The 115,343-nt window shown below is 71.6% G+C and carries 71 protein-coding genes and 2 pseudogenes (1 of these 73 running past the window's edge); 49 read left to right on the top strand and 24 right to left on the bottom strand.

Translation table 11 applies throughout. The annotated features are described in order from the left end of the window. Positions 1–164: 164 nt before the first annotated feature. Together ABT354_RS09395 and ABT354_RS09400 are read right to left on the bottom strand one after the other, a co-directional pair. Positions 165–1,238 (bottom strand): iron ABC transporter substrate-binding protein, encoded by a 1,074-nt coding sequence (locus ABT354_RS09395; RefSeq protein WP_351491176.1) that lies wholly within the window; start codon positions 1,236–1,238, stop codon positions 165–167. Between the two features lie 349 nt (positions 1,239–1,587). Further along, entirely contained in the window at positions 1,588–2,106 is a 519-nt protein-coding gene (locus ABT354_RS09400) for an MmpS family transport accessory protein (RefSeq protein WP_351491178.1), read from the bottom strand. Positions 2,107–2,193: 87 nt separating this feature from the next. Between ABT354_RS09400 and ABT354_RS09405 the strand changes: the two genes are divergently transcribed. The 5 genes from ABT354_RS09405 to ABT354_RS09425 all read left to right on the top strand — a co-directional run bounded on the left by ABT354_RS09405 (position 2,194) and on the right by ABT354_RS09425 (position 9,234). Then, positions 2,194–4,434 (top strand): MDR family MFS transporter, encoded by a 2,241-nt coding sequence (locus ABT354_RS09405; protein WP_502983374.1) that lies wholly within the window; start codon positions 2,194–2,196, stop codon positions 4,432–4,434. Beyond that, complete coding sequence (locus ABT354_RS09410) at positions 4,434–5,408, top strand: NAD(P)-dependent oxidoreductase (RefSeq protein WP_351491183.1); 975 nt, start codon at positions 4,434–4,436, stop codon at positions 5,406–5,408. The genes ABT354_RS09405 and ABT354_RS09410 overlap by 1 nt, the downstream gene beginning before the upstream one ends. A gap of 146 nt (positions 5,409–5,554) precedes the next feature. Then, the gene (locus ABT354_RS09415) at positions 5,555–7,255 is read left to right on the top strand and encodes an HAD-IIIC family phosphatase (RefSeq protein ID WP_351491185.1); all 1,701 of its coding nucleotides are present in this window, start codon (positions 5,555–5,557) and stop codon (positions 7,253–7,255) included. Continuing rightward, a complete protein-coding gene (locus tag ABT354_RS09420) occupies positions 7,255–8,700 on the top strand; it encodes an FkbM family methyltransferase (RefSeq protein ID WP_351491187.1) in 1,446 nt (481 codons plus the stop codon). The genes ABT354_RS09415 and ABT354_RS09420 overlap by 1 nt, the downstream gene beginning before the upstream one ends. A 150-nt stretch (positions 8,701–8,850) precedes the next feature. Then, on the top strand, positions 8,851–9,234 hold the full coding sequence (locus ABT354_RS09425) for a cupin domain-containing protein (protein WP_351491189.1): 384 nt from the start codon (positions 8,851–8,853) through the stop codon (positions 9,232–9,234). Here ABT354_RS09425 and ABT354_RS09430 read toward each other — a convergent pair. After that, positions 9,206–9,973, bottom strand: coding sequence for a thioesterase II family protein (locus tag ABT354_RS09430; protein ID WP_351491191.1), 768 nt, complete (start codon positions 9,971–9,973; stop codon positions 9,206–9,208). The two genes, ABT354_RS09425 and ABT354_RS09430, sit on opposite strands and share 29 nt — an antisense overlap. Before the next feature lie 143 nt (positions 9,974–10,116). Here ABT354_RS09430 and mmsB point away from each other — a divergent pair, with 143 nt between their 5' ends. The 5 genes from mmsB to ABT354_RS09455 all read left to right on the top strand — a co-directional run bounded on the left by mmsB (position 10,117) and on the right by ABT354_RS09455 (position 16,042). Then, the gene (gene mmsB / locus ABT354_RS09435) at positions 10,117–11,031 is read left to right on the top strand and encodes a 3-hydroxyisobutyrate dehydrogenase (RefSeq protein WP_351491194.1); all 915 of its coding nucleotides are present in this window, start codon (positions 10,117–10,119) and stop codon (positions 11,029–11,031) included. 478 nt (positions 11,032–11,509) lie between these two features. Beyond that, positions 11,510–13,027: a phytoene desaturase family protein gene (locus ABT354_RS09440; protein ID WP_351491196.1), complete on the top strand. Its 1,518-nt coding sequence runs from the start codon at positions 11,510–11,512 to the stop codon at positions 13,025–13,027. Further along, positions 13,024–13,938, top strand: a complete 915-nt coding sequence (locus tag ABT354_RS09445; protein ID WP_351491199.1) for a phytoene/squalene synthase family protein — start codon at positions 13,024–13,026, stop codon at positions 13,936–13,938. The genes ABT354_RS09440 and ABT354_RS09445 overlap by 4 nt, the downstream gene beginning before the upstream one ends. Continuing rightward, positions 13,935–14,702, top strand: a complete 768-nt coding sequence (locus ABT354_RS09450; protein WP_351491201.1) for a lycopene cyclase domain-containing protein — start codon at positions 13,935–13,937, stop codon at positions 14,700–14,702. Before ABT354_RS09445 ends, ABT354_RS09450 begins: the two co-directional genes overlap by 4 nt. Beyond that, positions 14,699–16,042: a carotenoid oxygenase family protein gene (locus ABT354_RS09455; RefSeq protein WP_351491203.1), complete on the top strand. Its 1,344-nt coding sequence runs from the start codon at positions 14,699–14,701 to the stop codon at positions 16,040–16,042. The genes ABT354_RS09450 and ABT354_RS09455 overlap by 4 nt, the downstream gene beginning before the upstream one ends. Positions 16,043–16,069: 27 nt before the next feature. On the opposite strand, the gene ABT354_RS09460 is transcribed toward ABT354_RS09455, so the two are convergent. From ABT354_RS09460 to ABT354_RS09470, 3 genes are all read right to left on the bottom strand, one after another. Next, the gene (locus ABT354_RS09460) at positions 16,070–17,656 is read right to left on the bottom strand and encodes a hydroxysqualene dehydroxylase (RefSeq protein ID WP_351491205.1); all 1,587 of its coding nucleotides are present in this window, start codon (positions 17,654–17,656) and stop codon (positions 16,070–16,072) included. A 291-nt stretch (positions 17,657–17,947) separates the two neighbouring features. After that, positions 17,948–18,745 (bottom strand): ABC transporter permease, encoded by a 798-nt coding sequence (locus ABT354_RS09465; protein ID WP_351491207.1) that lies wholly within the window; start codon positions 18,743–18,745, stop codon positions 17,948–17,950. Then, positions 18,738–19,712: an ABC transporter ATP-binding protein gene (locus tag ABT354_RS09470; RefSeq protein WP_351491210.1), complete on the bottom strand. Its 975-nt coding sequence runs from the start codon at positions 19,710–19,712 to the stop codon at positions 18,738–18,740. The genes ABT354_RS09465 and ABT354_RS09470 overlap by 8 nt, the downstream gene beginning before the upstream one ends. Positions 19,713–19,839: 127 nt before the next feature. Between ABT354_RS09470 and ABT354_RS09475 the strand changes: the two genes are divergently transcribed. The 14 genes from ABT354_RS09475 to ABT354_RS09540 all read left to right on the top strand — a co-directional run bounded on the left by ABT354_RS09475 (position 19,840) and on the right by ABT354_RS09540 (position 62,850). Continuing rightward, positions 19,840–20,583: a TetR/AcrR family transcriptional regulator gene (locus ABT354_RS09475; protein WP_351491212.1), complete on the top strand. Its 744-nt coding sequence runs from the start codon at positions 19,840–19,842 to the stop codon at positions 20,581–20,583. A 951-nt stretch (positions 20,584–21,534) separates the two neighbouring features. Next, complete coding sequence (locus ABT354_RS09480; protein ID WP_351492013.1) at positions 21,535–22,398, top strand: 3-hydroxyacyl-CoA dehydrogenase family protein; 864 nt, start codon at positions 21,535–21,537, stop codon at positions 22,396–22,398. Beyond that, entirely contained in the window at positions 22,395–23,432 is a 1,038-nt protein-coding gene (locus ABT354_RS09485) for an HAD-IIIC family phosphatase (RefSeq protein ID WP_351491214.1), read from the top strand. Before ABT354_RS09480 ends, ABT354_RS09485 begins: the two co-directional genes overlap by 4 nt. Continuing rightward, positions 23,425–23,721 carry a phosphopantetheine-binding protein gene (locus ABT354_RS09490; protein ID WP_351491216.1) on the top strand — a complete coding sequence of 99 codons (297 nt, stop codon included), beginning with the start codon at positions 23,425–23,427 and terminating at the stop codon, positions 23,719–23,721. The genes ABT354_RS09485 and ABT354_RS09490 overlap by 8 nt, the downstream gene beginning before the upstream one ends. Next, entirely contained in the window at positions 23,705–24,868 is a 1,164-nt protein-coding gene (locus tag ABT354_RS09495) for an acyl-CoA dehydrogenase family protein (protein ID WP_351491219.1), read from the top strand. The genes ABT354_RS09490 and ABT354_RS09495 overlap by 17 nt, the downstream gene beginning before the upstream one ends. Continuing rightward, positions 24,865–34,767, top strand: coding sequence for a non-ribosomal peptide synthetase/type I polyketide synthase (locus tag ABT354_RS09500; RefSeq protein ID WP_351492016.1), 9,903 nt, complete (start codon positions 24,865–24,867; stop codon positions 34,765–34,767). Before ABT354_RS09495 ends, ABT354_RS09500 begins: the two co-directional genes overlap by 4 nt. After that, on the top strand, positions 34,764–36,011 hold the full coding sequence (locus ABT354_RS09505; RefSeq protein WP_351491222.1) for an ACP S-malonyltransferase: 1,248 nt from the start codon (positions 34,764–34,766) through the stop codon (positions 36,009–36,011). The genes ABT354_RS09500 and ABT354_RS09505 overlap by 4 nt, the downstream gene beginning before the upstream one ends. Next, the gene (locus ABT354_RS09510) at positions 36,008–40,669 is read left to right on the top strand and encodes an SDR family NAD(P)-dependent oxidoreductase (protein ID WP_351491224.1); all 4,662 of its coding nucleotides are present in this window, start codon (positions 36,008–36,010) and stop codon (positions 40,667–40,669) included. Before ABT354_RS09505 ends, ABT354_RS09510 begins: the two co-directional genes overlap by 4 nt. Before the next feature lie 14 nt (positions 40,670–40,683). Then, positions 40,684–45,408, top strand: a complete 4,725-nt coding sequence (locus tag ABT354_RS09515; protein WP_351491226.1) for an SDR family NAD(P)-dependent oxidoreductase — start codon at positions 40,684–40,686, stop codon at positions 45,406–45,408. 2 nt (positions 45,409–45,410) lie between these two features. Beyond that, entirely contained in the window at positions 45,411–52,229 is a 6,819-nt protein-coding gene (locus ABT354_RS09520) for a non-ribosomal peptide synthetase (RefSeq protein WP_351491228.1), read from the top strand. 84 nt (positions 52,230–52,313) lie between these two features. Next, positions 52,314–55,637, top strand: coding sequence for a non-ribosomal peptide synthetase (locus ABT354_RS09525; RefSeq protein ID WP_351491230.1), 3,324 nt, complete (start codon positions 52,314–52,316; stop codon positions 55,635–55,637). Then, positions 55,621–61,395, top strand: a complete 5,775-nt coding sequence (locus ABT354_RS09530) for a beta-ketoacyl synthase N-terminal-like domain-containing protein (protein ID WP_351491232.1) — start codon at positions 55,621–55,623, stop codon at positions 61,393–61,395. The genes ABT354_RS09525 and ABT354_RS09530 overlap by 17 nt, the downstream gene beginning before the upstream one ends. 11 nt (positions 61,396–61,406) lie before the next feature. Further along, the gene (locus ABT354_RS09535) at positions 61,407–62,165 is read left to right on the top strand and encodes a thioesterase II family protein (protein ID WP_351491235.1); all 759 of its coding nucleotides are present in this window, start codon (positions 61,407–61,409) and stop codon (positions 62,163–62,165) included. A 10-nt stretch (positions 62,166–62,175) separates the two neighbouring features. Next, a complete protein-coding gene (locus ABT354_RS09540; RefSeq protein WP_351491237.1) occupies positions 62,176–62,850 on the top strand; it encodes a 4'-phosphopantetheinyl transferase family protein in 675 nt (224 codons plus the stop codon). Between the two features lie 18 nt (positions 62,851–62,868). On the opposite strand, the pseudogene ABT354_RS09545 reads toward ABT354_RS09540, so the two are convergent. Continuing rightward, positions 62,869–63,054 (bottom strand): annotated as a pseudogene (locus ABT354_RS09545) (CorA family divalent cation transporter); the annotation flags it as partial. A gap of 530 nt (positions 63,055–63,584) precedes the next feature. Here ABT354_RS09545 and ABT354_RS09550 point away from each other — a divergent pair. Next, complete coding sequence (locus tag ABT354_RS09550) at positions 63,585–65,492, top strand: PIN-like domain-containing protein (RefSeq protein WP_351491239.1); 1,908 nt, start codon at positions 63,585–63,587, stop codon at positions 65,490–65,492. A 752-nt stretch (positions 65,493–66,244) separates the two neighbouring features. Here ABT354_RS09550 and ABT354_RS09555 read toward each other — a convergent pair. Continuing rightward, positions 66,245–68,110, bottom strand: a complete 1,866-nt coding sequence (locus ABT354_RS09555) for an ATP-dependent nuclease (protein ID WP_351491241.1) — start codon at positions 68,108–68,110, stop codon at positions 66,245–66,247. A gap of 424 nt (positions 68,111–68,534) precedes the next feature. On the opposite strand from ABT354_RS09555, the gene ABT354_RS09560 reads away from it, so the two are divergent. After that, positions 68,535–68,750 carry a KTSC domain-containing protein gene (locus tag ABT354_RS09560; protein WP_351491243.1) on the top strand — a complete coding sequence of 72 codons (216 nt, stop codon included), beginning with the start codon at positions 68,535–68,537 and terminating at the stop codon, positions 68,748–68,750. A gap of 616 nt (positions 68,751–69,366) precedes the next feature. Here the strand turns inward: ABT354_RS09560 and ABT354_RS09565 are convergent. Together ABT354_RS09565 and ABT354_RS09570 are read right to left on the bottom strand one after the other, a co-directional pair. Beyond that, positions 69,367–69,765: a hypothetical protein gene (locus ABT354_RS09565; protein WP_351491245.1), complete on the bottom strand. Its 399-nt coding sequence runs from the start codon at positions 69,763–69,765 to the stop codon at positions 69,367–69,369. A gap of 68 nt (positions 69,766–69,833) precedes the next feature. Continuing rightward, complete coding sequence (locus ABT354_RS09570; protein ID WP_351491247.1) at positions 69,834–70,973, bottom strand: magnesium and cobalt transport protein CorA; 1,140 nt, start codon at positions 70,971–70,973, stop codon at positions 69,834–69,836. 208 nt (positions 70,974–71,181) lie between these two features. On the opposite strand from ABT354_RS09570, the gene ABT354_RS09575 reads away from it, so the two are divergent. After that, positions 71,182–72,312: a winged helix DNA-binding domain-containing protein gene (locus ABT354_RS09575; RefSeq protein ID WP_351491249.1), complete on the top strand. Its 1,131-nt coding sequence runs from the start codon at positions 71,182–71,184 to the stop codon at positions 72,310–72,312. Between the two features lie 54 nt (positions 72,313–72,366). Here ABT354_RS09575 and ABT354_RS09580 read toward each other — a convergent pair whose 3' ends face one another. From ABT354_RS09580 to ABT354_RS09595, 4 genes are all read right to left on the bottom strand, one after another. After that, on the bottom strand, positions 72,367–73,659 hold the full coding sequence (locus ABT354_RS09580; protein WP_351491251.1) for a diaminopimelate decarboxylase family protein: 1,293 nt from the start codon (positions 73,657–73,659) through the stop codon (positions 72,367–72,369). Positions 73,660–73,757: 98 nt separating this feature from the next. Then, positions 73,758–74,246, bottom strand: coding sequence for an SAV_915 family protein (locus tag ABT354_RS09585; protein WP_351491254.1), 489 nt, complete (start codon positions 74,244–74,246; stop codon positions 73,758–73,760). Positions 74,247–74,575: 329 nt separating this feature from the next. Further along, complete coding sequence (locus ABT354_RS09590; RefSeq protein ID WP_351491256.1) at positions 74,576–75,187, bottom strand: S1 RNA-binding domain-containing protein; 612 nt, start codon at positions 75,185–75,187, stop codon at positions 74,576–74,578. 84 nt (positions 75,188–75,271) lie between these two features. Next, positions 75,272–76,144, bottom strand: coding sequence for a helix-turn-helix transcriptional regulator (locus tag ABT354_RS09595; RefSeq protein ID WP_351491258.1), 873 nt, complete (start codon positions 76,142–76,144; stop codon positions 75,272–75,274). A 146-nt stretch (positions 76,145–76,290) separates the two neighbouring features. Here ABT354_RS09595 and ABT354_RS09600 point away from each other — a divergent pair, with 146 nt between their 5' ends. Both ABT354_RS09600 and ABT354_RS09605 read left to right on the top strand, forming a co-directional pair. Then, complete coding sequence (locus tag ABT354_RS09600; RefSeq protein ID WP_351491260.1) at positions 76,291–77,973, top strand: AMP-binding protein; 1,683 nt, start codon at positions 76,291–76,293, stop codon at positions 77,971–77,973. Next, a complete protein-coding gene (locus tag ABT354_RS09605) occupies positions 77,970–79,643 on the top strand; it encodes an AMP-binding protein (protein ID WP_351491262.1) in 1,674 nt (557 codons plus the stop codon). The genes ABT354_RS09600 and ABT354_RS09605 overlap by 4 nt, the downstream gene beginning before the upstream one ends. 78 nt (positions 79,644–79,721) lie before the next feature. Here ABT354_RS09605 and ABT354_RS09610 read toward each other — a convergent pair whose 3' ends face one another. Both ABT354_RS09610 and ABT354_RS09615 read right to left on the bottom strand, forming a co-directional pair. Beyond that, complete coding sequence (locus tag ABT354_RS09610) at positions 79,722–80,228, bottom strand: GNAT family N-acetyltransferase (protein ID WP_351491264.1); 507 nt, start codon at positions 80,226–80,228, stop codon at positions 79,722–79,724. 74 nt (positions 80,229–80,302) lie between these two features. Continuing rightward, positions 80,303–81,319 (bottom strand): hypothetical protein, encoded by a 1,017-nt coding sequence (locus ABT354_RS09615; RefSeq protein ID WP_351491266.1) that lies wholly within the window; start codon positions 81,317–81,319, stop codon positions 80,303–80,305. 478 nt (positions 81,320–81,797) lie between these two features. On the opposite strand from ABT354_RS09615, the gene ABT354_RS09620 reads away from it, so the two are divergent. From ABT354_RS09620 to ABT354_RS09635, 4 genes are all read left to right on the top strand, one after another. Further along, positions 81,798–82,166, top strand: coding sequence for a helix-turn-helix domain-containing protein (locus tag ABT354_RS09620; protein WP_351492018.1), 369 nt, complete (start codon positions 81,798–81,800; stop codon positions 82,164–82,166). A gap of 167 nt (positions 82,167–82,333) precedes the next feature. Further along, entirely contained in the window at positions 82,334–83,269 is a 936-nt protein-coding gene (uraD, locus tag ABT354_RS09625; protein ID WP_351491268.1) for a 2-oxo-4-hydroxy-4-carboxy-5-ureidoimidazoline decarboxylase, read from the top strand. A gap of 6 nt (positions 83,270–83,275) precedes the next feature. Beyond that, on the top strand, positions 83,276–84,241 hold the full coding sequence (pucL, locus tag ABT354_RS09630) for a factor-independent urate hydroxylase (RefSeq protein ID WP_351491270.1): 966 nt from the start codon (positions 83,276–83,278) through the stop codon (positions 84,239–84,241). Positions 84,242–84,332: 91 nt separating this feature from the next. Continuing rightward, positions 84,333–85,712: an 8-oxoguanine deaminase gene (locus tag ABT354_RS09635; protein ID WP_351491272.1), complete on the top strand. Its 1,380-nt coding sequence runs from the start codon at positions 84,333–84,335 to the stop codon at positions 85,710–85,712. Between the two features lie 98 nt (positions 85,713–85,810). Here the strand turns inward: ABT354_RS09635 and ABT354_RS09640 are convergent. Together ABT354_RS09640 and ABT354_RS09645 are read right to left on the bottom strand one after the other, a co-directional pair. Beyond that, positions 85,811–86,695, bottom strand: a pseudogene (locus tag ABT354_RS09640) (chitosanase). 191 nt (positions 86,696–86,886) lie between these two features. After that, complete coding sequence (locus ABT354_RS09645; protein WP_351491274.1) at positions 86,887–87,375, bottom strand: beta-class carbonic anhydrase; 489 nt, start codon at positions 87,373–87,375, stop codon at positions 86,887–86,889. Between the two features lie 250 nt (positions 87,376–87,625). Between ABT354_RS09645 and ABT354_RS09650 the strand changes: the two genes are divergently transcribed. The 3 genes from ABT354_RS09650 to ABT354_RS09660 all read left to right on the top strand — a co-directional run bounded on the left by ABT354_RS09650 (position 87,626) and on the right by ABT354_RS09660 (position 95,538). Beyond that, on the top strand, positions 87,626–89,149 hold the full coding sequence (locus ABT354_RS09650; RefSeq protein WP_351491276.1) for a YfcC family protein: 1,524 nt from the start codon (positions 87,626–87,628) through the stop codon (positions 89,147–89,149). Between the two features lie 193 nt (positions 89,150–89,342). Continuing rightward, positions 89,343–90,302: a fibronectin type III domain-containing protein gene (locus tag ABT354_RS09655; RefSeq protein ID WP_351491279.1), complete on the top strand. Its 960-nt coding sequence runs from the start codon at positions 89,343–89,345 to the stop codon at positions 90,300–90,302. Positions 90,303–90,528: 226 nt separating this feature from the next. Further along, on the top strand, positions 90,529–95,538 hold the full coding sequence (locus ABT354_RS09660; RefSeq protein WP_351491281.1) for a DUF3320 domain-containing protein: 5,010 nt from the start codon (positions 90,529–90,531) through the stop codon (positions 95,536–95,538). Positions 95,539–95,571: 33 nt separating this feature from the next. On the opposite strand, the gene ABT354_RS09665 is transcribed toward ABT354_RS09660, so the two are convergent. The 3 genes from ABT354_RS09665 to ABT354_RS09675 all read right to left on the bottom strand — a co-directional run bounded on the left by ABT354_RS09665 (position 95,572) and on the right by ABT354_RS09675 (position 99,403). Next, positions 95,572–96,876: an FAD binding domain-containing protein gene (locus ABT354_RS09665; RefSeq protein ID WP_351491283.1), complete on the bottom strand. Its 1,305-nt coding sequence runs from the start codon at positions 96,874–96,876 to the stop codon at positions 95,572–95,574. 59 nt (positions 96,877–96,935) lie between these two features. After that, positions 96,936–98,588, bottom strand: coding sequence for a malate synthase A (gene aceB, locus ABT354_RS09670; RefSeq protein WP_351491285.1), 1,653 nt, complete (start codon positions 98,586–98,588; stop codon positions 96,936–96,938). A 179-nt stretch (positions 98,589–98,767) separates the two neighbouring features. Then, a complete protein-coding gene (locus tag ABT354_RS09675) occupies positions 98,768–99,403 on the bottom strand; it encodes a nucleotidyltransferase family protein (RefSeq protein ID WP_351491287.1) in 636 nt (211 codons plus the stop codon). 608 nt (positions 99,404–100,011) lie between these two features. Here ABT354_RS09675 and ABT354_RS09680 point away from each other — a divergent pair. Together ABT354_RS09680 and ABT354_RS09685 are read left to right on the top strand one after the other, a co-directional pair. Beyond that, positions 100,012–100,332, top strand: a complete 321-nt coding sequence (locus ABT354_RS09680; RefSeq protein WP_351491289.1) for a DUF5955 family protein — start codon at positions 100,012–100,014, stop codon at positions 100,330–100,332. A 197-nt stretch (positions 100,333–100,529) separates the two neighbouring features. Next, positions 100,530–101,216 carry an alpha/beta hydrolase gene (locus ABT354_RS09685; RefSeq protein WP_351491291.1) on the top strand — a complete coding sequence of 229 codons (687 nt, stop codon included), beginning with the start codon at positions 100,530–100,532 and terminating at the stop codon, positions 101,214–101,216. A 172-nt stretch (positions 101,217–101,388) separates the two neighbouring features. On the opposite strand, the gene ABT354_RS09690 is transcribed toward ABT354_RS09685, so the two are convergent. Further along, positions 101,389–102,192, bottom strand: a complete 804-nt coding sequence (locus tag ABT354_RS09690) for an IclR family transcriptional regulator (RefSeq protein ID WP_351491294.1) — start codon at positions 102,190–102,192, stop codon at positions 101,389–101,391. Between the two features lie 231 nt (positions 102,193–102,423). Here ABT354_RS09690 and allB point away from each other — a divergent pair, with 231 nt between their 5' ends. From allB to ABT354_RS09705, 3 genes are all read left to right on the top strand, one after another. Next, positions 102,424–103,743, top strand: a complete 1,320-nt coding sequence (gene allB, locus ABT354_RS09695) for an allantoinase AllB (RefSeq protein WP_502983387.1) — start codon at positions 102,424–102,426, stop codon at positions 103,741–103,743. Beyond that, complete coding sequence (alc, locus tag ABT354_RS09700) at positions 103,740–104,924, top strand: allantoicase (RefSeq protein ID WP_351491299.1); 1,185 nt, start codon at positions 103,740–103,742, stop codon at positions 104,922–104,924. The genes allB and alc overlap by 4 nt, the downstream gene beginning before the upstream one ends. Positions 104,925–105,085: 161 nt before the next feature. Continuing rightward, positions 105,086–105,703 (top strand): dihydrofolate reductase family protein, encoded by a 618-nt coding sequence (locus ABT354_RS09705; protein ID WP_351491302.1) that lies wholly within the window; start codon positions 105,086–105,088, stop codon positions 105,701–105,703. On the opposite strand, the gene ABT354_RS09710 is transcribed toward ABT354_RS09705, so the two are convergent. Next, positions 105,691–105,933, bottom strand: a complete 243-nt coding sequence (locus ABT354_RS09710; RefSeq protein WP_351491304.1) for a hypothetical protein — start codon at positions 105,931–105,933, stop codon at positions 105,691–105,693. The two genes, ABT354_RS09705 and ABT354_RS09710, sit on opposite strands and share 13 nt — an antisense overlap. Positions 105,934–106,077: 144 nt before the next feature. Here ABT354_RS09710 and ABT354_RS09715 point away from each other — a divergent pair, with 144 nt between their 5' ends. From ABT354_RS09715 to ABT354_RS09725, 3 genes are read left to right on the top strand one after another with little or no spacing between them, the layout of a single operon-like run. After that, complete coding sequence (locus tag ABT354_RS09715) at positions 106,078–107,325, top strand: sensor histidine kinase (protein WP_351491306.1); 1,248 nt, start codon at positions 106,078–106,080, stop codon at positions 107,323–107,325. Further along, positions 107,322–107,996 carry a response regulator transcription factor gene (locus ABT354_RS09720; RefSeq protein WP_502983375.1) on the top strand — a complete coding sequence of 225 codons (675 nt, stop codon included), beginning with the start codon at positions 107,322–107,324 and terminating at the stop codon, positions 107,994–107,996. The genes ABT354_RS09715 and ABT354_RS09720 overlap by 4 nt, the downstream gene beginning before the upstream one ends. Before the next feature lie 9 nt (positions 107,997–108,005). Next, entirely contained in the window at positions 108,006–109,181 is a 1,176-nt protein-coding gene (locus ABT354_RS09725) for a cytochrome P450 family protein (protein WP_351491310.1), read from the top strand. A gap of 46 nt (positions 109,182–109,227) precedes the next feature. Here the strand turns inward: ABT354_RS09725 and ABT354_RS09730 are convergent, their stop codons facing one another. Further along, the gene (locus ABT354_RS09730; RefSeq protein WP_351491312.1) at positions 109,228–110,253 is read right to left on the bottom strand and encodes a Gfo/Idh/MocA family protein; all 1,026 of its coding nucleotides are present in this window, start codon (positions 110,251–110,253) and stop codon (positions 109,228–109,230) included. Between the two features lie 108 nt (positions 110,254–110,361). Between ABT354_RS09730 and ABT354_RS09735 the strand changes: the two genes are divergently transcribed. The 5 genes from ABT354_RS09735 to ABT354_RS09755 all read left to right on the top strand — a co-directional run. Next, positions 110,362–111,135: a GntR family transcriptional regulator gene (locus tag ABT354_RS09735; protein ID WP_351491314.1), complete on the top strand. Its 774-nt coding sequence runs from the start codon at positions 110,362–110,364 to the stop codon at positions 111,133–111,135. 129 nt (positions 111,136–111,264) lie between these two features. Then, positions 111,265–112,263, top strand: a complete 999-nt coding sequence (locus tag ABT354_RS09740; protein WP_351491317.1) for a sugar ABC transporter substrate-binding protein — start codon at positions 111,265–111,267, stop codon at positions 112,261–112,263. A gap of 209 nt (positions 112,264–112,472) precedes the next feature. Further along, positions 112,473–113,486 carry a sugar ABC transporter substrate-binding protein gene (locus tag ABT354_RS09745; protein ID WP_502983376.1) on the top strand — a complete coding sequence of 338 codons (1,014 nt, stop codon included), beginning with the start codon at positions 112,473–112,475 and terminating at the stop codon, positions 113,484–113,486. Further along, positions 113,483–114,541 (top strand): ABC transporter permease, encoded by a 1,059-nt coding sequence (locus ABT354_RS09750; RefSeq protein ID WP_351491319.1) that lies wholly within the window; start codon positions 113,483–113,485, stop codon positions 114,539–114,541. Before ABT354_RS09745 ends, ABT354_RS09750 begins: the two co-directional genes overlap by 4 nt. After that, positions 114,538–115,343 carry the 5' portion of an ATP-binding cassette domain-containing protein gene (locus tag ABT354_RS09755; protein WP_351491321.1) on the top strand. The gene runs 37 nt beyond the window's last position, so 806 of the gene's 843 nt are visible here — the first part of the coding sequence; it begins with the start codon at positions 114,538–114,540; its stop codon lies off the right edge, out of view. The genes ABT354_RS09750 and ABT354_RS09755 overlap by 4 nt, the downstream gene beginning before the upstream one ends.

Raw genomic sequence — 115,343 nt, forward strand, 5'->3', positions numbered from 1 at the left:
GATTTAGCCGTGGGGCTGGTGTGCGTGTACGGCCGCCGCGCGGGCGGGATGGCGCCGGCCCCGGGGCGGCCGGCGCCGTCCGGCCGCCGCGAGAAGGGCGGCGGCCGGACGGCGCACGGACGGTGAGGGGTTCGCTTTCATACGGCGGTGCCGACCGGGGTCGGTCAGACCATCCCGGCTTCCTTGAGCAGCTCCAGGGTCTTCTGGAGCGACTCCAGCTTGCCGAGGTCGATCTTGGGGGCGTCGAGGGAGTCGAGTGCGGGCAGCCCCTTGACGGTGCTGGTGACACCGGCCGCGAGCGGGTACTCCTTGGTGCCCTCGGCGAAGTAGGTCTGCGCCTCGTCGGAGAGGAGGTAGTCGACGGCCTTCTCGGCCGCGGCCTGCTGCCCGCCGTCCTTGAGGACCCCCACGCCCGCGGCGTTGATCAGCGCGCCGGAGTCGCCGCCCGGAAGGAAGTGGATCTTCGCGTTGACCTTGTCGGCGCCCAGCTCGGCGACCTTCTCGTACCAGTAGTAGTGGTTGATCAGGCCGAGGGCGACCTCGCCCGTGTCGACGGCGTCGAGGACGGCGCCGTTCTTGGCGTAGGTCTTGGCGCCGTTGGCCTTGAGGCCCTTGAGCCACTTCAGGGTGGCCTCGTCGCCTTCCAGGACGCGCATACCGGTGACGAACGCCTGGAAGGACGCGTTGGTGGGGGCGTAGCCGACCTTGCCCTTCCACTGGGGCTTCGTCAGGTCATGGACGCTGTCCGGGGCCTTCTCGGTCTTGTCGGGGTTGTACGCGATCACACGGGAGCGGCCGGAGACGCCGACCCAGTCGCCCTCCGCGCCGCGGTAGGCGGCGTCGACCTTGTTCAGGGACTTCTCGGGGAGCCCGGCCAGCATCCCGGCCTGGGAGAGGGCGCCGAGGGCGCCGGCGTCCTGGGAGAAGAAGAGACCGGCCTTGGTCCGGTCGCCCTCCTCCAGGATCTGGGCGGCGAGTTCGGCGCTGTCCCCGTAGCGCACCTGGACCTCGGTCCCGGTCGCCTTCTCCAGCTTCTCGATGATCGGGGAGATCAGTTCCTCGTTCCGGCCGGAGTAGATGACCAGCTCGTCGCCGGATCCCCGCTGGGCGGATTCGCCCTTCTTCGCCGTGTCCTTGTCGCTCTTGTCGTCCGAGCCGCCGCAGGCGGCGAGCACGGGAAGGAGCAGCGCGGACAGGGCGAGAGCGGCCGTGCCGCGGGGAGAGAGCGGGCGACGCATGAGGGCCTCCAGTGCAGCCCATGGGGAGACCGTGGCGGTCCTGCCGGGCGTGGGAACGAGTACGAAGCCCCATAGATACGGTGAGGTTTACCTAACTGTCAATTTTCAGCCATTGATTGCTGAAAATTGACTCACTCTCGTTGCGTATCAGTGATAAACGACCTCGTGCGACCATCCTTCGCCGCCCGCGTCACGGCCCACCGCACCTCCGGCGCCCGGCCCGCCGGGAAGAGCGGAAAGGCGGTACCGGATTTCTCCGATACCGCCTACGACCTGCGAAAACACTGTCCGGAACGACTGCCCGGCCCCGACCGCGCCGCGCGGGGGAACGCTCCCCCGCGGGATCCGATCAGACGATCGGCGAGACCGCGGTGCACGCGCCGAGACCCACCAGGCCCTTGGCGTTCTGCTCCGCGATGGCCTTGCCCTGGTAGACGATCTTGCAGGTGAGCTTGGCGCCGGTGATGTCCGCGGCGATCGGCGTCACCTGCGGCGGGATGATGCCGCGCAGCTTGACCGTCTTCTTCCACGGCAGGGCGGGGTTCTTCACCGTCGTGGTCTTGGGCGTGCTCGCGGTGCCGCCACCGGAGACGTACTCGATGGTGTCGATGTTCTCGCCGGTCACCTCATAGGTGACCTCGTACTCCTGGTTGACCGTCTTGTCGACCGCGTCGATCGCTTCCTTCTCCAGGTCGTCCTTGGCCTTCTCGACGTCCTTCTGCACGTCGTCCTTGGCCTTCTCGACATCCTGCTCGACGGACTTCTTGGTGTCGTCCACGGCCTTCTCGGCCTCGGCGCAGGCGGAGAGCCCGAAGAGCAGGCCCGCGGCGGTGACGGCCACGGCGGTGGAACGGATGGAACGGCGCATGTGCGACCCCCGAGTCTTGGAACGGTAACCGCACATAACAGTAAAGACCTGTTAAAAGTCAAACCGTTTCGGGGTGGCGCCACCCGGGTGCGGCGAGGTCCCGCGGACAGGTCGGAAGCGCGCGTTCCGCGCTCCGGAAAACCGCTGTGCCCAGGGACGTTGGCCACCCCGGGGGAACCGGTTCACCGGGACGGCGCACCCCCGGATGCGCCCCCCGGCACCCGGTGCGACGCTGCCTCCGTGACCACCAGCGCCGCCCCGGCCACGAGCGCGCCCCCGGTGCTCGGCCGGCGCGAGCGGAACATCGTCTTCGTCACCGTCCTGCTGGGCGTGCTCCTCGCCGCCCTCGACCAGACCATCGTGGGCACCGCACTGCCGACGATCGTGGCCGAACTCGGCGGCGGCGACCACATGTCCTGGGTCGTCACCTCCTATCTGCTGGCCGAGACCGTCGCCACCGTCCTCGCCGGCAAGCTCGGCGACCTCTTCGGGCGCAAGGCGGTCTTCCAGATCTCGGCGATCGTCTTCATCACCGGCTCCTTCTTCTGCGGCCTCGCCTCCAGCATGACCCTCCTCATCCTCTGGCGCGGGGTCCAGGGCATCGGCGCGGGCGGGCTCATGGTCACCTCCATGGCGCTGATCGCCGATGTCATCCCCCTGCGGGAGCGGGGCAAGTACCAGGGCGCGATCGGCGCCGTCTTCGGCGTCGCCACCGTTGTCGGCCCCCTGCTCGGCGGGCTCTTCACCGACCATCTGACCTGGCGCTGGGCGTTCTATGTCAATGTCCCCATCGCCATCGCGGTCGTCGTGGCCGCCGCCCGCACCATCCCCGTGGTGCGCTCCGCCGTCCGCCCCGTCGTCGACTACCTCGGCATCTGCCTGGTCACGATCGGCGCGAGCGCCCTCATCCTGGCCACCAGCTGGGGCGGCACCGAATACCCCTGGGGCTCCGGTGTCGTCGTCGGGCTCTTCGCGGGCGGCCTGGTGGCACTCGCCCTCTTCTGCTGGGCCGAGACCCGGGCCGCGGAGCCGATGCTGCCCATGCGGCTCTTCCGCGAACCGGTCTTCGCCGTCTGCTCGGTCCTCAGCTTCATCGTCGGCTTCGCCATGCTCGGCGCGCTGATCTTCCTCCCCACCTTCCTCCAGTACGTCGACGGCGACTCCGCCACCGTCTCCGGGGTACGGACCCTGCCGCTCGTCATCGGACTGCTCATCGCCTCCGTCGTCAGCGGCTCCGCCGTCAGCCGCACCGGCCGCTACCGGGCCTTCCCCATCGTCGGCACCCTGCTGATGGCCGCCGGGCTGTATCTGCTCTCCCTCATGGGACGCGACACCGGGGTCTGGCTCTCCTCGCTCTACATGTTCGTCCTCGGCACCGGCATCGGCCTGGCCATGCAGGTGCTCACCATCGCCGTCCAGAACACCGTCGACTACGCGGACCTGGGCTCCGCCACCTCCGGGGTGACCTTCTTCCGCACCCTGGGCAGCTCCTTCGGCGCCGCCGTCTTCGGCACCCTCTACAGCAACGCGCTGCGCCCGGAACTGAGCGACGGGATCGCGGCGGCCGCCCGTACCGGAACGGTCGACCCGGCGACCGCCGCCACCGCGGCCACCAGCCCCGACGGGGTGAAAGGGCTGCCACCCGAGGCCGCCGCCCCCATCGTCCACGCCTATCAGGAAGCCCTCCAGACGGTGTTCCTGTGGACGGTGCCCGTGGCGCTCCTCGGCTTCCTGGTCGCCCTGCTGCTGAAGGAGGTGCCGCTGCGGGACAGCGCCCGGCTGGCCTCGCCCGACCTCGGCGAGGGCTTCGCCCAGCCCACCGAGGGCGACTCCCAGCGGCTCCTTGAGCGGGCCGTCGCCGATGTGCTGCGCACGGCGGGCCCGGAGACCGCGGGCCGGATCACGGCCGCCTCCGGCACCCGGCTCGACCCCGCCGGGGCCTGGGCCGTGATGCAGGTCGCCCAGTTCGACCGGCTCGTCGGCCATGCCACCGCCCGGCTGATCGCCACCCGCCACGGCATGCCGCCCGAGGTCCTCGCCCCCGTCCTCGACCGCATGGTCCAGGAGGGGTATCTCACCCGCGACGGCTCCTATCTCGGCCACACCCCGGCCGGCGCCCGCGAGGTCGACACCATCACCGCCGCCTGGGCCCGCTGGCTCGGCGACCGCGTCGGCCAGGACGGCGACCGGCCCCCGGACAACGCGCTGCGCGCCGCCGTCGACACCCTGGCCCGGCGGCTGCTCGCCGAGGACCTCTCCGCCCCGGGCCCGCCCCGCGCCGCCGCCCGGTCCGCCGCCCGGTCCGCCCCCGACAGGAGCACCCCCTGATGACACCCCCGGCCACCCCCTCCGGTGCGAGCGGTACGAATGGTGCGAGTGGTACGAGCGGCACGGACGGTACGAGCGGCACGGACGGTACGGTCGGCTGGCTCGGCACCGGGCGCATGGGGACCGCCATGGCGGACCGCCTCCTCGGCGCGGGCACCCGCCTCCTGGTCTGGAACCGCACCCCCGAGCGGACCCGCCCCCTGGTGGAGCGCGGGGCGACCGCCGTGGCGACCCTCCCGGAACTCGCCCGCGCCGAGGTCGTCCTGGTGACCGTCCCCGACGACGGGACCCTGCGGACCGTGGTCACCGGCCCGGACGGACTGCTGAGCGGCGGGCGCCCCCCGGCCGTGGTCGTGGACTGCTCCACCGTCTCGCCCGCCGCCTCCGCCGAGGTGCGCACCGCCGTGACCGGCGCCGGGGCCGCCTTCCTCGCGGCCCCGGTCAGCGGCAACCCCCAGGCGGTCGCCGCGGGCCGGGCCTCCTTCCTGGTCTCCGGACCACGGACCGCCTTCGACCGGGTACGGCCCCTCCTCGGCACCATCGCCCCGGTGGTCACCCTGCTGGGCGGGGCCGAGGAGAGCCGGGTGGCCAAGCTGGCCCACAATCTGATGCTGGGCGTTGTCACCCAGGCCCTGGTCGAGGCGATGGCCTTGGCCGAGAAGGGCGGGGTGCCGCGCGCCGCCTTCGCCGGGGTCCTCGACGGCTCGGTCCTCGCCTCCCCCTTCACCTCGGCCAAGGCCCGCGCCCTGGCCGAGGGCGACTACACGCCCACCTTCACCACGGAACTCCTCCGCAAGGACTTCGACCTCGCCCTCGCCGCCGCCCGCCGGCTCGGCGTCCCCCTGCTGGCGGGCGCCCTGGTCCACCAGCTCCTCCAGACCGCGATCGGCCATGGCTACGGCGCGGCGGACTTCGCCGCGCTGTACGAGGTGGAGGCGCACGCCGCCGGACTGGGCGAGAACGGCGACGGCTGACCGGCCGGGCCCGAAGCGGAAGGCCCCTCGGAGGCGGGACCCCGGCGCCCCGGGAGGCGTGCGGACCCATCACGTTCGCCCATCGAACGGTATGGGGAAGGTAAAGGAATTGAACGGAGTCCTCCGACCCACCGTTCTCTCCGGGTATGACCCGTGATCTCTTCACTGTGGCGGCGACCTTCACCGCCGACCCCCTGCTGCCCCTGCTGCGGGACGCGCTGGAGCACATCGAGGCCCCGCACCGTGTCGAGTCCGCGCCCTACGGCCAGCTGGTCGAGCAACTGCTCTCCCCCTCCAGCCACTTCGCCCGCAACACCTCCGGGATCAACGCCGGGCTGGTCCGGATCGCCGACTGGGCGGGCTCGGCGGAGCGGGTGGACGCCTTCATGGCGGCGGTACGGGAGTTCGCCGCCGCCCAGGGGAGGCCGACCGTGCTGGTGCTCTGCCCCGATCCGCCGCCCCCGCCGGGCCCGGGGGAGCCGGCCGCCGGGGCCGCGCGCCTGCTCGCCGGGGTGCGGGAGGTCCCCGGCATCGCCCCGGTCGACGCCGCCGACTGGTTCGACGCCTACGGCTGCCGGGACATCCATGACCCCGGGGCCGCCTCCATCGCCCATATCCCGTACACCGAGGAGGCGTTCGCCGTCCTCGCGCTGGGGCTCGCCCGGGTGGTCCGCTCCACCCTCGTCCGCCCCCGCAAGGTGATCGTCGCCGACTGCGACGAGACCCTGTGGGGCGGGGCCTGCGGCGACCGCCCGCCCCGGGAGCTGGAGCTGGGCGGCGACTTCGCCCGGGTACGGGACTTCCTGCGGCTCCGCCACGACGAGGGCTTCGTCCTCGCGCTGGCCAGCCGCAACGACCCGGAGAGCGTGGCGAGGGTCTTCGCGGAGCGCACCGGCGAGCTGGGGCTGACCCGGGAGCACTTCGCCGCCGCCCGGGTCAACTGGAAACCCAAGTCCCAGAACATCCGCTCCCTCGCCGAGGAACTGGGCCTCGGCACCGACTCCTTCGTCCTGGTGGACGACGACCCCTATGTGTGCGCCGAGGTCGCCGAGGCCCTGCCCGAGGTGGCCGTCGTCCAGGTGGGCCCCGGCACCGACCCGCCGGCCCTGCTGCGCCACTGCTGGGAGCTGGACCGCTTCTTCTCCACCGCCGAGGACCGCACCCGCAACGCCGGCTACCGGGCCGAGGCGCTGCGCCGGGAGGCGGCGGCCGGGGCCCCCGACACCGCCCGTCTCAATGAGCGGCTCGGCACCGTCGTCACGGTCGCCCGCGCGGTCCCCGGCGACCTCCCCCGTATCACCCAACTGCTCGCCAGAACCAATCAGTTCACCTCCGCCACGGTCTCCGCCACCGGCCTCCCGGCGCTGCTGGAACGGCCCGGCGCCACCGCCTGGACCGCCCGGCTGCGGGACCGGTTCGGCGACTACGGCACCATCGCGGCGGCCGTCGCCACCCCCGCCGGGGGCACCGTCCGGCTGGACTGCTTCGCGATGAGCTGCCGCGCCCTCGAACGCGGCGTGGCCGAGGCCCTGTTCGCCGCCGTCGCCGATGACGCGGACGCCCGCGAGCTGCGGGTGGGCGTCCGGCGTACCGGCCGCAACGGCCCCGCGCTGGACTTCCTCCGCCGCCATGGCGCCGAGGCACCCACCGTCCGTGCCCCGCACGGCTCCGACCCACACCGCTCCGACCCACACAGCTCCGCCCCGCACGGCTCAGCACCGCACCGCTCCGGCGTCACCGGCGACACCGGTGACCCGGACCCGGGTGACGACCCCCTGGCCGACCTGGCCTTCGTCGTCCCCGTGGCACGGCTCGTCCCGTCCCCCACCGAAGGAACCACGGCCTGATGCCCGACCGTCCCTCCCCTCTCACCCCCCAGTCCCTGATCCGCCGCACCCGCGCCCGGACCCGGACCACCGCCCGTGGCGCGGGCCGCGTCCGGGAGTTCCTGCGCCGCCAGAACGGGGTGATCGCCGCCGAGGCGGCCCCCGCGCCCGGGGGCGACCGGATATCCGCCACCGTGTGGGTCGAGGACACCCCGTACGGCCTGCCCCGCCGGGCCCTCCCGGACGGCACCCCGCTCTATGAACTCAACGGCTACGAGACCGACTATCTGTACGAGGAGATCTTCCGGGAACGGGTCTACGCCCCCGCCGGGCTGCGGCTGCCGCCCCGGCCCGTGATCTTCGACGTCGGCGCCAATATCGGTGTCTGCTCGCTCTTCCTGACCCGGAACCACCCGGAGGCGACCGTCTACGCCTTCGAGCCGTCGCCGGACGCCTTCACCGCGCTGGCCGCCAATGTCGCCGCGCTCCAACTGCCCGTGGTGGCACTGCCCTGGGCGATGGGCGGTACCGGCGGCTCGGCGACGATGACCGTCTACCCGGGCGCCACCGTCTACTCCGGTCTCCACGCCGACGACGCCGGTGACCACGCCGCGATCAGCGCCGCCATCGACACCGCCGTCTCCACCGACACGGCCGTCCCCACCGGGACCGCCGTCTCCGCCGGGAGCGGCGCAGCCGCCCAGGTCGCCGGGGAACTGGCCGGCGACCGGATGCGGGGCGCCCGTACCGCGCGGGTCACGGTGATCGGGCTCGGCGAGGCCCTGGACCGCATCGGCGGCGCCGATGTCGATCTGCTGAAACTGGACGCGGAGGGGGCGGAGGCGGACATCCTGGGCTCACTGGACCCCACCCGGTGGCCGCGCATCCGGAACATCGTCATGGAGGTCCACCGCGAGGCCGATGTCGCCGGACTGGTCGCGCTGCTCACCGGAGCCGGGTACCACTGCGCGGTGGAGACCGTCTCCGCGCTGCGCGGCACCGGCTACCACAATGTCCTCGCCGTACGGCGGGATGCCGGGACCACCGGGACCGGGACGGCCGCCGCCCCGGCTCCGTCCCTGGAGTCCGTCCCCCCGCCCGGCCCCCTGGAGCGGCTGCGGCAGGCCCTCGACGGCTTCCTCGGCGACGACGACCCGCCGGTCGAGCTGGAGGTGCGGCGGGGTGCCCCGGCCGGGGCACCCGCGCCCGCCCGCCACCGGGCGCCCGCCGCCGACCCCGAGGCGCTCGCCGCCGTCCTGGCCGCCTGTGCCGAGATCCTCGGCGAACCGATCGCCGCCGGGGACGACTTCTTCGTCGCGGGCGGCACCTCCCTGACCGCCGTACGGCTGCTCGCCCGGGTCCGCGAACGGCTCGGCGGGGAGCTGGGCCTCGCGGACCTCATGGAGGACCCGACCCCCGAGGGCCTGGCCGCCCGGATCGCCCCGGCCTCCCGGCCCGGCGCCTGACCGCGCCCGCCCGGCACCACCCCGTACCCGCCCGGCACCCCGTACCGCACCGACATCCCGTACCCCGCGGTGCGCCCCGTACCGCAACCGCACCGCACCGGACCGCGGGAACCGCACCGGCCACCGGAACCAGGAAGGACCACCCACGTCATGATCCACAACAGCCCCGACGAGTACCGCGCAGGTCTGGAGCCACTGCCGGAGAAGTACGCCAAGGTCTTCTCGGGCGAGGCCCGGCTCACCGATCTCTTCCCCTCCGATGAGGCGCACACCTCCAGTGTGCTGCTGGTCCGCTTCGAGGCGGGCTCCCGCAACCACTGGCACTGGCACACCGGCGGCCAGCTGCTCTACATCACCGAGGGCGAGGGCTATGTCCAGGTGCGCGGCGAGGAGCCCACCGTCGTCCGGGCCGGTGACATCGTCGCCTGCCCGCCCGGTGAACAGCACTGGCACGGCGCCACCGAGAGCAGTGCCATGACCCATCTCGCCGTCACCCTCGGCGACATCATCTGGCTGGAGCCGTCCGGCGGATGACCCCGCCCAGGACGCCGGCCAGCTCCGGCAGACACTCCTCCAGCAGGAAGTGGCCGCCGTCCAGCTCCTCCTGCCGGTACGCGCCGCCGGTCAGCCGGGACCAGCCGGACACCGCCCCGGGCGGTGCCTCGGCGTCCCGCGCCCCGGCGACCGCGGTGACCGGGGACGCCAGCGGGGGACCGGGCTCGGGGTCCCACAGCTCGGTCGCCCGCAGATCGGCCCGGAGCACCGGCAGCGCCAGCGCCCTGATCCCGGGGTCGTCGAAGGGCGCGGCGCTCGCCCCCAGCCGGACCATCCCGGCCACCAACTCCTCGTCGGACCGCAGATGCCAGGGCTCCCCGGCCCCGCGCACCCCCGGCGGACGGGAGCCGGAGACCACCAGATGGGCCGGGCGCACCGTACGGGCCACCGCGTACGCCAGCAGCGCGCCCATGCTGTGCCCGTACAGCACCAGGGGCCCCTCCTCGGCCGCCAGCGCCCCGGCGAGCGGGCCCGCGAGAGCGTCCAGCGACCGGGCAGGCGCCTCCCGGATCCGGCGGCCCCGCCCCGGGAGCTGCGCGGCCAGCACCCGGAGACCGGGCCACGGCCCCTGGTCCGCGAGGGCCCGGGCCAGCGGCAGGAACGCGGTCGGCGCGGCCCCGGCGTACGGGCAGCACACCAGGGTGACCCGGCCCGCACCGGGCACGCCGGACCCACTCTCGACCAGGGACATCAGCCAGGAACCAGCGGAAGCAGCCACCCGGCCGACCCTAGTGGCCCGCTTCTCCGGCGGGCCCCGCTTGCCCTTCTCTTGCCCGTCTCTTGACGTGCGGTCGGCCACCCCGGCCGCCCCCCACCGGTCGGCCACCCCGGCCGCACCCCCACCGTATGGAGGTACCCCTCATGCCGGAGACCCCTGTCATGCCGGAGACCGCCGTCGCCTTCATCGGCCTCGGCACCATGGGCCGCCCGATGGCCGAGCGGCTGCTCGCCGCCGGATACCGGCTCACCGTCCATGACCGGCTGCCGGAGGCGGTGAAGGACCTGGTCGCCGCCGGGGCCGCGCCCGCCGCCTCGGCCCGGGAGGCCGCCACGGGCGCCGAGGTGGCGATCACCATGCTGCCCAACGGCCCCCATGTGCGCGAGGCGCTCACCGGGCCCGACGGAGCCCTCGCCGCCCTGCGGCCGGGGAGCGTACTGATCGATATGAGCACCATCGACCCGCCGACCGCCCAGGAGCTGGCCCGGACCGCCTCGGACCAGGGGGTACGGATGCTCGACGCGCCCGTCAGCGGCTCCAGCGCCGGAGCGGCGGACGGCACGCTCACCGTCATGGTCGGCGGTGACGCGGGGACCCTCGCCGAGGTCCGGCCGCTCCTGGACGAGCTGGGCGGGAGGATCGTGCACTGCGGCGGGAACGGCGCCGGGGTCTCGGTCAAGCTCGCCAACCAGATCATCGCCGGCACCTCGATGGTGGCGGTCGCCGAGAGCTACGCCCTGGCGCGGCGGCTCGGTGTCGACCCCCGGCTCCTCTTCGACGTGGTCTCGGCCAGCTCCGGCGACTGCTGGTCGCTGCGGACCCGCCCGCCGGTGCCGGGCGTCCTGCCGTCCAGCCCCGCCGAGCACGACTTCCGGCCCGGCTTCAAGGGTGCCCTGATGTGCAAGGACCTCGATCTGGCGCTGGCCACCGCCGCCGCCCACGCGGTGGATCTCCCGGTGACCCTCCGGGCCCGTGAGCTGTATGCCCGGATGAGCGAGGAGGGGCTGGGCGAAAGGGACTTCTCCGCGGTCTTCACCCTGCTCGCCACGGAGGACTGACCGGGCCTCTCCCCGGCCCGGCGGAGGCGGGTCATCATGTGCTGTGTGAAACAGGTCATATGACGGAACGTCAATGATGTGCCGGGGCTCTAGTGGGTCGAGTGACGGAACTTCACCGCAGCGACCGGAGCGAAGTATGGGGAATCGCCCTGTGCCCCGGCGTGGTGGAGCCGACCGTCCGAGTCCGCTCCGGCACGCGTGTGTGCCGCGGTGACACCACCACCACTCCGCCCGGCCGTCGGCGCTGTCCGCCGGTCCGGGCCCGATCCCGGGAGGCGACGACGGTGAGGTACTCCGAGCCCGGTGCCGTACCACCCCCGTGCTCCACCCCACCGCCTCCGCCGGCGGGGGCGCCCCGCGCCTGCGGACCGGCGGGCGACCGGCCCGTACCGCAGACCGGCCGACCCGTACCGCACGGCAGCCGGCCCGTACCGTCCGGCGGCCGGCGCACCCGGGGCGCGAGAACGGACGGGGCACGATGACCCTCCGTACCGTACGCGGCCCCGCCGACGAGATCGTGATCGTCGGCGCCGGGCTCGCCGGACTCTCCGCCGCCCTCCATCTGGCCGGTGCGGGCCGCTCGGTCACCCTGCTGGAACAGGCCGACCACCCCGGCGGCAAGGCCGGCCGGTTCGTCCGCGACGGCTTCTCCTTCGACGACGGCCCCACCGTACTGACCATGCCCGACCTCATCGGCCAGGCCTTCGCCGCCGTCGGCGAGAACCTCGCCGACCATCTGGAACTGCTCCCGCTCGACCCCGTCTACCGCGCCCGCTACCACGACGGCACCTCCCTCGCCGTCCACCGGGACCCGGCCGCCACCGCCGAGGAGATCGCCACCGTCTGCGGCGCCCGCGAGGCCGCCGGCTACCACCGGCTCACCGCCTTCCTGCGACAGCTGTACACGGCCGAGTTCGCGCCCTTCATCGACCGCGCCGTCGACGGCCCCGCCGATCTCGCGCTGCCCGCCCTGGCCCGGCTCGCCGCCCTCGGCGCCTTCCGCTCCATGGAGGGCAAGATCCGTCAGTATCTGCGCGACCCGCGGACCGTACGGCTCTTCTCCTTCCAGTCGCTGTACGCGGGGGTCGCCCCGCACCGGGCCCGCGCCCTGTACGCCGTCATCTCGTACATGGACACCCTCGGCGGGGTCCACTTCCCCCGGGGCGGTATGCAGGCGATCCCCCGGGCCCTGGCCACCGTGGCCGAGCGGCACGGGGTACGGATCCGCTGCGGCACCGCCGTCGAACGGATCGAGACCACCCTCGGCGGACGCGCCCGCGCCGTGATCACCCGGGACGGGGAGCGGATACCCGCCGACGCGGTGGTGGTCACCGCCGACCCGGCGCTCGCCCTCCCCGAACTCCTGGGCCGCAACCCCCTGCACATCCGCAGGCTGCGGCACTCCCCCTCCTGTCTGCTGCTCCTCGCCGGGGCCCCGGCCCCCGCCGGGCAGACCCCCGACGCCCACCACACCATCCACTTCGCCCGCTCCTGGCGCCGGGGCTTCGACGAGATCATCCGGGACGGGGTGCCGATGAGCGACCCCTCGTTCCTGGTCAGCGTGGGCAGCTTCACCGATCCCGCGCTGGCGCCCGACGGCTGCCACGGCTACTACGTCCTCGTCCCCACCCCCAATCTGGCCACCGGGCCCCGGGACTGGGACCGCGAACGCCACCGGCACCTCGACCGGATCAGCGCCACCCTCGACGCCCACGGCTACCACGCCCTCGCCACGGACCGCCGGACCGAGCTGTTCCTCACCCCGGCGGACTGGCGGCGGCGGGGCTGTCCGGCGGGCAGCCCCTTCAGCGCCGCCCACACCTTCAGCCAGACCGGCCCCTTCCGCACCCCCGGACTCCTCGGCGAGAACATCGTCCTCGCGGGCGCCGGCACCCATCCCGGAGTGGGCGTCCCGATGGCCCTGATCAGCGGCCGGATCGCGGCCGAACGGATCATCGGAGCCCGCCCCGGCACCACCCGGCGGGGGGTCCGGTGAACGCCGCCGACCGGCGGATCCTGGACGCCGCCGGGATCACCGACCCGCGCCTGCGCGCCGCCTACGCCCGGTGCCGGCGGCTCCACGCCCGCCACGGCCGCACCTACTATCTGGCGAGCCAACTGCTGCCGCCGTGGAAACGCCCCTATGTGCACGCGCTGTACGGGTTCGCGCGCCGGGCCGACGAGATCGTGGACAACGGCCACCCCGCCACCCGCGCCGAGGAGTTCCGCGCCTGGTCCGACCGGGCGCTGACCCAGCTCGCCGGCGCCGCCCCGGCCGAGGACCCCGTCACCCTCGCCCTGCGGCACACCATGGACCGCTGGGAGCTGCCGCTCGGCCAGGTCGAGGCGTTCCTCGGCTCCATGGCCGCCGATCTGACCGTCACCGACTACCCCACCTACGAGGATCTGCGCCGCTATATGTACGGCTCGGCCGCCGTCATCGGACTCCAGATGACCGCCGTCCTGGAGCCGTTGTGCGACGAGGCCCTGCCGCGCGCCCGCGCCCTGGGGGAGGCCTTCCAGCTCACCAACTTCATCCGGGACATCGCGGAGGACCTGGAACGGGGCCGGGTCTATCTGCCGGCCGAGGACCTGGAGCGCTTCGGCGTCACCCGCGCCGACCTGGCCCGTACCCCCACCGGTGGGCGGGTGCGGGAGCTGCTGCGCTTCCAGATCGACCGCAACCGTCAGCTGTACGCCTACGCCGTCGGAGGCATCCGCATGCTCCATCCCACCAGCCGGCCCTGTATCGAGACCGCCTACCGGCTCTACAGCGGGATCCTCGAAGCGGTCGAGGAGGCCGACCACGACATCCTCGGCCGCCGGGTCTCGGTCGCCCCCGTGACCCGGCTGCGGGTCGCCCTGCCCGCGTACGCCCGTGCCCGCGCCCTCTGGCGGACTGCATGACCTACCTCCAGTTCCTCGGCGTCTTCGTGGTCCCGCCGCTGGCCGCCGTCTGGCTGCTGACCCTGCGGGTCCGGCGCGCGCCCGGTGCCGATCCGGCTCTCTGGCGCACCGGCACCGTCGTCCTGGCCGTGCTCTGCGCGGTGGCCTGGGTGTGGACCACGCCCTGGGACAGCTGGCTCATCGGGCAGGGCACCTGGTCGTACGCGCCGGGCCGGGTCATCGTGCGCTTCTTCGGCATTCCCGCCGAGGAGTATCTCTTCATGGCCCTCCAGACCCTGCTGATCGGTCTGTGGAGCCTGCTCCTTCTGGCCCGTGCCACCCCGTCCGCGCCGGGCGGCGCCCGCCACCGGATCCTGCCCGCGGCCGGCTGGACCGCCGCCGCCTGTGTCGGCGCGGTCCTCGCGCTGAGCAGCCCGCACGGCACCTACCTCGGCTCCATGCTGGTGTGGTTCGGGCCCCTGCTGGCGGTGCAGAGCGCGGTCGGCGGCGATCTCCTGCGGGCCCGGCGGTCGGCGCGCCTGGGGGTGCTGGTGCCGGCCCTGGTCTGGCTGTGGGTCTCCGACCGGATCGCGCTCTCCCTGGACATCTGGCACATCAGCGAGGAGCTGACCTATGGCGTGCCGCTGCTGGGACTGCCGCTGGAGGAGGCGGTGTTCTTTGTGATCACCTGTCTGCTGGTGGCCAATGGGCTGACGCTGGCGGTCGATCCGGCGGCCCAGGAGCGGCTCCGCTCGCTGCGGCGCCGGGAGGGCTCCCCGGTATGAGCGAGTATCTCCGCGGCCGGTGGACCCCGGTGCGTGAGGAGCGCACCGTCGAGTGGCCGGAGGTGACCGGCCGGCTGCCACCCGAGCTGGACGGCACCTTCGTCCAGATCGGGCCCAACCCCATCGCCCCGCCCAGGATCCTGCCGTATCTCTTCCTCATCGCCGACGGGATGGTGCACGGCGTCCGGATCCGCGACGGGCGGGCCGAGTGGTACCGCAACCGCTGGATCCGCCGGGCGAGCGTGAGCAGACGGCTGGGGGAACCCCGGGTGCCCCGGACGCCCGGGGGGAAGATGCTCCACGACAACCCCAACACCAAGGTGATCCGGCTCGCCGGGATGAATCTGGCGCTCGCGGAGGCGGGCTGTCTGCCCGCGCTCCTCTCCGACGAGCTGTCCACCCTCGGCTACACCGATCTGGGCGGTGTCTCCCCCGGCTTCTCCGCCCACCCCAGCCGGGACCCGGCCACCGGGGAGCTGCACGCCGTGGCCTACACCCCGGGGAAGAGCGCCGTACGGTATCTGGTGGTCGGCGCCGAGGGCGGGCTCCTCCGCAGCGAGACCATCGAGATGCCGGGATACACCCCGGTGATGCACTCCCTCGCCCTGACCGAACGCCATGTGGTCCTGCTGGATCTGCCCGTACGGGTGGCTCCGTCCCGGCTGCTGCTGGGCCGGATGCCGGTCCGCTGGGACGCCCGCGCCCCCGGCAGGATCGGTGTGCTGCCGAAGCACGGCGGCGCGCGGGAGGTGCGCTGGTTCGAGGTGCCCCCGTGCTACGTCTACCACACCGTCAACGCCGTCGAGGAGGACGGGCGGATCGTCCTGGACGCCATCCGCTACCCCAGCTCCTTCGCGGTCGACCGGATACTGGGGGTGGACGGCGAGCCGTTGCTGTGGCGGTGGACCCTGGACCTGGCGACGGGCACGGTGCGCGAGGAGCAACTGGACGACCGGATCGTGGAGTTCCCGCAGATCGACGAGCGGTACACCGGCCGCCCGTACCGCTACAGCCATGTGATGGAGGCCGCGCGCGGCACCGGACTGCCGCAGTTCGGCGAGCGGACCCGGCTGAGCCGGCGGGACCACCGGACGGGGGCCACCGAGTCCCATGCGTTCGCCGACGGCGGCCTGCCCACCGAGGGGGTGTTCGTGCCGCGCTCCCCGGACGCCCCCGAGGGCGACGGCTGGATCCTCGCCTTCGTCCTCTCCCCGGAGACCGGGCTGAGCCGGATCACGGTCCTGGACAGCCAGGACTTCTCCGGGGAGCCGGTCGCGGAGATCAAACTGCCGGTACGGGTGCCCCACGGCTTCCACAGCAGCTGGCTGCCCGCGGACTGATCCCCCGGTCGCCGGGGCGGGCCGCGGTCAGTGTGCGCGCCGGGCCCCGCCCCGGGTCCAGCGGGCCAGCGGGCTGCGGACCGGGACGCTCCACACCGGCTCCGGCTCCCGGTCCTCCTCCGCCAGCACGTCATTGGCGGCCAGCACCCCGCTCGCCGCCGCCCGCTCCATCAGACCGGCGGGGAAGGGCAGCCGGACCCAGTCCCCGGCCAGCCGCAGCCCGCGGGCGTCGGTGCGCACCCCGGGCCGGTCGCGGTTGCTGCCCACCCGGTGGCCACTGGCCCGCGCCTCCTTGCGCAGCTCGGTGTGGACGGGGCGCATCGCGGCGGTCTCCGGCCAGAGCACGGCCAGCTCCGCGAGCAGGGTGCGCAGGGTCTCCTCCGCCGTCGTCGCCGGGGAGCAGGCCAGCGCCTGGAGTTCCAGCACGGCCCCGCCGGTGCGCCGGGCCCACGCCCGGGAGGGTTCATGGAACCGGTGGTAGAGGACCAGCATGTCCAGCTCCTCCTCACCGGTGACCATGGAGACGGGGGAGCGCTCCGGGGCGCAGTCGCGGTCCATCCAGAGCCGGGCCACGGTGTAGGGCGGGGCCACCGGGAGCGCCGCCACCCGCTCGGTCAGCGCGGGGGCCCGCGCGGCGAGGGCGGGGGAGGCGCCGATGAGCCGCTGGGCGGCCGGCAGATCGGTGGCGAGGACCAGATGGCGGGCGGTGAGCCGGTCGCCGTCCGCGCCGGTCACCGTCCACCCGCCGGCCGGCGCCGGTTCGACGGACCGGACCGGCGCGCCCGTGCGGACCTCGGCCCCGAGTGCGCCGAGCCGGTCGGCCAGCGGGTTCCACAGGGTTGTCGTCGGATCGCCGTCGAGCACATCGAAGGGGAGTCCTTCGGGGTTGGCGAGGAAGTACGCGTGGAACATCATGATCATTTCCGCCGCCGACAGCTCCCGGTCGTCGTCGAAGAAGGAGCGGGTGAAGGACCGCATCAGCATCACCTGGGTGCGCTCCGGGTAGCCCACCGAGGCGATCAGTTCGGCCGCCGGGGTGTCGTCGAGATCGCGGTAGGTGGTGACCGGGTCGAAGCCGAGGAGCGGCAGGAGGTTCATGAGGTCCGCCGGGCGCACCCCGCGCAGGCTCAGGCTGGGGGAGCGGGCGGAGAGCGCCGCCAGATTGAGCAGCGGGAGCCGGGGGAGCCGGCCGAAGTCCTCGGTGGGCCAGCGGCGGGAGATCACCGGATAGCTGTCGGAGCGGGTGAGGAAGGAGAGCCCGGGGTCGATCCGGCGCAGCAGCGCCCGCAGGGTGTAGTAGTGCCGGAAGTATCCGTGGAAGCCGTGCTCCAGGACCTGGGGGGTGCCGTCCGGGAGGGTCATGGGCCAGGAACGGACCCGGCCGCCGAGCCGGTCGTCGGCCTCCAGCAGGGTGACCCGTACCCCCCGCTCGGCGAGGACGGTGGAGGCCGCGAGACCGGCCGGCCCGCCGCCGATCACCACCGCGTCGGTGGGCCGTGCGACGGTACGGGGCCGTCCCGCCGGACGGGTGACGAGCCGGGGCGCCATCCCGGTCAGCGCGAGGGCGGCGCGATGGGTCAACGTGCGTGGCCCATAGGGGAGTTCACCGGTCATCACGAGGCTCCTCACAGGGCTTCTCTTCGGGGGTCCTCGCAGCGTAGGGGGAGAGGGCCGGGTGAGGTGCGGGAAACGGACGGGCCGGGTGGGAAGTCGGCGGGAACGGGCCTCTTGACGGGGCCCGGCGCTCCTCGGGCACGCGCCGGGCGCTGCCCGGGGGCTTCCCGGGCGCTCTCCGAGGGCTTGCCGGGGGGCGGACACGGCGAGGCCCCGGTGCCCGGGAAAGGGATTCCCAGGGCACCGGGGCCATGCCGTCCGGCGGGTTCGGGGCCTCGGTGGGCCGGGACCTCAGCCCCGGCGGACCAGGGCGCGGACGCTGATGGCGACACCGAGCGCGCACCAGAACAGCAGGACGACGACATCCTGTCCGCTCGCGCTGTAGGTGTCCGACAGCAGCCCCGAGCGGATCAGATCACCCGCGGGCTGGAACGGCAGCACCTCATGGACCGAACGGAACCACTCGGGCAGCTGGCCCTCGGTGAAGGTGATCGGCGAGAACAGCATCACGAAGAAGACCAGCACCTGGCAGACGAGCTGGGCCAGCATCGGGGGCAGCAGCACGGCGATGGCATAGCCCACCGCGGTGGCCATCACCGCGGTCAGCGCGGAGGCGGCCACCAGCACCGGCCAGTCGATGGCGAAGCTCAGGTCGTACCGCCACTGGGCCACGAGCACCGCGACCGGGATGCCCGGCAGTGCCACGATCAGCCACACCGTCAGATCGGCGAGCAGCAGCAGCGGACGCGGCACGGGCAGCGCCCGCAGATAGGTGAAGGTGCCGCTGGTGCGCGACTGCGCCACGCCCTGCGGGACCAGGACCAGGCCGACGACCATCAGCAGCACGGTGGGGGCGCCCGAGGAGAGGAACTCGGCGGCGGGCGTGGTGATATCGGGGACCAGGAAGCCGAACCCGACGATGATGCCCGCGGCCAGCAGTGCCTGGACGATGAGGACCAGCGGGAGCATCGGGCCGACCTGCGACATCGTCCAGCGCAGCAGGGTTCCGTAGATCGTTCCGGCGCCGGTCCGCGGCGGGACGCCCCGGGGCGCGCGGGCCGGGGGCGCGGAGAGGGTCGCCTCAGACATGGGTGGCTTCCTCCTGGGTGGCGGCCGCACCCGTGGCGGCGAGATAGACGTCTTCGATGCTGGACGGGACCAGGGCGTAGCCCTCGATGAGCCCGTTCGCGCGGAGCGAGCCGGCCCAGCCGACAGCGGCCTCCGCGCCATCGGCGCCGAGGGTCAGCAGCACCCGCCGGCCGGCCCGGACGCGGCGGGTGTACGGGATCGGCACCGGGGCGGCGGACTCGGTGGGGTCGTCGCCGCCCGGGTGGAGCGAGAGTTCCAGCCGCAGATCCTGGTCACCGGTCCCGCGGAGTTGCGCGGGCGATCCGGCGACGACGACCTTGCCGTGGTCCAGGACGACCAGCTCGTCCACGACGCGTTCGGCCTCCACGACATTGTGGGTGACGAGCAGGACGCCCGCGCCCTCGTCGCCGAGCCGGCGGACGGTGTCCCACAGGCGCCGCCGCCGGGCCGCGTCCACATCGTTGGTGGGCTCGTCGAGGATGACCAGCGGCACCGGCGCGACCGCCGCCATGGCGAACGCGGTCAGCCGGCGCACACCGCCGGAGAGTCCGCCGCCGTTGGGCATGGCCCGCCGGTCCAGCCACTCATGGATGTCCAGCTCGTCGGCGAGGACGGCCACGGCGGCCCGTGCCTCGGCCGGGGACATGCCGCGCAGCCGGCCGGCGATCTCGATCGCCGCGCGCGGGGTCAGACCGTCGATGGGCGCCTGGGCCTGGGCCTGGAGCGCCACACAGCGGCGGGCGGTCGCCGGGTCGGCTATCGCGTCCGCCCCGGCCACCCGGATCGACCCGCTGTCGGGCCGGAGCAGCCCCACGACCTGGGAGACCAGGGTGGTCTTGCCCGCGCCGTTGTGTCCCAGCAGTCCGACGACCTCACCCGGCCTGACCGTCAGGCTGATCCGGTCGTTCGCGACGACCGAGCCGAACTTTCTGCTGAGGTCCTCGATCTCCAGCACTGCGCCACCCATGGCGCTCCTCTCGTCACCGATCCATCGGGGCACCGGCCGTACGAAATACTGAAGGTATTGAGATACTGCCGGTATCGCAGTGCCATTGGTATCGTGATTCCATGGGTACGTCAACTAGGATGGGGGGATGGACCGAAGCCACTCGACATCCGTGCCCCGGGTGCGGCGAAGCCGCGCCGAGCAGAAGCGGGAGACCCGTGACGCGCTGACCGTCGCGGCGCTCATGACGTTCGCCCGCGACGGGTACCACGGAGCGAGCCTGGAGGGGATCGCCAACGAGGCAGGGTTCTCCAAGGGCGCGGTCTACTCGAACTTCGGCGGCAAGGCCGAGCTGTTCCTCGCGGCGATGGACCACAATCTCCAGGCGCTGCGCGGCGCGGACTGGGACCCGTTCGCCGCACCCGAGACAGCCGCCGCACCCGAGGCGGTCGCGCCCGGGGCGGTCGCGGACGGGACGCCCGACACCCCCGACGGGGACGCGGCGGAGATGGTGCACGGCTTCGGCCTCGCGATGCTGGAGTTCATCGCGACCGCCGCCCGCGACTCCGCGCTCACCCCCCTGCTCCGCGCCCGGGTCCAGGTGCTCCTCGACGCCTATGGCCGGGTCGCCGCCCAGGGCCGCCCGGCCGGCGAGCATCTCGCGGTCGGGGAGGTCGCGCAGCTCATGGCCGCGCTCGACCAGGGCCTGTCGGTGCTCGCGCTCAGCGGCGTCGCCTCCGTCGACAGCGCACTGCTGCGCACCGGCCTGCGCCGGCTGGTGGCCCCCGCGAGCGCCGCGAACGAGCCGTCACCGGCGCGGAGCGGCCAGGGCTCGCCCCTGCCGGATGTCGAGCGGGTGCGCCAGCTCATCCATGACACCCCGGACGCCTGAGGGCGGTACCCGCCGAGGTGCAACTCGGGTGGATGGCTGAGGGTATGACCGTTTTCGTCGACTGACAGACCGTCAATGTTCCGTCAATGTGCCGCCATCTGCACCGGAGTACGCCATCTCCGATGAACTCGGACAATTGATCCGTATGGCTTGACCTCGGTGGAGACCGTCCCGAAGGGGGACGGTCTCCTGAGGGAGTATCAGCCATGACCTCATCGTTATCACGTGATGGTCCGACGGTGGATTCGGCGCGGGAGCGCCCGGTCCGAACTCGCGCTGTGCCAGCGCGAGTCGGCCGCCGCGGGCACCCGAACGGCCGCCTCCGGCACCGCCCCGCCCGCCCCGCCAGGCTGATTTGTGCGGGTGGCCATGGAGCCGAACAGGGGGGCTAGCCGGATGGACAGAAGCGGAAGCGGCTTTACTTGTACCGGATCCGCACATACGATTTCAGCCAGTAGTCAGGAGTCAGCGGGGCGCGAAGAGCACGGCGTCGGTCCCCGGCCCTGACACCGGACGGTGAGCACGGCAAGCAGGTGCCCCGCCGGATTCGGAGTGGTGCCCAGTCCCTGCTGGGCTGCCATTTTTTGGGGGTATAGGCGAGCACAAGACGGGGGTACGACGGCTTCGGCGCGGGAACACACTGCGCGGACGGCCGAGGGGGCAGTTCTTTCCCGAGCACATAGGGGTGCATCGGCATGCCTTCCGACGGTCCAGCGATCAGACAGGGCGTTCGGCCCGGCCTGATGTCGAGGCATTTCTTCCATGAGTGGCGCGGTATCCGATGCGGAACCGACGTTCGCCACCTGTGACTTATGGCCCTACGGCCCTTTTCCTGAGCATCCGCAGCGCACGTCTCACCGCGGTCGCCCCATGTCATGGGGGAGCACCGCCGCGTCGACGTGGCCGTTGCGTATGCCTGCCCATGAGGTAGCGACTCAAGAGGTAATGAGCATGGCGACGGTTGGAGTAATAGGCGCCGGGGTGATGGGCAAGGACATCGCCCTGACCTGCGCCGCCCACGGATACGACGTGGTTCTTTGCGACAGCGAACCCGAGGTGCTGGCGTCGGCGAACGGTCAGATGCGTCGTCTCGTCAGGAAGTACCGCATGATGTCGGAGGCCGTCTCCGGGTGGCGCGCGGATGAGATCCTCGGCCGGATCCGCCTTACCGACACCCCTGCGGATCTCGCCGGTGCCGACTGGATCGTCGAGAACATCGTGGAGGATGCCGACGCCAAGGAGCAGCTCTATCGAAGCCTGCGCGAGGTACTCCCCGAAGGCGTACGGATCGCGGTGAACACCAGCTGTATCTCCATCACCCGTATCGCCGCTCTCCTGCCCCGCCCCGATCGTGTGATCGGCATGCACTTCATGAACCCGGTTCCCCTGATCGAGGGCATCGAGGTCATTCGCGGACACCACACCTCCGACGAGACGACGCGGGCGGCGGAGGCCTTCGCGGCATCGCTGACCAAGCGGCCCATCGTCGTCAACGACATGCCCGGCTTCGTCTCGAACCGCCTCTCCCATCTCTTCATGAACGAGGCCGCCTTCCTGGTGCAGGACGGTGTCGCCGGGCCGGAAGAGATCGACGCCATTTTCAAGCTCGGCTACGGGCACAAGATGGGGCCGCTGGAAACGGCCGACCTCATCGGTCTCGACACCGTGGTCGACTCCTTGAAGGTCCTTTACGACGAATTCCAGGACCCGAAATTCCGCTGCTGTCCGCTGCTGAAGAAGATGGTCGCCGCAGGCTTGCTGGGGCGGAAGAGCGGCCAGGGCTTCCACACCTATGCCGCCGGAGGCTCGCTGTGACACCGGACATGAAGGCCGCGAAGTGCGTCGTCTGGGACCTCGACGACACGCTCTGGCACGGCACCCTCTCGGCCGGCGACGACGTCACCCTGAAGCCGGGTGTCGCCGAGCTGATCAGGACGCTCGACTCCCGGGGCATCCTGCTCTCGGTCGCCAGCAAGAACAACCACGACGACGCCTTCCGCAAGCTGACCGAGCTGGGTCTCGCGGAGTACTTCCTCTATCCGCAGATCAACTGGAACAGCAAGTCCAGCTCGATCGCCGAGATCCAGCGGAAGCTGAACATCGGCATCGACACCTTCCTGTTCATCGACGATCAGCCGTTCGAGCGCGACGAGGTCTCCTTCGCCCACCCCGAGGTCGAGACCGTCGACGCCGAGGACTACCTCGCCCTGGCGGACCTGCCGAGGCTCTCCCCCGAGGTGGTGACCGAGGACGCCAGGCGCCGTCGCCACATGTATCTGGAGGACGAGCGGCGCAGCGAGTCCGAACTCGCCTACCAGGGCCCCCGGGAGGAATTCCTCACCAGCCTCGGCCTGGTGTTCGGCATCTCCCGGGCCGGCGGTGACGATCTGCTGCGCCTGGAGGAATTGACCAAGCGCACCAGCCAGCTGAATTCCACCGGCATCCACTACTCGTACGAGCAGCTCACCGAGTTGATGGACCGCCCGGACCACGATCTCTGGGTCTGCGAACTGATCGACCGTTACGGCTCGTACGGGAAGATCGGTATGGCGCTGGTGGAGAAGCGGGACGACCGGTGGACCATCAAGCTGCTCCTCATGTCCTGCCGCACGGTCTCCAAGGGCGTGGGAACGGTCCTGCTCTCCTTCCTCGTCCAGCGGGCCGCCGAGGAGAACCGTCGTCTCTTCGCGGACTTCCGCCGCACCAGCCGCAACCGTCAGATGCTGCTGACGTACCAGCTGGCCAACTTCCACGTGGTGTCGCACGAAGGCGACGACTACGTCTACGAGAACGATCTCACCGTCCGTCAGGACTATCCGGAATACATCAAGGTCGAAGTCGATGCATAGCGAGGCGGTCACGGACATGGGGAATGGCGCGGTAGTGGACACGGCAGTCACTGTCAGGGAGTACGTGCGGGCGAACATGACCGCACTGAAGGACGCCGAACTCCGGGACGAGGACAATATCTTCGAGAAGGGGTTCGTGACGTCGATCTTCGCCATGCAGCTCCTGGACTTCATCGAGTCCACCTTCGAGGTGGAAGTACCGGACGACCGCATCACTTTGCAGAACTTCAGCTCGGTGAACCGCATTACCGCGATGGTGGGTGAACTGACGGATGCAGCGGGCGAGTGAGGAACTCCGGGCCGATGTCGTCGCCCGTGGCGCGGCGTTCGCCCGGACCGAGATAGCGCCCCGCGCGGCCGAGTTCGACCGCACCGGAATCCTTTCGCGGGAGGTCGTCCAGCAGATGGCCGACGCCGGATTCCTCGGTGCGTCCATCCCGGTCAAGTGGGGCGGCCAGGGCCTCGACGCCCTGGAATACGGTGAGCTGACCGAATCGATCGGCAAGGCCTGCGCCTCGACCCGGGCGCTGCTGACGGTCCATACCTCCCTGGTGGGCGAGACGCTGGTCGATCGCGCCTCCAACCGCCTCAAGGAGAAGTACCTCCCCGATCTCGCCACGGGCCGGAAGATCGGGTGCTTCGCCCTCTCCGAGGAGGGAGCCGGCTCCGATGCCGCGTCGATCACCACCACCTACCGCAAGCAGGGTGATGTCTTCGTCCTCAATGGACGGAAGAAATGGATCTCCTTCGCGGGTATCGCCGATCTGTTTCTGGTGATGGCGACCGACAACGGAACGAACAGCGCGTTCCTCGTCGAACGGGACATGGCGGGCGTCGAAATCCAGCCGATGTCGGGCTTCCTCGGCAATCGCGCGACCCACATCGCGGAGATCTCCTTCACCGAGGTGGAGGTGCCCGCGGAGAATCTGGTTTCGGCCATCGGCGTGGGCTTCAGCTTTGTCACCAACACCGCCCTCTTCCACGGCCGCTACAGCATCGCCTGGGCGGGTGTCGCCATCGCCCAGGCGGCCCTTGAGGTCATGTGCACCTATGCCACCGGACGCGAGCAGTTCGGGGTGAAGATCGGCGCCCATCAGCTGGTCCAGAAGATGGTCGCGGACGCCGTCACCCAGGTCGGGGCCGCCCGGGAACTCTGCCGCCGGGCCGGCCGGCTGCGGATGGAACGCAGCCCCGACGCGGTCATGGAGACCCATGTCGCCAAGTACTTCTCGTCCACCATCGCCCAGCAGGTGACCTCGGACGCGGTACAGATCCTCGGCGGGAACGGGTGCTGGGACCGCTACCCGGCGGAGCGCCTGTTCAGGGAGGCGAAGATCCTGGAGATCATCGAAGGCACCTCCCAGCTCCAGCAACTGATGATCGCCGACTACGGCTACAAGAAGTTCGCCGGTAACGAGCCGGGGTGGGAGAGATGAAGGGCTTCACCGCCGACGGGGGAGCGCGCCCCGCGTTCGTCTTCCCCGGACAGGGATCGGTCTGGCCCCGCATGGCGGCCGGACTGCTGGACGGATCACCCGTCTTCGCCCGCCGCCTCGGGGAGTGCGCGGACGCCCTCGCCCCCCATGTGGGCTGGTCGCTCATGGATGTGGTCCGGAGCGAGGACCCCTCCGTCTACGACCGGGCCAATGTCTCCGAGCCCGCCCTCTTCGCCATCCAGCTCGCCCTCGCCGACCTCTGGCGCTCCCACGGCGTCGAGCCGCACGCCGTCGCCGGCTACAGCCTCGGCGAGGTCTCCGCGGCCTGTGCCGCCGGAGCGCTCTCCCTGGAGGAGGCGGCCAGGGTCATCGCCCTGTGGAGCGAGGCCCAGGCACGGATGACCGGGCCCGGCGCCATGGCGCTGCTGGCCCTCCCCCGGGAGGAGGCCGAGGCCCTGCTGGCGCCGCACGGCTCCGCCCTGAGCATCGCGGGTGTGCTCGCACCCCGGTCGGTGGTGGTCGCCGGGGACCGCGACGCCATCACCCGGACCGTCGCCGAGCTGCGTACCCGGGGCACCTATGCCCAGCAGCTGTCCCTCGCCCTGGCCTGCCACTCGCCCCAGGCCGAGGAGCAGCGGGAATGGCTGCTGGACGCCCTCGGCGAGGTCGAGTGCCGCGACAGCGACATCCCCTTCCACTCCAGTGTGACCGGCGGCCCGCTGCCCACCCGTGGGCTGGACGCCGGGTACTGGTACCGCAATATGCGCCAGGCCATGCTGTTCGAGCAGGTCACCCGGGGTCTGCTGGCCGACGGCCACACCGCGCTGATCGAGCTGAGCCCCCACCCGGTACTGACCACCGCGATGCGCTCCACGGTCGAGGCCGCCGGCGCCACCACCCCCGTCCTCGGCACCCTGCGCCGGGGCCACCAGGGCCTGGACGCGTTCCGGGCCGCCCTGGCCGAGGCGTCCGCCCAGGGTGTCGCGGTATCGCACGGCATCCCGGCGTCCCCGGGCAGCGTGGCCGCGTCCGCCGCGGACGGCGTACCCCTGGGGGCGGCCTGTGCCGTACCCCTGCCCCGGGACCCGCTCGCCGACGCCGGTGAACTCGTCGAGGCCGTCTGCGCGCTGATCGTCGCCGAGCTGCGCGGTGAACCCGCCCGCGAGGTGACCGTCGGCGACCGCACCGTGGGCCCGGACGACCACGACACCAGCCTCTTCGACCTCGGATTCGACTCGGTCGAACTCGTCACCCTCCAGGACCGGCTCCAGCGACAGCTGGACGTCCGGCTGGAGAGCACCTTCATCATCGACCACCCCACCATCGGGGCCCTGGTCCGCGAGACGGGCAACCGGGTGGAGCGGCGGGCGGCCGCCCACCGGACCCCGTCCCCGGTGAACGCCCCGGACCCGTCGGAGCCCATCGCGGTGATCGGGATGTCCTTCCGGCTGCCCGGCGGCATAGACAGCCCCGAGCGGTACTGGAAGGTCCTGAGCGAACAGATCGACGTGGTCGGGGAGATCCCGGCCGACCGCTGGCGGCAGAGCCCTCTCGACATCGCCGAGGTGACCACCTCCCAGGGCGGCTACCTCAAGGACGTCGACCGGTTCGACCCCCTCTTCTTCAAGATCTCGCCCCATGAGGCCGAGCTGCTCGACCCCCAGCAGCGCCTGATCCTCGAACTGACCTGGGAGGCGTTCGAAGGCGCGGGCATCGACCCCTTCGCCGCCGGGCAGAACAGCCGGGTCGGCACCTTCGTCGGCATCTACAACAACGACTACCAGCAGGTCGGCGCCGACCTGGGGCACTCCCCGGAGGCGTACACCTACACCGGCAACATGGCCAACGCGGCGGCCGGGCGCATCTCGTACGTCTATGGCTTCCGCGGCCCCAGCATGGCGATCGACACGGCCTGCTCGTCGTCCCTCTACGCCGTCCACCTGGGCATGCGGGAACTGCGGCAGGGCGGCTGCGACCTGGTCGTCGCCGCCGGTGTCAATCTGATCCTCAGCCCCGAGGTCCATCTCTCCTGGTCCCGGCTGAGCGCCCTCTCCCCGACCGGACGCTGCCGCAGCTTCGACGACGGCGCCGACGGCTACATCCGCAGCGAGGGCGGCGCGGTCGTCGTCCTCAAGCGGCTCTCCGACGCCGAGCGCGACGGCGACCGGGTCCTGGCCGTCCTCAGCGGCTCCGCCGTCAACCACAACGGCCGCAGCGGCGGCTTCACGGTACCGAGCGGCACCGCCCAGGCCGATGTCATCGAGACCGCCCTGGCCGACGCCGGGGTCGGCATCGACGACATCTCCTATGTGGAGACCCATGGCTCGGGCACACCCATCGGGGACCCCCAGGAGGTCAACGCCCTCGCCCGGGTCTTCGCCGACCGCACCGCCAAGCTGCCCATCAGCAGCGTCAAGTCCAACCTCGGACATCTGGAGTCCGCGGCCGGAATGGCCGCGCTCTGCAAGGTGGTGCTCTCACTGGAGCACGGCCGGCTGCCGGGCACCCTGCACTTCCGGACCGGCAACCGCATGATCGACTGGGCGAACATCCCGATCGAGGTCATCGCCGAGGAGATCCCCTGGGAGCCGGCCGGCGGAAAGCGCCGCGCCGGGATCAGCTCCCTGGGCATCAGCGGCACCAACGCCCATGTCATCGTGGAGGAGTACCACCCGCGCGAGGCGACGAACGACACCCCGCCCGCGCCCGGCCTCCCCCAGCTGCTCACCGTCTCCGGCCCTTCGCGGACCGTACTGCGCACCGCGCTGGAGAAGCTGGCCGAGTGGAGCCGGGACTCCGCCGCGCCGCTCGCCGATGTCGCCCACACCCTGGGCCGCCGGCGTGCGCTGCCCCACCGCGAGGCGCTGGTCTGCGACGCCCTCACCGACCTGCCCGCCTCGGTCGGGGCCGCGCTCGACGGCGACGAGCCCCTGCCGGCCGCCCCCGCGGGCGAGGTCTTCGTCTTCTCCGGCCAGGGCACCCAGTACCCCGGCATGGCCCGTGAGCTGTACGAGCACGCCGGGACCTTCCGCCGGGAGCTGGACGAACTCGACCGCGCGTTCGCCCGCACGGGCGGTATCTCCCTGCTCGATGTCATGTTCGGGGAGGACGAGAGCGCCTTCGCCGCACCGCTGTACACCCAGCCGATGATCTTCGCAGTGGAGCTGGCGCTCGCCCGCTACTGGCAGTCGCTGGGCATCACCCCCGCGGCCGTGCTCGGCCACAGCATCGGCGAGTACGCGGCGGCCTGCTTCGCCGGGGTGATGAGCCGTGACCAGGCGGTCGACCTGGTGATGCGCCGTGCCCGGGTCATGGAGGACACCCCCCGCGACGGCGGGATGGCGACCCTGCTCTGCTCCCCGGAGCGCGCCGGGGAGCTGCTGGGCGACCACCCGGAGGTCTCGGTGGCCGCCGTGAACGCGGCGGAGAATGTCACCGTCTCCGGCGCGGGCGAGGCCCTGGGCGCCCTGCTGAAGGCCGCCCGCAAGAAGCGGATCTTCGTGGAACGCCTGGCGATCTCGCATCCGTTCCACTCGCCGGGGATGGCCCGGGGCGCCGATGAGCTGTACGAGCAGATCCGCGACCAGCGGTTCGCCGCCCCGGAGATCCCCTGGATCTCCGCGCAGACCGGCCGGCCCGTGACCGCCGATTCGGTGGTCGACGCGGCCTACTGGAGCCGCCATCTGGTCGACCCCGTCCTCTTCCGGGACGCCGTCGGCACCGCGGTCGGCCAGGGCTTCCGGGTGTTCGTCGAGGTCGCCTCGATGGCGACGCTCGGCGGGCTGATCGCCCAGGACCACCGGGACGTGGTGAACGTCCCCAGCCTGCGCAAGGGACGCTCCGACGTCCGGCAGTTCCTGGAGAGCGCCGGTCTGCTCTGGAAGCTCGGCAGGACGCTCGACCGGGACGGACTGCCGGGTACGCCCGGGAAGCTCGTCCGCGGACTTCCCCACACGCCGTTCGACAGACAGCGGATCTGGTACAGAGATCGCACCGGAGAGGGCAGTGACCTGATGTCCCCTGACATCGACAAGGCGGCAGGCGCCGGGGCCACCGGGGCCGGGACGGCCGTCGACACGGCGGCGGCGAAGGCCGCCCGCCGGACCGCCGAACGGGAGACCGTCCAGGAGTTCCTGGCCCGCGCGCTGGGCCAGATCACCGGCGCCGCCGGGGACACCATGGACGACGCGCTCGATCTGTTCTCGCTGGGCGTCGACTCCCTGATGCTCGTCCAGCTGGCCAAGCGGATCGACAAGCGGTTCGCCGTCGACATTCCCATCAAGATCTTCTTCGAGTCGCTGCACACCCTGGGGCAGCTCACCGACTTCGTCCAGGAGCACCGGCCCGAGGAGCCGCTGGAGCAGAGCGGAGCCGAGGCCCCCGCACCCGCCGAGGTCCCCGTCCGCGCCGACGCCCCTGTCGTCACCGCGCCCGCCCCGGCCCCCGTGGCCGCCACGCCCGCCGCCCTCGCCCCCGTACCGGCCGCACTTCCTGACGGGCCGGCCGCCTCCGGCCTCGAAGCCGTGGTCCGGACCCAGCTGGCCCTGATGCAGCAGCAGCTCACCCTGCTCGGCGGCGGCGCGCCCGCGCCCGCCCCCGCATCCGCGGCCGTGGCACCGGTCGCGCAGGCCCCCTCGGCGGCGGCCCCCGCCCGGAGCGCCGCACCGGCGGTCTCGCGGAAAGTCGGCTCGTACGACAACAACATCACCCTCGATGACGACCGGCTGAACGACCGGCAGAGCCGGTTCATCGAGGACTTCGTCGCGCGGTATGTCGCCAGGACCCGCCGCTCCAAGGAGTACGCCGACACCTTTCGCGGCACCCTCGCCGACTGGATCGCCTCGCTGAACTTCAACCCGAGCGTGAAGGAGACCGTCTACCCGGTCGTCTCCGCCCGGTCCAGCGGAGCCACCTTCTGGGACCTGGACGGCAACGAGTACATCGACACCGCCATCGGCTACGGCGTCCATATCTTCGGGCACAACCCCGACTTCATCCGGGACGCCATCCGCGCGCAGCTGGACCACGGCTTCGAACTGGGCCCGCAGAACAGCACCGCCGGAGAGGTCGCCCGGCTCATCCATGAGATGACCGGCGCCGAGCGGGTCGCCTTCTGCAACACCGGCACCGAGGCCGTGATGGTGTCGCTGCGGCTGGCCCGCGCGGTCAGCGGCCGGGACCGGGTCGCCCGCTTCACCAACTCGTACCACGGCAGCTCCGACGGGGTACTGGCCGAGTCGGACGGTGTCGCCACCGTCCCGCTCACCATCGGCGTCCCCCAGGCCATGGTCGACAACACCGTGGTCCTCGCCTACGGCTACCCGGACACCCTGGAGGAGATCCGGCGCCAGGGCCCCGAACTGGCCGCCGTGCTGGTCGAGCCGGTGCAGTCGCGCAACCCCGACCTCCAGCCCGCCGAGTTCCTGCGCGAGCTGCGCGAGATCTGCACCGAGCACGGGATCGCCCTGATCTTCGATGAGATGATCACCGGCTTCCGGGTCGGCGTGGGCGGCGCCCAGGAGCACTTCGGGGTCCGGGCCGATATCGCGCTGTACGGGAAGCTGGTGGCCGGCGGCATGCCGATCGGCATCGTCGCGGGCCGCGCCGCGTACCTCGACGCCGTGGACGGCGGTGCCTGGACCGACACCGACGACTCCCGGCCCGCCGCCAGGACCACCTTCTTCGCGGGTACGTTCTGCAAGCACCCGCTGTCGATGGCGGCGTCCCGGGCCGTGCTCACCCGGCTGAAGGAGTCGGGGGCCGAGCGGCTCGCCGAACTCAACGCCTTCACCGCCGAGTTCGCCCAGCGGGTCAACGCGTACCTCGACGCCGAGGAAGTGCCGCTCAAGCTGGCGCACTTCGCCTCGATGTACAAGTGGGAGCCGCTGGCCCCGCGCGATGTGGTGCACACCTCGCTGACCCAGAACCTCTTCTTCAAGCTCCTCAACCACCACGGTGTGTATGTCTGGGAGCGGCGGACGGGCAACTTCTCCTTCGCCCACACCCGGGAGCACCAGGACCGCATCCTGGCGGCGATCCGCACCACGGTGGAGGAGATGCGCGCGGGCGGCTTCGACTTCCGCCGCCGGACCTCGACGGCGGCGCTCCCCGCGACCACCGGCGCGGCCGGGCCCGGCACCGCCGTCGAGCGGCGGCAGGACGGTCCCGCCGAGGTGACCTCGCTGGAGGAGCGGGTCTATGTCCTCTCCCGGATGCGCGGCGGCAACGAGGCCTACCAGGTCGTCTTCAGCCTCCGCTTCGACGCTCCGCTCGACCCGGAGCGGGTCGCCGAGGCGTTCCGGGCCATCGCCGACCGGCATCCGAACCTCCGGCGCGGCTATGAGGTCGACGCCGACGGCCTGCGCGCCCGGGTGGCGGCGGAGATCACCCCCGAGTCCCATCTCTTCGACCGCAGGAACGACCCCGGCCTGAGCGCCGAGGACATCATGGCGGTGCTGAACCGGCCGCTCGACCTGGCGAAGCCGCCGCTGTGGCGGTACGGCATCGTCATCGACCCGGACGGCACCCACCACCTGATCGTCTCGTTCCACCACATCGTGGTCGACGGCCGCTCGGTCGAGATCATCTTCGACGATCTCGCCGCCCATCTCACCCACGGCCGGCTGGACGACCGATCCACCGAGGGCGCGGAGGGCGACGGGGGCGACGACTACGCCACCTTTGTCCGCTCCCTCGCCGAGGCGCCCGGCCGCCCCGAGTACGCCGAGCACCGCCAGTGGTGGCTGAAGCAGTTCGCGACGGTCCCCGCACCGCTGAATCTGCCGACCGACGCGCCCCACCCCGTGGTCAACGACTTCGGCGGGCGCCGCTACTACACCGAGATCGACCGCGAGCTGTACCGGGCGGCCTCGGCCGTCATCCGTGAGCAGCGGACGACCCCGCCGGTGTTCTATCTGTCGCTGTGGGCGCTGCTGCTGGCCCAGGCCACCGGCGAGGACGACCTCTGTGTCGGCGTCCCCATGGATCTGCGGCTGCTGGGCTCCTTCGAGCGGACGGTGGGCATGTTCGCCGAGTCCCTGCCGCTCCGGATCCGGCCCACCGCCGACACCCGGGTGTCGGACCTCTTCCGGCAGGTACGGGAGGTCAGCCACGCGGCCATGAACCATGCGCTCTACCCGTACAGCGAACTGGTCCAGGAGCTGGACCTGGCACGCGACCACGGGCACAACGCGCTCTTCGACACGATGTTCATCCACACCAACGCCAAGGGACGCGCCCACCGCTTCGGCGAGGCCGGCGCGGTCACCGACGACCTCGGTGCCCGGGGCTCGATGTTCGCCTTCACCTTCGAACTGACCGAGCGGGACGGCGGGCTCTTCGCCGATCTGAACTACTCGACCGTCTACGGCGAGCAGCGGATCGCCGGGCTGATGGAACAGTTCCGGATCCTGCTGGCCCGGGTGGTGGAGAATCCGGACCGGACCATCGGCGAGCTGTCGGCGCCGGCCGACGGCGACCGGGAGCGCCTGCTGGAGTGGGGGACCGGACCGGTCGTCCCGGAGCTGCCCTCCCTCCAGGAGCTGTTCGAGGCGGCCCGTGAGCGGCATGCCGAGCAGCCCGCGATCCGGTTCCGGGGCACCGACCTCACCTATGCGGAGCTGGCCGGGCGGGTGGACCGCTGTGCGGCCTTCCTCCAGGCGCACGGCGCCGCCCCCGGCGATGTCATCGGACTGCTGCTGCCGCCGTCGCCCGAGCTGATCGTGCTGATGCTGGCGGTCAACCGGGTCGGCTGCTCCTGGCTGCCGATGGACGTCAAGATGCCGGTGGCGCGGCTGCGGGACATCATCGGAACCGCCGATCCCGCGACCGTCGTCTGCACGGCGGACGCCGTGGCGGGGCTGGAGCTGGGGGCACGGCCGCTGGTGCTGCCCGACGGTGAACTGCCGGACGGGCCGGTCACCCCGGTGGCCGCCGCCCCGGACGATCTCGCGTACACCATCTTCACCTCCGGCTCCACCGGCCGGCCCAAGGGCGTGATGGTGACCAACGGGTCGCTCGCGAACTTCCTGCGCGGCATGGAACAGGCGCTGCGGTGGAACGAGCGGCGCACGGTGGCCTGCCTGACGACGCCGTCGTTCGACATCTATCTGCTGGAGACCCTGCTGACGCTGGTCACCGGCGGCACCGTGGCCGTGGCGGAGGAGAACGACGTACGGACCCCGGCGGGGATCGCCGAGTTCGTCGTCCGCAACGGTGTCCACTGCGTCCAGCTCACTCCCACCCGGCTCCGGCTGCTCCACTCGGACACGGACGCCGCGTTCGAGGCGCTGGGATCGCTGGAGAAGCTGATCGTCGGCGGGGAGGCGTTCCCCGGGGATCTGCTGCCGCAGCTGCGGGCCCATGAGGCGCTGGAGATCTTCAATGTGTACGGGCCGACGGAGACCTGCGTCTGGTCCAGCGTCAAGGAGCTGACCGGCGACGGGGAGCCGACCATCGGTACGCCCATCGCCAACACCACCTGCTATGTCCTGGACGACCAGCTGCGGCCGGTGCCGGAGGGCACGGCGGGGAACCTCTGGATCGGCGGGCTCGGGGTCTCCCCCGGCTATCTCCACCGGCCGGATCTGACCCGGGAGCTGTTCCGGGAGAACCCGTTCGGCGAGGGCCGGATCTATCTCAGCGGTGACCAGGCCCTCTGGCGCGACGGTGAGCTGCACTGCCTGGGCCGGATCGACAACCAGGTGAAGATCCGGGGCTACCGGATCGAGCTGGAGGAGATCGAGCGGGCCATCGCCGGACACGACCGGGTGACGGCCGCGGCCGCGGTCGTCCAGCGGCTCTCGCCGGGCCATGAGGTCGTCCGGGGCTTCTTCCAGGCGGCCCCGGGCGGGCCCGTCGACCCGGCCGCCCTGCGGGAGTTCCTCACGCTGACCCTGCCGGACTACATGATCCCCGCCACCCTGACGGAGGTTCCGGAGATCCCCATGACCACCAGTGGCAAGGTCGACCGCCCGGCGCTGGCCCGCCGGGCCGGCGAGCGGCCGGACGAGGAGCGACCGGACGAGGAGCGCGGCGGGGCGGCCCGCCCAGGGGTCGACCAGGAGCTGTTCGCCGCCTGGCGGAAGCTGCTCGGTGACATCCCGATCGGGTACGACGACAGCTTCTTCGACCTCGGCGGCAACTCCTTCAGTCTGGTGCTGCTGCTGAACGAGCTGGAGAAGACCTTCCCCGGGCTGCTGGATGTGAGCGATCTCTTCGCCAACCCCACGATCGGCCGACTCCGGACACATCTGGAGGAGAAGCTGGCGCGGCGGGAGCCGGACGGGCCGGTCACCGAGACCGGAGTGGTCCTTCCCGACACCTGGTTCGCGGCGGCGGGCCAGGGCGGCGGCCGGGTCGAGGCCGTCCTCCCGGAGCGGATCCGCGATGGACTCGCCCGGCTCCGCAAGGAGTCGGACCGCAGGACCGAGGAGCTGCTCCCGGCGACCTTCGCCCTGACCCTCGGCAAGGTGCTGGCCCGTGCGGAGCTGACCCTCTGTGTCGTGCGCGGTACCGACGGCGTCGCCCCGGTCCGCCTCGATCTCGCGGGCAAGGCCGATCTGCTGGAGATCGTGGACGAGTACGTCTCCGGACTCGGCACGGCCGGCCGCACCGAGCTGGAGCGCTTCACCTCGGGCCGTAACGCCGAGGGGCGGGCCTCGATCGCCTGGTGCGACACCCGGCAGCCGGACGAGGCCGGTCTGCTGCGGCACTTCGACATCGTTCTGGCGGTGGATTCCCCCGCCGCCCCGTCGACCGTCGCCATCGGCTACGCGCGGAAGATCGACTCCGCCGCCGTGGAGCGACTGCTCAACGGATTCATCAGGCTCCTCGGCATGCTGAGCGACCCGCCCGCCAAGGCGGACCAGTACAACTCACAGGAAAAGGGCAACTCGTGAACGACCTTGTGATCGTGTTTCCGGGGCAGGGGTCCCAGTTCACCGGCATGGGCAGAAGCTGGTTCGACGCGCATGAGAGCGTCCGGGACCGCTTCCGGCAGGCGTCCGGCATCGTCGGCTACTCGCTGGAGGAGCTGGTCTTCACCGCGCCGACGGCCGAACTGACCAAGACCTCGCACGCCCAGGTCGCCCTGCTGGTACTGAGCCACGCCATGTACGAGGTCGTCTCCGCGGACCGCAAGGTGCCCGTCGCCGCGATGGCGGGGCACAGCCTGGGCGAGATCACCGCCCTGCTGGCCGCCGGGGCCCTCGACTTCGAGGACGCCGTCCGCCTGGTCAAGGCCCGCGGCGAGGCCATGCAGATCTGTGCGACCGAGAACAGCACCGGGATGATCGCCGCCGTCGGGACCCCGGTGGCCGAGGTCGAGCGGTACGTCGCCGAGGTCAACGCCGACGGCCACCGGGTGCAGGTCGCCAACTACAACGCGGACCGGCAGACCGTGCTCTCCGGGACGCTGGACGAGCTGAAGGTCATGACCGCCCATCTGGAGGACCGGGGCTGCAAGGTCGTCCGGCTCAATGTGGCCGGGGCCTTCCACAGCACCTATATGGAGGGCGCGGTCGCCGCCTACACCCGGGTGATCGAGGAGATCGACGTCCGGGACCCGGCCGTCCCGGTGTACAGCACCGTCACCGGCCGGGTGTACGGGAGCGCCCAGGAGATCAGGGACGCGCTCGCCGTCCAGCTGACGAGCCCGGTCCGCTGGAGCACGGTCGTCGCCGCGCTGGCCGAGCGCGAGGTCGGCCTGTGGATCGAGGCCGGGCCGAAGCAGGTGCTCAAGAAGCTGATCGCGGGCGCCGTCGGCGGTGACACCGTCCACAGCCTGGACGAGGGGACCGAGGAGGCCCTCGCCGCGCTCGACCGGTTCATCGAGCGGAAGCGCCGCGAGCCCGGCCTGGTCGGGCTCTGCATGGGCGCCGCCGCCGCGACGCGCAACCGCAACTTCGACGAGGACGCGTACGCCGCCGGTGTGGTCGCCCCCTACCGCCGGCTCCAGGAGCTGGGCCGACTGGACAAGGACGAGGTCACCGAGGAGCAGCGGCGCACCGCGCTGGAGCTGCTCGGCACCATCATGACGACCAAGCGCGTCCCCGAGCCGGAGCAGCGGGAGCGGATCGCGTCGATCCTGCGGCGGACCGGCGGGGCGGGCCTGGAGACGAGCACGGGAGCGCCGACCGGATGAAGCCTTTGCTCGGTCTCGGGGATCTGGACCTCACGGACCTGCCCGAGGACAACGACGCCCTGATCACCCACGCCCGTTCACCGCAGGCCCCCGGCCCGGTCGCCATCATCGGCATGAGCGGCCGGGCGGGCGAGGCGGAGAACCTGGACGAGTTCTGGGCGATGGTCCTGCGCGGCGGGGAGGGCCGCTCCCCGCTGTCGCCGGAGCGGCGCGCCGATGTCGCGGCGTATCTCGCCGCCCGAGGGGTGACCGCGCCGGTGGCGGAGGAGCGCTACATCGGCGGCACCCGGATGCGTTCCGTGGCCGAATTCGACTACCGGTTCTTCTCGCTCTCCCCGCAGGAGGCCAAGACGATCGACCCCAACCAGCGGATCTTCCTGGAGACGGCATGGGCCGCCCTGGAGGACGCCGGTGTGCTCAACCAGGAGATCCACGGCGAGCGGGTCGGGGTCTACGCGGGGCTCTCGGGGGACTTCGGCGACGACTACCGCACGGTCATCCAGGCGGTCGCCCCCGAGGCCCCGGAGATCGCGGTGGCCGGCAATGTGAAGTCGATCACCGGGAGCAGGATCGCGTATCTGCTGGACCTCAAGGGTCCGTCGATGGTCATCGACACGGCCTGCTCCTCCGGTCTGGTGGCGGCGTACACCGCCTTCCGGGCCATCCAGCGCGGTGAGTGCACGATGGCGCTGGTCGGCGCGGTCAACACCGATCTGGTGCCGGTCGAGGCGGATGCCTCCGGCATCGGCTTCAAGGACATCCAGGACACCTCGTCCCCGGACGGCCGCACCCGGACCTTCGACCGCAAGGGCGAGGGCACCCGCCCCGCCGAGGGCTGCTTCGTCTTCGTCCTCAAGGACCTCGACCGCGCCCGCCGGGACGGCGACCCCATCCATGCCGTCATCATGGGCGGCGCCGTCAACCAGGACGGTGCCTCCAACGGCATCACGGCCCCCAACTCCGAGGCCCAGGCCGATCTGATCGAGGCGGCCCTCAACGACGCCGGGGTCGACGCCGAGCGGATCAGCTGTATCGAGGCGCACGGCACGGCCACCCGGCTCGGCGACCCGATCGAGATCAGCGGTATCGAGCGGGCCTTCTCCCGGCAGACCTCGCGCAAGCAGTTCTGTGCCATCGGTACGGTCAAGACCAATATCGGGCACATGGACAACGCGTCCGGCCTGGCGGGTCTCGCCAAGCTGGTGATGTCGCTGAAGCGGCGGACCCTGCCCGCGAGCCTCCACTTCGAGGAGCCCAACCCGAACATCACCTTCCCGCAGACGCCCGTCTATGTGAACGACACCACGGTGCCCTGGTCCGACGACCCGGCGGAGACGCTGTACGCGGGCATCAACAGCTTCGGGCTGAGCGGGACCAACTGCCATCTGGTGGTGCGCGGCGCGGACCCCCTTCCGGCGCGGGAGCGTACCCGGGAGTCGGCGGGGGAGTCCTTCCTGCTGCCGCTGAGCGCCCGTGACGCACGGGGTCTGCACCGGCTGGTGGAGCGCTACCGCTCCTTCCTCGCCGACCACGAGCCGGACCTCGCCGATCTCACCCACACCGCGTCGGCCGGGCGTCCGCACCACCCGGTGCGGGCCGCGTTCACCTTCGGGAGCCGTACGGAGCTGCTGGCGCTGCTCGACGGTTTCCTCGCGGCGCGGGGCCCCGTAACGGACAGCGCGTCCGCCCCGGAAGCGCACCCCGGACCCGCCGGGGACGAGCAGGCGGACCCGGCGTCGGACCTGGCGTACGGCGAGCTCCGGCTGGTGCCGGAGCGGACCGCGACCAGTGACCCCCGGGCCCTCACCGAGGCCGAGCGCGACGGGCTGAGCGAGCGGGCGGCCGCCCTCCTCGCCGGCGGCGCGGCGGACCGGGCGGCCCGGCGGCTCCTCGGCTCCCTCTACGCCCGGGGTGCCGAGATCGACTGGCGGCGCGCCGCGTCCCCGGACGCCCGGCGGATCCCGCTGCCCACCTATCCGTTCGAGCGGACCCGGTGCTGGATCGAGGCGCCCGCACGGCCCCGCCGGGCCGGGCTCACCGACGGCGCGCGGCTGCTGCGCGCCTGGGACCGGGACATCAGTGTGTCCCGGCTGGATCCGGCGACCATGTGGGAGCTGGCCGACCACCGGATCCACGGGGTCAGCGTGCTGCCGGGGACCGGGCTGGTCGAGATGGTCGTGGAGACCGCTCAGCGGCTCGGCCACGGCCCGGAGCTGGCCCTGCGGAACATCCGCTTCGAGCTGCCCCTCGCGGTCGCCGACGGCGAGGACGCCGAGGCCCATGTCATCGTGGAGCCCCGGGGTGAGACCAGCCAGGTCACCATCGCGACCCGGCCCGCGGACGGTCCCTGGGTGCGCAACGCGACCGCCGAACTGGTCCACGGTGCCGTGCCCGCGCCCCCCGCCCCGCTCGATCTCGCGGGCATCCGGCGGCGGATGACCCGGGAACTCCGGCTGGACGACGCCGTCGACATCGCCAATGGCCTGGTCATCGGCGAGCGCTGGACCCGCAGTGTGGTGCACGGCGCGGCGGACGACGACGCCACCGAGATCCTGTACGAGCACGAGCTGCCGGCGGCGTACCGGGAGGAGACCGGTGACTACCACCTCCACCCGGCGCTGCTGGACGCCCTGATCAACGCGCCCAACACCCTCTACGACGAGGAGCGGCTCTATCTGCCCTTCTCCTACGGTCTGCTGACGGTCCACGGGCGGCTGCCGGCCCATGTCCTGACCCACTTCCGCAAGCGCCCCGAGTCCATCGACGGCGAGCTGTATGTCTTCGATGTGACCGTGGCCGACACGGCGGGACGGACCGTGCTGACGGTGGAGAACTACTGCATCAAGTCGGCGGCCGGTCTCGATCTCGCCGGGACCGGGGAGTTCGGCCACACCGAGGTGTACCGGCGGACGAGTCAGCCGGAGGCCGCCGCTCCGGGGCAGGGCGCCGTACTGCTCGCCGGGGACTTCGGCGACGCGCTGGAGGGCCTGCTCCAGGAGGTGCGGACGGCCGGTTACGACCCGGTCCACATCGCATCCGCCCAGGACGGGGCGGCCGACGAACGGCTCGGCGGGGACCGCCGCTTCGCCTTCGGCCTGCTGTCGGCCCGGGGCACGGGGACCGCGGGGTCGCTCGCCGACCGGGTGACCGGACCGGTGGACGCCTCCCTCGCCCTGCTCACGCTGATCGCGGAGCAGCGCCCCGACTTCGCGGCCGGGCTGTCGGTCCTGACCCGGCACGCCCTCGCCGTCACCGGCGACGAGAGCGCCGTCGACCCCGGCCAGGCCGGGGTGGTGGGCCTGATGCGGATCGCGGCACTGGAGTACACCGGCCTCGGTATCCGCGTCCTCGACGGCGACGAGCACACCGCTCCCGAGCGGATCGTGGCCGAGGCCCGGAGCACCGGCCGGCCGCCGTTCCTCGCCTACCGCGCCGGACAGCCGTACGAGCCCCACCTCACCAAGTGCGCGATACCGCCGGCCGCCGCCGAGGGGGCCGGGGTACCGGTCACCGACGGGGTGACCGTGATCTCGGGCGGCACCGGCGGTCTCGGCACCGCCGTGGCCCGGGATCTGGCCCGCCGGGGCGCCCGCAGGATCGTTCTGCTGGGCTCGGTCTCCGGCGACACCCCGCGCGAGCCGCAGCTCACCGCCGAGTGGGAGCGGCTCCGGGAGGAGCTGGCGGGCTTTGAGATCGTCCGGCTCCCGCTGGAGGACCGGGAGGCGGTCGAGAAGACCGTCGCCGCCATCCGCGAGCGGCACGGCAGGATCTCCACCGTGCTCCATCTCGCCGGGCGGCCCGGTATCGGCTATCTGCACACCAAGAGCGCCGACACCTTCCGCAGCGTCTACCGGCCGAAGGCCCTGGGCGCCGTCCATCTCCATGAGGCCACCCTCGCCGACGAGCTGGACCACTTCATCGTGTTCTCCAGCATCTCCGGCCTCGATCTGGCCGCCGGACAGGCCGACTACACGGCCGCCAACCTCGTCCTGGACAGCCTGGCGCGGTACCGCGTCCGGGCCGGTCTGCCGGCGCTGAGCATCCAGTGGCCCGCCTGGCGCGAGACCGGGATGGCGATGCGGCTGAACGCCGTCTCCGAGGACGACCTCTTCCCGCCGCTGGGCACCGACGAGGCGGTCGGCCTGCTGGAGCGGCTGATGGCCTGGGAGGAGCACCCGGTGGTGCTGATGCCCGGCCGGATGCGGAAGCCGACGGCCCCGGCCCGTACCGAGGGCGACCGGCGGCCCGGCACACCGGGCGGGCGCGCGGTGGTGCTCTACGGACTGGAGGACGTGGGCGAGGTCGAGCAGGCCATCGCGGAGATCTGGGCGGACACCCTCGATGTCCCCGAGATCGACGCCCATGACCACTTCGTCGATCTCGGCGGAAATTCCCTCCTCATATCGCAGATGCTGAAGCTCTACGACGACCGCTATCCCGGACTGATGGATGTCGCCGATCTGTTCCGGTACACGACCATTGCCGCCCAAGTGGGGTGCATCAAGGAGAAACTCGGTGTCGAACCGGCCCCCGTCGTGACCGCACCGCCCGTGATCGGGCCGCCCGTCATCGGGCCGGACGACGGAGACATCGACCGACTGCTGGACCTGGCCGAGCAGGGCGTGGTCCTGGCAGACGAATCCCAGCGCTTCATCTAGACATTGGACGTCACATGGAAAATGTGAAGGCATTCATCCTTTCGCAGGTCGCCAACAAGCAGCTCGGCAGGGACGACGCCAAGAAGCTCCTGCTGGAGCTGTCGGAGGCCCGTACCCACCAGGACATCGCCGTCATCGGACTCGCCGGGCGCTTCGCCGCGGCGACCAGCGTCGATCAATTCTGGGAATTCCTCCGGGTGGGACAGCAGTCCATCCGGGACTTCCCACAGGCCCGCAAGGCCGAGATGTACGACATCCTGCGGAATCCGTATTACACGGAACTGATCCTCGGCGCCGCGATCGACGAGGCCGATATGGACCGGATCCACGCCCCGAGCGGATATCTGGACCGGATCGACCACTTCGACGCCCGGTACTTCGGCATTCCGCCGCTGGAGGCCGACTACATGGACCCCAACCAGCGCATCGCGCTGGAAGTAGCCATGGAGGCCCTGGAGAACGCCGGATACGGCGGCGAGAGCGTCAAGGGATCGCGGACCGGGGTGTTCCTGGGCCGTGACCAGACGAACTACTCGTACTACCGCATGCTCTCCGAGAACCACCCGATGCAGCTGTCGGGCTCCTGGGAGGGTCTGGTGGCCAGCCGGATCTCCTACCAGCTGGACCTCAAGGGCCCCTCGCTGATGACCGACACCGCCTGCTCCGCGGGCGCGGTCACCGTCCACCAGGCCATCCAGTCGCTGCTGCTCGGCGAGTGCGACATGGCCCTCGCCGGCGGGATCAACATCTCCCAGGGCGGCGAGGTCAAGGCCGAGTATCTGTCCAGCATGTCGCTGGGGAGCGTGGAGTCCCGGGACAGCGCCGTGCGCACCTTCGACGCGGGCGCCAACGGCACCCTGTGGGGCGAGGGTGCGGGCATCGTCGTGCTGAAGCCGCTCCGCCGCGCGCTCGCCGACCGCGACCACATCCGCGCCGTCATCAAGGGCTCCGCCGTCAACAACGACGGCACCTCCACCAGCATCACCGCGCCCGACGCGCTGATGCAGGAGCGGGTCATCCTCGACGCCTGGGCCAAGGCCGGTATCGCACCGGAGACGATCTCCTACATCGAGGCGCACGGCACCGGCACGGTCCTCGGCGACCCCATCGAGATCAAGGGCCTCACCAACGCCTTCCGCAGGCACACCGCCCGCCGTCAGTTCTGCGGCATCGGCTCGCTGAAGACGACGACCGGTCATCTCGTCGCCGCCTCCGGTGTCGCCTCGGTCGCCAAGGTCGTGAAGTCGCTGGAGACCGCGACGCTGGCCCCGTCGGGCAACTTCGATGTGCCCAACCCGTACATCGACTTCACCGGCGGTCCGCTCTACGTCAACGACCGGCTGACCCCCTGGGAGACCGGTGGCGAGCCCCGGCGCGCCGGCATCAGCTCGTTCGGCTTCATCCGCACCAACTGCCATCTGGTCCTGGAGGAGGCGCCCCGCTACACCAGCGAGCCCGCCCACCAGGCCCGTTACTGCTTCACGGTCAGTGGCAGGACCGAGGACGCCCTGCGCGAACTGCTCGATGGCTACGCCTCGATGCTCGCGGGGGAGTGCCCCTGGTCGCTCGCCGACATCTGCTTCACCTCCACCGCCGGGCGCGGCCACTACGAGCACCGGCTGCTGATCGTCGCATCGAGCAAGGCGCAGCTCGCCGAGGCGATCGACCGGGTCCGGCGCGAGGGCCCCGGCACCGACGAGGGCCGGGGCGTCTTCTCCGGGCGGCACACCGTCGTCAGTGACAAGAAGACCACGCGGGACGCCGGCGACATCACCGCCCAGGCGGCCCGCAGGCTCGCGGAGGCGGCCGACGCGCAGCTCACCGCGTACCGCTCGCAGGGCGACCCGGCGGTCCTCCCGGAGATCGCCACCGCCTATGTCCGGGGTGCCTCCGTCGACTTCGCGCGGCAGTACGAGGGCGAGGCCCGCCGCCGGGTGCCGCTGCCCACGTACCCCTTCGAGAAGACCCGCCACTGGGCCAAGCCGATGCGTACCCGGGTCCAGGGCTTCGGCGGGACCCGTCCCCCGCACCCGCTGCTCGGCGCCGAGATCAGCCGCTCGGAGACCGCGGTGGTCTTCGAGGGCACGCTCTCCGTGGACACCCACTGGGTGCTGGCGGACCACCGGATCGACCACCACGCCGTGGTCCCCGGCACCACCTATCTGGAGATGGCCCGCGCGGCCTTCGCCGCCGTGGAGAACGCCCCCGGCACCCGGTTCGAGAACGTCTTCTTCCTCACCCCCCTCGCGGTGGAGGAGACCGAGGCCGTCACCGTGCGCACCCGTCTGGAGCGGGCCGCCGGCGGCTGGTCCTTTCAGGTGATGAGCGGCCGCGGCGGCGACTGGGTCACCCATGTCGAGGGCCGGGTCGGCCCGTTCGACGGGGCCGCCCCCGAGGCGCCGGTCGACCTCGACGCGGAGCGCCGCGCGGCGACCGAGGTCGTGGACCCGTACATCGCCGAGACCGATACCGGTGTCTTCCAGTTCGGTCCCCGCTGGGACTCCGTCCGCGGACTGTGGACCCAGGAGTCCGAGGGACGGGCGCTGGCGCTGCTGCGGCTCCCGGAGGGCGTCGACGCCGAGACCGCGGTCTACGGTCTGCACCCGGCCAAGCTGGACAACGCGGTCAACCTCCTCTCGCAGAACAGCGGGCACACCTTCCTGCCGTATCTGTACAAGAGCTTTGTCCTCCACGGGCCGATGCCCGAGACCTGCCACACACTGATCCGCACCGTGCGCGACGACAGCCGCGACGGCGAGACGATCACCTATGACGTGGACCTCGTCGGCCCCGACGGCCGGATCTTCGCCCGGATCACCGACTACACCGTCAAGAAGGTCGACTGGGAGCGCTTCTCCCTGGAGGGCCCCCGCCGCTTCCTCGAAGTCGGCTGGGTACCCGCCCCCGCCGAGGAGCCGACCGGGACCACCGGGACCACCGTGCCCACCGACGCCGTCTGGGCCGTCGTCGCCCGGGACACCGGGGCCGCCCGCGATCTGGCCGACGCGGTCAAGGGCCGGGGCCACCGGGTCGTCCCCTGCTACCTGGACACCGTCACCGACCCCGCCCGGGACACCTTCGCCGCCGACGAGGACGGCATCCGCCTGCTCTGCGAGCGCCTCCGCGAGGAGCGCGTCCAGGGCGTGCTCTTCGCCACCGGCCACGCCACCGAGGACACAGCGGACGAGGGCCTGAGCCACGAGGAGCGGCGCGCCTACGGGGTGGACGCCCTCTTCGCCCTCTACCGGGGCATGCTCGCCCACCGCGTCAAGCCCGCCCTCGGCCTCAAGGTCCTGGGCCGCAACGCCTGGCAGGTCGGGGACGACACCCCCGGCGCCGACCCGTACGCCGCCGCCACCGCCGCGCTCGCCCTGGTGATCGGGCAGGAACACCTCCCGGTGGACGTGATCGACGCGGGAGACGGGCTGGACCCCGACACCGTGGTACGGGAGTGCCTCACCGGCCGGTCCGCGCTGCCGAGGGCGGTGCGCGCCTCGGGCACGTACATCCGCGAGCTGCGCTTCGCCGAGGCGGAGCCCGCGACCGACCGCGAGCCGTACCGGGGCGGGACCTTCCTGGTCACCGGCGGGGCCGGCGGCCTCGGGCTCAGCGTCGCCGAGGAGATGGCCCGGCAGGGCGCCGCCCGGGTGCTGCTGCTCGGCCGGCGCTCCCTGGACCCGGCCACCGCCGACCGGGTGCGGGAACTCGCCGTCGCCGAATATCTGACCTGCGATGTCTCCCGGGCCGACGAGGTGCGCGCCCTGGGTGCGCGGCTGCTGGCCGAGGGGGTCGCCCTCGACGGGATCGTGCACGCCGCCGGGATCGCCGGTGACGGGTTCCTCGCCACCAAGGAGCGGGCCGTCTTCGACGCCGTGCTCGCCGCGAAGGTGGACGGCTCCGCCGCCCTGCTGGAGCTGGTACGGGACCACCCGGGCGCGTTCCTGGTCTTCTTCTCCTCCATCACCGCCCTCACCGGCGGCCGGGGACAGGGCGACTACTGCGCCGCCAACGCCTTCATGGACTCCCTCGCCGTCCGGGCGCGGGCCCAGGGCGTACGCGCGCTGTCGGTCAACTGGCCCTCCTGGTCCGAGGTCGGCATGGCCGTCGACTACGGCATCGGCGCCGACGACGCGCCGTTCGCCCCGGTCTCGGTGCGGGACGGGCTGGCCTGGCTCGCCCACTTCATCGACCACCCGGCCACCGACGCCATCCCCTCCGTCCCCAACCTCCGGGTGCTCAAGGACTACCTGGGAGAGCTGCCCTTCCGGCTGCGCCCCGAGGTGGAGGCCGCCCTGGAGCGTGCCGGAGCGGAGAGCGCGGCCGGCTCCGACGGCGGCGGCGAGGTCCGGCTCACCGGCCAGTCCGACCCCACCCCGACCCAGCTGCGGGTGGCCGGGATCTACGGGGCCGTCCTCGGCCTCACCGAGATCGACGCCCATGCCAGCTTCCAGGACCTGGGCGGCAATTCGCTGATGACGGCACAGCTGCTGTCCCTGGTGGACGAGGCGTACCCGGGAGCGGTCGACATCGCCGACCTCTTCTCGTACGCCACGGTCACGGATCTCGCCGGCTATGTCGACGAGCAGCTGCCCACGGCTGACGACGCGGACGACGCGGGCCAGGTGGAGGAGCAGGCCGCCCCCGGCGCCGACCAGTCCCTCCAGGAGGCCCTGGACGAGATCGGCGACGCGGAGCTGGCGAGCCTCTTCGCCGAGGCCGACGGCAGCGGGGAGGAGTGACGATGTCATCGAGTCCGGACATCACCAAGCAGCTGCTGAAGTACCTCCTGATGGAGGTCAAGCAGGAGCGGCTCGACGTCGCCCAGGCCAAGGAGTTCATCAAGGCCATCGGCAAGCCCCAGCAGGACAGGCAGGAGGGGCAGGGGGACCGGAACAAGCAGGACAGGCGGAACGAGCCGATCGCGGTCGTGGGCATCGCCTGCCGCTTCCCCGGCGCCCCCGACAAGGAGCGGTTCTGGAGCAATCTCCTCGAAGGCCGGGAGCATGTCGGCGACTTCCCGGCCCACCGGGAGGAGGACCTCCGGCGCGTCGACACCACCTCGGTGCTGCGCAAGGGCGGCTACCTGGACCGGATCGACCTCTTCGACGCGGAGTACTTCGGCATTCCGCCGCAGACCGCGACGGAGATCGACCCGTACCACCGCAATCTGATGGAAGTCCTGGTGGAGACGGCGGAGGACGCCGGCTACTCCAAGAGCGAGCTGTACGGCACCCGGGCCGGCATCTTCGTCGGCAACGACCACACCCACCGGCTGAGCACCTCGTACCTTCCGTTCCTCGCGGAGAGCGGCTTCTCGGCCTTCACCGGATCGTGGTCCGGCATCCTCGCCAGCAGGCTCTCGTACCATCTGAACCTGCGCGGACCGGCCACCGTCATCGACACCGGCTGCTCCTCCGGCCTGGTCGCCCTGGACGCGGCGATGAAGTCCCTGCGGCAGGGCGACTGCGACACCGCCTTTGTCGCGGCGATCAATCTGCTGCTCGCGCCGACGAGCATCGGCGACGGCGCCGAGTCCGACGACTGCCGGGTCCGGGCCTTCGACACCGCCGCCAACGGCACGGTGTGGAGCGAGGGCGTGGCCGGGGTGTTCATCAAGCCCCTCGCCCGCGCCCTCGCCGACGGGGACCAGATCTACGGAGTGGTCCTCGGCAGCGCGGTCAACAACGACGGCAAGAGCAACGGCCTGACCGCCCCCAGCGCCCGCGCCCAGAAGGAACTCCTGGTCGACGCCTGGAAGCGGGCCGGGATCGCCCCGGAGTCGCTCTCCTACATCGAGGCGCACGGCACCGGGACCGCCCTCGGCGACCCGATCGAGATCAAGGGCCTCACCAGCGCCTTCGCCGAGTTCACCGGCAAGAGGCAGTTCTGCGGTCTGGGCTCGGTGAAGACCAATATCGGGCATACGGTCGGCGCCGCCGGACTGGCGTCGCTGATCAAGGTCATGCTCTGCTTCGACCGTGAGCTGATCCCGCCGACGCTCCACTTCGACGTCCCCAACGAACTGCTCGACCTCACCGGGTCCCCGGTCTACGTCAACGACCGCACCCAGCCGTGGAAGACGGCCGAGACACCCCGCCGGGCCGGGGTGAGCAGCTTCAGCCTGAGCGGGACGAACTGCCATGTCGTCCTGGAGGAGCCGCCCGCCCGGACCGACCGTCCGGAGTGCGCGGGGGTGCACCTCTACCCCGTCTCCGCACGGAACGAGGAGCTGTTCGCCGAGACCGTGGCGCTCCAGCTGGCCGCCCTGGACGACCGTCCCGGGTACCGCCTCGACGACATCTGCCGCACCCTCCAGACGGGCCGGGAGCACCAGCCCGTCCGGGCGGTCGTCCTCTGCGACAGCCGTGAAGCGCTCCGCGAGGGGCTGACCCGGCTGCTGCGCTCCCGCGAGGAGGCGGCGGCTCACGCGGACGGCGGCCCCGTGGTGCTGCGCGGCGCGGAGTCCGCCGCCGGGACGGATCTGCCGGAGCGGTTCCGGCCGCTGGCGGAGGCCGTCACCGGCTATCTCACCGCCCGGCCGAAGCCCTTCGCGGGTCTCTACCGGGAGACGGACGTCCGCCGGGTGTCGCTGCCGCCCCAGCTCTTCGACCGGGCGCGGCTCTGGGACGAGAGCGTGCGCCCGCGCACCGCCGTGGACGCCGCCGCGCCCGACGAGGCCGAGGACGAGAACATCCTGGGTTCGCCCTCGCGGCTCACCGGTGAGGAGGACGCCCCGCCCGCCCGCCGGGTGATCGCCTGGATCTGGTCCGAGGTCCTGGGGTTCCCCATGATCTCGGCCACGGACGACTTCTTCGCCCTGGGCGGGGACTCCATCTCCTCGCTGAAGATCACCCAGATACTCAACGCCGAGTTCGGTCTGGAGGTCCCCGCCGCCACCCTGCTGGCCGACCGGGTCTTCGACGACTTCGCCGACACGGTCGTGCGGATGTACGGACTCACCGACGAGCGGGTCCGGTCGCTGCTGGGCGACCTCCCGGGACCGGGCCCCTCCAACACCTCCGGCCCGGGTCCGTCCGGTACCTCCGGCCCCTCCGGCACGGAGCCGGCCGAGGAGTACGAGCTGCCCCTCACCGCCGCCCAGCGGAGCGTGTACTTCGCGAGTCAGCGCAACGAGGACTCGGTGGCGTACAACGAGGGCGGTCTGACCATCCGGCGGGAGCCGCTGGACGTGGCCGGTCTGGAGACCGCGCTGCGCACCCTGGTGGCACGCCACGACAGCCTCCGCTCGACCTTCCACCTGGTCGACGGGGAGCCCGTCCAGCGGGTCCACGCCCAGGCCCCGGTCAGTGTCGAACACCGGCGGCTCCCCGCCCCCGCCCCGGGCGAGGACCACGAGACCCGGGCCCGCGCGGAGATGAAGGACTTCGTCCGCCCGTTCCGGATCGACACCGGACCGCTGTTCCGGGTCGCCTGCTTCGCCTTCGACGACGGGGTGAGCTGCCTGGCGATCGATATGCACCACATCGTCACCGACGGCGCCTCCATGGGAGTCCTCTTCCGCGAGCTGGCCGCAGTCTCCGAGGGCGCCGTGCTCCCGCCGCTGCCGAAGGGCTACCGCACCGCCTTCGGAGAGCTGCTCGACCGCCAGGACCGGGCCGGTCTCGTCGCCCACCAGGAGTACTGGGCCGACCGCTTCCCCGACGAGGTGCCGGTCCTCCAGCTCACCACCGACCGGCGGCGGACCGATGCCCTGACCGGTGCGGGGGCGACGCTCTTCACCACCCTCGACGAGCGGACCACCGCCGCCGCCAAGCGCTGGGCGCGCGAGCACGACATCACCCCGTACATGCTCTACCTCGGGGTGTTCCAGCAGCTGCTCTCCCGGCTGAGCGGCCAGCGCGACCTGGTCATCGGCGCCCCCGTCATGGGCCGCCCGGACCTGACGTACCAGGACCTCATCGGCATGTTCGTCAACACCCTGCCGCTGCGGATCACCACCGAACCCGGGACCGGCGTCGGCGCCTACTTCGGCGGACTGAAGTCGACCGTGCTCGGCGCCTTCGCGCACCAGGGCTATCCGCTGGAGTATCTGATCGAGGAGATCGACCCGCCGCGCGAGCCCGGCCGGCGTCCCCTCTTCGATGTCTGCTTCGTGCACCAGAACGTCGACATGGGCATGGGCGGCGAGCGCCTGGTCCTCTTCGACAACGGCAGCGCCAAGTACGACCTCACCCTCAGCACCCGGGAGACCGCCGACGGCACCCTGCTGAAGTGGGAGTACTCCACCGCGCTCTTCGGGCCGGAGACGATCGGTCTCTACGCCGAGCGCTACGAGGAGCTGCTCCGCTCCGTTCTCGCCTCCCGGGACGACGAATCCGTCGAGGGCCTGGCGCTCATCCCCGCCCGGGAGACCGAGCTGATCCGGCGCAACGCCCAGGGCCCGGCCGCCGCACCCGGGACCGGGAGCGTCGTCCGGCTCTTCGAGCGGCAGGCCGGGACCCACCCGGACCGTACGGCCCTGATCACCGGGGACGCACGGCTGACGTACGGCGAACTCAACCGGCGGGCCAACCGGGTCGCCCACGGCCTGATCCGGCAGGGGGTCACCCCGGGATCACCGGTCGCCCTCCTCATGGACCGCTCCTTCGACATGGTCACCGCCGTGCTCGGGGTCCTCAAGGCGGGCTGCCACTACGTCCCGCTCAACACCGGCTTCCCGGCCGAACGCCTCCAGGTGATGCTGGACGACTCCGGCGCCGGGGTCCTCCTCGCCACTACCGCCCGGCTGCCCGACGCCCAGCGGCTCGCCTCCGCGCGCCTGCGGGTCCTGGACCTCCAGCAGTGCATGGAGAGCACCCGGGAGACGGCCGACCCCGCCCTGCCCAGCGGCGCCGACGACCCGATCTACGTCATGTACACCTCCGGGACCACCGGGGTGCCCAAGGGCGCCCTGATCCGGCAGCGGGGTGTGCTGCGCGTGGCCCACCGGGCGAGCTTCGCCGACGCCGGACCCGACGACACCTTCCTGCTGCTCTCCGACTACTCCTTCGACGGCTCCGTCTACGACATGTACGGAGCGCTGACCAATGGCGCCTCGCTCGTGATCACGGACCAGGAGACCGTGCTGGACGTGGAGCGGCTCGGGGCCACCATCGAGCGTCACGGGGTCACCCGGTTCTTCATCACCATGTCGATGTTCAACACCCTGGTCGACATGGTCCCCGCCGCGCTCACCGGTGTCCGCCAGATCGTCTGCGGCGGCGAGGCGGCCTCCCCCGTCCATCTGCGGAAGGCGTACGACCTGCTCGGACCCGGCAGGATCGCCAATGGCTACGGACCGACGGAGACCACCGTCTTCGCCGCCGTCCATGTCTTCGACCGGCTGGACGACCAGGACACCGTCCCCATCGGCCGCGCCATCACCGGTACCTCCCTCTGGGTGCTGGACGAGGAGCTGAGGCCGCAGCCCATCGGCGCGGTCGGTGAGCTGTACATCGGCGGCTCCGGCCTGGCCGACGGCTATCTCAACCAGCCCGAGCTGACCGCCGAACGGTTCGTGGAGTCCCCGGCCGTCCCCGGCGAGCGGCTCTATCGGACCGGCGACCTCGCCGCCTTCAAGAGCAACGGTCTCCTCTACTACCACGGCCGTATCGATCAGCAGGTCAAGCTGCGGGGCTACCGCATCGAACCGACCGAGATCGCCGACGCCGCGCTCCAGGAGCCCTATGTGCGCTGGGCCCATGCCGCGGTGCACGAGACCGGCACCGGCGGCCGGAGCCTCTGCCTCTGGGTGCGGTACGCCGAAGGGGCCGGCGCTGAGGAGGACGGCTCCCGGCTGCGCGCCGCGCTGGTCCGGCGGCTGCCCGGCTATATGGTCCCGTCGTTCATCGTCGCCACCGACGAGGTCCGGCTGAACAAGAACGGCAAGGTCGACACCTCGGCCCTGCCCGAGCCGCACGCCATCCCGCAGGCCGCGGCGGCCCGCCCGTCCGGTGAACTCCAGCGGCGGATGGCCGACGCCTGGTCCCATGTCCTCGGCATCGAGGTGGCGGACATCGACGCCAACCTCTTCGCCCTGGGCGGCGACTCCATCAAGGCGATCCAGATCGTGGCCAAGCTCAAGGAGTACGGCATCACGATCCGCGTCATGGATCTGCTGGAGCACCAGACGATCCGGGCGCTGGCCCAGGCCGCGTCGGCCACGGCCTTCATCCGCTCCGAAGCCGGGACCCATGACCAGGGGCCGCTCTCCGGCCCGGTCGTCCCCGGCCCGATCCAGCACGCCTTCCTCGCCGTCGCCGACCACCACAAGCTCCGGTACAACCAGAGCCTGCTGGTCACCCTGGACGAACCGCTCTCCCGCGACCGTCTGGCGCACGCCGCCGAACAGCTCGTCGGCTACCACGACATGCTGCGGGTGGAGATCGACGTCCGGGGCGGGCTGCGGCTCCGCGACCCCGGCGCGCCCTCGCTGATCCACGCCGAGACGGCACCGGACGGACTCTCCGGGGACGACCTCACCCGCTATCTGACGGAACTCCAGTCACGGGTGGACCTCCAGGGCGGCCCCGCCGTCGCCCTCGCCGCCGGGGTGGGGGAGGAGGGGCGGCAGTTCGCCGTCGCCATCCACCATCTCGCCGTGGACGTGGTCTCCTGGGGGATCCTGGTCGAGGACCTGATCGCCTGCGCCGCCGACCCGGAGGCCGGTCTTCCGCCGAAGACCCTGTCCTTCCCGGCATGGACGGCCGATCTGCGCCGGTACACCGAGGAGGGCGGCTTCCGCCCGCAGCTCCCGTACTGGACGGGGCTGGCCCGCCGCACCGGCGGTTCCGGCAGGCTCTTCGAGGAGAACGAGGTCGCCCGGGGCGAGACCGTCGCCGAGCTGATCCGCCTGGAGGAGACGGACGGTGTCCGGCTCCTCGACGCGGCCCGGGAGAGCCAGGGCGCGGGCCCGGCCCAGACCCTGGTCGCCGTCGTGGGCCGGGCGCTCGCCTCGGTGACCGGCCGGGACCGGATCCTGGTCACCATGGAGGGCCATGGCCGCGAAGCGGTCACCGGCGACCACGATGTGAGCCGTACGGTGGGCTGGTTCACCACCACCTTCCCCCATCTGATCGAGGTCGAGCGGGGGGTGGAGGACACCGTCGCCTCGGTGCGGCGCTCCTTCGAGGAACTGCCCGACAAGGGGTTCGGCTTCGGCCCCCTGCTGCGGTTCGACGGCGCACCGGAGGAGGACCGGGCGGCGCTCGAAGGCCTCCGTCCGCAGATCAGCTTCAACTATCTGGGTGGTCAGGACAGCGGTGGCGAGGTCGCGATCACCCATCTGCCGATGGACATCACCACCGACGAGGCACACCGGTCGCCGTATGTCCTGGACATCACCGTGCACCGGACCGGGAACGCCGTGGTCTTCGAGGTGCGCTATCCGGAGACCTGGCGGACCGGCGGCGCCGGACCCGCGATCACCACGGCGATCAGAACGGCCTTCCACGAGGTCCGCGACGCCTTGACCGCCGGTGAACGACGGGCCTTCCGCACGTCGTCCATCCGCCGGGAGGTCGTCGACGACATCCTGGACGACCTCTTCGGCGAGATCTAGCTCGTCTCCCGTGCGGTGGCCGGAACCCCCTTCCGGCCACCGCACCGGCCACCGGCACCGAACACCAGCACGGAGATTCCTTTCATGGTTGACAAAGACAACATCGAGTCGATATCCGGCCTCGCCGCGATGCAGAAGGGCATGTTCTTCAACTACGCGGTCGACTCCGCATCGGACGCCTATGTCGAGCAGTTCGACTTCACCGGCACCGGGGAGATGAACGCCGGCCATATGCGGACGGCGCTCGCCGCCCTCTCCCGGCACTACAGCGTCCTGCGGTCCGTCTTCTCCTTCCGCAACACCGACGACCCCTACCAGGTCGTCCTCAAGGAGTGGGCGCCCGCACTCGATCTCCTGGACCTCACCGGGAGCCCTGACACCGAGCGGGCCGTCGCCGACTTCAAGACGGCCGACCGCGCCAGGGGTTTCGACCTGAGCAAGGACGTCCTGCTGCGGGCGACCCTGATCGAGACCGGTGGGGAGCGGTGGCACTTCGTCTTCACCTTCCACCACATCATCCTGGACGGCTGGTCCCTGGGCCCGCTCTTCGGGACGCTCTTCGGCTACTACGACGAACTCGTCCGCACCGGATCGCTCCAGCAGCGCCGGGAGACCCGCCCGTACCGCGACTACTTCGCCTGGTACGAGCGGCAGCGCGGCGCGGACGCCCACCGCTACTGGGCCGATGAGCTGGACGGCTACGAGCGGGCGGCGGTGCTCCCCACCAGCCGGAGCGGCGACGGCTACCGGCCCGCCACCCACCGCTTCACCCTCCCGGACACTCTCCACGACGGGCTCAAGCGGCTCGCGCAGCGCACCGAGGTCACCCAGAACGCCGTGTTCCAGGCGGCCTGGGGCGTGGTCCTCCAGAAGTTCAACTACACCGACGACGTGGTCTTCGGCAGTGTGGTCTCCGGCCGGGGCGTCGAGCTGGACGGCATCGAGGACATGGTCGGCCTGTTCGTCAACACCCAGCCCGTCCGGGTGACGACCGGGGACGGCACCGACTTCACCGATCTCTGCCGGAGCGTCCGGGACGCCTACCGCCGGGCCAGCCCGTACCAGTACTACCCGCTCTACGAGGTCCAGGGCGCCACCCGGCTGAAGAACGATCTGCTCAACCATGTCCTCGCCTTCGAGAACTACCCGCTGTCGGAGCAGCTCCAGAGCTTCGGCGCCGACGACGAGGGCCTCCGCTTCACCGGTGTCGAGGTCTTCGAGCGGACCGACTACGACTTCAATGTCGTGGTCAACCCCGGGGCGTCCTTCCATGTCACCTTCACCTACAACGCCGACCTGTACCCGTCGGCGCTGATGGAGGCCCTGGAGTCCGGCCTGGTCCGGGTCCTCGCCGCCGCCGTGGCGGACCCGCACACCCCCGTCCGGAACATCGCCATCGGTGACCCCGGCATCCACCCGGCCCCGGCGGTCTCCCCGGACTCCGCCGCGTTCCTGGACTCCTCCCTCGTGGAGGTCTTCGACGGGATCGTCCGCACCCACGGCGACCGTACCGCCGTCGTCCACCAGGGCAGGGCGTACACCTACCGGGAGATCGACCGCTGGTCCGACGCGGTCGCCGGGCGGCTGAAGGACCTCGGCATCGCCCCCGGCACCGGCGTCGGGGTGCTCGCCGACCGCCGCCCCGAGCTGATCGTGGCGATGCTCGGCCTGATGAAGAACGGCAGCCACTACGTCCCCGTCGACACCAAGGACGCGACCCCGCGCATCGAGTACGTCCTCGCCGACGCCGGGGTACGGCATCTCGCCACCGTCGCCGCCTTCACCGGCCAGGCACCGGCCAGCGCCGAACTCCTGGTCATCGACGAACCGGACGGAGAGGTCCCGGCGTTCCCCCGGCACCGGGGCGGGAGCGACGCCGTCGCCTATGTGATGTACACCTCCGGGTCCACCGGAAACCCCAAGGGCTGCTCCATCACCCACCGGAATGTCCTGCGGCTCTTCACCGGCCAGGACTTCTTCGACTACGGCGACGGGCAGACCGTCGTCATGACCAGCTCGCCCGCCTTCGACGCCTGCACCTTCGAGATCTGGGGGACGCTGCTCTTCGGCGGCACCCTGGTCCTCCCCGACGAGGTCGACATCCTCGACGGCGGCCGGCTGCACGCCCTGATCACCGAGCACCGGCCGCAGGCCCTCTGGCTCACCACCCCCCTCTTCCAGCAGCTCGCCGAGGGCGACCCGGGGATGTTCGCCCCGCTCCGGCAGCTCCTCATCGGCGGCAGTGTGCTGTCGATCCAGCACACCGAGAAGGTGCTGGACGCCTGCCCCGGGCTGCGGATCACCAACTTCTACGGCCCCACCGAGAACACGGTGTTCTCCACGGCCCACCCCATCCGCCGCGAGGATCTGCGACGGGACCGGGTCCCCATCGGCCGGGTGCTCAACCACACCACGGCCCATGTCCTCGACAACGGCCTCAACCCCCTGCCCCCGGGCGCCATCGGCGAACTCTGCCTCGGCGGCGCCGGGGTGTCGCCCGGCTACCACCAGCGGCCGGAGCTGAACCGCGAGAAGTTCGTCACCGTCCCCCAGCTGCCCGGTGAGCGCCTCTACCGTACGGGCGATCTGACCCGCCAGTGGCCGGACGGCACCCTGGACTACATCGGGCGCACCGACGACCAGGTCAAGATCAGCGGCTTCCGGGTCGAACTCGGCGAGGTCCAGGCCCTGCTGCGGTCGGTCGACCGGATCATCGACGCCGTGGTGATCGCGGTGGACGAGAACGGGGTCAAGAGCCTGCGCGGGTACTACCTCGCCACCGGTGAACTCCCGGCCCAGGTCGTACGGGAGGCGCTGGCTACCCAGGTCGCCGGCTATCTGATCCCCGCCACGCTGATCCAGGTGGACACCTTCCCGCTCAACAAGAGCGGCAAGGTCGACCTCCACCGGCTGGCGGAGCAGGGCGCGGCCCCCCGTACCGCCACTGCCGTGGAGTCCCGTACCGCAGCCGCCCCGCAGGCCCCGGCCCGGCAGCTCTCCGCCATGGAGCGGACCCTCCTGGACATCGCGATGGACATCCTCCCCGGGGTGGACATCGACATCGACCGGAACTTCTTCGACACCGGGATCAACTCCCTCAATCTGGTCGCCATCAGCAACCGGCTGCGCAAGGCGCTCGGCCGGGAGGTGCCGCTGCCGCTCTTCTTCGAGTACACGACCATCTCCTCGCTGGCCGCCTGGCTCGAAGCCCCGGCCGGCAGCGCCGAGGAGGAGCCCGACGGCCCCACCGAGGAAGAGGAAGAGGAGGAGCAGGCCGCCTTCCGGGCCGGTGCACTGCTCCGTCACTTCGGCGACGACGACAGTGACGGTGACGGCGGCTTCGGTGACTTCGGTGACGGCTATGACGACGACGCAGACGACGAAGAAGGACATGACGACCGTGTCTGAACGCAAGGGCAAGGAACGCCGGTACACCGGCCTTGAGCTGGCCGTCATCGGCATGTCCGGACGGTTCCCGGGCGCCACGGACATCGACCGGTTCTGGGCCGGCCTGGTGGACGGCGTCGACGCGGTCTCCCGCTTCACCGACGAGGAACTCCTCGCCTCGGGCGTGACCCCGGAGGAGTTCGGCCACGAGAACTATGTACGGGCCCGGGGCGTCTTCCCCGACCTGGAGAACTTCGACTCGACGTTCTTCAACTACACCCCCGCCGACGCCGCCGTGCTCGACCCCCAGGTCCGCGCCCTCCACGAGGAGGTCTTCCACGCCCTGGAGGACGCCGGATACTCGGCGGACGGCCGCGGCGAATCCATCGGCCTCTTCCTCGGGGCGACCAACAACCTCCCCTGGGAGACGCACACGCTGCGCACCTCCATCCTCCGGTCGGGCGTGATGTTCGCCGGGATGCAGCTGAACGACAAGGACTTCGCCGCCACCCGGATCGCCTACGCCCTCGACCTCAAGGGCCCGGCGCTCTCCCTCAACACCGCCTGCTCGACCTCCCTGGTCGCCATCGACATGGCCTGCCGCTATCTCTGGACCGGCGCCTGCCAGATCGCGGTGGCCGGCGGCAGCGGGCTGACCCTTCCGCACCGGCGCGGCTACCTCTACCAGGAGAACATGATCCATTCGCCGGACGGCAGCTGCCGGGCGTTCGACAAGGACGCCGCCGGCACCGTCGAGGGCAATGGCGCCGGAGCCGTGGTCCTCAAGCGGCTGGAGACCGCCCTCCGGGACGGCGACCACATCTACGCGGTGCTCAAGGGCTCGGCGGTCAACAACGACGGTGACCGCAAGGTCGGCTACACCGCGCCCAGCATCGAGGGCCAGGCCGAGGTGATCCGCAAGGCCCACCGGGTCGCGGGCGTCAAGCCCTCCGAGGTGGCCTATGTCGAGACCCATGGCACCGGCACCGCGCTCGGCGACCCCATCGAGGTCGAGGCGCTGCGCAAGGCGTTCGGCAGCGCCGCGCCCCGCACCGTCGGCCTCGGCTCGCTGAAGGCCAGCATCGGCCATCTGGACGCCGCCGCGGGCGTCGCCTCGCTGATCAAGGCATGCAAGATCGTGGAGAACCGGACGATCCCGCGCAGCCTGCACTTCACCGAGCCCAACCCCAACCTCGGCCTGAACGACACCCCGTTCTATGTGGTGGCGCGGAAGGAGGAGCGGGCCCGCGAGGGCACGGGCGCGCCGCTGCGCGTGGGCGTGAGCGCGTTCGGCATCGGCGGGACCAACGCCCATGTGGTCCTGGAGGAGGCGCCCGCCGCCGCCCCCGCCGCCCGGAACCCCCGCCGCCACCACACCTTTGTCGCGGCGGCCTCCTCCGCCGAGGCGCTGGAGCGGATCAAGCGGAACTTCGTCGCCCATCTCGCCGCCCACCCGGACACCGACGGCGGCGATCTGGCCTGGACGCTCCAGAACCGCCAGCGGCAGCTCGGCCACCGCTACGCCGTGGAGTTCCAGGACGCCCGCGGGCTGCGCGACCGCCTCCAGGAGTCGCTGGACGCGGGGGAGGAGCCGGTCCACCTCGGGAAGAACACCCGCCGGGACATCCACTTCCTCTTCAGCGGCACCGGCTCCCAGCATCTGCGCATGGCCCGCGATCTCCATGCGACCGAGGAGGCCTTCCGGGGCCACCTCGAAGAGTGCTTCTCCCTCGCCGAGGAGCGGGGCAACACGGCCCCCCGCGAGGTCTTCTTCGGCGACGGCGCCGAGACCGAGAAGCGCATGAACTCCATGGAGACGACGCAGCTGATCCTCTTCATGCTGGAGTACTCCCTGGCGAAGACCCTGATCGGCTGGGGTGTGAAGCCGAGGGGACTGATCGGCCACAGCACCGGTGAGCTGGCGGCGGCCTGTGTCGCCGGGGTCTTCTCGCTGGCCGACGGCGTCCGGCTGGTGGAGGCCCGGGGCAGCCTGATGAGTGCGACCCCCGAGGGCGCGATGACCTCGGTGAAGGCCTCCGAGGAGCAGGTCGGGGCGCTGCTGCCGGAGGAGCTGACCCTCGCGGCGGTGAACAGCCCGGAGGACTGCACCGTCTCCGGGGCCGTCGCCGATGTGATCGAGTTCGAGCGGCGCTGCACCGAAGGGGGCATCGGCTTCACCCGGGTGAAGGATCTCGCCCACGCCGCCCACTCCCGCTTCATGGACGGCATGCTGGACGAGTTCCGCGCGGTGATAGCGACGGTCACCTTCCAGCCGCCGAGGATTCCGTATGTCTCCAATGTGACCGGCACCTGGATCACCGCCGAGCAGGCCACGGACCCGGAGTACTACTGCACCCAGATCCGGCAGGCGGTCCGCTTCAAGGCCGGTGTCGAGACGATCCTGGCGCGCGGCGAGACCCTCTTCGTGGAGGTGGGCCCCGGCAAGTCGCTCTCGTCGTTCGTCCGGACCATCGGACGCGGTACGGGGGTCGTCTCCGTCAACATGCTGCGGCACCGGATGGAGGAGGTGTCGGACGACGAGCATCTGGCGCGTGCGGTCAAGCGGCTGTGGGAGGCGGGGTGCGCCCTCGACTGGAAGGCGTTCCACCAGGGACGCGGCGCCCGCAAGCTGCACCTTCCGCTCTATCCGTTCGACCGGACCGCGTACCCGGTCGATGTCACCGAGTTCCACCGCATCCTGGACCCCGCCGCCGAGGGCATCGCCCCGGCGGAGACCCGGCCGGCCCGTGCCGCCCTCGGTCACGCGGCCCCGGGGCTGTCCCCGGCCGCGCACCGGATGGTCTGGTCCCGGACCATGCTCCCGGCCGCCACCGGGAAGCCGAAGCCGCGGGTGCTGGTGGTCCTCACCGATGACGCCCCCCGCCTCGGCCGGGTCCTGGACGGGATCCCGCACTGGCGGGCGCTGTTCGTCACCTTCGGCCCGGAGTACCGCTTCGACGGGCCGTCGGGCGCGGTGGTCCGCGCGGACCACGAGGACGACCTGAAGCGGCTGGTGGCCGATCTGGAGGAGCACGCCCTCGTGGGGGACACCTTCCTCGTCCACCGCGAGGACCCCGCGTCCCTCGACCGTCTGGTACGGGGGCTCTGCGCCGTCGTCCCCGGGATGAAGGACCCCGGCACCCCGGACGTCGTCGTCCTGGACACCGTGGACGCCCTGCGGAACCGGGCCGGCTTCCTGCCCCGGATCCTCGGTCTGAACCATGAGTTCCCCGGTGTACGGGTACGGGCGGTACGGTGCGACGCGCCGCTCACGGGCCGCCGGGGCCGGGCCGCCTGGGGCGCCGGTCTCTCCCGGGAGCTGGCTGCGGAGCGGCCGGAGGAGGCGGCCGTCCGCTATGAGGACGGACAGCGTCTCGCCCCCCTGATGGTGCCGCTGCACGGCCCGGGGGGTGTGTCGGCCGGCCGTACCGGGCGGACGGCGGTCCTCTGCCGGACCGGCGACCTCGCCCCGCTGCTGGCGGAGGCGGCCGAGGGGCGTTCCCCGTACATCGTGCTGCCCTTCGGCCCGGCCACGGACCCCGTACCCGACAGCGGGACGCCGGGGGACGGACGGGTCACGGTCCTGCCCGAGGTGACCGGGGAGACCTGGGCCGAGGTGGCCCAGGCGCTCGCCACCCGGGTGCGCGGGCTCGCGGAGATCGACGGGATCGTCCTCCTGGACACCCCGGCACAGGCCGGCCAGGGGAGCCCCGCCGACCGGCGCGCCCTGCTCGATCTGCTCCGGGAGGCGGGCCGGGAGCGCGGCATCCCCTGTCATGTCCTCTCCCGGCCGGTCCTCGACCGGCAGGGCTGGGACGCCGGGGTCACCCACTGGTTCGCCGAGAACGCCCTGATCGACCGGGAGACGGGGGTGCCGAGGCTCTACTCGTCCGCCCCGCTCCTGGACGGTGACCCCTCGCCGCTGCGACTGCTCCAGCAGCTGGGCGAGTCGGACATCGGCACGGCCTACCACGGTCTCGACCCGCTGGCCCTCCCCCCGGCCGGCCCCTCGGCCACCGGGGAGGAGACCCCGGCGGCCGGTGGCGAACGGCAGTCCCTCGCCGCGCTGATGGAGCGCGAGCTGGTCAATCTGCTCGGCTTCGACCGGGTCGGCACCCGGGAGGACATCTTCGACCTCGGGCTGGACTCGGTCCGCCTGATCCGCTTCCTGAGCGTCCTGGAGGAGCAGGGCCACAAGATCCTGCCCGGCGATGTCTACAACCATCCGACCGTCGACGGCCTGGCGGGCTTCCTCACCCGGTCGGTGACCCCCGCCGGTGTGGAGGCCGCGTCGCCCGAGAGCGTCGCCGAGCTGCGGGAGGAGCATCCGGCCGACGGCGACTCCGCCGCCCCGGGGATCGGGGATCCGGCGGCGGACGACCGAGCTCCGGCGGCGGACGACCGCGCTCTGGCGGCGGCCGTGCGGGAGATCGACCGCTGCCGCGAGGAGCTGCGGAGGTCGATCGCCGCCCGGCCGGTGAAGTGGACCTATCCGCTCGGCGGCATGCAGAAGCACCACTTCGCGAGCGAGGACCGCCTCCAGCTCTATCTGATCGAGCTGCGGGAGCCGGTGGACGCCGATGTCCTCCAGCGGGCCCTGTGCGATGTGATCGGGCGCCACGGCCTGCTGCGGAGCTTTGTCTTCCGCTCCCTCGGCCGGCTGCGGTGGAAGGAGTTCGAGGCCCCGGCGGCGCTGGAGCTGCCGCGCGTCGACCTGTCCGGACTGGACCCCCGGCGGCAGGAGGAGTGGCGCACCGCGCTGGCCCAGCGCGCCTGGGAGCTGGACCGCGACTTCCTCGACCGGCCCCTGTACGAGGTCGCGCTCCTCAAGTACCACGAGCGCTCCTACGACCTGCTCTTCCGCTTCGACCACTCGGTCTTCGACGCGGCCTCCGGCCAGACCTTCCGCACGGATCTGCTCCAGCGCTACCGGGAGTTGCTGGACGGGACCACCCGGGCGATGCCCACGGCGCTCAGCTACCGGCACCTCCAGCGGCGGATCCACTCCGGTCCCGTGGACATCACCGCCGACGGGATCGTGGAGGCCTTCGAGCTGGAGCGGTACGCCCGTACCACCCAGGTCATCAAGGAGCGGTCGGCCCCCCGTGCGAACGGCCGGACCCAGCAGGTCCGTTACTCCGTCGACCTGACCGCCCTCCGGGCGGACGGCTCCCCGGAACCCGAGCCGTTCTCGCTGGCGCTGCGGCTGTACGCCCGGGTCGTCGCCCGTCTGCTGGACGTGGACGAGGTCGCGGCCGAGCTGGTCGTCCGCTCCCGGAGCCTCGGGGACAAGGACTACTCCGAGGTCATGGGGATGGCCCTGGACACCCTGCCGGTCGTGATCTCCGGGGAACGGGACGCCGACGAGGACCCGGCGGCGGTCGTCGGCGACCGGATCCGGCTGATGAACCGGCACAACATCGGCTTCCTCGACCTCGTCCACGATCTGCGCTCCGCCCTCGCGTACCGCAAGGTGACCGCGGTGACCAGGGAGGTCATGGGCAAGGCCCCCTGCGTCTTCAACTTCGCCGGCACGGTGGAGGACGAGTACGACGCGATCTGGGACATGACCCTGGAGCAGCTCGCCGCCGATCAGGACAAGGGCGGCTTCGCCGACTGCTACGGCATGGCGAAGACCGGCAACGGACGCCTGGACCTGGTCCTCATGTGCGCATGGGTGGACGGGCCCGAGGACATCATCGGAATCCTGGACGAGGAAGTCCGGTTCCTGACACGGGACGACACCATCAGCGGTGCGCGTTCCATCGAGAAGGCATGAGGAGGCCCGGCATGGGCGGTATGAACAAGGTTCCGGTCGTGTGCTTTCCGCACGCCGGCTCGGGCGCGCTGTACTACGGCAAGTGGAAGTACGCCTTCCAGGACGCTGTCGATCTCCAGACCGTCCAGTACCCCTTCCGCGAACGGAGACTGGCGACCCCCATGCCCGCCTCCGTCCAGCTGCTGGCGCGGGACATCTTCGAGGAGTTCCTCGATGTGTTCCGGGGGACGTACGCCATCTGGGGCCACAGCATGGGCAGTGTCATCGGTTACGAGGTGGCCAAGCTCTGCCAGGAGCGCCTCGGCAACCCCCCGCTGGTCTACTTCAGCTCGGGCTCCTCGGCCCCGTGCGACGCCCGTTTCAAGCGGGTGGAGGAGCTGGACACCGCCGCCGGATTCCACGATGTGCTGCGGCAGTACGGCGGGGTGAGCGAGGAGATCCTGCGGGACGCGAGCTTCATGAAGTACCTCGCCCCCACCATCGAGGCGGACCTGCGGCTGATGGGCGGCTATCTCGACACCGCCCGGGAGAAGCTGCGCTGCCCGATCGTCCTCATGGAGGGCCGGGACGACGCCGTCACCATCGGCCCCTGGGAGCACTACACCGACCTTCCGCTGGAGGTGTTCGAGTTCTCCGGCGGGCACTTCTTCCTGGAGGAGCACCGGGCCGAGATGGCGTCGCTCATGGAGTCCAGGATCCAGAAGCTGTGGCAGCTGCGGGATGTCACGGCCGCCCTGGGCGCCCCGCACGACGACCGCGCCCACGGCTGAGGACGCCGCGGTGTCCACGGTCACAGCCTTCGACATCTCCCGGCTGCCGGACACCGCGCCGGCCCGCTTCCGCCGGTCGGTACCCCCCGACCGGCGGGAGCGCGCCGCGCTCTTCCCCCTGGTCGCGGACCGGAAGCGCTGTCTGACCGCCGGGGTGCTGCTGCGCCATGCCCTGATCCTGCGCCACGGGCTCACGGCCGATGAGCTGACCACGGCGAAGAACACCCAGGGGAAGCCCTTCCTGGTGGACCGCCCCGATGTGCACTTCAATCTGTCCCACGCCGGGAACTGGGTGGTGTGCGCCACCGGCACCTCGGAGATCGGTGTGGACATCGAACACATCAGCGCGGGCGCGACCGATATCTCCCACCGTTTCGCCCCGGACGAGTACGCCTTCGTCTCCGCCGCCCCACCCGCCGAACGCCCCCGTCGGCTGGTCCGGATCTGGACCCTCAAGGAGAGCTATGTGAAGTACCTCGGCCGGGGCCTCACCGTCCCGCTGAACTCCTTCAGCGTCGCACCCCCCGACCCCCGCCCCCGCATCCTCCGCGGCTCCCTGGACCCCCGCCCCTTCCTGCGGCAGACCACCCACCACGACGACTACTACATCGCCGTCTGCACCCCGGACGACACCCCGCTCACGGTGACGGAGCCCTCGCTGGACGAGCTGCTCACGGTCTGCTGAGGCCGGCGGTGGTCCCGCTCAGAGCCAGTCGCGGCGCTTGAAGACCACGTACAGGCTGACGCAGACCATCGCCATCAGCAGGACCGCGAACGGGTAGCCGAAGGTCCAGCCCAGCTCCGGCATGTTCTCGAAGTTCATCCCGTACACCGTCCCGACCAGGGTCGGGGCGAAGAGGATGGCGGCCCAGCTGGAGATCTTCTTGAAGTCGTCACCCTCACACCGCTGACCTGTGGAAACTGGCTCTGCAGGCGGCCTGACCTGCGACGATCCGCCTGTCCGGCCCTCTCATGGTGCTGCCCGTTTGTACGGCCGATCCTCCCCAGTCGCTCCCCAACGGGGCTTCATTCTCCCCAGCCTCGGATTGCTCCGAGGCGGAGTGCCGCAGGCCAGGGGGTCGCCTTCTTGGAGACGACCGGCTCACAGAAGGGATGCGAGGCATCAGCGCAGAGGGAGGTGGCGCAGCGATATTACGGGGCCGTCGGCATGTCGAGAGAGGAGAGTCCCTCCGCGCGGAGGAGGGGTTGCCCGGGGTGGGATGGCGGAGGGTTACTGTTGGACGTACTGGTCCCACGAGGCTACTTGGCGCCCTCTTCGCCCAACTCGAAGCCCTGGGCCGAGGTGAGGCCCTTGCGGGCTACGGTGACTGAACTGCGCTTTCGACGGGGACGGGATCCGGCAAGTTTGGTTCTTATGGGGGGAGAGAGTCGGAGGTGGAGCATCAGGGAGAGCTTCCCTTGCTGCGGCAGTTCCGGGCGTGGCTGGGGGGAGAGTCCGACACCCGGCGTACCGAGTTCTTCACCCACGGACTCATCGTCCTGGATTCGAATGCGCTGCTGAGTCTCTACGAGTACACGCCGAAAGCCCGGGAAGAGGTCTTGGCGGCGTTGAGGCGTGTCAAGCCGCGTTTGTGGTTGCCGCACCAGGTGGGCTTGGAGTTCGTACGGGGCCGTCACCGTGTCCTCGACAGTCGAGCCAAGGCGCTTAAGGCTGCACCAGGCGCTGTGAATCAGAAGATCGGTGAAGCACGGCAAGCTGTCCTCGCAGCCAGGCGCCAGGTTCAGGATCTGCTGATGCGCTACGGTCGGGATCAGGCGGCGGCGGACGCTCTCGGTACGAGTATCAGCGACAAGGCCATAGACAACCTCCTCGCGGCCTGGCGCGAGGAACTGCTTACCCACATCCAAGATCTCAAGACCCACGATCTGAAGCCATCCACTCTTGGTGTAGATGATCTGGTTCTCCAGAGTGTTGCGGAACTTTTCGGGGAACGCATCGCGCCACATCCCGGGTCGGAGGCCATCCGTCGTCGGGTCGAGGAGGCGGCATCGTACCGATATCCGAATCGCATACCGCCCGGCTTTTCGGACAGGGACAAAGACACTCCCCTGCGGTCAGCAGGCGACTACCTCCTGTGGGAAGAGGTGATCGAGCACGCTGGGATCGGTGCCCATACTCGAGTCCTCTTCGTCTCGGCAGATACGAAGGACGACTGGTACGAGCCGGCGGAGCCGGGGCGGGGGCCGCGTCCATGGCCTCTCCTTGCAGAAGAGCTGCACATGCGTAGCGGGGCTGAACTCCGAGTAGAGACACCCCAGCAGTTCTTCGCGGGCGTCGAGCACTTTCTGGGCGCCAACCTGGATGAAGCCACCTTCCAGGAAATTAACAGAGTGGTCGAGGTCCCAACCCAGCTGCGGCTCCTGCAGGAAGCAATCGAATACGGTCATCAGGATCTCCGTAGATTTCTGGAAGCCAGTGCCCGTCCACTCGGGGATGTGTATCGAACTGGCACCTCCTGGACGCAGATCCTGCGCCGGGCCGGTCTCGCGGAGGGGCCGGTGTCCGAGGACGAGACGGCTCTACTCCGACGTGTTCCATCGTTCCTTCACGTGGATGATCCTTCACGTCTGACCGCGTACCGGACTCTGCTGGGCGACGACCTACCGCCCTACGCGCAACTCGAACCCGACGTGCAGGCGTACGCCCGGATGCTGCTGTTCAACCTATGGCCCTTGGCGAAGTTCGACACCTACCAGGAGGGCCTCGACACGCTGCAGGCCCTACGGGCAGTGCGTCACGAGCTCAGGGACGTACTGGCACTCGGCCGACCATCGCGAGTGGCTGGACCGCAGCTGCGCCTACCAGAGGCAGGAGCGCTGCCCTTGCATATCCATGCCTCATACACGCGCGAGGAGATCCTTACTGGACTGGGCGAATCCGAGCTGCGAGGACGCCTTCCCGGACACTTCCGCGAAGGTGCCAAGTGGTGCCGGAACCTCAACGCGGATGCACTCTTCATCACCGTGGACAAGGAGCCAATCAACGCTTCCCTCTTTGCTGACGAGGGTCCCTCCGCGGGGGGACAGCATGGCGACTTCGCTCTCAGCACGTCGCTGTTCTGCTGGGATTCTCCGACGCGGACAACGGCAGGTTCGCCAACCGGGATTCGCTATCGGTCTCCTGCCTCACACGTCCTGCTGTTCGTTCGACGTCATCGGCGCTCGATCACCGGAGCCGCAGAACCTTGGGTGCTTCTCGGCCCGGCTGACTACGTTGAGCATCAGGGCGATCGACCTATGAGCGTGTTGTGGAAACTGCATCAAGAGCTTCCTGAAGACGTCTGGGCGTACGCTGCTCGCGAATGAGTATCCGGTCCCGTACCTGCTGGACGTGTAGAAGACGTTGTCGTCGGGTGACTCGCTGTTTCAGCGGGGCAGCACACTGAGCAGCTGGGCGTCGTCGACGATGTTTTGTTCTTCGCCGCGCGGGTGCGGCAGCGTTGCTGACGGTGCATGGCGCCGGAGGAACAGGCAGTACCGCGCAGCCTCGCGCTGACGCTGGCCGTATGCATCCGGAGGCTGCGCCCGAGCTGATCGCTTCCCGGTATCTGTTGGCAGGCAGTGTGGTTGGCGGAGACTGGCTCGATGTGCTCCCGCTCTCGGGGTGCACGGGAGCACGGACGGGGAGTGATGCCGTCGGCCGCTGTATCCAGGTGCCGACGACGAGGGGCTGGCTCATGGGTGATCACGCTGGCCGGAGCCCAGCGATGTCGACACGGACGCAGGCCACCTCTGTGCTTAGGCGCTGCCTATAGCTCGTCCGCAGGGCCTCGCCTGTATGGCCGCTGGCTGAGTGCTGATGTCAGTGGGTGGGGGAAGAATGGATGCAGGTGAGGGAGGAACTATGTCCAAACCGGACAGGGAGTCTGACCTGCTCTTTCCCGAGCCCAGCGGATGTCGCTGGTGCGGAGTGAATGAGCGTGAACACATGCAACGATGGAAGCCGCCCGTCGGGTGGCACAAGTGGGAGGTGCCAACGTTGGAGCAGCGCAAGGAGCGAATGCTTGCCCGACGACGGCGCGCTGCCGGGCCTGCAGAAGCGGACCCGGCAGATCCTCCTACGCAGCTAGCTTCCTGACCTGAGCGAACACCTTCCGGAGTTGCTCAGGTACCTGCTGGCGATCCGTTAGAGCCATGGAGAACCTGTACATCATGTCCGGCTTTCCGCCAGGCCCCACGTTGCTGCCGGTCTGCAGCATTTCCTCCACAGCCTGACTGAACTTCTTGTCACTCCGCAGCTTGGTGAAGTCTTCATCGACCCACAACCCGTCGTTTCTGGGCCATACCTCGTTGGCGACGGCCGCCCAGAGCTCGTCGGGGAACAGTGCTTCAAGTTCCGCGACGTCCTCGGTTCCGTCATCGCCGGTCTCGCCAATGAACTTCACATAGTCGGCGACATCCGGACCAAAGTGCTCTCGCAGCTTGGGCTCCTTGAAGATGCTCTTGGGGAGAGTGCGACTGTCGGCATCGACGACCAGCATGAATGCACGATCATGCTTGACGAGGTAGCGTGCGAGGTGCAGGGCACCCTCGTTGTTGAAACAGGCCCATAGGGCGACACCCGCTGCCTGCAGAGAGAGTCCTTCGCATAGCCGGAAGAGGAGCGGAAAGGCCCGCTGCTCGGTGTCACCCTCCACTGCCAGGAAGCAGCGCTCGTGTAGGAGAACCGAGTTTCTCAGCCCCAGGGCCACTGCGATCTTACCCAGGTGCAAGTCGATCGCTTGGCCGACCTCGTCGGCGCCGATCCGCTCGGCGACGGTGCGGTGGTTCTCCAGTCGGAGGTGGACAACATCCGAGATGTCGACACCATCGATCAAGTTCATCGAATGAGTGGCGACCATGACGCTGACGTGTGGGATCTCGGCCTGCGTACGAATTAGCTGCATGACCTTGCGCTGATGGTGATAGTCGAGGTGAGTGTCCGGTTCGTCATAGATGACGATGGTCTGCACGGGGGTTGGCGAGGCCTGGGTATCGTCGTTGGCAGCTGTAGCCTGTGCTACCGCTTCAACCTCCTCGGCTGCCAGGAGTTCACTGGTCCACTCCCATACGGCAAGTGACACGCGTCGGTTGCTGCCCAGACCTGATCGATCCAGGCCTACCGACTCGCCCTTGACGCGGGAGATACGTAGTGGCGCCCCACGGAAGCCGTGTTGGAACGAGATGTCGGGATCAACATCGACATCAGCGAGATCTGGACAGCGCTCCTTGATGTGGTCGCACAGGGACTTGGCGTCGACACGGAGACGTTCCTTGACGTCATCCTCGACGGCCTGCAACTTGCCCTGCAGCTCTGGGTCCGCCATGTGTGCCTGGAACTTGCTGGTAAGTGCAGTCTTGACGGCATCCTCGGGCCGGGCGGCCTTTCCGTCAAAGACTAGGACCCGGGGCATGCGTCGATGCAGCCCTGCAGGAGCCGACAGCCACCCCTGCTTCTGAGAGTGGAGACGCCCATAGTTTCGCAAGCACCTCTCGAAGTCGGCCTTCTTCGGTGTGGGCGTGGCGGCCTTGATGCCGAACTCGACGGCGAGCTCCTTCAAGCCCGGCAGGAGGTACTGGCTCAGGTCTCTCAGCCGGTCATCGTCCGGCAGAGCGTCCCAGACCTCCAACGACGAGTTCAGATCAGCGTCCACGTGGCGTCGTAGACGCACCTGCGAGGGCAGGTCGAACTCTTGCTGTTCCCATTCGTCCAGAGTGAACTCTCCGGTCACGAAGGTCTCGTCGCAGCGTTCGAGGGCATTCTTCTTGCCCGGGTCTGTGCCGCTGAGGTAACTACGATCGGCATCGATCATGCCCTGGGTCCCTGCGAGGAGACCGAGGGCGTGTAGTAGGGCGCTCTTGCCGCCATCGTTGTGGCCGGCCAAGATAGTTGGCTTGCTCACTGGAATGTTGGCAACGCTCTGGAGCGACCGGAAGCCACTCACCGAAAGACTGTTCAGGTGCACCGCTGTTCGACCACTCCACGCCCTTGTGCCACCGATCGTCCGGGCAGCTGATTTGACGCTGCGGAACGTATGGCCGCATCAAGCGTCTCGGATGCACCATCCTAGGACCTCAGAGCCCCCGGCGGAGCGTTCCGCATCTGATATGACGGAATGCTCGGCGTGCGGTCAGGGGCGGCGTCCGTGGCACTCACGCGCTGGCGAGGTACAGGTAGGTGGGAGCCCAGCTGGCAAGCTGGGAAACCCGGTCTGGTCATCTGGCCCACTGCTGGGGTGCCGAGAGATTTCGTGATTGACAGGAAGACGCCGGCGTGAGTGTCGTAGGCTGCCAGCCCAGCGCAATGAGCGGAGTTCGTCCGCCCAACCGGTAGCTGCTTGCGGCTAGCGGCCGATCCAGGGGATGCCCATGCTGCGTACATCCGTCGTCTCGTCCAACCTGGCTTCTGTTGGCTACGACCCACTGTCCAGCACTCTGGAAGTGCAGTTCACCAGCGGTCATATCTATCAGTACGCGGGGGTTCCGGAATCGGTGTTCGCAGGGTTGATGGCTGCGTTTAGTAAGGGGAGTTATCTTGACGCTCATGTCAAGAAGGCTGGATACTTCTGTACCAAGATTGGGTGAGAGCGCTCGGACGCACGTGGGCGTTCGTTCGGCGTTGTCGAGTTTCTGACGCGCGGGTGGGCTGTTGAGATCCGAGTCCCTGAAGGCCTGCAACTGCGGGTAGCTCTGCCCGTCGCTGCCAGCACGCGCTGAACGTTCATGATTGTCTCACGCTAAGCAGGGCCGGCGAGCTCACGTTCTGCAGACCGAGACCACTGCAGTCGACGGGCGCCTGCATGGCCCTGCGGGAGCGTCACAGAATGCTGCCCGACCTTACCTGTTGTCAGCACGACTGTCCTGTGCTGGCCAATCCTCATCGGAGCAGTGATCAAAGAGCTTCCTTGCGCGCGATTTGCAGAGTGTCTGCCCCCCTGAGCACGGGAGGGGGCAGACAGCACCGCGATGAGATGCTGGAACACAGAAGGCTCTGATGAGCAAACATCGGCTGCAGCTACGGCTCGATACCGACCCGCTGTGTCCACACACGTTGAGGAAGCACGAATGCTTCATTGCGGGCTCGTCCTTGTGGCGGGAGGCTCTCCTTGCCGTCAGCTGGTACGGAACCCCTGCTTGCAGCTTCGGGAGCCGGACCTGCTCTTTCTCGCAGGGGTGTAGCCGAACCAACCTCGCCTCGGCGTCAGGGCCGGTGCGCTGGCCTTACTGCTAACGATGGTCGGGGTGCGGGTCGGGTGGGCGAGGCGGTTGGCTTTGGCGCGCTCGCCTTCGGCTGGGAGGCGGCGAGGTCGTTCAGGACCGCCTCGACCACGGGCCAGCACATGTTCAGAGTGTCGCGGTCCGGGGTGTGGGCATCCCGGATCTCTTGTCGCGGATGGACGAAGTTGCGATACCTGCGCAGCTCGTGGCAGAAGCGCTCGACGTCTGCACCGATCCACGCGGCGACGTGGCAGGTTCTGATCAAAGTGTCCAGAGTTACCTTGTCCGCTGACGTGCTGCCGAGGCGTGAGGCGTCGCGTTCGCGGACCACTTGGACCATAACGCCTTCCAGCAGGCTGCCGAGCATGATGATGCCGGCCACGTGAGCGCCATTGGCGTAGCACGTTCGTGCCTCGTCCGAGCGGTGTTGGAGAGGCTCTTGCCTGCTATCTACAGCCAGTCGCGCTTCTTGAAGATGACGTACAGGCTTGTACAGACCACCGCCATCAGAAGGATCGCGAACGGGTAGCCCGCCGCCCAGTGGAGTTCCGGCATGACCTCGAAGTTCATGCCGTAGATGGTTCCCACGAGTGTGGGTGCAAACAGGATGGCGGCCCAGCTGGAGATCTTCTTGATCTCCTCGTTCTGTTCGAAACCGGCCTCGGCGAGGGCCCGCATCTCGGCGTTCTGCTGCTGGGTGACCAGGGTCGCGTTGACCGTGAGGATGTCGGCGAGGGCCTGGCGGAAGCCGTCGACGCGTTCGCTGGTGTGGGTGACATGGTCGGCGACGTCGCGGAGGTGGCTCTGGAGTTCCTCGTCGGTGCCGTACTTGGTGAAGCCCGCCATCAGGCCGTTGAGCATGCCGACCAGAGGGCTGGCGGCGCGCTGGAACTCGACCATCTCGCGGGCGAGTTCGTAGATACGGCGGGAGACGGCGGGGTCGCCGCCGAAGACCTCGGTCTCGATCTCGTCGATGTCGTTCTGGACGCCCGCGACGACCGGGGCGTAGCCGTCGACCACGGCGTCGAGGATCGCGTACAGGACCGCCTCCGGGCCCAGGGCGAGGAGTTCCGGGGTCTCCTCCATACGGTGGCGGACGGCGGAGAGGTCGGGGGCCTCGCTGTGGCGGACGGTGATGAGGAAGTCCTTGCCGAGGAAGACATGGAGTTCGCCGAAGTCCACTTCCTCCTGGGCGTCGAGATAGCGGGCGGCGCGCAGCACCACGAAGAGGGTGTCCCCGTACCGCTCCAGCTTGGGGCGCTGATGGGCCTCCAGGGCGTCCTCGACGGCGAGTTCATGGAGATCGAACTCGGCGGCCAGGGAGAGCAGCTCGTCGGAGGTGGGACGGTGGAGGCCGATCCAGGCCATGCCGTCGGGGTGGGCGTGCAGCTGGCGGTAGGTCTCGGCCAGGGAGTCCGGCTCGGAGACCCGGCGGCCGTCCCGGTAGAGGACGGCCTCGACCACGCTGTCCCGGTCGGCGGGGGCGCCGGCGGGGGGCTGGGGGGTTTCGGGGGTGCCGGGGCGGACGGGGCCGCCCGCCGTCGGTTCGGGGCGGCGGCGCCAGGGGTGGCGCCGGGGATACAGCGACATCGCGGCACTCACCTCCTTCCCCGGCGATCTGCCGGGACAACCGTACGCCGGGCAGGATATCGGGGGCGGATGAACCGGGCATGACGGGGAGGGGTCGCGAGACGGGACACCAGCGGGGATACCGGCGGGGACGCGGGCGGTGGTACCGGGCGGGGGCGCGGGTGAATCGCGGACAGAAACTGTCCGCGATTATCGCTAGCGTGGCCCCATGGTCACCACGCCCCCGGTTCTCACCGCCCGCGCCCTCAACCGGGCCACCCTCGCCCGGCAGCTGCTGCTGCGCCGGGTGCCCCGCGCCGAGCTGTCGGTCGCGGGTGCCGTCGGGCATCTCGTCGGGCTCCAGGCGCAGAACGTCAAGCCGCCCTATCTCGCCCTCGCCGCCCGGCTGGACGCCTTCGACCCCGGGGAGCTGTCCGCGCTGATGGCCTCCCGTGAGGTCGCCCGGATGGTCACCCTGCGCTCCACCGTCCACACCCACACCGCCGCCGACTGCCTCGCACTGCGGCCCCTGGTCCAGCGCGGCGGGCCCGACCGGGAGCTGCGGATGTTCCGCAAGGGGCTCACCGGTGTCGATCCGGAGCGGCTCGCCCGGATCGTCCGGGAGCTGGTCGAGGAGGAGCCCCGGACCATGAAGGGGCTCCGGGAGGAGCTGACCGCGCACTGGCCGGACGCCGACCCCTTCGCGCTCTCGGTCGCCGCCCGCTGTCTGCTGCCCCTGGTCCAGGTCACCCCGCGAGGGCTCTGGGGGCGGAGCGGACAGGTCGCCCTGACCACCGCCGAGCACTGGTTCGGAGCGGAGGCGGCGGACCGGGTGCCGGAGGCCGGTGCCGAGGAGACCGTACGGCGCTATCTGGCCGCCTTCGGGCCCGCCTCGGTGAAGGACATGCAGACCTGGTCCGGGCTCACCCGGATGAGGGCGGTCTTCGAGGGGCTGCGGCCCCGGCTCCTGGTCTTCCGGGACGAGTACGGGACCGAACTCTTCGACCTGCCCGAAGCGCCCCGGCCCGACGCCGCGACGCCCGCCCCGCCGCGCTTCCTGCCCGAGTTCGACAATCTGCTGCTCTCCCACGCCGACCGGCGGCGGGTGGTGCCCCGGGACGAGTACCGGCGGCTCACCTGGACCGGCAACCAGTCGCACCCCACCTTTCTGCTCGACGGCTTCCTCGCCGGGACCTGGGGGATCGAGGAGAGCGGCGGGACGACCACCCTCACCGTGCGGCCGTTCGAGCCGCCGGCCCCGGCGGAGCGCGAGGCGCTGGCCGGGGAGGCGGAGCACACCCTGGGCATCCTGGCCCCGGGCGGGGCGCACACGGTGCGGTTCGGGACCGGGCGGGGCTGAGCGCCCGGGGCCGGGCACACAACAAACCGACCCGGCCCCGAGCCCCGCGAGGGACTACAGACCGATGTCCCGGCGCCGGTGGTCCTCGAAGGTCTCCCGCCGGACCAGCAGCCGTGACCACCCCCCGCGCACCGCCACCACCGGGGACGCCATCGGTACGGGACATCCGCCGGACACGGGCACCGCCAGCACATCGCCGGGCCGCAGATCCTCCGGCAGCTCGACCGCGTCGGCGAGCACATCGCCCGCGCCGCCGTCCCGCCCGACGACGGTCGTCACCCGGGGCGGGGCCGAGGACGCCCGCCCGACCCGGCGTACGGAGGTGCCCCGGAGCGCGGCCCCCGGCCGGTCACCCGTACCACCGTCGACCGCCGCGAGCACCCTGCCCCCGCCGCGCTTCACCGCCAGCACCCGATAGAGGGCGACCCCCGCCGGGGCCATGAGCGAGCGCCCCGGCTCCACCGTCAGCCGGGGCACGGGGTAGTCGTACCCGGCGCAGGAGCGCACCAGTTCGTCATGGATCCGGCGCCCGTACACCGCCGGGGCGGGCGCCGGATCCCCGGGCGGACCCGACACCGCGAAGCCCCCGCCGAGATCCAGCTCCGGCAGGGCGATCCCGTGCCGGTCCCGGATCCGGGCCAGCATCGCGACCAGCCGTCGTACCGTCCGGACATACCGCTCCGGCGACGCGGTCCGGGTGCCCGGACGGCAGTGGAGGCCCACCAGCTCCAGCGAGGGCAGGCCCAGTACCCGGGCCACCGCCTCCTCCGCGTCGCCCCCGGCGACGGCGAGGCCGAACGTCCGGTCCGCGCCGCCGGTCGGCTCGATGTCCGGCAGCACCCGCACCATCACCTGCTGCGCCTCCGGGCCCGGCACCTGTGCCGCGAGCCGGGCGATCTCGCCGCCCGACTCGATGACGATCCGGCCCACGCCCAGCCGCAGCGCGGTCCGCAGATCCTGCGGGGACTTGGCGCTGCCGTGCAGCACGATCCGGTCCACCGGAAAGCCCCGGGCCGCCGCGAGTTCCAGCTCGCCCGCCGAGCGGACGGCGAGGCCCAGGCCCTCCTCGGCCATCCAGTCCACGACCGCGCGGCACAGGAACGTCCCGGCCGCGTACACCACCTCGGCGTCCGGCAGCGCCCGCCGCCAGGCCCGTGCCCGGGAGCGCACCTCGTCCTCGTCGAGGACATGGAGCGGGGTGCCGTACCGCTCGGCCAGTTCCAGCAGGGGGACGCCGCCCACCGCCGTGCCCGCCTCCGGCACCAGGGGCAGGGCGGCGACGGGCCGGGCCGAGGGGGCGGCCGGCCGATCGGGCAACGACAAGGGAAGCGCGGGTACCGCCGTCATCCGTACACCTCTGTCCAGGGGAGTGCGTCGGTCGGGGAACGTCACGGGCCATCGCGGGAGTCGCGGCAGGGTCCGTGGCAGGGGTCGTGGCAGGGATCTCAGTTGGGGGAGGGGAAGGGGTGGAGCACGGGGACCGGCCCGGCCGGGGTCCGGGAGAGCCCGGCGGGTGTCCCGGGCGCCCGGCGGGCGGCCTCGGGGGCGAGCGGGGTCCGGCGCGCACAGGGCAGGACCGGGCTCCGGTGCGGTACGGACTCCGGGGCCGGGGCGCCGAGCTGGGGATCCACCGTCACGGTGGTCACCCCCAGGGGCTCGGCCAGGGAGCGGAGCGCGGGCTCCGCGAGCCTGATCCACCGCTGGCGGCGGCCGAGGACCGCCCTCAGCCGCTCCTCACTGGTGAACCCGACGGCGGTGCGCACACCCAGCGGGGTCCGTACGAAACACAGCTGACGGCCACCGGCGGAGCCGAGCCGGACCGGTACGTACAGGGGCCCCGCCGGGCGGGGTTCGTCGGGGTCCGCGGTCTCCGCGCCGAGGTCGGTGTCCGTGCCGCTGCCCGTGGCCGGGGCCTCGCGGGTGAGTGTGTCCATGTCTTCGTCTTCCTCCACCTGAGCCGTACGTTCACCGGTCGCGGTCACGCGTGCGCCGGCCTGTGGGCCGCCGTGCGGAGGCGGCCCACAGCGGGGGCCGGCGGGAACCGCTGGGGAGAGCACGCGCCCGCCGGTTCCTCGAAGGTAGGCCCGCGTCCGGCCCGGTGGGGGGCTCCATGACGCGCCGCTGATCGTCCGGGCCCGCTCTTTGACGCCCCCCTAGCGCCGACGGGCGCCGTACGGGTGACGGACCCGGCCGGGGGACCGGACCGTACGGGTGACGGACCGGCGGGGAGAGTCGGACCGTACGGGCGACGGACCCGGCGGGGTCACCGGGCGAGGACCAGTCGGCGGCGCTCCCGGTCGATCTCCGTGACGACGACGGTGACCTCGTCCCCGGGCCGGAGCGCCGCCGCCGGATCGGGCACCGAAGGCATGGCACCGGGCGCACCGGGCGCGGAAGGCCCCGTACCGGCCGTACCGGGTACGGAGGAGCCCGCCCCCGCCGTCCAGGGCGCCGGGATCAGCCCCTCGACCCCCTCCCCGACCTCGACGAACACCCCGATCGCCGCCCGCAGCGTCACCCGGCCGCGCAGCGTCCGCCCCACCGCCACCCGGTCCGCGAACGCCTGGAAGGGATCCGGCACCAGGGCCCGCAGCGAGAGCCTGGCCTCCAGATTCCAGGTGTCGAAGTACAGGAACTCACCGGTCACCCGCTGCCCGACCCGTACCGCTTCCTCCGGTTTCCCGAAGTGGTGCCAGGACAGATCGGGAAGGGCGACAAAGCCGACGCCCGGGAAGAGCGGATGGTCCGGCCCCTCCTCCAGCGCCACGAACACCCCGAACCGCTCGATCGCCGCCACGGTCCCCGACAGCCGCAGGCCGGGGCGGAGCGCCGCCAGGAACGCGCACAGCTCCGGGTGTCCGTCGGATCCGTCCATGACCGCACCCTGTCATACGGGCGCGAGCGGGCCACCCCGCAGAGGCCCCCGCACAGCCTCTACGGCAGCAGGCCCCGCCCGGCCCTACGGCAGCAGGCCCACCCGGCGCGCCGCCACCACCGCCTCCAGCCGGGTGTGCGCCCCCAGCTTCCGCATCGCCGCCCGCAGATACCCCTTGACGGTCTCCGGGCGCAGCCCCAGCCGCTCCGCCGCCGCCGCGTTCGTGGACCCGGCGGCGACACACGCCAGCACATCGATCTCCCGGGGGGCGAGTGCCACCGCGCCCCCCGCCGCCCGCGCCCCCGACTCCCCGCCCCAGGGCGGCCCGGAGCGGGTGTGCGCCGTCGCCCCCGCCGCCGCCAGCCGTCCGCAGACCGCCAGGAGCTGCCCGCGCAGCACGGGATCGCTCACCCGGGGCGCCAGCGCCCGCAGCTCGCCATGGACCTCGCGGACCTCCTCCCAGACCGCCGGGCCCACCCTCGGCTCCCGGGCGATCGACAGCAGCCCCTGTACCTCCTCCCGGACCACCAGCGCCTGTTCCACATCCCGGGCCGCCGCCACCGCCTCGTCGAAGGTGCGGTCGCCGAGCGGAACGGGCCGTCTCAGCGCCCCGTACAGCACCCCCCGTACCTTGCGCCGCACCACCACCGGCACCGCCAGGACCGACCGCAGCCCCTCGGCCAGCACCGGGGCGTCGTACTCATGGCTGATGTGCCGCGCCTCGTGATAATCCGTCACCGCGCACGGCCGGGAGAGCGCTATCGACTTCCCGCCCAGGCCATTGCCCGCACAGATCGACAGCCCCTGGAGCGCGCTCGTCCGCGCCCCGCTGAGCTGGGCGATCCGCAGCCGCTGGGCCTCGCCCAGCAGCCCCCCGAACGCGATCGGGATCCCCGTCGACCGGCGCAGCCGCAGCAGCGCCGCCCGCATCTCCACCGCTTCGGCCGGCTCGGACACGTCGCACTCCCTCCGGTCACCCCGCCACCCGCTCGCTGTCCGCTGCGGCGGCCGTCGGCGGGGGGCCACCCCCCCGATCGGGGGTGGTGAGACCTACGTCACTGATTACACGATGCTACTGAGTGCCGAGGCAATGAGGAGGGCGTATGACGGCTGGCAGCGCGACCGGGGAATTCCGGGCGGCCCGGGACTTCCTGCTGCGACACCGGGAGGACTACCGGCGCGCGTACGACGGGTTCGTCTGGCCCCGCCCCACCCGCTTCAACTGGGCCCTCGACTGGTTCGATGTCATCGCCCGGGGCAACGACCGCACCGCGCTGCATCTCGTCGAGGAGGACGGCACCACCGAACGGCTCTCCTTCGCCGAACTGTCCGAACGCTCCGACCGGGTCGCCGGCTGGCTCCGTGACCGGGGCGTCGGGCCAGGTGACCGCATGCTCGTCATGCTCGGCAACCAGCGCGAACTGTGGGAGACGGCCCTCGCCGCCATGAAGCTGCGCGCCGTCGTCATCCCCGCGACCCCGCTGCTCGGCCCGCTGGATCTGCGGGACCGGGTGGAGCGCGGACGGGCCTCCCATGTCCTCGCCCGCGACGAGGACACCGCCAAGTTCGCCTCGGTGCCCGGAGACTGGACACGGATCTCGGTCGGCGGGGAGACTCCCCGGGGCTGGATCCCGTACGCCGACGCCTATGGCGCGGAGCCCGGATTCCGCCCCGACGGGATCACCCGATCCGATGACCCGCTGATGCTGTACTTCACCTCCGGTACCACCGACCGCCCCAAACTCGTGGAGCACACCCACACCTCGTACCCCATCGGCCATCTGGCCACGATGTACTGGATCGGGCTGCGCCCCGGCGATGTCCATCTCAACATCTCATCGCCGGGCTGGGCCAAGCACGCCTGGTCGAACCTGTTCGCCCCGTGGAACGCGGAGGCGACCGTCATGGTCCACAACTACCGGCGCTTCGACGCCGCCCGGCTGATGGCCGCGATGGACCGGGCCGAGGTCACCTCCTTCTGTGCCCCGCCGACGGTGTGGCGGATGCTGATCCAGGCCGATCTGGGGCAGCTGAGCACCCCGCCGCGTGAGGTGGTCGCGGCGGGTGAACCGCTGAACCCCGAGGTCATCGAGACGGTACGGCGGGAGTGGGGGGTGACGGTCCGGGACGGCTTCGGCCAGACCGAGACCGCCGTCCAGGTCGCCAACACCCCGGGACAGCTGCTGAAGGCGGGTTCCATGGGCCGTCCCAGCCCCGGCTACCGGGTGGCGCTGCTGGACCCGGTGACCGGCGCGCCCGGCGCCGGGGAGGGCGAGATCGCCCTCGATCTGTCCGGCCGTCCGCCGGCCGGGCTGATGACCGGCTACCACGGCGACCCGGAGCGCACGGCGGAGGCGATGGCGGGCGGCTGGTACCGCACCGGGGACATCGCCACCCGGGACGCCGACGGCTATCTCACCTACATCGGCCGCGCCGACGATGTGTTCAAGGCATCGGACTACAAGATCTCGCCGTTCGAGCTGGAGAGCGCGCTGCTGGAGCACGAGGCGGTCGCCGAGGCGGCCGTGGTCCCCGCCCCCGACGCGCTGCGGCTCGCCGTCCCCAAGGCGTACATCGTGCTCGCGGAGGGCTGGGAGCCGGGCCCGGAGACGGCCAGGGCGCTCTTCGCCCACTCCCGCGCGGTCCTCGCCCCCTACAAGCGGGTACGCCGGATCGAGTTCGCCGAGCTGCCCAAGACCGTCTCCGGGAAGATCCGCCGGATCGAGTTGCGCGAACGTACGGCCAAGGGTTCGACCGCCGAGTACCACGAGGGGGATCTGACATGAGCGCGAACATAAGGACGGGTACGGGTACGGGTACGAGTGCGGGTGAGGGTGCTGGTGCGGGCATCCCGCTCTCCTACGACCACGGCACCGGCACCGTGCCCCTGCTCGGGGACACCATCGGCCGCAACCTCGACCGCGCCGTCGCCGCCCACCCGGACCGGGAGGCGCTGGTGGTCGCGGGCGGCGGGCCGCGCTGGACCTATGCCGCCTTCGGGGCCGCCGTCGACGAACTCGCCCGCGCCTTCATCGGGATCGGCGTCGCCCGGGGCGACCGGGTCGGGATCTGGGCCGTCAACTGCCCGGAGTGGGTGCTGGTGCAGTACGCCACCGCCCGGATCGGCGCCGTCATGGTCAATATCAACCCCGCCTATCGCGCCCATGAACTCGCCCATGTCCTGCGCCAGTCCGGGGTGTCGGTGCTCTGTGCCTCCCTCGCCCACCGGACCAGCGACTACCGCGCCCTGGTGGAGGAGGTCCGCGCGGACTGTCCCGCGCTCCGCTCCGTCCACTACATCGGCGACGACAGCTGGGAGACCCTGCTGGCGGCGGCGCGGACCGTACCGGCCGGGGAGCCCGCCGCCCGGGAGGCCGCGCTCTCCGTCGACGATCCGGTCAATATCCAGTACACCTCCGGCACCACCGGATTCGCCAAGGGCGCCACCCTCTCCCACCACAACATCCTCAACAACGGGTACTTCGTGGGGGAGACGCTCGGCTACACCGAACGGGACCGGATATGCATACCGGTGCCGTTCTACCACTGCTTCGGCATGGTCATGGGCAATCTCGCGGCCACCTCGCACGGGGCGTGCATAGTGATCCCCGCCCCCTCCTTCGACCCCGCCGCCACCCTGCGCGCGGTCGAGGAGGAGCGGTGCACCTCCCTCTACGGGGTGCCCACGATGTTCATCGCCGAGCTGGATCTGCCCGACTTCGCCGGGTACGACCTCAGCTCGCTGCGTACGGGCATCATGGCCGGATCCCCCTGCCCGGTGGAGGTGATGAAGCGGGTCGTCGCCGAGATGCACATGGCCGAGGTGTCGATCTGCTACGGGATGACCGAGACCTCGCCCGTCTCCACCCAGACCCGCCGCCAGGACGATCTGGAGCGCCGCACCGGAACGGTCGGCCGGGTGCTGCCCCATGTCGAGGTCAAGGTGATCGACCCGGCCAGCGGGGTGACCGTGGGCCGGGGCGAGCCCGGTGAACTGTGCACCCGGGGGTACGGGGTGATGCTCGGGTACTGGGACGAGCCGGAGCGGACGGCCGAGGCGGTGGACAGCGGCCGGTGGATGCACACCGGGGATCTGGCGGTGATGCGCGAGGACGGCTATGTCCAGATCGTCGGCCGGATCAAGGACATGATCATCCGGGGTGGGGAGAACATCTATCCCCGGGAGATCGAGGAGTTCCTCCACCGCCATCCCAAGATCTCCGATGTCCAGGTCGTGGGGGTTCCCGACGAGCGGTACGGGGAGGAGATCCTCGCCTGTGTGGTGCCGCGCGACCCCGCCGATCCGCCGGGCCTGGAGGAGATCACCGCCTTCTGCCGGGACCGGCTGGCGCACTACAAGATCCCGCGCAGAGTGGAGATCCTGGACGCCTTCCCGATGACGGTGAGCGGCAAGGTGCGCAAGGTGGAGCTGCGGGAGCGGTACGCGGAGCGCTGAGCGCGGCGGTCGGGCCCCGGCGGCGTCACGGCCGACCGGGGTGCTCCCGCGGCATCCTCGGGATCCACCGGGCGGCGGTCACGGCTCCCGGCGCATACAGACCCGGGGCCAGCGGTCGAGGCCCAGCTCCCGCTCGGTCCGGCGGATCGCCCGCAGTCCCTCGGTCAGCTCGTCCTCGGCCAGGGTCCGGAAGCCCAGCCGGGTGTAGTACGGGGCGTTCCACGGCACCTCGGCGAAGGTGGTCAGGGTGAGGGCCGCGACGCCCCGGGCGCGGGCGTGCCCGGCCAGCCGCTCGATCAGAGCGGCGCCGAGCCCCCGGCGGGCGCCGTCCGGATGGACCGACACCTGCTCCACATGGGCGGCGCCGTCCACCTCCTCATGGAGGAGATAGGCGAGGACCCGGCCGTCGTCGTCCACGTGGACCCAGGCGCCCCCGGCGGCGCGGAACTCCTCCAGGACGGCGAGGGACGGCGGCTCGTCGTCGGCGATGGCCGCCATGCCGAGGGAGCGGAAGGGCTCGCCCGCCGCCCGTTCGATCTCCTGGAGCCGGGGAAGGTCTGCCGCGGTGGCCGGTCGGATCTGCACGGACGCAGTATCCCACCCGGTGGGTCCCGTCTGACCAGGGGTTTTCCTCCACAGAGGCAGGGCTTCCGCAGGATCTAGGACGACGCCCCGGTGGAGACCAGCTCCGCCGCCGGGCCGTTCACCGGGCGGGGGCCGCCGACCCGGTCCAGGGTGAAGAGCGGCACGCCCAGCTCGTCGGCGCGCTGCCGGGCGTCGTCCGCGTACCCACCGAGCGAGAAGAAGGCCATCGCGGAGGACGAGGTGAGACCGCTCAGCCAGAGGCATTCGACGGCCCGCAGATCGACCGGCCGGGGCGTGGGGTCGATCCGGGCGACGAGCCCCCGGCCGTACAGGGTCACCGGCTCGCCGTCCGTCCCGCCGTCGTCCGTCCCACCTTCCTCCGATGGCCCGGCCCCCGTCCCGCCGGTCCATGTCCCGTCGGCCCCTCTCCCGCCGTCCGCCGTCCAGCCGTCCGCCGTCCCCGGGGGCCGCCCGTCCGCCCGGGGGGCCGGGGCGTCCTCGATCTCCTGGGCGTCGAGGATGTCCAGGGAGTCATGGAAGTTCGGGGAGTTCGGGGAGTTCGGGGAGTCACGGATCCCCGGGGTGTCCGGGTCCCCGAGGTCGTCCGCCCGGCTCGGCGAGGGAAAGCCCAGCCAGCGCAGATAGGACTCGGCCACCGTCACGGCGTCCCGGGGGGTGCGGATGGCCGGCGGGCGGAAGGAGGGCCGGGGCGCCCGTGCCGTGCGCGGCAGCGGAATGTGCGACGGCGGCCCCGCCGCCAGCGGCCCCCGCTCCGGGGGAGCCTCCTCCCGTGCGGCGGCCCCCGGCCCGGCGAGCGGCGGGGGAAGATCCATCGGGCGTACCGGTATCCGCAGCGACACCCCGCACGGACAGCCGAGTTCCGGCTGCGGCCAGTGGTCGCGCCGACCGCAGCCCGTACAGCACACCTGGACCCACTCGTCGTCCCAGGAACGGCTGACCACCCGCTCCGGTCGGGCCCCTGGCAGCAGCGGAGGCGACACCGGCCGGCCACAGACACAGGGATAGGCCGGTGCCACGAACAGATGCTCGTACAGGCAGGACGGACAGCGCACCGGGACGGCTCTGGACATGACTCTCCCACCCTGTCTCGCCCTTGTCGGGGTCCATCGTCCACCAAGGGCGCCGCCGGAGCGAATGAGTTGCGCCAATCTTTGACGCGATGACGCCATATGCGCCCCTCCGCAGCGACGGGCGGACAGCCGCTCCGCCCAGCGGGGAGGGGGAGTCCGGGGACCGCGTTAGGTTGACCCCGTGCGATGGAGAGTGGAGTTCACGACCGAGCCCTTCGACCTGGACGAGCCGCCCGCCCATGCGGTCGCCGCACGCGAGGCGGTCCGTACCGGCGCCCTGGACACGGTGGATGTGGGGCCCTTCGGCACCATGGCGGAGGGCGGCGCCGCCGAGGTGCTCGACGCCGTCGGCGCGGTGCTGCGCCGCAGCCTGGAGGCGGGGGCCACCCGGGTCTCGCTCCAGGTCAACCTGGTGGAGGAGAGGGGCGGTACGGGGGTGACGACCCCGGGTGAGCGGCCCGGGGCGGCCCCGGCGCCGGTGGCGGAACACCCGCTGGCCCGCGCGGTCCGGCCGCTGGTGGACGCCCTCGGCGCGGAGCCGCTCACCCCCGACCGGGCGGGCCCGGACGATGTGGTGCTCCACTGGGAGGGCGAGCGGGTGATGGCGGTACGCCTCCCTCCGCTCTCGGGCTCCCTCGATCGCATCCTGGCCGCGCTGGAGCGCAGTCATGGCATGCCCCTGTCCGCGCTGGACCGCAGGGCCAAACAGGTCGTCGTGCGCACGCTGGAGGCCCGGGGAGCCTTCGCCGTACGGCATGGGGTGGAGACCGTGGCGGGCGCCCTCGGGGTCAGCCGCTTCACTATTTACAACTATCTGAACAGGGAGAACGCCGCCCGGGAGGGCTGAGCGGCCGTCCGGCCCGGGGTGGTTCGGGGGCCATGTCCCGGCGGCGACACGGCCGTTCGCCATTTTTCAACAAAGTGTTGACGTTGTGGTGGTGACGGCGTTAGCTGTGCGCAGCCCGTTCCGGCGCGGTCCGTCCGGCGCCGTGCGAGAAGCCACGGAGGTCTCCCGTGACCACGAGTCCGTCCGCCCCGCCGCCCTCCGGGCTGACCCGCCTCAACACCGCCGCCCCCGACGAGGCCAGGGCCGCCCTGCACACCGTGTGCACCAGCCGGGCCTGGGTCGACACCGTGCTCGCCGCACGGCCCTGGCCCGACGGCGGGGCCCTGCTGGCCGCCGCCGACACCGCGCTGGCGGAGCTGACCGCCGACGATCTCGCCGAGGCCCTGGCGGGTCATCCGCCGATCGGCCGGCCCCGCGCGGACGATCCGGTGTCCGCCCGCGAGCAGAGCGGTACGGCCGGGGCCGACGCCACCCTCAGGGCCGAACTGGCCGCGCTCAACGAGGAGTACCGCACCGTCTTCGGCCAGGTCTTCCTCATCTGCGCCACCGGGCTGACCGGTGCGGAGATGAGGGACGCCCTCCGTACCCGGCTGGGCCATCCGCCCGAACGGGAGCGGGAGACCGTCCGGGCCGAACTCCGCGCCATCCACCGCATCCGGCTCACCCGGCTCATCGGCCCCGCCACCGCCCCCGCCGGGGCTCCGGAGCAGCAGTCCACCGTCACCGACACTGCCCCCGGCGGGGCCCCGGACCGGCCGGTCACCGCCTCCGTCTCCACCCACATCCTCGACACCAGCGCCGGACGCCCCGCGCCGGATGTCCCCGTCACCCTGCTCGCCCGCCGGGGCCCCGGCGCCCCCTGGCGGGAGGCGGGCCGCTCCACCACCGACCGCGACGGCCGCTGCCGGGACCTCCCGCCGCTGCCGCCGGGGACCACCCACGCCCGGCTGGACTTCACCACCGGGGACCATCTGGCCGGGCGCACCGGGGCGGCCCCCTTCTTCCCCGAGGTGTCCGTCGCCTTCGCCGTCGCCCCGGGGGAGCACCACCACATTCCCCTGCTGCTCAGCCCGTTCGGCTACGCCGTCTACCGAGGGAGCTGATCCACCATGGCCGGCACTGCCAGGAGCGCCGGGACCGCCAAGGGCGCCAGCAGCGCGACGACCGCCCGGACCACGGTTCTCGGACAGAACCAGTACGGCAAGGCGGAGAACCGTGTCGTCAGGGTCGTCCGTGAGGGAACCACCCACCACATCAAGGACCTGAGTGTCTCCATCGCCCTCTCCGGCGATCTGGAGGATGTCCACTACCACGGCTCCAACGCCCATGTCCTGCCGACCGACACCACCAAGAACACGGTGTACGCCTTCGCCAGGGAGCACGGTGTCGACTCCGCCGAGGAGTTCGGCATCCTGCTCGCCCGGCACTTCGTCACCTCCCAGGAGCCCATCCACCGGGCGCGGATCCGGATCGAGGAGTACGCCTGGGAGCGCATAGCGACGGCCGACCCCGGCGGTCCGGCGCACTCCTTCGTCCGCAAGGGCCAGGAGACCCGGTTCTGCGAGGTCACCCATGACGGCGAGCGCTGGCGGATCGTCTCCGGGCTCCAGGGGCTCACCGTCCTCAACTCCACCCACTCCGAGTTCCATGGGTACATCAAGGACCGGTACACCACCCTGAAGGAGGCGTACGACCGGATCCTCGCCACCGATGTCTCCGCGCGCTGGCGCTACCGCTGGGACGCGGACGACGACGGGCCCGCACCCGACTGGGACACCGCCTGGGACCGGGCCCGCACCCATCTCCTCCGGGCGTTCGCGGAGACCTACTCGCGCTCCCTCCAGCAGACCCTGTACGGGATGGGCACCCGGGTGATCGAGGGCGACGACCTCATCGACGAGATACGTCTCTCCCTGCCGAACAACCATCACTTCCTGGTGGATCTGGAGCCGTTCGGCCTCAGCAACGACCACGAGGTCTATCTCGCCGCCGACCGCCCGTACGGGCTGATCGAGGCGACCGTGCTCCGGGACGGCGCCGAGGCGCTGATCCCGGCCGACCCCCTGGACCTCTGACGCCCCGTCCGCGCCGGAGGGACCGGACAGAGCCGGTTCGGCCGGAGAGACCGGACACAGCCGGTTCGGCCGGAGAGAATCGAGGACCGCCATGGCCGCCACCCCCCGTACCGTCATCGAGCACTGCGCCATCGCGACCGTGGACGCGGACGGCACCGAGTACACCGACGGCCATGTCGTGGTCGCCGGTCAGCTGATCGAGTCCGTCGGCGCCGGACCCGCCCCCGCCGGTCTTGAGCGGGTCGTCCGCAGGATCGACGCCACCGGTCATCTCGCCACACCCGGCCTGGTCAACACCCATCACCACTTCTACCAGTGGCTCACCCGGGGCCTCGCCACCGACCACCGTCTCTTCGACTGGCTGGTCGCCCTCTACCCCACCTGGGCCCGGATCGACGAGCCCATGGTCCGCGCGGCGGCGGAGGGCTCCCTCGCCATGATGGCCCGGGGCGGGGTCACCACCGCCATGGACCACCACTACATCCATCCCCGGGGAGCGGGCGATCTCTCCGGGACGATCGTCGCCGCCGCCCGTTCCCTGGGGATCCGGTTCACCCTGGCGCGGGGCTCCATGGATCTGGGCGAGTCCGCCGGCGGGCTCCCCCCGGACTTCGCCGTGGAGAGTCTGGAAGGGGCGCTCGCCGCCACCGAGGAGACCATCGACCGCCACCACGACCCCTCCTTCGCGGCGATGACCCGGATCGCCGTCGCCCCCTGCTCCCCCTTCTCGGTCAGCACCGAACTCCTGCGCAGGGGAGCCGAGCTGGCCCGCCGCAAGGGGGTCCGGCTGCACACCCACGGGTCGGAGACGGTCGAGGAGGAGCGGTTCTGCGTCGAGCGGTTCGGCAAGGGACCGACCGACTACTTCGCCGACACCGGCTGGCTCGGCCCCGATGTGTGGATGGCGCACTGTGTCCATATGGACGACCGGGACATCGCCGCCTTCGCCCGTACCGGCACCGGCGTCGCCCACTGCCCCTCCTCCAACGCCCGGCTGGGCGCGGGCATCGCACCGGTCCCCGATCTGCTGCGGGCGGGCGTCCCCGTCGGCCTGGGGGTGGACGGCACCGCCTCCAACGAGGCGGGCGAACTCCATACCGAGCTGCGCAACGCGGTGCTCGTCAGCCGGCTCGGACCCCACCGGGAGAAGGCCCTGACCGCCCGGCGGGCCCTGTGGCTGGGCACCCAGGGGGGCGCCCGGGTCCTCGGGCGGGCCGACGCCATCGGCTCCCTGGAGGCGGGGAAGCTCGCCGATCTGGTCCTGTGGCGGATGGACACCCTCGCCCATGCCTCCATCGCCGACCCGGTGGCCGCGCTGGTCCTCGGGGCCCCCGCGCCGGTCACCCTCTCGCTGGTCCAGGGGCGGCCCGTGGTCGAGGACGGCCGTCTCACCACCGTGGACGAGGAGGCCCTGGCCCGTACCACCCGGAGCGAGGCCCGGCGGCTGGCCCGGCTCGCCGCCGGGGAGTGACACCCCGTACCGGGCCCGGGCGTGTCACCCCCGTACCGGGGCACGGGGAGTGACACCCCCGCAGCGCGGGCCACGGGAGTGACACCCCCTGCCCCGCGTCAGGCGATACGGAAACTGTCCCCGTACACCTTCCACGCCAGCGGGGTCCGCAGCTCGAAGTTGTTCTCCCGGACGAAGACCCGCTGGGCGGTGTCCACCCGGCTGGTGTCCTCGTGCGCCGCCTCCTGCTTCATCGCCCAGACCCGGGCGTCGAGGAAGGCGTTGAGATAGGTCTTCTCGGTGCCGCCCTGGGCCGGTGGCCTCGCCTTGGCCAGGGCCCGCCGCCGGATGCTGCCGAAGGCCGCCGGGTCCCCGCCGTCCCCGTGCATGACCAGGGCGTCGTAGTAGATGAACTGGCCGAGCGCGCCCAGTCCGTCGCTCCTCCCGCGCTGGACGGCGGGGTTGAAGTAGACCCGGTCCCGCTCGTCGTTCTGCGCCGCCTTGAAGGCCGGGTCCTGGGCCGCCTTCCGCTAGTCCCGGGGATAGTGGGGATCGAGCCCCTGGTGCGAGTCGGAGCCGTCCACCGCGCGCAGGGCGGGCAGATAGCGGGCGAGGACATTGCCCGGCGCGCGCCGGGTGTACAGCTCGACCAGATCCAGCATGTCCCCGGTGCCGGAGCAGAAGCCGATGATTCCCGCCGTGTAGCCGCGGCCGTCGCGGATGTCCTCGATGTAGCCGTACTGGGCCTTCCAGTCGAGGCTGGAGTTCTCCGCGCTGGAGACCAGTTGCATGGCGATCTCCTTCTTGGCGGGGTCGTCCAGGTCCGGCCCGGCGGCCCGGTCCGCCGAGGCGGTCAGCGCGGAACGTACGGGGGAGCCGCCCGCCTCCGGCGAGCCGGGAAGGGTGGCGGCGGCGACCACGATCAGGGGTGTGGCGATCAGCGCCGCGCCCAGCAGGAGCCGGGACACGGACGGGCGGCGGGGACGCCGATGGGGGGTGGACACCGTACCTCCAGAGGAAGTTCGTCGTTACGGCGCTCGGGGGGCGGTATTTCCTGTCCCGCGCCGTCCATGCCGAAAACCCTGGAGGGGCGGCGAGTTCACGCCATTCCCGGTGTCCCCGCCGTCCGACCCCAGCGCCGTGTCCCCGCGGCCCGCCCGGAGTGCCGTGTCCCCGCCCTCACTTCACCCCGCCCTCACTTCACCTCGGTCAGCAGCCCCGTCGCCACATCGAAGACAAAGCCGCGCACCGCGTCGGTGTGGGGAAGGAAGGGATTGCACTCCACCCGGCGCATCGACTGCCGCACATCCTCCTCCAGATCGGGGAAGGCCTCCGGCGCCCACCACGGGCGGAGCCCGGTCTCCTGCTCGATCTCCCGCTTGAAGGCATCGTCGGTGAAGGTGAGCATGCCGCAGTCGGTGTGATGGATCAGCATGATCCGCCGGGTGCCCAGCAGCCGCTGACTGATGGCGAGGGAGCGGATGGTGTCCTCGGTGACCACTCCGCCCGCGTTCCGGATCACATGGGCGTCCCCCTCCCGCAGCCCGAGCATCGCATAGACGTTCATACGGGCATCCATGCAGGTGACGACGGCCAGCCGACGAGCCGGCGGCAGGGACAGCGGGCCGGAGAATCCGGCGGCGTACGCCTCGTTGTTGACCAGGTACTCATCGGTCGCGGACATGATCTCCCCAAGGGCCGGGAACGGCGGACAATTCCGGATGTCGTTGGAAACGTAGCGATCCGGGGCGAGGGCCGGGGGAAACCGTCGGATACACGCCGTACCGGGGCCCAGATTGCGTGGAACCGGTCCATCCGCCGAATCCCCGTACGGATACGCCCCGGTGCCGCCGATGGGTGACCCGGCATGCGGCACGGGCCGCCCTGTGCTCTGGTGAGGGCAGAGCGCACGGTCGGCAGAGCGGGGTTCGGCGATGGAACCGGTGTCCGGCGGAGCGGGTCCCGGCACGGAGGCCGGGCCCCGGTTCGCCTTCCCCAGCGCGCTCACCGTCCTGGTCCTGGTCACCCTCGCCGTCTGGGCGCTGGCCTTCCTCATCCCGCCCGGCGCCTACGACCGCGGCCCCGACGGCGCACCCGTCGAGGGCACCTATCACCGGGTCGAGACCGGACAGAGCCTCACCGACCGGCTGGGCGACCTCTTCCTCTCGCCGGTCAACGGGCTCTACGGCATCCGCGACCAGGAGACCGGCCTGGTCGGGCCCACCCTCACCGGGGAGCTGTACGGCAGTGCGGGCATCTTCCTCTTCGTCCTCGCCATCGGCGCCTTCATCACCGTGGTCTTCGCCACCGGCGCCCTGGACCTCGGCATCGCCCGCCTCGCCCACCGGCTGCGCACCCGGGGCGCCCTGCTGATCACCGGCGTGATGGCGGTCTTCGCCCTGCTCGGTACGGTCGAGGGGTTCGCCGAGGAGACCCTCGGCTTCTACGGGCTGATCGTGCCGCTGATGCTTGCCCTCGGCTACGACCGGATGGTCGCCACCGGCACCATCATCCTCGGCGCGGGCGTCGGCGTGCTCTGCTCCACCGTCAACCCCTTCTCCACCGGCGTCGCCTCCGCCGCCGCGGGGATCTCCCTCGGCGACGGCATCGCCCTGCGCGCCGCCATGTGGGTGGTACTGACGTCGGTCACCATCGCCTATGTCGTCCGCTACGCCCGGCGGGTACGGGCGGACCCGGGCCGTTCCCTGAGCGGCTTTCTCCCCGGCGACCGTGAGCACGCGCGAGCCGGGGCCGCCGAGCCGCCGCCGCTCACCCGGCTCCACCGGACCGTACTCGCCCTGGTCGTCCTGGTCTTCACCTTCATGATCTTCTCCGTCGTCCCCTGGGCCGGTGCGCTGACCGGGGACGCGGCCGCCGAGCCGTACACCTTTGAACTGGGCTGGTCCTTCCCCGAGCTGTCCGCCCTCTTTCTGGTGGCCGCGGTGGTGGTCGGCCTGGTGGCCCGCTTCGGGGAGCAGCGGCTGAGCGCCACCGTGGTCCGGGGCGCGGCGGAGTTCCTGACCCCGGCGCTGGTCATCGTGCTCGCCCGGGGGGTCACCGTCATCATGAACAACGCCCGGGTGACCGATACCGTGCTCCACTCCATCGAGGGCGTGGTCCGGGGCACCTCGTCGGGGGTCTTCGCGATCCTGGTCTTCCTGGTCAATCTGCCGCTGGCGTTTCTGATCCCCTCCACCTCGGGCCATGCCACGCTGGCCATGCCGATCCTGGCGCCGCTGGCGGACTTCGCGGGGGTGCCCCGTTCCCTGGTGGTGACCGCATGGCAGTCGGCGAGCGGCTGGATGAACCTCTGGGTGCCGACGACCGCCGTGACCATCGGCGGGGTGGCCCTCGCCAAGGTGGGCTATGACCGCTATCTCCGGTTCGTCTGGCCGCTGTTGGTGGTGCTCGCCGTGCTGATCTGTGGCTTTCTTCTGGTGGGGGCGGCACTCGGCTGACCGCTCGCCCCGTGCGTGCCGAAGCAGGGGGCCTGGATACGGGGATGGGGTACGGGGATGAGGTCCAGGGTGCGGGTTGAATCGGGTCACAAGGGGTGAACGGGTCGCCGGTCCCCCGGAAAGGCTTGCCGCGCGGACCCACATATGCCATATAGGTCTGGACCATTCCAGTTCCCTCACGGAGGTCCCACCCGTGCAGCGTCCCCCCACATTTCCCGCGCTGGCCGTTCTGGGCGTCCTCGTTCTCACCGCCTGCGGCGGCGGTGACGACCAGGACCAGGACGGCAAGGCCCCCACCACGCCGACCGATGTCACCGCCCAGGCGGGCAGCGCCACCTCCGTCCATGTCATGTGGCAGGCGGCGACCGACAACGAGGCCGTCACCGGCTATGAGGTGTTCCAGGCGGACAAGAAGGTGAAGTCCCTGCCCGCCACCAAGACCATGGTCGACGTGGACGGCCTCAAGCCCCGTACCGACTACAGCTTCACCGTGCGCGCCAAGGACAAGGCGGGCAATCTCTCCAAGCCCAGCCCCGTCATCACCGTCACCACCCCGGCCCCCACCCCCGAGGACCACAAGCCCCCCACCGACCCCAGTGGGCTCAAGGGCACCCTGGACGGCGACCGGGCCGTGGGCCTCAGCTGGCGGGCCGCCACCGACAACACCGCGGTGACCTCGTACGACATCTACCAGGAGGGCTCCCGGATCCACAGCGTCGCCGGGACCGAGACCACCGCGAAGGTCACCGGACTGCGCCCCGGCACCGTCTACACCTTCACCGTCCGTGCCCGGGACGCCGCCGAGAACTCCTCCGCCGACAGCAACGATGTGGACCTGACCACCCCCGCCGGGAAGGGGGACGGGCCCAGCACCGCCCCCACCGCGCTGAAGGCCACCGCCGAGAAGGGCAGCATCGTCCTCAGCTGGAAGCCGCCCAAGGCGGACGGCGCGATCGAGTCCCATGAGCTGTATCTCAACGGCAAGCCCGCCACCACCATCATCTGGGGCGCGATGCCCAAGGGCGACACCGCCACGTACACCATGACGGTCACCGATCCGCCGGGCACCCGCTACAGCGTCAAGCTCCGGGCCAAGCTCCCCGACGGCAAGTGGGGCGACTTCTCGGCGCAGCGCACGGTCGTCGTCCGCTGATCCGGTCCGGGGCCGGCCGGTCGCTCCGGCCCGCCGGCCCCGCCGCCGGGGACCGTCGCCGGGAACCGCCGCGGCGACCGGCCGGCCCCGGTGGCCCCGGCCTTCACAACAAGTACATATCGCAATTCCGCCCTCGGCTGTGCCGACCCCCGCCGGGCTGATAAGCAGAGGGCAGGGGGGCTGTGTACGACGGGACTCCCGGTGTGTTCGTCTGCCAGGAGGTTCCATGTCCGCCGCCCCCGATCCCCGCGCGCGTGCCACCGCCGGGTCCGACCCGGCGGCCGATCGCCTCCGGGCCGTTCTCAGCGGCTGGCGGACCACCCTGGTCGATCTCGGCGGCCGCAACCGGCTGCTGAACTTCCGCCACACCCGCGCCAGCCTGGAGCTGACCTCTCCGGGCGCCGCGCAGCTCCTGCCCGGGCTGGTCAAGGGCTGGGAGTTCGCCCCCGTGACCGCTCCCGACGACGGCTCCGGCGACGGCCCCGGTGGCACCTCCGCCGATGTCTCCGGCGGCACCCCCGACGGGGCCGGCCGCACGGCAGCCGGCCGGACGGCGGCCCGTGCGACCCGCCCCGGCCTGGTCACCCACAAGGCCACCCAGGCATCCCTCGACGCCGCCCTCCACCAGCTGCGCCAGAAGTCCGCCCAGATGTACAACGAGTACGGTCTGTGGATCCTCTGGCTCGGCGTCGGCATGCTCGACTGGACCGAGGGCGGCGCCCAGGAGAGCAGCTCGGCCCCGCTGCTGCTGGTCCCCGTCGAACTCCGCCGGGAGCGCGACCGCCGCTGGCGGCTGCGGCTCGCCGAGGGGCAGGAACGCACCCACAACCCCGCCCTCGCCGTGAAGATGGAGCGCCTGGGCATCGACTGGACCGCCGTCTCCGGCGCCGAGGTCACCGACCCGGAGGGGGTCCTCGCCGCCGCCCGGGCGACCGCCGCCGGCCGGCCGGGCTGGCGCGTGGCGGACCGTACCGTCCTCGGCCTCTTCGCCTCCCACCGGGAGGCCATGTACCAGGACCTCCAGCAGAACGAGGAGCGCATCCTCGCCCATCCGCTGATCCGCGCCCTGGCCCTCGGCCCCGACGCCGGACTCCCCGACGACCTCATCGGCTTCGAACCCCCCGAGGCGGACCGGATCGACGAGGTCCAGCTCCCCGAGGAGACCCCGCTGGTCCTGGACGCCGACGCCTCCCAGCGCCAGTGCGTCGCCGCCGCCCTCGACGGCCGCTCCTTCGTGATGAGCGGCCCGCCCGGCACCGGCAAGAGCCAGACCATCACCAATATGATCGCCGCGCTGATGCACGCGGGCCGCAGCGTCCTCTTCGTCAGTGAGAAGGCCGCGGCCCTCGATGTGGTCCGCAACCGCCTCCGGGGCGTCGGCCTCGGCGACTTCGTCCTGGCGCTGCACAGCGGCGACACCGCCAAGAAGGCGGTCGCCACCGAACTCGCCCGGGTCCTCACCACCGAGGTCCCCGCCACCGGCGCCGCCCGCCACGAGCGGGACCGGGCCCGCGCCCTGCGGACCGGGCTCTCCGCCTACGCCGCCGCCATGAACATCACCCGGGACCCCCTCGGCCGTACCCTCCACGATGTCCTCGGCCGTCTCGTCCGGCTCGAACAGTCCGGTACGGAGCGCCTTCCGCTGCCCGCGAGCAGCGCCCGCGCCGCCCGGGAGCTGAGCGCGGCGGGGCTCCAGGACGTCCTGACCGCGGCCCGTGCCCTCGGCCGCGCCTGGCGGCCCGCCGTCGAGGGGGACGCCTTCCCCTGGCGCGGACTCGTCGCGGGTGACGCACCCCGGGTGGTCGCCGAGGCCCATGACGCCCTGGACTCCCTCCGTACCGCGCTGGAGCGGCGGCCCTTCCCCGGCGCGCTGGCGGAGCCCCGCTCCGCGCGGGAGGCCCTGGAGACGGTCCGTATCCTCCGGGAACAGCTCCCCACCGGGGCGTCGGGAACACCCGGGGCGTCGGGAACACCCGGGGCGTCGGGAACACCCGGGACGGCGGACGGCACAGCGGACGGGACGGCGGACGGTACGACCGGGGCCGCCGGGACCGACACCCTCCCCGAAGAGGTGACGGAAGCCCTCGCCCAGCTCGCCGACGCCCTCCGCCTCGCCCCCGCCGACGACCCCCGGGCCGCCCTCGCCCTCTGCGGGCTGGCCGACCTCACCGAGGCCCCCCACCGGCCCGAGCGCGCCTGGTTCGACCCCGATGTCCGCGCCCGCGCCCATGCCGCCGCCGGGGAACTGCGCCGCGCCCTCGACGACGAGCAGGCCGCCCGCTCCGCCGCCGAGGACCTCTTCGGCGACCGCGTCCCGCTCACCGAGGACCTCCCCGAACTGGTCGAACGCTTCGCCGGTTACGGTCTGTTCGCCCGGCTCACCGCCGGCTACAAGGCCGACCGCGCCACCCTGACCGCCCTCACCCGCGACGGCGCCTGGCAGGGGTCGATCCCCGGCCGGCTGCCCCAGGCACTCGCCTGGCACCGGGCCGCCGCCGAGGCCGGCAGGCTCGCCGCCCACCACCGCGACCTCCTCGGCCACTGGACCCCGCACACCCCCGGTGAGCTGCCCGCCCTCACCGAGGCCCTCGCCGCCGCCGACCGGATCGCCGCCCTCGTCCCCGACCCCGCCGCCCTGTCCCGCCTCGCCGGAACCCTCGCCCACGGCACCCCCGCCGACCCGCTCCCCGCGCTGCTCGCCGGGAACATCCGGCGCTCCCTGGCCGGCTGGTGCGCCCTCGCCGAGCGCCGCACCGCCCGCTGGTCCGCCTCCGTCACCGAACTCCTCGGACTCTTCGAACCCTCCCGGGCCGGCCGTCTCTCCCCGTCCCTGCTGGGCACCTTCGAACGGGCCCGGCTGGTCATCGAGGAGCTGCACGCCGACCCCGGCGGCCCCGAGGAGTGGCACGCCCACCGCGACGCCCTCGCCGTCCTCACCCGCCACGGCGCCGAGACCCTGGTCACCTCGGCGGCCGAACGCGGCGTCGATCCCGCCCGGCTCCCCGATGTGGTCGAACAGGCCCTGCTGCGCACCTGGGCCGACGATCTGCTCGCCACCGACACCCGGCTGCGGAACGCCCGCGCCGAGGACCTCGACGCCCGGGTCACCGACTTCCAGGAGGCCGACCGGCGGCTGGTGACGGCGGCCCGGGGCGCCGTGATCGAGGCGTGCAACGAGCGCCGCCCCCGCAGATTCGGCGGCGGAGCGGCGGCCCTGATCACCCGTGAGGCCGAGAAGAAGACCCGCCACCTCCCGGTACGGGAACTCCTCGCCCGTACCGGCGAGGTCGTCCGCGCGGTCAAGCCCTGCTTCATGATGAGCCCGCTCACCGTCAGCCAGTTCCTGCCGCCGGACTTCACCTTCGATGTGGTGATCTTCGACGAGGCGTCCCAGGTGCGCCCCGGCGACGCCGTCAACTGCGTCTACCGGGGCGGCACCCTCGTCGTCGCCGGGGACGACAAGCAGCTGCCCCCCACCTCGTTCTTCGACTCCACCGTGGACGACGACGCCGACGAGTACGACGAGGAGGTCCCCGACTCCTTCGAGTCGCTGCTCCACGCCTGCAAGGCCGGGGCGCTGCGGGAGCTTCCGCTGCGCTGGCACTACCGCAGCCGGCACGAGAACCTCATCACCTTCAGCAACCGCGCGTTCTACAGCAATTCGATGATCACCTTCCCGGGCGCGGTGGAGGAGGGCGACGATGTGGGGGTCTCCTTCCTCCCCGTCGCCGGGGTGTACGACCGGGGCGGACAGCGGGACAACCGGATCGAGGCGGAGTACGTCGCCCGCCGGGTCATCCACCACTTCGACACCCGCCCCGGCCGCACCCTCGGTGTGGTGGCGCTCTCCCAGGCCCAGGCCGCCGCCATCGACCTCGCCGTCCAGCAGGCCAGGATCGCCAGGCCCGACCTCGACCAGCGGTTCACCGAGGACCGCCTGGACGGCTTCTTCGTCAAGAACCTCGAATCCGTCCAGGGCGACGAGCGCGATGTGATGATCATGTCCGTGGGGTACGGGCCGGACGAGCGCGGGATCACCGGACTGAACTTCGGCCCCATCAACAAGAAGGGCGGCTGGCGCCGGCTCAATGTCGCCGTCACCCGGGCCCGCCACCGGATGGAGGTCGTCGCCTCCTTCACCGGCGGGGCCCTCGCCGACAGCCCCAACGAGAGCGTCCAGCATCTGAAGCGCTATCTGGAGTACGCGGAGCACGGCCCCTCGGTCCTCGCCCGCGATGTGCTCCTGACCGACGCCGAACCCGACAGCCCCTTCGAGGAGTCCGTCCTCGCCGTCCTCCGGGGCTGGGGCCATACCGTCCAGCCCCAGGTCGGCGTCGCGGGGTACCGGATCGACCTCGGGCTGCGCCATCCCGAGCTGCCCGGCAGCTTCGCCCTCGGCATCGAGTGCGACGGCGCCATGTACCACTCGTCCAAGGCGGCCCGCGACCGTGACCGGCTCCGCGAGGAGGTGCTCACCGGGCTCGGCTGGCGGCTGCACCGCATCTGGGGCACCGACTGGTACCGCCATCGTGCCGCCGCCGAGCAGCGGCTGCGGGAGGCGGTGGAGAAAGCGGTCGCCGAACGTCCGCTGCCCCTGCCCACCCTGGACACCCTGGAAACCCCGGCGGCGGGGGCCGTCCCCGAGCCCGAGCCGGAGCGGGTACCGGTGGACACCGAGGCGGCCCGTGACTGGGCGACCGCCTATACGACCAGCTCCGTCGAGGTGACACCCCGGTATGAACTGCACACCCAGGAGGCCCGCCCGGCGCTGCGGAAGGTGCTGACCCAGATCCTCGGCGCCGAGGGCCCCATCCACACCGACCTCCTCGTCCAGCGGGCGCGGGAGGCGTGGAACGTCGGCCGGGCCGGGGCCAGGATCCGGCAGAACGTCGACGCGGTCGCCCGCGCCCTGGTCCGCTCCGGGACGGCCACGGCGGACGGCGACTTCTACGATCTGACGGAGCGCGAGCCCCTGCGGGCCCGCTTCCCCACCAGCGACCCGGCCGCCCGGAAGATCGCGCACATCGCCCCCGCCGAACGCCGTCTGGCCCTCCACCGGATCGCCGAGGAGTGCCCCGGTATGACGGAGGCCGAACTGATCCGGCAGGTCAGCGAGTTCTTCGGCTGGCGCAGGACCGGCAAGGAGATCAAGGACGTCCTCCAGGAGGACATCGCGGAGCTGTACCGGCGCCGCACGCTGGAGGGCGGACCCGGCAGGATCAGCGCCGTGCGCTGACTCCTTGAAGGCGGGCCGGGGTCAGCCGGTCCGTCAGCCGGTCCGTCCGCCGAAGAGTCCGGCGGCGTCCGCGCGGGCCCAGATCGACGCCAGCCCCGCGTCGTCGACGGTGGACCAGTCCTCGGGGGTCTCCACCAGGGCCCGCCCCAGCCGCCGTCCGAGACCGACCAGGGCCCGGCCCCGGGCGGCCCGGACGGTGTCGTACGCCCGCAGCGCCCCCACCGCCCGGTCGGCCCGCAGCGCCCGGTCGGCCCGCAGCGCCCGGTCGGCCCGTAGCGCCCCCGCCCGTCCGCCGACCTCCGCCGTCCCGTCCGTCCCGTCCGTCGCATGGCGCAGCGCGGTCTCCAGGGCCAGCGCGTCCTGGAGGGCCTTGACCGCCCCCGCGCTGGTGTGCGGACGGGCCACCGTGGCCGCGTCCCCGAGGAGGGCGACCGCCCCGCTGACCCCGGGCTCGGCGGTGAAGTCGTACAGCGGCTGGACGAACAGCTCCCCGGGGTCGGTCCGGCCGATCACCTCCGCCCAGAACGGCGGCAGCCGCTCCGCCGCCAGCGCGGTGAGATGGGCGTACGGGCGGGAGCCGAGGGTGCCGGGCGGCAGACTGCCCGGCTCGGGCCCCGGCCGCTCCAGCTCCGGCGGCGGGGCGGTGTAGAGGACCCAGTTGACCCGGAGTCCGCCGGTGCCGTCCGGGATCCGGTAGACCACCAGATGGCCGCCGTCGAAGACCACATACGCCGCCGTCTCCCGCTCCCAGCGCGCCGCGCCGGGCAGCCGGTGCTCCGGGTAGGCGCCGCGCCAGGCCCAGTACCCCGCGTACGAGGGACGTACCCCGGGGCTCACGGCCTCGCGCACCACCGAGCGATAGCCGTCCGCGCCGATCACCAGGGAGTGGTGGCGGGTCCCCGCCGCCGTACGGACCTCGGCGCCCGGGAGGGCATCGCCCGCCGCCGGGATGACGGAGTGGACGGTGGCCCCCGTGCGGACGTCGGCCCGGCCCCGGAGCGAGGCGCGCAGACCCCGCCAGAGCGCCCCCCAGGTGTAGGCGCGCAGGGCGAAGGGTTCCTCGGTGTGGATCAGGCGTCCCAGCGGTCCCCCCGCGCCCCTGACGTACCAGCGACGGCGGGAGATCGGGGCCCAGGGGGTGTCCGGGGCCAGATATCCCGCCGTGGTCAGCTCCCGGCCGAGGGGTTCGAGGACGGCGACCCCGACCCCCCGTTCGGCGAGGTCGCCCTCGGTCCGCTCGTACACGGTGATGTCCCGGACACCCGCCCGGTGCAGGGCGAGCGCCGCCGCACACCCCCCGATGCTGCCGCCCACGACGGCGGCTCGCAGTTCCGTCATGGCCGCATCATGGCAGCCGGGCGGCGTCCGGCGGGGGAGGATGCCGGGATGCGCGGGGCTCAGAGGGCCGGGGGAGTCCGGTGGGGTCGGCCGGTGAGCAGCTCATAGGCGGGCAGGGTGAGGAACTCCTCGTACCGCTCGTCCAGTGCGACCTTCAGCAGCAGATCGTGGGCCTGCCGCCAGCGCCCGGCGGCGAAGGCCTCCTCGCCCAGCGCGTCGCGGAGCGCGTCGAGTTCGGCCGAGGCGAGGGCGCGGACCAGCTCCGGGGTGACCCGCTCGCCGTTCTCCAGGACGACACCGGTGTGGGTCCACTGCCAGATCTGGGAACGGGAGATCTCGGCGGTGGCGGCGTCCTCCATCAGATGGAAGATGGCGACCGCGCCCACGCCCCGCAGCCATGCCTCGATGTAACGGATCCCGACCTGGACGGCGTTGCGCAGCCCCGCGCCGGTCGGGCGGGCGTCCAGGGTGTCGAGGGCGATGAGATCGCCCGGGGCCACCGAGACCTCCTCGCGCAGCCGGTCCTTCTGGTGCGGCCGCTCGCCGAGGACGGCGTCGAAGGAGGCCAGCGCGAGGGGGACGAGATCGGGGTGGGCCACCCAGGAGCCGTCGAAGCCGTCGGCCGCCTCACGGTCCTTGTCGGCGCGGACCTTCTCGAAGGCGACCCGGTTGACCTCGGGGTCACGGCGGGACGGGATGAAGGCGGACATCCCGCCGATGGCGTGCGCACCCCGCTGGTGGCAGGTGCGCACCAGCAGTTCGGTGTACGCGCGCATGAACGGGGCGGTCATGGTGACCGCGTTGCGGTCGGGGAGGACAAAGCGCGGCCCGCCGTCACGGAAGTTCTTGATGAGCGAGAAGAGATAGTCCCAGCGGCCCGCGTTCAGCCCGGAGGCGTGTTCGCGCAGCTCGTACAGGATCTCCTCCATCTCATAGGCGGCGGTGATGGTCTCGATGAGCACGGTGGCGCGGACGGTGCCCCGGGGGAGGCCCAGATACTCCTGGGCGAAGAGGAAGACATCGTTCCAGAGCCGTGCCTCCTGATGGGACTCCAGCTTCGGCAGATAGAAGTAGGGGCCCTTGCCGAGGGTGAGCAGCGGGCGGGTGTGGTGGAAGAAGGAGAGTCCGAAGTCGACCAGGGCGCCGGGCAGATCGCCGCCGTCGGGTCCCTGGAGATGGCGCTCCGGCAGATGCCAGCCGCGTGGGCGCAGTACGACGGTGGCCAGTTCGGCGTCGGGGCGCAGGGTGTACGGCTTTCCGGTGCGCTCGTCGGTGAAGTCGATCCTCCGGTGGTACGCGTCGCTCAGGTTCAGCTGGCCGGTGATGACGTTCTCCCAGGTGGGCGCGGAGGCGTCCTCGAAGTCCGCCAGCCAGACGCGGGCCCCGGAGTTGAGGGCGTTGACCGTCGACCTGCGGTCGGTGGGGCCGGTGATCTCGACCCGCCGGTCCTGGAGGGCGGCGGGGGCGGGGGCGACCCGCCAGGAGTCGTCGGCGCGGATCGCCGCGGTGGCGGGGAGGAAGTCGAGCGTTCCGGTACGGGAGATCTCCGCGCGGCGCTCGGCCCGCCGGGCCAGGAGTTCCGCCCGGCGCGGGGTGAAGCGCCGGTGCAGCTCGGCCAGGAAGACCAGGGCCGGTTCGGTCAGGATCTCGTCCTGCCGGGGCAGCGGCGGGCCGGTGACGACGGCCGGCCGGGACGGCGCTGGTGCGGTCATGAGCGGTCACTTCCTTCGGCTGCGGGGCGGCGGGGCCAGGGAGCCCGGGGGCCCGGGGAGGGAGCGATCGATCGGGGTATTTCTGTTGTGCGGACGTTAGTTTCCTCATGGTGGAAGTGCAAGGGTGGTGACCGGCCACGGGGCGCCGGTTGCCGGTCGCCGGTCGTCGGTCGTCCGCGCTACGGGGTCAGGCGGTCGAGGTCGGCGGGGGTGTCGATGTCGTGGGGGTCGGCGATGTCGCCGCACTCCACCAGCTGGAGCGCGGCGGTGTGCCACCGCAGATAGGCGCGGGCGCCCCGGTCGCCCTGGGCGCCGGCCGCGACCCCCTCCCAGCGGTCGGCGCCGATGAGCACCGGATGGCCGCGCAGACCGTCGTACCCGGCCGCCGCCAGTGCGGTACGGGAGCGGTACGCGGCACGGACCCGGGCCACCGCCGCCGCTCCCACCCCCGGCTGGTCCACCAGGGCCACCAGGGCCGCGTCGGCGCCCGACGCGGCCAGCGACGCCAGCCCCGCCCGCAGCGACGAGCCCATGCCCAGCGCCCATGCCGGGTTCTCCACGACCACACAGCCGCTGAGGTCGGCGGTGGCCCGCACCCGGTCGGCCGCCGCGCCCAGGACCACATGCACGGGGTGGCAGCCGCCCTCCCGCAGGGCCCGGACGGCGTGCTCGACCAGGGGGGCGCCACGGTGTGGCAGCAGCGCCTTGGGCCGGCCGCCCAGCCGCCGCCCGCCGCCGGCCGCGAGCAGCAGTCCGGCGACGGTCGCGGGGCCGGAGGCGCTCCCGGCCGCGCCGGATGTCTCCGCTGGGGTCATCGGATGTACCGCCCTCCGTCGTGTGCGTCCGTGTGCGTCCTGTGCGGTGGCCCCGGCGCTCTTACCCGGCACCCTTCCGCCCGCGCTTCCGTTTCTGCTTCTGATCCCGTCTCCGCAGCGGACCGATGACGCTCGGTCACCGGAATGTCAAGTCCGATGCCCCGAATTCACCCCGTGATAGCCCTGACGTTGGTCTGCCCGGGTGAGAACAAGACGGCGCCGAAGGGACCGTTTCTGTCGCACCATGGCCGAAATGCCGGGTCTCCACCCCGTCCGTCCATCCCCCGGAAGGGCCCCCGGGCGACCCGGGCCCGGCGCCGGGCGCTCCCCGGCCGGGGCCCGGAGGCACCCGCCCGGTGCTGTTCGGGGCGTCTGAGCGGCGTGTTCCGATGCGGGATCGCCCGTACCCCGGACCAAGACGGCTCACACCTCCGCCATATGACCGTTTGGCGCAATGCGACCGAACCCGTACAGCCGTCGGCCTGAATTCGTCCCCTTGAGTGGCGCGTACCGCGCGTCATGGCGTTAACTTGCCCGCAACTCTGGGTGGTTGACCGTCGACTGACGGTCGTGCGGACCGTCCCCGGAGGTGTGCGAGGGGGAGAGCTTTGTTGCGCAGCGTGGGGCAGACGCCGGTGACAAACAGTGGGACAGAGACAAAGGATCCGCGGATGACGGCCCTGGGGGTGACGGTTCTGCGGCTCCGACGGGAGCTGGCCGGAAATCCTGGACGCTTTCCCGATCGGGACATCGCCGATCGGGAGCTGGTGGTACTGGCCGCGATGGCGACGGGCGGGCAGCCGGACATTCCCCGGATGCGGCGCTCGCTGCTGCTGATCGCCGGGGCGATCGGATCGGTCAGCGCGCTGGGCCCGGCCCTGTTGCAGGTCCGGGGTGCGGTGGACCTCTTCGGGGAGGCGTCCCGGTAGCCCCAGGGTCGGGGGTTCACGCGTCCGGGCGGCGGACCCCCGTACAGCTCCTCCGGTGGACCCCGTACGCCCGGGTGCCGGACCGCTCGCGGGTGTGGACGCGGGCGGATCCGGCAGCGGTGGCGGGGTCGCCGGGGTCGACTTAGCGTGGGGCGAGATGTGGCATTCATCCACTCTCGTCCAGAGGAAGTCGAAACATGGCTGACAAGCCTGCAATCGTGCTGGTCCATGGGTTCTGGGGAGGCGCGGCCCACTGGGGCAAGGAGATTCTCGAACTGCGGCGCCGGGGCTACGGCGATCTGCACGCCGTGGAGAACCCGCTGACCTCGCTGGCGGAGGACGCCGAGCGCACCCGGAAGATGGTCAAGCAGATCGACGGACCCGTGGTGCTGGTGGGGCACTCCTACGGTGGCGCCGTCATCACCGAGGCGGGGGATCTGCCGAACGTCATCGGACTGGTCTATGTCGCGGCGTTCGCGCCCGACGCGGGCGAGAGCCCCGGGCAGATCAGCCAGGAGCTGCCGCCCGCCGCGTTCGACAATCTCGTGCCCGACTCGGACGGCTACCTCTGGGTCAAGCAGGACAAGTACCACTGGAGCTTCGGCGCCGACCTGTCCGAGGACGAGGCGTATGTCATGGCGGTCACCCAGAAGGCACCGCTCGCCTCGACCTTCGGGGACAACATCACCGACCCGGCCTGGCGCAAGAAGCCGACCTGGTACCAGGTGTCCACGGCGGACCGGATGATCCACCCGGACAACGAGCGGAAGATGGCGGAGCGGATGTCCCCGCGCAAGATCATCGAACTGGACGCCAGCCATGCCTCGCTGGCCTCCCACCCGCAGGACATCGCCGATCTGATCGACGAGGCGGCGTCGGGCTGAGCGGGCGGCCGGGCCCCTGCCGGGGCGCGTGACCCCGGGGAGCGGGGCCGCGCGCCCCGCCCGTGCGCCGGGACCCGTACCGGCGCCGTGGGTCGCACCCGTACCGCCGTACCTGTCCCGCCGTCGTACCTGTCCTGCCGGTGGCCCGTACCGCCCGTGTCCCGTGCCCGGGTCAGCCGCTCAGTGTGCCGGTGCTGTTCAGCTCCGCCGACAGGGCGCGCGCCGCCTCCTGGAGGGCGGGCACGATGTCCGAGGTGGCCGCCTCGGTGACCCGGCCGGCCGGCCCCGAGATGGAGACCGCCGCCGCGGTGGGGGAGTCCGGCACCGGGACGGCGAGACAGCGCACCCCGATCTCCTGCTCGTTGTCGTCCATCGCGTACCCCTGGCGGCGCACCTCCTCCAGCGCCCGCAGAAAGACCTCGGGCGAGGTGATGGTCCGGTCGGTGGCCGCGGGCATCCCGGTCCGCGCCAGCAGGGCGCGCACCTCGTCGGGGGTGGCCCCCGCGAGCAGCGCCTTGCCGACCCCGGTGGAGTGCGGCAGTACCCGCCGCCCCACCTCGGTGAACATCCGCATGGAGTGCCGGGACGGCACCTGCGCCACATAGACGACCTCGTCGCCGTCGAGCAGGGCCATGTTCGCCGTCTCGCCGGTGGCGTCGACCAGCCGGGACAGATGGGGGCGGGCCCAGGTGCCGAGCAGCCGGGAGGCCGACTCGCCCAGCCGGATCAGCCGGGGGCCCAGTGCGTAGCGGCGGTTGGGCTGCTGCCGGACGTAACCGCAGGAGACCAGGGTGCGCATCAGCCGGTGGATGGTGGGCAGCGGTAGCCCGCTGCTGCCGGAGAGTTCGCTGAGCCCGACCTCACCGCCCGCGTCCGCCATGCGTTCGAGCAGGTCGAAGGCGCGCTCCAGGGACTGCACGCCACCGCTGCTGGCGGACTTGGCGGCGTCGGAGGTGCTGGCGCTGGAAGTCGGCACGGATGGCGGTCCTTTCGGGCGGACGGGCAGGTGTGCAGCCTACCGGCCCGCGCCCGTCCCGGGTGAGCCGTCCTTCTGCCCAATGGAATCAACTTTCCGGCGGGCGGAAGAAGAAAGTGCTCCCTGTTCTTGACGGTCAAGGGGGCCCGGGTGAACACTCCTTCAACAGTTCGTTGACTTTCGCATGTCCGTGTGGAAGGAGAACGGGTGACCGAGAACGACGTGGGTCTGATGGTGCGATCCACCCGGGTGATCACGCCCGAGGGGGAGCGGCCGGCCGCCGTCGCGATCAGGGGCGGCACCGTCATGGCGGTGCTGCCGTACGACACCCCCGTACCCGCCGGGGCGCGGTGCGAGGACTTCGGCGGTGACGCCGTCCTTCCGGGCCTGGTCGACACCCATGTCCATGTGAACGACCCCGGCCGCACCGCCTGGGAGGGGTTCGGACCGGCCACTCGGGCCGCCGCGGCGGGCGGTGTCACCACCCTGATCGATATGCCGCTCAACTCCGTACCGCCCACCACCACCGTGGAGCATCTGCGGATCAAACAGGACACCGCACGGCACCGGGTCCATGTGGACACCGGCTTCTGGGGCGGGGCGCTGCCGGACAACACCGGGGAGCTGAGGGCCCTGCACCGGGCCGGGGTCCAGGGCTTCAAGTGCTTTCTCTCGCCCTCCGGTGTGCCCGACTTCCCCGAACTGGACGCCCCCGCGCTGGAACGGGCCCTGGCGGAGGTCGCCTCCTTCGGCGGACTGCTGATCGTCCATGCCGAGGACCCCGGCGGGTTGACGGAGCAGCGGCCCGGCCCCCGCTACACCGACTTCCTCGACTCCCGCCCCGACGCGGCCGAGAAGAGCGCCGTCGCCCGGCTGATCGAGGGCGCGCGGCGGTTCGGGACCCGGGTCCATGTGCTCCATCTCTCCTCGGCCTCCGCCCTGCCGCTGATCACCCGGGCGCGGGCGGAGGGGGTGCGGATCACCGCCGAGACCTGTCCGCACTTCCTCGCGCTCACCGCGGAGGAGATACCCGACGGCGCCACCGAGTTCAAGTGCTGCCCGCCGATCCGGGGCGCCGCCAACCGGGAGGCGCTCTGGGCCGGTCTCGCCGACTCCACCCTCACCTGTGTGGTCTCCGACCACTCGCCCTGCACCGCCGAGTTGAAGACCCGTGACTTCGCCTCCGCCTGGGGCGGGATCTCCTCGCTCCAGCTCGGTCTCCCGGTGATCTGGACGGAGGCCCGGCGGCGGGGACACACCCTGGCGGAGGTCGCCCGCTGGATGTCCCAGGGGCCCGCGCGCCTGGCCGGCCTCGGCCGCAAGGGCGCGCTCGCCCCCGGCCGGGACGCGGACTTCACGGTCCTCGCGCCCGATGAGCGCTTCACCGTCGACCCCGCCCGGCTCCACCACCGCAACCCCGTGACCGCGTACGCGGACCGGGAGCTGACCGGAGTGGTCCGCTCCACCTGGCTGCGCGGTGAACGGATCGCGGCGGACGGGGTTCCCTCCCGGCCCACCGGCCGGCTGATCGATCGGGACGACCGCCCATGACCCCCCGTTCCGTACCCGCCGTTCCGTCCTTCACCGGGGACGCGCTGCCCTACCGGGGCGGCGATCCCTGGGCCGACTACCGCTCGCCGGGCGCGGACGGATTCCCCTTCGACCGGCTCACCGATCTCGCGGACCGGCGGCTCGGCGGCGGGGTCGTCGCCGCCAACGACGAGTTCTTCGCCGAGCGCGAGCATCTGCTGACACCGGGGCCCGCCGTCTTCGACCCCGAGCGCTTCGGCCCCAAGGGCAAGGTCATGGACGGCTGGGAGACCCGCCGCCGCCGGGGCACCGGGCCCGGCCGGCCGCATCCGGCGGACGGGGACCACGACTGGGCGCTGATCCGGCTGGGGGCGCCGGGAATCGTCCGGGGCGTCGTCGTCGACACCGCGCACTTCCGGGGCAACCACCCGAGCGCCGTCTCCGTCGAGGCCACCGCCGTCGACGGCACCCCCGCACCGGAGGAACTCCTCGCCGGGGACACCGCCTGGACCACCCTCGTCCCCCGTACCCCCGTCGGCGGGCATGCCGCGAACGGGTTCGCGGTCGGGGTCGAACGGCGCTTCACCCATCTGCGGCTGCGTCAGTACCCCGACGGGGGTGTGGCCCGGCTGCGGGTGTACGGGGAAGTGGTCCCCGACCCCGTCTGGCTCGGCGCGCTGGGCACCTTCGACCTGGTCGCCCAGGAGTTCGGCGGCCGGGTCGAGGACGCGTCCGACCTCTTCTACTCACCGGCCGACAACACCATCCGGCCGGGGCGCGCCCGGCGGATGGACGAGGGCTGGGAGACCCGCCGCCGCCGGGACCGGGGGCACGACTGGATCCGCTACCGGCTGGTGGAGCGGGCGGAGATCCGCGCGGTGGAGATCGACACGGCGTATCTCAAGGGGAACAGCGCGGGCTGGGCCGCACTGTTCGTCCGGGACGGCGGGCACGGTACGGACGGCGTCGGCGGTACGGAGGGGTCGAACGGCGCGGAGAGCGGGTGGACGGAGATCCTCCCCGCCACCCGGCTCCAGCCCGACACCGTCCACCGCTTCGTCCTGGACCGGCCGGTCACGGGGGACCGGGTGCGGCTGGAGATTCACCCGGACGGGGGTATCTCCCGGCTGCGGGTCCTCGGCACCCTCACCGCCGACGCCACCATCCGCCTCCACAACCGCCACCACTTCCTGCGGCCCTGACCCGGCCCCGTTCGCCGGCCGGGGCCGCCCCGCCCGGTGGCACCGGCGGAGAGCGGCGGTGAGGATCACCGATGAGTCCCGGGCTCCCGCCCGGTCACCCCTCATGAACCCCATGCACCCCTGATGACCCACCCGTACCCCCAGGCAAGGCAGGCACGGCCATGGCTCGGCTCTCCCTCACCACCTTCCTCACCCTCGACGGTGTCCTCCAGGCCCCGGGCGGCCCCCAGGAGGACACCAGCGGCGGCTTCGCGCACGGCGGCTGGTCCGTTCCCTACGGGGACGAGGACTTCGGCCGGTTCATGACGGAGGTGTTCGACAGCGCCGGGGCGTTTCTGCTCGGCCGGCGGACCTACGACATCTTCGCCTCGTACTGGCCGGCCGTCACCGACCCCACCGACCCGATCGCCTCCCGTCTCAACTCCCTCCCCAAGTACGTCGCCTCCACCACCCTCACCGACCCCGCATGGGCGCCGACCACCGTCATCGGCCGGGACGACCTGCCCGCCGAGGTCCGCGCGGTCAAGGAGCGCACCGACGGCGAGCTCCAGACCCATGGCAGCGGACGGCTCGCCCACACCCTCCTCGCCCATGACCTGGTCGACACCCTGCGGCTGCTGGTCTTCCCGGTCGTCCTCGGCACGGGGATCCGCCTCTTCCCCGAGGGCACCCCGCCGACCGCCTTCCGGCACATCGACGCCCGTACCACCGGCACGGGGGTCGCCATCCACACCTATGAACTGGCCGGCCGCCCCTCCTACGGCGACTACAGCGCGTAGGCGACCCGGCGCCCCCGGCTCACCGCCGGCCGCCCAGCCGCCACCAGCGCGAAGCCGAGTACCGCGATCACCGCATTGGTGAAGACCGCGCGATCCCCCAGATACTCCACGTTCTCCGTCAGAAAGCGGGTGGCCCCCATGAAGGGCAGCCACCCCGTCAGCTCGCGGATCACTCCGCACACCCCGAGGAGCAGCAGCACCCCGCCGACCCATTCCAGCACCTTGTTCATGGGCCCCAGCCTGGGCGTTCCACCCGGTCCGGCGGATCCGTCCACGGGATGGGGCCCTGCGTCCAAAGTCTTCCCTTCGCCGACTTTGGTAGCCCCCGCCGCCCGATGGACCCCTGCCGCCCGTCCGATGCGTACGTTGGAGCCATGACGCGCACGGAGTATCCCTGGCTGCTGCCCTCGGCCATGGCGGGCCCGCCCGGCGGGACCCCCGAGGGCCGGGGGGAGACCGGGCGGGGCGGGTACCCCCGCCGGACCGTGCGGGACTGGGTCGTCGACATCACCGCCTTCCTCCTCGCCGCCCTGGTGGCCCTGACCGCCCTCGACACCAGCGAGGCCGTCAACGGGGACACGCCCTTCCTCCTGGTCGACCAGCTGGTGGCCGCCGCCGCCTGCTGTGCCGTCTGGGCCCGGCGCCGCCGCCCGGTGGAGCTGGCCCTGACCCTCGCCGTGGTCAGCGTCCTCGTCCCGCCCGCCGGGGGCGCCTTCCTCGTCGCCGTCTTCACCGTCGCCGTCCACCGGCCCTTCCGGCGGGTCCTCCTGGTCGGCGCGGTGGCCCTGCTGAGCACCGTGGTTCAGCCACTGGTCCGCCCCGACCCCACCATGGGTGTGCTCGGGGCCATCGCCCTCGGGGTGGCCCTGGTGCTGCTGATGATCGGCTGGGGCATGCTCGTCCGCTCCAACCGCCAGCTCGTCCTGGTCCTCCGGGACCGCGCCGAGCGCGCCGAGGCCGAGGCCGCGCTCCGGGCCGAGCAGGCCCAGCGGCTGGCCCGGGAGGCCATCGCCCGGGAGATGCACGATGTCCTCGCCCACCGGCTCACCCTGCTGAGCGTGCACGCCGGGGCCCTGGAGTTCCGGCCCGACGCCTCCACCGCCGAGATCGCCCGCGCCGCCGGGGTCATCCGGGACAGCGCCCATGAGGCCCTCCAGGACCTGCGCCAGATCATCGGCGTGCTGCGCACCCCCGGCGAGGGCGAGGGCGTCGAGGGCTCCGATCGCCCCCAGCCCACCCTGGCCACGCTGGAGGCGCTGATCGCCGAGTCCCGCGCGGCGGGGATGAGCGTCGTCCTCGACAACACGATCACCGAGCCGGCCGCCGTCCCCGCCGCCACCGGCCGCACCGTCTACCGCATCGCCCAGGAGGCCCTGACCAACGCGCGCAAGCACGCGCCCGGCGCCGAGGTCACCGTCGCCGTCCGGGGCGCGCCCGGCGACGGCGTCACCGTACGGGTCGACAACCCGCCCCCCGAGGGCGAACCCGGCCGGGTCCCCGGCTCCGGCCAGGGCCTGATCGGACTCACCGAGCGCGCCACCCTGGCCGGGGGGAGCCTGAGCCATGGACCGACGGGCCGGGGCGGCTTCCGGGTCAGCGCCTGGCTACCGTGGGCGGCATGACTATCCGGCTGCTGGTCGTGGACGACGACCCCCTGGTACGGGCGGGCCTCGCCCTGATGCTCGGCGGAGTGGGCGATCTGGAGATCGTGGGGGAGGGCGCGGACGGCTCCGAGGTGCCCGCGCTGGTCGACCGGCTGGCCCCCGATGTGGTGCTGATGGACATCCGGATGCCGGGCGTCGACGGCCTCACCGCCACGGAGGCGCTGCGGGGGCGGCCCGGCGCCCCCGAGGTACTGGTGCTGACCACCTTCCACGCCGAGGAACAGGTACTGCGGGCGCTGCGCGCCGGGGCGGCGGGCTTCGTCCTGAAGGACACCCCGCCCGCCGGGATCGTCCATGCGGTGCGCCGGGTGGCGGCGGGGGACCCGGTGCTCTCCCCGGCCGTGACCCGGCAGTTGATGTCCCATGTCGCGGACGGGGCACGCGCCCGGAGCGGTGATCCGCGCCGCGCCGCGGCCCTCGCCCGGCTGGAGTCGCTGGCCGAGCGGGAGCGGGAGGTGGCCGTCGCCGTCGGCCGGGGCAGCTCCAACGCCGAGATCTCCGCGACGCTCTATCTGAGCCTGCCGACGGTGAAGACCCATGTCTCCCGGATCCTCGCCAAACTGGACCTCAACAACCGTGTGCAAATCGCCCTGTTGGTCCATGACGCGGGTCTCCTGGACGATGTTTAGGCTGGACGCATGGACGTCATCGATATATCGGTCGCTCCGGATTTCAACGAGGACCCTTACGCGTACTACGCCCACTGGCGTGAGCTGGGACCGGTCCACCATCTCCATGACCCACGGGGTTTCGACTTCTGGCTGATCGTCGGATACGAGGAGGCCCGCGCCGCGTTCACCGACCCCCGGCTGGCCAAGTCCCCCCAGGCGGTGGGGAACCCGGTCTACGAGATCCATCCGATCGGGCCCAACCTCCTGGAGACCGACCCGCCGGACCACACCCGGCTGCGGCGGCTGGTCTCCCGCGAGTTCACCGCCCGCCGGGTGGAACAGCTCGCCCCCCGGATCTCGGAGATCACCGCCGGGCTGCTGGACGCGCTGCCGCCCACCGGGCGCGGCGATCTGATCGAGGCCCTGGCCTTCCCGCTGCCGATCACGGTGATCTGTGAACTCCTGGGCATCCCGGCCGGGGACCGGGAGACCTTCCGCCGCTGGTCCCAGGAGGTGGTGGCGCCCAGCAGCGAGGCGGCCGGGGTCCAGGTGCTGGACGAGCTGTCCGCCTATCTCGACACCCTCATCGCGGCGAAACGGAACGGCGGGGCCGCCGACGACCTCTTCTCCGCGCTGATCACCGCACATGACGAGGACGGCGACCGGCTCTCCGTACCGGAGCTGCGGGGGCTCGGCTATCTGCTGCTGGTCGCGGGCCATGAGACCACCGTCAATCTGATCTCCAACGCGACCCGGGCGCTGCTCGCCCACCCCGCGCAGCTCGCCGCCGTCCGGGCCGATCCCTCGCTGCTCGACGCGGTGATCGAGGAGAGCCTGCGGTACGAGGGCCCGGTGGACACCGCGACCGGCCGGTACACCACCGTCCCGGTCGAGATCGGCGGCACCGTGATACCCGCCGGGGCGACGGTGATCGTCGGGATCGGGGCGGCCGGCCGCGACCCGGCGCGCTTCCCCGACCCGGACGCCTTCGACATCGGCCGGGACACCCGCGGCCATCTGGCCTTCGGGCACGGCATCCACTTCTGTGTCGGCGCGCCGCTGGCCCGGCTGGAGGCGAGGATCGCCCTGGAGGCGCTGCTGACCCGCTTCCCCGGGCTGGCCGCCGATCCGGCGGCGGGGCCGCCCGAGTGGATGCCGGGCCTGCTGATGCGGGGCACCCGCACCCTGCCCGTCCGCTGGTGAGCGGGTCCGCGCCCCGTTCCCGCCAGGGGCCGGGGCGCGGCCGGGCTCAGCCGGCGGCCGCGGGGGCCGGGCCCACCGGGACCTCCGCGATCCGCACCGGGCGCCGCTCCCGCCGGGAGCGCTCGCACGCCTCCGCGATCCGCAGCGCCGCCAGCGCCTCCCACCCGTCGCAGGGGTTCTCCGCCTCGCCCCGGGCCACCCGGACGAAGGCGTGCAGCTCCGCCTCGTACGCGGGGGCGAACCGCTCCAGGAAGCCGGGCCACGGCTGCTCCGGCGCGCCCGGCCCCCCGGGCTCGGCCGAGGTCAGCGGGGTCCGGTCGGCCAGCCCCACGGCGACGGTGTCCCGCTCGCCCGCCAGCTCCATCCGTACGTCGTACCCCGCGCCGTTGCACCGGGTCGCCGTCGCCGTGGCGAGCACCCCGTCGTCGAGGGTGAGCACCACCGCCGCCGTGTCCACGTCGTCCGCCGCGCGGAACATCGCCGGGCCCGCGTCGGAGCCGGTCGCGTACACCTCCACGACCTCCCGCCCGGTGACCCAGCGCAGTATGTCGAAGTCATGGACGAGGCAGTCCCGGTACAGACCGCCGGAGAGCGGCAGATAGGCGGCGGGCGGCGGCGCGGGGTCCGAGGTGATCGCGCGGACGGTGTGGAGCCGGCCGAGCCGGCCCGAGCGCACGGCAGCGCGCGCGGCGGTGTACCCGGCGTCGAAGCGGCGCATGAAGCCGAGCTGGAGCACGGTGCCCGCCGACTCCACCGCGTGCAGCGCGCCGAGGGTCCCCGGCAGATCGACCGCGATCGGTTTCTCGCAGAAGGCGGGCACTCCGGCCGCCGCCGCGCGGCCGATCAGTTCGGCGTGGGAGGCGGTCGCCGAGGCGATGACCACCGCGTCCACCCCCGAGGCGAAGAGGGCTTCGGTCCCGGCGACCGCCGTGGCCCCGGTCCGGTCGGCGATCTCGGCCGCCCTCGCCGGATCCCTGTCCGTCACCACCAGTGAGCCGACCTCCGGATGGCGGCCGAGCACCGCCGTATGGAAGGCGCCGATACGTCCCGTTCCGATGACTCCGATGCGCATGCGCCCAAAATGGAGCCAGCCGGGCGCCGTGTCAAGAGTTTGTCCTGACATCCGGACTTCCGGACTTCCCGGCTTCCCGCCGTCATCGGCGGCGACTACGCTCGCCCCGTGCCCACTCAGCCCAGACGTGTATCGGAAAGCTCCCTCTCCCTCCAACTCGGCGTGGACCGCACCAGTCCGGTCCCGCTCTACTTCCAGCTCTCCCAGCAGCTGGAGGCGGCGATCGAGCGGGGGGTGCTGACCCCGGGCAGCCTGCTCGGCAATGAGATCGAGCTGGCCGGGCGCCTCGGGCTCTCCCGGCCGACCGTACGCCAGGCGATCCAGTCCCTGGTGGACAAGGGACTGCTGGTACGCCGTCGCGGGGTCGGCACCCAGGTGGTGCACAGCCAGGTCAAGCGCCCGCTGGAGCTGAGCAGCCTCTACGACGACCTGGAGGCGGCCGGCCAGCGCCCCGCCACCGTGGTGCTGCGCGACACCGTCGCCCCGGCCGGGGCCTCGGCCGCCGCCGCCCTCGGGGTGGCCGAGGGCACCGAGGTCCGGCTGATCGAGCGGCTGCGGTACGCCCATGGCGAGCCCATGGCCCTGCTGACCAACCACCTCCCCGCCGGGCTGCTCGACTGCGACACCGGGGCGCTGGAGGCCACCGGCCTCTACCGGCTGATGCGGGCCGCCGGGATCACCCTGCACAGCGCCCGCCAGTCGGTCGGGGCCCGCTCGGCCGACGCCGGGCAGGCGCAGAAGCTCGCCGAGGAGCCGGGCGCGCCGCTGCTCACCATGGAGCGCACCACCTTCGACGACACCGGGCGGCCGGTCGAGCACGGCTCCCATCTCTACCGGGCGTCCCGCTATGCCTTCGAGTTCCAGCTCCTGGTCCGCCCCTGAGGGCCCGACCGGGTCCCCCATGTCTGGCCCGTAAGAATGTTCGGACAAAGTCTTGACGGGGCAACCCGGCCGCCGTAGAAACGCACCCAGCCGCAATCGGGCGGCCGGGAGGGAAGGCGGTTCCGACCCATGCGTACGCATCGCACGGCCACGGCCCTGTTCGTCATGTGCGCCCTTGTCGTCGTCACCGGATGCAGCGGATCCGGCGGGAAGAAGTCCGAGGACCGGCCCGACCGGGGCGGCGGTGGCGGGGTCCCCGCGGCCACCGAACGGCTGAAGATCGCCATGGTGACCCACTCCGGCGAGGGCGACACCTTCTGGGACATCGTCCAGAACGGCGCGAAGGTCGCCGCCCGGAAGGACAACGCCGAATTCCTCTACGCCGCCCACAAGGAGGGCAAGGAACAGGCCCAGCTCGTCCAGACCTATATCGACCAGAAGGTCGACGGGCTGATCGTCACCCTCGCCAAGCCCGAGGCCATGAAGGCCGTGGTCAAGAAGGCCGTCGCCGCCGGCATCCCGGTGATCACGATCAACTCCGGCGGGGAGTTCCAGCGCGAGGTCGGCGCACTCGGCCACATCGGCCAGGACGAGTCCGTCGCCGGTGAGGCCGTCGGCGAGGCGCTGAACGAGCGGGGGCGCAAGAAGGCCCTCTGTGTCATCCACGAACAGGGCAATGTCTCCCTGGAGGCCCGCTGCGCCGGAGTGAAGAAGACCTTCCGGGGCACGGTGGAGAATCTGAATGTCGAGGGGGTCAACATGCCCCAGTCGACCTCCTCCATCGAGGCCAAACTCCAGAGCACCCGGGACATCGACACCGTCGTCACCCTCGGCGCCCCCTTCGCCGCCGCCTCCGTGAAGGCCCGATCCGGCGCGGGCAGCAAGGCCGAGGTCGACACCTTTGACCTCAACGCCGAGGTGATCAAGCGGCTCAAGGCCGGGGAGATCGGCTTCGCCGTCGACCAGCAGCCCTATCTCCAGGGATATCTCGCCGTCGACCAGCTCTGGCTGCACAAGGTCAACCGCAACACGGTCGGCGGCGGCAGGCCCGTCCTCACCGGTCCGGCGCTGGTCACCCGGGACGACGCCGAGGCCCTGGAGAAGCTCACGGCCGAGGGCACCCGATGACCCGCCGGGCCCGGCTCCCGGCGCCCCGCGCACTCCCCGCCCCGACGGCCCGGGTAACCCTCCCGGGGTATGCCGTCCGACGGTGCGACGGGCACCCGGCGCACCCGATGCCCACCCGCCGACCGGCCGTGACCCATACTTGGGCGGTTGGGGTGCGACAAACCGCCCCCCGGTCGCACCGGACAGTACGGCAAGAAGGGCACGGCACCGTGGCAAGGGCAAGGACAGGGGTACGCGCACTGGGCGCGGTGCTGGCGGCGGTGCTCGGGGCCTCCCTGGCGGGATGCAGCAGCACCGGGGGCAAGCGCGCCGAGGACGCCCGCAAGGCCCAGGCCGCGGCGGGCAAGGCCGCCGTCTCCACCCCCCGGTGGACCTTCGCCATGGTCACCCACTCGGGCGATGGCGACACCTTCTGGGACATCGTCCAGCGCGGAGCCGAGGAGGCCGCCGCCAAGGACAACATCAACTTCCTCTACTCCAAGAACGACGAGGGGCAGCAGCAGGCCCAGCTGGTCCAGACCGCGATCGACAAGAAGGTCGACGGGCTGATCGTCACCCTCGCCAAGCCCGACGCCATGAAGGCCGTGGTCAAGAAGGCCGTCGACGCCGGCATCCCGGTGGTCACCGTGAACTCGGGCTCCGAGGAGTCCCGTGCCTTCGGCGCGCTCACCCATATCGGGCAGAACGAGACCATCGCGGGCGAGGCCGTCGGCGACGAGCTGAACGAGCGCGGGCGCAAGAAGGCCGTCTGTGTCCTGCACGAGCAGGGCAATGTCGGCCATGAGCAGCGCTGCGCCGGGGTGAAGAAGACCTTCGACGGCGAGGTGCAGAACCTCTATGTCGAGGGCACCAACATGCCCGACGTCCAGTCGTCCATCGAGGCCAAGCTCCAGACCGACCGCTCCATCGACGCGGTGGTCACCCTCGGCGCCCCCTTCGCGGACACCGCGGTCAAGGCCAAGGACTCCGCGGGCAGCAAGGCCGAGGTCGTCACCTTCGACCTCAACGCCAAGGTCGCCGCCGCCGTCAAGGACGGCACCCTCGGCTTCGCCGTCGACCAGCAGCCCTTCCTCCAGGGGTACGAGGCCGTCGACCTGCTCTGGCTCTACCGCTACAACGCCGATGTCCTCGGCGGCGGACAGCCGGTGCTGACCGGCCCGCAGATCATCACCCGCGAGGACGCCGGTGAGCTGGAGGACTACACCAAGCGGGGGACCCGATGACCGCCGGCGCACCCCCGGCCGACGCCGGGAAGGGCAGCGACGAACGGCTGCTGCACACCCCACCGCTGCGCCGCCTGCTGGGCCGCCCCGAGCTGGGATCCGTGGTCGGCGCGGTCGCGGTCTTCATCTTCTTCTCCCTGGTCGCCGACTCCTTCCTCCAGACGTCCAGCTTCTCCACGGTGCTGTACGCCTCCTCCACCATCGGGATCATGGCCGTACCGGTCGCGCTGCTGATGATCGGCGGCGAGTTCGATCTCTCGGCCGGTGTGCTGGTCACCAGCTCCGCCCTGATCTCCTCGATGGTCAGCTATCAGATGACGGCGAACGTCTGGGTGGGCGTCCTGGTGTCGCTGCTGGTCACCCTGGCGGTCGGGGTCTTCAACGGGGTGCTGCTCACCCGGACGAAGCTGCCCAGCTTCATCATCACGCTGGGCACCTTCCTGATGCTGACCGGGCTCAATCTCGGCTTCACCAAGCTGATCAGCGGCACGGTCTCCACCAAGTCCATCGCCGACATGGAGGGCTTCGCCTCCGCCAAGGCGCTCTTCGCCTCCGAGTTCACCTTCGGCGATGTCACGATCAAGGTCACCATCCTGTGGTGGATCGGACTGGTCGCGCTGGCCACCTGGATCCTGCTGCGGACCCGCTTCGGCAACTGGATCTTCGCCGTCGGCGGCGGGCCGGACGCCGCCCGCGCGGTCGGTGTCCCGGTCACCCGGACCCGGATCTTCCTCTACATGGGCGTCGCCTTCGCCGCCTGGATCTCCGGACAGCATCTGCTCTTCTCGTTCGATGTGGTCCAGTCCGGCGAGGGCGTCGGCAATGAGCTGATCTACATCATCGCGGCCGTCATCGGCGGCTGTCTGATCACCGGCGGCTACGGCTCCGCGATCGGCTCCGCGGTGGGCGCGTTCATCTTCGGCATGACCAGCAAGGGCATCGTCTACGCGGAGTGGAACCCGGACTGGTTCAAGTTCTTCCTCGGCGCGATGCTGCTGCTGGCCACCCTGCTGAACGCCTGGGTCCGCAAGCGGGCGGAGGCGACCACACGATGACGGGGGACGGCGACACGATGACGGGGGACGGCGACACGATGACGGGTACCGCTCTGGTCGAGCTGGACGACGTCAGCAAGTACTACGGCAACATCCGGGCCCTGGAGGGCGTCTCGCTGGTGGTGCACGCCGGGGAGATCACCTGTGTCCTCGGGGACAACGGCGCCGGCAAGTCCACCCTGATCAAGATCATCGCAGGGCTGCACCAGCATGACGCGGGACGCCTCGCCATCGAGGGCGAGGAGACCCGTCTCGCCAGCCCCCGGGAGGCCCTGGACCGGGGGATCGCCACCGTCTACCAGGACCTCGCGGTCGTCCCGCTGATGCCGGTGTGGCGGAACTTCTTCCTCGGCTCCGAGCCGGTGAAGGGCTCCGGCCCCTTCAAGCGGCTCGATGTGGCGAAGATGCGCGAGACCACCCGGACCGAGCTGCTGCGGATGGGCATCGACCTGCGCGATGTGGACCAGCCGATCGGCACCCTCTCCGGTGGTGAGCGGCAGTGTGTCGCCATCGCCCGCGCCGTCTACTTCGGGGCCAAGGTGCTCGTCCTGGACGAGCCCACCGCCGCCCTCGGCGTCAAGCAGTCCGGTGTCGTCCTCAAGTACGTCGCCGCCGCCCGGGACGCCGGTCTCGGTGTGGTGCTGATCACCCACAACCCGCACCACGCCTATCTCGTCGGCGACCGCTTCGTCCTGCTCAAGCGGGGCACCATGACCGCGAGCCACTCCAAGGACTCGGTCACCCTCGACGAGCTGACCCGCCAGATGGCGGGCGGCAGCGAGCTGGACGACCTCCGCCATGA

It is taken from the genome of Streptomyces sp. NPDC000594, assembly GCF_040299965.1.
Taxonomy (GTDB): Bacteria; Actinomycetota; Actinomycetes; order Streptomycetales; family Streptomycetaceae; genus Streptomyces.

Bases quoted from the DNA above. Each gene is read 5' to 3' on its own strand.
- ABT354_RS09480 (WP_351492013.1), top strand. From the start codon at position 21,535: ATGGCGACGGTTGGAGTAATAGGCGCCGGGGTGATGGGCAAGGACATC.
- ABT354_RS09535 (WP_351491235.1), top strand. From the start codon at position 61,407: ATGGGCGGTATGAACAAGGTTCCGGTCGTGTGCTTTCCGCACGCCGGC.
- ABT354_RS09500 (WP_351492016.1), top strand. From the start codon at position 24,865: ATGAAGGGCTTCACCGCCGACGGGGGAGCGCGCCCCGCGTTCGTCTTC.
- ABT354_RS09585 (WP_351491254.1), bottom strand. From the start codon at position 74,246: ATGGACACACTCACCCGCGAGGCCCCGGCCACGGGCAGCGGCACGGAC.
- ABT354_RS09460 (WP_351491205.1), bottom strand. From the start codon at position 17,656: ATGACCGGTGAACTCCCCTATGGGCCACGCACGTTGACCCATCGCGCC.
- ABT354_RS09410 (WP_351491183.1), top strand. From the start codon at position 4,434: ATGACACCCCCGGCCACCCCCTCCGGTGCGAGCGGTACGAATGGTGCG.
- mmsB (WP_351491194.1), top strand. From the start codon at position 10,117: ATGCCGGAGACCCCTGTCATGCCGGAGACCGCCGTCGCCTTCATCGGC.
- ABT354_RS09650 (WP_351491276.1), top strand. From the start codon at position 87,626: ATGGAACCGGTGTCCGGCGGAGCGGGTCCCGGCACGGAGGCCGGGCCC.
- ABT354_RS09675 (WP_351491287.1), bottom strand. From the start codon at position 99,403: ATGACCCCAGCGGAGACATCCGGCGCGGCCGGGAGCGCCTCCGGCCCC.
- ABT354_RS09660 (WP_351491281.1), top strand. From the start codon at position 90,529: ATGTCCGCCGCCCCCGATCCCCGCGCGCGTGCCACCGCCGGGTCCGAC.
- ABT354_RS09395 (WP_351491176.1), bottom strand. From the start codon at position 1,238: ATGCGTCGCCCGCTCTCTCCCCGCGGCACGGCCGCTCTCGCCCTGTCC.
- ABT354_RS09465 (WP_351491207.1), bottom strand. From the start codon at position 18,745: ATGTCTGAGGCGACCCTCTCCGCGCCCCCGGCCCGCGCGCCCCGGGGC.
- ABT354_RS09515 (WP_351491226.1), top strand. From the start codon at position 40,684: ATGGAAAATGTGAAGGCATTCATCCTTTCGCAGGTCGCCAACAAGCAG.
- ABT354_RS09740 (WP_351491317.1), top strand. From the start codon at position 111,265: ATGCGTACGCATCGCACGGCCACGGCCCTGTTCGTCATGTGCGCCCTT.
- ABT354_RS09530 (WP_351491232.1), top strand. From the start codon at position 55,621: ATGACGACCGTGTCTGAACGCAAGGGCAAGGAACGCCGGTACACCGGC.
- ABT354_RS09685 (WP_351491291.1), top strand. From the start codon at position 100,530: ATGGCTGACAAGCCTGCAATCGTGCTGGTCCATGGGTTCTGGGGAGGC.
- ABT354_RS09400 (WP_351491178.1), bottom strand. From the start codon at position 2,106: ATGCGCCGTTCCATCCGTTCCACCGCCGTGGCCGTCACCGCCGCGGGC.
- ABT354_RS09450 (WP_351491201.1), top strand. From the start codon at position 13,935: ATGACCTACCTCCAGTTCCTCGGCGTCTTCGTGGTCCCGCCGCTGGCC.
- ABT354_RS09570 (WP_351491247.1), bottom strand. From the start codon at position 70,973: ATGTCGCTGTATCCCCGGCGCCACCCCTGGCGCCGCCGCCCCGAACCG.
- ABT354_RS09520 (WP_351491228.1), top strand. From the start codon at position 45,411: ATGTCATCGAGTCCGGACATCACCAAGCAGCTGCTGAAGTACCTCCTG.
- ABT354_RS09730 (WP_351491312.1), bottom strand. From the start codon at position 110,253: ATGCGCATCGGAGTCATCGGAACGGGACGTATCGGCGCCTTCCATACG.
- ABT354_RS09560 (WP_351491243.1), top strand. From the start codon at position 68,535: ATGCTGCGTACATCCGTCGTCTCGTCCAACCTGGCTTCTGTTGGCTAC.
- ABT354_RS09455 (WP_351491203.1), top strand. From the start codon at position 14,699: ATGAGCGAGTATCTCCGCGGCCGGTGGACCCCGGTGCGTGAGGAGCGC.
- ABT354_RS09580 (WP_351491251.1), bottom strand. From the start codon at position 73,659: ATGACGGCGGTACCCGCGCTTCCCTTGTCGTTGCCCGATCGGCCGGCC.
- aceB (WP_351491285.1), bottom strand. From the start codon at position 98,588: ATGACCGCACCAGCGCCGTCCCGGCCGGCCGTCGTCACCGGCCCGCCG.
- ABT354_RS09720 (WP_502983375.1), top strand. From the start codon at position 107,322: ATGACTATCCGGCTGCTGGTCGTGGACGACGACCCCCTGGTACGGGCG.
- ABT354_RS09420 (WP_351491187.1), top strand. From the start codon at position 7,255: ATGCCCGACCGTCCCTCCCCTCTCACCCCCCAGTCCCTGATCCGCCGC.
- ABT354_RS09750 (WP_351491319.1), top strand. From the start codon at position 113,483: ATGACCGCCGGCGCACCCCCGGCCGACGCCGGGAAGGGCAGCGACGAA.
- ABT354_RS09510 (WP_351491224.1), top strand. From the start codon at position 36,008: ATGAAGCCTTTGCTCGGTCTCGGGGATCTGGACCTCACGGACCTGCCC.
- ABT354_RS09525 (WP_351491230.1), top strand. From the start codon at position 52,314: ATGGTTGACAAAGACAACATCGAGTCGATATCCGGCCTCGCCGCGATG.
- ABT354_RS09665 (WP_351491283.1), bottom strand. From the start codon at position 96,876: ATGACGGAACTGCGAGCCGCCGTCGTGGGCGGCAGCATCGGGGGGTGT.
- alc (WP_351491299.1), top strand. From the start codon at position 103,740: ATGACCCCCCGTTCCGTACCCGCCGTTCCGTCCTTCACCGGGGACGCG.
- ABT354_RS09590 (WP_351491256.1), bottom strand. From the start codon at position 75,187: ATGGACGGATCCGACGGACACCCGGAGCTGTGCGCGTTCCTGGCGGCG.
- ABT354_RS09605 (WP_351491262.1), top strand. From the start codon at position 77,970: ATGAGCGCGAACATAAGGACGGGTACGGGTACGGGTACGAGTGCGGGT.
- ABT354_RS09715 (WP_351491306.1), top strand. From the start codon at position 106,078: ATGACGCGCACGGAGTATCCCTGGCTGCTGCCCTCGGCCATGGCGGGC.
- ABT354_RS09600 (WP_351491260.1), top strand. From the start codon at position 76,291: ATGACGGCTGGCAGCGCGACCGGGGAATTCCGGGCGGCCCGGGACTTC.
- ABT354_RS09635 (WP_351491272.1), top strand. From the start codon at position 84,333: ATGGCCGCCACCCCCCGTACCGTCATCGAGCACTGCGCCATCGCGACC.
- ABT354_RS09645 (WP_351491274.1), bottom strand. From the start codon at position 87,375: ATGTCCGCGACCGATGAGTACCTGGTCAACAACGAGGCGTACGCCGCC.
- ABT354_RS09710 (WP_351491304.1), bottom strand. From the start codon at position 105,933: ATGAACAAGGTGCTGGAATGGGTCGGCGGGGTGCTGCTGCTCCTCGGG.
- ABT354_RS09725 (WP_351491310.1), top strand. From the start codon at position 108,006: ATGGACGTCATCGATATATCGGTCGCTCCGGATTTCAACGAGGACCCT.
- allB (WP_502983387.1), top strand. From the start codon at position 102,424: ATGGTGCGATCCACCCGGGTGATCACGCCCGAGGGGGAGCGGCCGGCC.
- ABT354_RS09495 (WP_351491219.1), top strand. From the start codon at position 23,705: ATGCAGCGGGCGAGTGAGGAACTCCGGGCCGATGTCGTCGCCCGTGGC.
- ABT354_RS09490 (WP_351491216.1), top strand. From the start codon at position 23,425: ATGCATAGCGAGGCGGTCACGGACATGGGGAATGGCGCGGTAGTGGAC.
- ABT354_RS09415 (WP_351491185.1), top strand. From the start codon at position 5,555: ATGACCCGTGATCTCTTCACTGTGGCGGCGACCTTCACCGCCGACCCC.
- ABT354_RS09425 (WP_351491189.1), top strand. From the start codon at position 8,851: ATGATCCACAACAGCCCCGACGAGTACCGCGCAGGTCTGGAGCCACTG.
- ABT354_RS09470 (WP_351491210.1), bottom strand. From the start codon at position 19,712: ATGGGTGGCGCAGTGCTGGAGATCGAGGACCTCAGCAGAAAGTTCGGC.
- pucL (WP_351491270.1), top strand. From the start codon at position 83,276: ATGGCCGGCACTGCCAGGAGCGCCGGGACCGCCAAGGGCGCCAGCAGC.
- ABT354_RS09475 (WP_351491212.1), top strand. From the start codon at position 19,840: ATGGACCGAAGCCACTCGACATCCGTGCCCCGGGTGCGGCGAAGCCGC.
- ABT354_RS09615 (WP_351491266.1), bottom strand. From the start codon at position 81,319: ATGTCCAGAGCCGTCCCGGTGCGCTGTCCGTCCTGCCTGTACGAGCAT.
- ABT354_RS09575 (WP_351491249.1), top strand. From the start codon at position 71,182: ATGGTCACCACGCCCCCGGTTCTCACCGCCCGCGCCCTCAACCGGGCC.
- ABT354_RS09705 (WP_351491302.1), top strand. From the start codon at position 105,086: ATGGCTCGGCTCTCCCTCACCACCTTCCTCACCCTCGACGGTGTCCTC.
- ABT354_RS09440 (WP_351491196.1), top strand. From the start codon at position 11,510: ATGACCCTCCGTACCGTACGCGGCCCCGCCGACGAGATCGTGATCGTC.